103 protein-coding genes and 2 pseudogenes (1 of these 105 only partly in view) are annotated in these 113,733 nt (G+C 72.1%); 59 read left to right on the forward strand and 46 right to left on the reverse strand.

All coding sequences use genetic code 11. From position 1 onward, the window contains the following. Positions 1–130: 130 nt before the first annotated feature. Complete coding sequence (locus AC2CHG_RS00890; protein WP_484523956.1) at positions 131–1,402, reverse strand: ABC transporter substrate-binding protein; 1,272 nt, start codon at positions 1,400–1,402, stop codon at positions 131–133. 267 nt (positions 1,403–1,669) lie between these two features. Between AC2CHG_RS00890 and AC2CHG_RS00895 the strand changes: the two genes are divergently transcribed. The 3 genes from AC2CHG_RS00895 to AC2CHG_RS00905 all read left to right on the forward strand — a co-directional run bounded on the left by AC2CHG_RS00895 (position 1,670) and on the right by AC2CHG_RS00905 (position 5,897). Then, the gene (locus AC2CHG_RS00895; protein WP_484523957.1) at positions 1,670–2,683 is read left to right on the forward strand and encodes a LacI family DNA-binding transcriptional regulator; all 1,014 of its coding nucleotides are present in this window, start codon (positions 1,670–1,672) and stop codon (positions 2,681–2,683) included. Positions 2,684–2,997: 314 nt separating this feature from the next. After that, positions 2,998–4,335, forward strand: a complete 1,338-nt coding sequence (locus tag AC2CHG_RS00900) for an MFS transporter (RefSeq protein ID WP_484523958.1) — start codon at positions 2,998–3,000, stop codon at positions 4,333–4,335. 149 nt (positions 4,336–4,484) lie between these two features. Further along, a complete protein-coding gene (locus AC2CHG_RS00905) occupies positions 4,485–5,897 on the forward strand; it encodes an FAD-dependent oxidoreductase (protein ID WP_484523959.1) in 1,413 nt (470 codons plus the stop codon). Positions 5,898–5,935: 38 nt separating this feature from the next. On the opposite strand, the gene AC2CHG_RS00910 is transcribed toward AC2CHG_RS00905, so the two are convergent. After that, the gene (locus tag AC2CHG_RS00910; protein ID WP_262013742.1) at positions 5,936–6,754 is read right to left on the reverse strand and encodes an NAD(P)-binding domain-containing protein; all 819 of its coding nucleotides are present in this window, start codon (positions 6,752–6,754) and stop codon (positions 5,936–5,938) included. 266 nt (positions 6,755–7,020) lie between these two features. Here AC2CHG_RS00910 and AC2CHG_RS00915 point away from each other — a divergent pair, with 266 nt between their 5' ends. From AC2CHG_RS00915 to AC2CHG_RS00950, 8 genes are all read left to right on the forward strand, one after another. Next, complete coding sequence (locus AC2CHG_RS00915) at positions 7,021–8,673, forward strand: hypothetical protein (RefSeq protein ID WP_484523960.1); 1,653 nt, start codon at positions 7,021–7,023, stop codon at positions 8,671–8,673. 72 nt (positions 8,674–8,745) lie between these two features. Beyond that, the gene (locus AC2CHG_RS00920) at positions 8,746–9,774 is read left to right on the forward strand and encodes a hypothetical protein (protein WP_484523961.1); all 1,029 of its coding nucleotides are present in this window, start codon (positions 8,746–8,748) and stop codon (positions 9,772–9,774) included. Next, on the forward strand, positions 9,771–10,958 hold the full coding sequence (locus tag AC2CHG_RS00925; protein WP_484523962.1) for a hypothetical protein: 1,188 nt from the start codon (positions 9,771–9,773) through the stop codon (positions 10,956–10,958). The genes AC2CHG_RS00920 and AC2CHG_RS00925 overlap by 4 nt, the downstream gene beginning before the upstream one ends. Next, the gene (locus AC2CHG_RS00930) at positions 10,955–12,313 is read left to right on the forward strand and encodes a type 1 periplasmic-binding domain-containing protein (protein WP_262013746.1); all 1,359 of its coding nucleotides are present in this window, start codon (positions 10,955–10,957) and stop codon (positions 12,311–12,313) included. The genes AC2CHG_RS00925 and AC2CHG_RS00930 overlap by 4 nt, the downstream gene beginning before the upstream one ends. A 97-nt stretch (positions 12,314–12,410) precedes the next feature. Beyond that, entirely contained in the window at positions 12,411–14,363 is a 1,953-nt protein-coding gene (locus AC2CHG_RS00935) for an ABC transporter ATP-binding protein (protein WP_484523963.1), read from the forward strand. Then, entirely contained in the window at positions 14,360–17,170 is a 2,811-nt protein-coding gene (locus tag AC2CHG_RS00940) for an ABC transporter permease subunit (protein ID WP_357210058.1), read from the forward strand. The genes AC2CHG_RS00935 and AC2CHG_RS00940 overlap by 4 nt, the downstream gene beginning before the upstream one ends. A gap of 65 nt (positions 17,171–17,235) precedes the next feature. After that, complete coding sequence (locus tag AC2CHG_RS00945) at positions 17,236–17,940, forward strand: neocarzinostatin apoprotein domain-containing protein (RefSeq protein ID WP_357210060.1); 705 nt, start codon at positions 17,236–17,238, stop codon at positions 17,938–17,940. Between the two features lie 23 nt (positions 17,941–17,963). Continuing rightward, positions 17,964–19,346 carry a hypothetical protein gene (locus AC2CHG_RS00950; RefSeq protein ID WP_357210063.1) on the forward strand — a complete coding sequence of 461 codons (1,383 nt, stop codon included), beginning with the start codon at positions 17,964–17,966 and terminating at the stop codon, positions 19,344–19,346. Between the two features lie 71 nt (positions 19,347–19,417). Here the strand turns inward: AC2CHG_RS00950 and AC2CHG_RS00955 are convergent, their stop codons facing one another. From AC2CHG_RS00955 to AC2CHG_RS00995, 9 genes are read right to left on the reverse strand one after another with little or no spacing between them, the layout of a single operon-like run. Then, on the reverse strand, positions 19,418–20,161 hold the full coding sequence (locus AC2CHG_RS00955; protein ID WP_484523964.1) for a maleate cis-trans isomerase family protein: 744 nt from the start codon (positions 20,159–20,161) through the stop codon (positions 19,418–19,420). Beyond that, the gene (locus tag AC2CHG_RS00960) at positions 20,158–20,841 is read right to left on the reverse strand and encodes a hypothetical protein (RefSeq protein ID WP_484523965.1); all 684 of its coding nucleotides are present in this window, start codon (positions 20,839–20,841) and stop codon (positions 20,158–20,160) included. Before AC2CHG_RS00960 ends, AC2CHG_RS00955 begins: the two co-directional genes overlap by 4 nt. After that, the gene (locus AC2CHG_RS00965) at positions 20,838–21,686 is read right to left on the reverse strand and encodes an SDR family NAD(P)-dependent oxidoreductase (protein ID WP_377642713.1); all 849 of its coding nucleotides are present in this window, start codon (positions 21,684–21,686) and stop codon (positions 20,838–20,840) included. The genes AC2CHG_RS00960 and AC2CHG_RS00965 overlap by 4 nt, the downstream gene beginning before the upstream one ends. After that, positions 21,683–22,684, reverse strand: a complete 1,002-nt coding sequence (locus tag AC2CHG_RS00970; RefSeq protein ID WP_484523966.1) for a hypothetical protein — start codon at positions 22,682–22,684, stop codon at positions 21,683–21,685. The genes AC2CHG_RS00965 and AC2CHG_RS00970 overlap by 4 nt, the downstream gene beginning before the upstream one ends. Further along, positions 22,677–23,399: a hypothetical protein gene (locus AC2CHG_RS00975; RefSeq protein ID WP_357210073.1), complete on the reverse strand. Its 723-nt coding sequence runs from the start codon at positions 23,397–23,399 to the stop codon at positions 22,677–22,679. Before AC2CHG_RS00975 ends, AC2CHG_RS00970 begins: the two co-directional genes overlap by 8 nt. Continuing rightward, positions 23,396–24,664: an aromatic ring-hydroxylating dioxygenase subunit alpha gene (locus AC2CHG_RS00980; protein ID WP_484523967.1), complete on the reverse strand. Its 1,269-nt coding sequence runs from the start codon at positions 24,662–24,664 to the stop codon at positions 23,396–23,398. Before AC2CHG_RS00980 ends, AC2CHG_RS00975 begins: the two co-directional genes overlap by 4 nt. A gap of 6 nt (positions 24,665–24,670) precedes the next feature. Further along, on the reverse strand, positions 24,671–25,660 hold the full coding sequence (locus AC2CHG_RS00985) for an alpha/beta hydrolase family protein (RefSeq protein ID WP_262013757.1): 990 nt from the start codon (positions 25,658–25,660) through the stop codon (positions 24,671–24,673). Further along, positions 25,657–26,463 carry an oxidoreductase gene (locus AC2CHG_RS00990; RefSeq protein ID WP_484523968.1) on the reverse strand — a complete coding sequence of 269 codons (807 nt, stop codon included), beginning with the start codon at positions 26,461–26,463 and terminating at the stop codon, positions 25,657–25,659. Before AC2CHG_RS00990 ends, AC2CHG_RS00985 begins: the two co-directional genes overlap by 4 nt. Positions 26,464–26,466: 3 nt before the next feature. Further along, a complete protein-coding gene (locus AC2CHG_RS00995; protein ID WP_366624207.1) occupies positions 26,467–28,107 on the reverse strand; it encodes a nitrilase-related carbon-nitrogen hydrolase in 1,641 nt (546 codons plus the stop codon). Between AC2CHG_RS00995 and AC2CHG_RS01000 the strand changes: the two genes are divergently transcribed. Further along, positions 28,100–28,462: a Dabb family protein gene (locus AC2CHG_RS01000; protein WP_366624209.1), complete on the forward strand. Its 363-nt coding sequence runs from the start codon at positions 28,100–28,102 to the stop codon at positions 28,460–28,462. The genes AC2CHG_RS00995 and AC2CHG_RS01000 overlap by 8 nt on opposite strands. A 29-nt stretch (positions 28,463–28,491) precedes the next feature. Here the strand turns inward: AC2CHG_RS01000 and AC2CHG_RS01005 are convergent, their stop codons facing one another. Genes AC2CHG_RS01005 through AC2CHG_RS01030 form a run of 6 tightly spaced genes read right to left on the reverse strand, consistent with a single transcriptional unit; the run spans position 28,492 to position 35,809 of the window. After that, positions 28,492–29,952 (reverse strand): aldehyde dehydrogenase family protein, encoded by a 1,461-nt coding sequence (locus AC2CHG_RS01005; RefSeq protein ID WP_357210082.1) that lies wholly within the window; start codon positions 29,950–29,952, stop codon positions 28,492–28,494. Next, positions 29,949–31,154: an FAD-dependent oxidoreductase gene (locus tag AC2CHG_RS01010; RefSeq protein WP_484523969.1), complete on the reverse strand. Its 1,206-nt coding sequence runs from the start codon at positions 31,152–31,154 to the stop codon at positions 29,949–29,951. Before AC2CHG_RS01010 ends, AC2CHG_RS01005 begins: the two co-directional genes overlap by 4 nt. Beyond that, positions 31,154–32,077 (reverse strand): isocitrate lyase/PEP mutase family protein, encoded by a 924-nt coding sequence (locus AC2CHG_RS01015; protein ID WP_484523970.1) that lies wholly within the window; start codon positions 32,075–32,077, stop codon positions 31,154–31,156. Before AC2CHG_RS01015 ends, AC2CHG_RS01010 begins: the two co-directional genes overlap by 1 nt. Further along, a complete protein-coding gene (locus AC2CHG_RS01020; RefSeq protein ID WP_262013764.1) occupies positions 32,074–33,576 on the reverse strand; it encodes an aldehyde dehydrogenase family protein in 1,503 nt (500 codons plus the stop codon). The genes AC2CHG_RS01015 and AC2CHG_RS01020 overlap by 4 nt, the downstream gene beginning before the upstream one ends. Beyond that, positions 33,573–34,850, reverse strand: coding sequence for an acyl-CoA dehydrogenase family protein (locus AC2CHG_RS01025; protein ID WP_262013765.1), 1,278 nt, complete (start codon positions 34,848–34,850; stop codon positions 33,573–33,575). Before AC2CHG_RS01025 ends, AC2CHG_RS01020 begins: the two co-directional genes overlap by 4 nt. Before the next feature lie 5 nt (positions 34,851–34,855). Further along, positions 34,856–35,809 carry a flavin reductase gene (locus AC2CHG_RS01030; RefSeq protein WP_366624215.1) on the reverse strand — a complete coding sequence of 318 codons (954 nt, stop codon included), beginning with the start codon at positions 35,807–35,809 and terminating at the stop codon, positions 34,856–34,858. A 192-nt stretch (positions 35,810–36,001) separates the two neighbouring features. On the opposite strand from AC2CHG_RS01030, the gene AC2CHG_RS01035 reads away from it, so the two are divergent. After that, the gene (locus AC2CHG_RS01035; RefSeq protein ID WP_357210089.1) at positions 36,002–36,823 is read left to right on the forward strand and encodes an IclR family transcriptional regulator; all 822 of its coding nucleotides are present in this window, start codon (positions 36,002–36,004) and stop codon (positions 36,821–36,823) included. Positions 36,824–36,837: 14 nt separating this feature from the next. On the opposite strand, the gene AC2CHG_RS01040 is transcribed toward AC2CHG_RS01035, so the two are convergent. Further along, positions 36,838–37,545 carry a hypothetical protein gene (locus AC2CHG_RS01040; RefSeq protein WP_484523971.1) on the reverse strand — a complete coding sequence of 236 codons (708 nt, stop codon included), beginning with the start codon at positions 37,543–37,545 and terminating at the stop codon, positions 36,838–36,840. 102 nt (positions 37,546–37,647) lie between these two features. Here AC2CHG_RS01040 and AC2CHG_RS01045 point away from each other — a divergent pair, with 102 nt between their 5' ends. Continuing rightward, the gene (locus AC2CHG_RS01045; protein ID WP_484523972.1) at positions 37,648–38,490 is read left to right on the forward strand and encodes an HpcH/HpaI aldolase/citrate lyase family protein; all 843 of its coding nucleotides are present in this window, start codon (positions 37,648–37,650) and stop codon (positions 38,488–38,490) included. Positions 38,491–38,564: 74 nt separating this feature from the next. Here AC2CHG_RS01045 and AC2CHG_RS01050 read toward each other — a convergent pair whose 3' ends face one another. From AC2CHG_RS01050 to AC2CHG_RS01060, 3 genes are all read right to left on the reverse strand, one after another. Continuing rightward, the gene (locus AC2CHG_RS01050) at positions 38,565–40,034 is read right to left on the reverse strand and encodes an MmgE/PrpD family protein (RefSeq protein WP_484523973.1); all 1,470 of its coding nucleotides are present in this window, start codon (positions 40,032–40,034) and stop codon (positions 38,565–38,567) included. Continuing rightward, positions 40,031–40,864, reverse strand: a complete 834-nt coding sequence (locus AC2CHG_RS01055; protein WP_484523974.1) for a cyclase family protein — start codon at positions 40,862–40,864, stop codon at positions 40,031–40,033. The genes AC2CHG_RS01050 and AC2CHG_RS01055 overlap by 4 nt, the downstream gene beginning before the upstream one ends. Positions 40,865–41,107: 243 nt before the next feature. Further along, positions 41,108–41,974 (reverse strand): DUF4437 domain-containing protein, encoded by an 867-nt coding sequence (locus tag AC2CHG_RS01060; protein ID WP_262013772.1) that lies wholly within the window; start codon positions 41,972–41,974, stop codon positions 41,108–41,110. Positions 41,975–42,149: 175 nt separating this feature from the next. On the opposite strand from AC2CHG_RS01060, the gene AC2CHG_RS01065 reads away from it, so the two are divergent. The 13 genes from AC2CHG_RS01065 to AC2CHG_RS01125 are packed head-to-tail and all read left to right on the forward strand — an operon-like array spanning position 42,150 to position 54,318. Next, a complete protein-coding gene (locus AC2CHG_RS01065) occupies positions 42,150–42,824 on the forward strand; it encodes an isochorismatase family protein (protein WP_262013773.1) in 675 nt (224 codons plus the stop codon). 39 nt (positions 42,825–42,863) lie between these two features. Beyond that, positions 42,864–43,661, forward strand: coding sequence for an SDR family oxidoreductase (locus tag AC2CHG_RS01070; protein ID WP_484523975.1), 798 nt, complete (start codon positions 42,864–42,866; stop codon positions 43,659–43,661). Between the two features lie 46 nt (positions 43,662–43,707). Next, positions 43,708–45,246, forward strand: coding sequence for a class I adenylate-forming enzyme family protein (locus AC2CHG_RS01075; RefSeq protein ID WP_484523976.1), 1,539 nt, complete (start codon positions 43,708–43,710; stop codon positions 45,244–45,246). Then, positions 45,246–45,785: a MaoC family dehydratase gene (locus tag AC2CHG_RS01080; RefSeq protein WP_046566743.1), complete on the forward strand. Its 540-nt coding sequence runs from the start codon at positions 45,246–45,248 to the stop codon at positions 45,783–45,785. Before AC2CHG_RS01075 ends, AC2CHG_RS01080 begins: the two co-directional genes overlap by 1 nt. Beyond that, positions 45,782–46,816 carry an LLM class flavin-dependent oxidoreductase gene (locus AC2CHG_RS01085; RefSeq protein ID WP_484523977.1) on the forward strand — a complete coding sequence of 345 codons (1,035 nt, stop codon included), beginning with the start codon at positions 45,782–45,784 and terminating at the stop codon, positions 46,814–46,816. The genes AC2CHG_RS01080 and AC2CHG_RS01085 overlap by 4 nt, the downstream gene beginning before the upstream one ends. Further along, on the forward strand, positions 46,813–48,081 hold the full coding sequence (locus tag AC2CHG_RS01090; RefSeq protein WP_484523978.1) for a CaiB/BaiF CoA transferase family protein: 1,269 nt from the start codon (positions 46,813–46,815) through the stop codon (positions 48,079–48,081). Before AC2CHG_RS01085 ends, AC2CHG_RS01090 begins: the two co-directional genes overlap by 4 nt. Beyond that, positions 48,078–49,472 (forward strand): MmgE/PrpD family protein, encoded by a 1,395-nt coding sequence (locus AC2CHG_RS01095; protein ID WP_484523979.1) that lies wholly within the window; start codon positions 48,078–48,080, stop codon positions 49,470–49,472. Before AC2CHG_RS01090 ends, AC2CHG_RS01095 begins: the two co-directional genes overlap by 4 nt. Beyond that, a complete protein-coding gene (locus AC2CHG_RS01100) occupies positions 49,469–50,695 on the forward strand; it encodes a Rid family hydrolase (protein WP_366624233.1) in 1,227 nt (408 codons plus the stop codon). The genes AC2CHG_RS01095 and AC2CHG_RS01100 overlap by 4 nt, the downstream gene beginning before the upstream one ends. Then, the gene (locus AC2CHG_RS01105; protein WP_046566736.1) at positions 50,692–51,192 is read left to right on the forward strand and encodes an FAS1-like dehydratase domain-containing protein; all 501 of its coding nucleotides are present in this window, start codon (positions 50,692–50,694) and stop codon (positions 51,190–51,192) included. The genes AC2CHG_RS01100 and AC2CHG_RS01105 overlap by 4 nt, the downstream gene beginning before the upstream one ends. Then, the gene (locus AC2CHG_RS01110; RefSeq protein WP_046566734.1) at positions 51,189–51,632 is read left to right on the forward strand and encodes a MaoC family dehydratase; all 444 of its coding nucleotides are present in this window, start codon (positions 51,189–51,191) and stop codon (positions 51,630–51,632) included. Before AC2CHG_RS01105 ends, AC2CHG_RS01110 begins: the two co-directional genes overlap by 4 nt. Continuing rightward, entirely contained in the window at positions 51,629–52,771 is a 1,143-nt protein-coding gene (locus AC2CHG_RS01115) for an acetyl-CoA acetyltransferase (RefSeq protein WP_262013780.1), read from the forward strand. The genes AC2CHG_RS01110 and AC2CHG_RS01115 overlap by 4 nt, the downstream gene beginning before the upstream one ends. Further along, positions 52,771–53,148 (forward strand): Zn-ribbon domain-containing OB-fold protein, encoded by a 378-nt coding sequence (locus AC2CHG_RS01120; protein ID WP_262013781.1) that lies wholly within the window; start codon positions 52,771–52,773, stop codon positions 53,146–53,148. The genes AC2CHG_RS01115 and AC2CHG_RS01120 overlap by 1 nt, the downstream gene beginning before the upstream one ends. Before the next feature lie 12 nt (positions 53,149–53,160). Beyond that, positions 53,161–54,318 (forward strand): acyl-CoA dehydrogenase family protein, encoded by a 1,158-nt coding sequence (locus AC2CHG_RS01125; protein ID WP_402813199.1) that lies wholly within the window; start codon positions 53,161–53,163, stop codon positions 54,316–54,318. A 97-nt stretch (positions 54,319–54,415) separates the two neighbouring features. On the opposite strand, the gene AC2CHG_RS01130 is transcribed toward AC2CHG_RS01125, so the two are convergent. After that, positions 54,416–56,089, reverse strand: a complete 1,674-nt coding sequence (locus AC2CHG_RS01130) for an FAD-binding protein (RefSeq protein ID WP_262013783.1) — start codon at positions 56,087–56,089, stop codon at positions 54,416–54,418. Between the two features lie 62 nt (positions 56,090–56,151). Here AC2CHG_RS01130 and AC2CHG_RS01135 point away from each other — a divergent pair, with 62 nt between their 5' ends. Further along, positions 56,152–56,712 carry a TetR/AcrR family transcriptional regulator gene (locus AC2CHG_RS01135; protein ID WP_262013784.1) on the forward strand — a complete coding sequence of 187 codons (561 nt, stop codon included), beginning with the start codon at positions 56,152–56,154 and terminating at the stop codon, positions 56,710–56,712. A 147-nt stretch (positions 56,713–56,859) separates the two neighbouring features. On the opposite strand, the gene AC2CHG_RS01140 is transcribed toward AC2CHG_RS01135, so the two are convergent. From AC2CHG_RS01140 to AC2CHG_RS01160, 5 genes are read right to left on the reverse strand one after another with little or no spacing between them, the layout of a single operon-like run. Further along, on the reverse strand, positions 56,860–57,750 hold the full coding sequence (locus AC2CHG_RS01140) for a hydroxymethylglutaryl-CoA lyase (protein ID WP_484523980.1): 891 nt from the start codon (positions 57,748–57,750) through the stop codon (positions 56,860–56,862). A gap of 5 nt (positions 57,751–57,755) precedes the next feature. Beyond that, positions 57,756–58,373 carry an isochorismatase family protein gene (locus AC2CHG_RS01145; protein ID WP_366624244.1) on the reverse strand — a complete coding sequence of 206 codons (618 nt, stop codon included), beginning with the start codon at positions 58,371–58,373 and terminating at the stop codon, positions 57,756–57,758. 5 nt (positions 58,374–58,378) lie between these two features. After that, entirely contained in the window at positions 58,379–60,250 is a 1,872-nt protein-coding gene (locus tag AC2CHG_RS01150) for a hydantoinase B/oxoprolinase family protein (protein ID WP_402813190.1), read from the reverse strand. A 2-nt stretch (positions 60,251–60,252) separates the two neighbouring features. Beyond that, on the reverse strand, positions 60,253–62,328 hold the full coding sequence (locus AC2CHG_RS01155; RefSeq protein WP_484523981.1) for a hydantoinase/oxoprolinase family protein: 2,076 nt from the start codon (positions 62,326–62,328) through the stop codon (positions 60,253–60,255). Positions 62,329–62,337: 9 nt separating this feature from the next. Then, on the reverse strand, positions 62,338–63,537 hold the full coding sequence (locus AC2CHG_RS01160; RefSeq protein ID WP_366624250.1) for a CaiB/BaiF CoA transferase family protein: 1,200 nt from the start codon (positions 63,535–63,537) through the stop codon (positions 62,338–62,340). Between the two features lie 156 nt (positions 63,538–63,693). On the opposite strand from AC2CHG_RS01160, the gene AC2CHG_RS01165 reads away from it, so the two are divergent. The 3 genes from AC2CHG_RS01165 to AC2CHG_RS01175 all read left to right on the forward strand — a co-directional run bounded on the left by AC2CHG_RS01165 (position 63,694) and on the right by AC2CHG_RS01175 (position 66,071). Beyond that, complete coding sequence (locus AC2CHG_RS01165; protein WP_262013790.1) at positions 63,694–64,431, forward strand: GntR family transcriptional regulator; 738 nt, start codon at positions 63,694–63,696, stop codon at positions 64,429–64,431. A 290-nt stretch (positions 64,432–64,721) separates the two neighbouring features. Further along, on the forward strand, positions 64,722–64,979 hold the full coding sequence (locus AC2CHG_RS01170) for a hypothetical protein (protein ID WP_357210107.1): 258 nt from the start codon (positions 64,722–64,724) through the stop codon (positions 64,977–64,979). A gap of 528 nt (positions 64,980–65,507) precedes the next feature. Beyond that, positions 65,508–66,071 (forward strand): dihydrofolate reductase family protein, encoded by a 564-nt coding sequence (locus tag AC2CHG_RS01175; RefSeq protein WP_262013792.1) that lies wholly within the window; start codon positions 65,508–65,510, stop codon positions 66,069–66,071. Between the two features lie 130 nt (positions 66,072–66,201). Here AC2CHG_RS01175 and AC2CHG_RS01180 read toward each other — a convergent pair whose 3' ends face one another. Both AC2CHG_RS01180 and AC2CHG_RS01185 read right to left on the reverse strand, forming a co-directional pair. After that, positions 66,202–66,417 carry a response regulator transcription factor gene (locus AC2CHG_RS01180; RefSeq protein WP_484523982.1) on the reverse strand — a complete coding sequence of 72 codons (216 nt, stop codon included), beginning with the start codon at positions 66,415–66,417 and terminating at the stop codon, positions 66,202–66,204. Positions 66,418–66,793: 376 nt separating this feature from the next. Then, positions 66,794–66,919 (reverse strand): hypothetical protein, encoded by a 126-nt coding sequence (locus tag AC2CHG_RS01185; RefSeq protein WP_484523983.1) that lies wholly within the window; start codon positions 66,917–66,919, stop codon positions 66,794–66,796. 343 nt (positions 66,920–67,262) lie between these two features. On the opposite strand from AC2CHG_RS01185, the gene AC2CHG_RS01190 reads away from it, so the two are divergent. The 3 genes from AC2CHG_RS01190 to AC2CHG_RS01200 are packed head-to-tail and all read left to right on the forward strand — an operon-like array spanning position 67,263 to position 69,486. Continuing rightward, positions 67,263–68,186 (forward strand): NAD-dependent epimerase/dehydratase family protein, encoded by a 924-nt coding sequence (locus tag AC2CHG_RS01190; RefSeq protein ID WP_262013795.1) that lies wholly within the window; start codon positions 67,263–67,265, stop codon positions 68,184–68,186. After that, positions 68,183–68,659 carry a nuclear transport factor 2 family protein gene (locus AC2CHG_RS01195; protein WP_262013796.1) on the forward strand — a complete coding sequence of 159 codons (477 nt, stop codon included), beginning with the start codon at positions 68,183–68,185 and terminating at the stop codon, positions 68,657–68,659. Before AC2CHG_RS01190 ends, AC2CHG_RS01195 begins: the two co-directional genes overlap by 4 nt. Then, positions 68,656–69,486 carry an SDR family NAD(P)-dependent oxidoreductase gene (locus tag AC2CHG_RS01200; RefSeq protein WP_366624258.1) on the forward strand — a complete coding sequence of 277 codons (831 nt, stop codon included), beginning with the start codon at positions 68,656–68,658 and terminating at the stop codon, positions 69,484–69,486. The genes AC2CHG_RS01195 and AC2CHG_RS01200 overlap by 4 nt, the downstream gene beginning before the upstream one ends. A 48-nt stretch (positions 69,487–69,534) precedes the next feature. Here the strand turns inward: AC2CHG_RS01200 and AC2CHG_RS01205 are convergent, their stop codons facing one another. Genes AC2CHG_RS01205 through AC2CHG_RS01230 form a run of 6 tightly spaced genes read right to left on the reverse strand, consistent with a single transcriptional unit; the run spans position 69,535 to position 74,522 of the window. Continuing rightward, positions 69,535–70,404, reverse strand: a complete 870-nt coding sequence (locus AC2CHG_RS01205) for a TIGR03619 family F420-dependent LLM class oxidoreductase (protein ID WP_484523984.1) — start codon at positions 70,402–70,404, stop codon at positions 69,535–69,537. A gap of 4 nt (positions 70,405–70,408) precedes the next feature. Further along, the gene (locus AC2CHG_RS01210) at positions 70,409–70,927 is read right to left on the reverse strand and encodes a nuclear transport factor 2 family protein (protein ID WP_484523985.1); all 519 of its coding nucleotides are present in this window, start codon (positions 70,925–70,927) and stop codon (positions 70,409–70,411) included. A 49-nt stretch (positions 70,928–70,976) separates the two neighbouring features. Continuing rightward, positions 70,977–71,873 (reverse strand): TIGR03619 family F420-dependent LLM class oxidoreductase, encoded by an 897-nt coding sequence (locus tag AC2CHG_RS01215; RefSeq protein ID WP_484523986.1) that lies wholly within the window; start codon positions 71,871–71,873, stop codon positions 70,977–70,979. Continuing rightward, positions 71,870–72,976, reverse strand: coding sequence for a TIGR03617 family F420-dependent LLM class oxidoreductase (locus tag AC2CHG_RS01220; RefSeq protein ID WP_484523987.1), 1,107 nt, complete (start codon positions 72,974–72,976; stop codon positions 71,870–71,872). Before AC2CHG_RS01220 ends, AC2CHG_RS01215 begins: the two co-directional genes overlap by 4 nt. A gap of 26 nt (positions 72,977–73,002) precedes the next feature. Next, complete coding sequence (locus tag AC2CHG_RS01225; RefSeq protein WP_262013803.1) at positions 73,003–73,878, reverse strand: SDR family NAD(P)-dependent oxidoreductase; 876 nt, start codon at positions 73,876–73,878, stop codon at positions 73,003–73,005. Beyond that, positions 73,875–74,522 carry a PaaI family thioesterase gene (locus tag AC2CHG_RS01230; protein WP_484523988.1) on the reverse strand — a complete coding sequence of 216 codons (648 nt, stop codon included), beginning with the start codon at positions 74,520–74,522 and terminating at the stop codon, positions 73,875–73,877. The genes AC2CHG_RS01225 and AC2CHG_RS01230 overlap by 4 nt, the downstream gene beginning before the upstream one ends. A 394-nt stretch (positions 74,523–74,916) precedes the next feature. Between AC2CHG_RS01230 and AC2CHG_RS01235 the strand changes: the two genes are divergently transcribed. The 16 genes and pseudogenes from AC2CHG_RS01235 (at position 74,917) to AC2CHG_RS01310 (ending at position 93,799) form a co-directional block, all read left to right on the forward strand. Further along, positions 74,917–76,488: an ABC transporter substrate-binding protein gene (locus AC2CHG_RS01235; RefSeq protein ID WP_484523989.1), complete on the forward strand. Its 1,572-nt coding sequence runs from the start codon at positions 74,917–74,919 to the stop codon at positions 76,486–76,488. Positions 76,489–76,550: 62 nt separating this feature from the next. Then, positions 76,551–78,191, forward strand: a complete 1,641-nt coding sequence (locus tag AC2CHG_RS01240) for an AMP-binding protein (protein WP_484523990.1) — start codon at positions 76,551–76,553, stop codon at positions 78,189–78,191. Next, positions 78,188–79,336, forward strand: a complete 1,149-nt coding sequence (locus AC2CHG_RS01245) for a CaiB/BaiF CoA transferase family protein (RefSeq protein WP_262013807.1) — start codon at positions 78,188–78,190, stop codon at positions 79,334–79,336. The genes AC2CHG_RS01240 and AC2CHG_RS01245 overlap by 4 nt, the downstream gene beginning before the upstream one ends. A gap of 89 nt (positions 79,337–79,425) precedes the next feature. Further along, positions 79,426–81,123, forward strand: coding sequence for an AMP-binding protein (locus AC2CHG_RS01250; RefSeq protein ID WP_366624269.1), 1,698 nt, complete (start codon positions 79,426–79,428; stop codon positions 81,121–81,123). 58 nt (positions 81,124–81,181) lie between these two features. Further along, positions 81,182–82,388 (forward strand): annotated as a pseudogene (locus AC2CHG_RS01255) (acyl-CoA dehydrogenase family protein). A gap of 113 nt (positions 82,389–82,501) precedes the next feature. Further along, a pseudogene (locus AC2CHG_RS01260) lies at positions 82,502–83,410 on the forward strand (bifunctional MaoC family dehydratase N-terminal/OB-fold nucleic acid binding domain-containing protein); the annotation flags it as partial. Further along, positions 83,410–84,537 (forward strand): acyl-CoA dehydrogenase family protein, encoded by a 1,128-nt coding sequence (locus AC2CHG_RS01265; protein ID WP_484523991.1) that lies wholly within the window; start codon positions 83,410–83,412, stop codon positions 84,535–84,537. The pseudogene AC2CHG_RS01260 and the gene AC2CHG_RS01265, both read left to right, overlap by 1 nt. After that, positions 84,534–84,959 carry a MaoC/PaaZ C-terminal domain-containing protein gene (locus AC2CHG_RS01270; protein WP_262013812.1) on the forward strand — a complete coding sequence of 142 codons (426 nt, stop codon included), beginning with the start codon at positions 84,534–84,536 and terminating at the stop codon, positions 84,957–84,959. The genes AC2CHG_RS01265 and AC2CHG_RS01270 overlap by 4 nt, the downstream gene beginning before the upstream one ends. A gap of 1 nt (position 84,960) precedes the next feature. Next, positions 84,961–86,142 (forward strand): lipid-transfer protein, encoded by a 1,182-nt coding sequence (locus AC2CHG_RS01275; RefSeq protein WP_262013813.1) that lies wholly within the window; start codon positions 84,961–84,963, stop codon positions 86,140–86,142. Between the two features lie 128 nt (positions 86,143–86,270). Then, entirely contained in the window at positions 86,271–87,845 is a 1,575-nt protein-coding gene (locus tag AC2CHG_RS01280; protein ID WP_484523992.1) for an ABC transporter substrate-binding protein, read from the forward strand. A 138-nt stretch (positions 87,846–87,983) separates the two neighbouring features. Beyond that, entirely contained in the window at positions 87,984–88,925 is a 942-nt protein-coding gene (locus AC2CHG_RS01285) for an ABC transporter permease (RefSeq protein ID WP_043324835.1), read from the forward strand. Further along, positions 88,922–89,887, forward strand: coding sequence for an ABC transporter permease (locus tag AC2CHG_RS01290; protein ID WP_262013815.1), 966 nt, complete (start codon positions 88,922–88,924; stop codon positions 89,885–89,887). The genes AC2CHG_RS01285 and AC2CHG_RS01290 overlap by 4 nt, the downstream gene beginning before the upstream one ends. 26 nt (positions 89,888–89,913) lie before the next feature. Further along, the gene (locus AC2CHG_RS01295; RefSeq protein ID WP_262013816.1) at positions 89,914–90,972 is read left to right on the forward strand and encodes an ABC transporter ATP-binding protein; all 1,059 of its coding nucleotides are present in this window, start codon (positions 89,914–89,916) and stop codon (positions 90,970–90,972) included. After that, entirely contained in the window at positions 90,972–91,805 is an 834-nt protein-coding gene (locus AC2CHG_RS01300; protein WP_484523993.1) for an ATP-binding cassette domain-containing protein, read from the forward strand. The genes AC2CHG_RS01295 and AC2CHG_RS01300 overlap by 1 nt, the downstream gene beginning before the upstream one ends. Before the next feature lie 3 nt (positions 91,806–91,808). Next, on the forward strand, positions 91,809–93,278 hold the full coding sequence (locus tag AC2CHG_RS01305) for an MmgE/PrpD family protein (RefSeq protein ID WP_484523994.1): 1,470 nt from the start codon (positions 91,809–91,811) through the stop codon (positions 93,276–93,278). Further along, on the forward strand, positions 93,275–93,799 hold the full coding sequence (locus tag AC2CHG_RS01310) for a nitroreductase/quinone reductase family protein (protein ID WP_366624286.1): 525 nt from the start codon (positions 93,275–93,277) through the stop codon (positions 93,797–93,799). Before AC2CHG_RS01305 ends, AC2CHG_RS01310 begins: the two co-directional genes overlap by 4 nt. Before the next feature lie 5 nt (positions 93,800–93,804). Here AC2CHG_RS01310 and AC2CHG_RS01315 read toward each other — a convergent pair whose 3' ends face one another. Together AC2CHG_RS01315 and AC2CHG_RS01320 are read right to left on the reverse strand one after the other, a co-directional pair. Continuing rightward, a complete protein-coding gene (locus AC2CHG_RS01315) occupies positions 93,805–94,758 on the reverse strand; it encodes a quinone oxidoreductase family protein (RefSeq protein ID WP_366624288.1) in 954 nt (317 codons plus the stop codon). 10 nt (positions 94,759–94,768) lie between these two features. Beyond that, complete coding sequence (locus AC2CHG_RS01320; RefSeq protein WP_366624290.1) at positions 94,769–96,025, reverse strand: FAS1-like dehydratase domain-containing protein; 1,257 nt, start codon at positions 96,023–96,025, stop codon at positions 94,769–94,771. 210 nt (positions 96,026–96,235) lie between these two features. On the opposite strand from AC2CHG_RS01320, the gene AC2CHG_RS01325 reads away from it, so the two are divergent. Further along, positions 96,236–96,976, forward strand: a complete 741-nt coding sequence (locus AC2CHG_RS01325; protein WP_366624292.1) for a hypothetical protein — start codon at positions 96,236–96,238, stop codon at positions 96,974–96,976. After that, positions 96,973–97,782, forward strand: a complete 810-nt coding sequence (locus tag AC2CHG_RS01330; RefSeq protein ID WP_484523995.1) for an SDR family NAD(P)-dependent oxidoreductase — start codon at positions 96,973–96,975, stop codon at positions 97,780–97,782. The genes AC2CHG_RS01325 and AC2CHG_RS01330 overlap by 4 nt, the downstream gene beginning before the upstream one ends. 10 nt (positions 97,783–97,792) lie before the next feature. Here AC2CHG_RS01330 and AC2CHG_RS01335 read toward each other — a convergent pair whose 3' ends face one another. The 4 genes from AC2CHG_RS01335 to AC2CHG_RS01350 are packed head-to-tail and all read right to left on the reverse strand — an operon-like array spanning position 97,793 to position 101,228. After that, on the reverse strand, positions 97,793–98,560 hold the full coding sequence (locus AC2CHG_RS01335) for an SDR family NAD(P)-dependent oxidoreductase (RefSeq protein ID WP_484523996.1): 768 nt from the start codon (positions 98,558–98,560) through the stop codon (positions 97,793–97,795). Then, the gene (locus tag AC2CHG_RS01340) at positions 98,553–99,146 is read right to left on the reverse strand and encodes a nuclear transport factor 2 family protein (RefSeq protein ID WP_484523997.1); all 594 of its coding nucleotides are present in this window, start codon (positions 99,144–99,146) and stop codon (positions 98,553–98,555) included. Before AC2CHG_RS01340 ends, AC2CHG_RS01335 begins: the two co-directional genes overlap by 8 nt. Beyond that, a complete protein-coding gene (locus tag AC2CHG_RS01345) occupies positions 99,139–99,960 on the reverse strand; it encodes an SDR family NAD(P)-dependent oxidoreductase (RefSeq protein ID WP_484523998.1) in 822 nt (273 codons plus the stop codon). Before AC2CHG_RS01345 ends, AC2CHG_RS01340 begins: the two co-directional genes overlap by 8 nt. Positions 99,961–99,995: 35 nt before the next feature. Continuing rightward, positions 99,996–101,228, reverse strand: coding sequence for an MFS transporter (locus tag AC2CHG_RS01350; RefSeq protein ID WP_484523999.1), 1,233 nt, complete (start codon positions 101,226–101,228; stop codon positions 99,996–99,998). 94 nt (positions 101,229–101,322) lie between these two features. On the opposite strand from AC2CHG_RS01350, the gene AC2CHG_RS01355 reads away from it, so the two are divergent. The 3 genes from AC2CHG_RS01355 to AC2CHG_RS01365 are packed head-to-tail and all read left to right on the forward strand — an operon-like array spanning position 101,323 to position 104,549. Then, positions 101,323–102,207 (forward strand): SDR family oxidoreductase, encoded by an 885-nt coding sequence (locus tag AC2CHG_RS01355; RefSeq protein ID WP_366624300.1) that lies wholly within the window; start codon positions 101,323–101,325, stop codon positions 102,205–102,207. Between the two features lie 37 nt (positions 102,208–102,244). Then, complete coding sequence (locus tag AC2CHG_RS01360) at positions 102,245–103,393, forward strand: acyl-CoA dehydrogenase family protein (RefSeq protein ID WP_262013851.1); 1,149 nt, start codon at positions 102,245–102,247, stop codon at positions 103,391–103,393. 10 nt (positions 103,394–103,403) lie between these two features. Further along, positions 103,404–104,549, forward strand: a complete 1,146-nt coding sequence (locus tag AC2CHG_RS01365) for an acyl-CoA dehydrogenase family protein (protein WP_484524000.1) — start codon at positions 103,404–103,406, stop codon at positions 104,547–104,549. 86 nt (positions 104,550–104,635) lie between these two features. On the opposite strand, the gene AC2CHG_RS01370 is transcribed toward AC2CHG_RS01365, so the two are convergent. Both AC2CHG_RS01370 and AC2CHG_RS01375 read right to left on the reverse strand, forming a co-directional pair. Then, positions 104,636–105,442, reverse strand: coding sequence for an SDR family oxidoreductase (locus AC2CHG_RS01370; RefSeq protein ID WP_402813103.1), 807 nt, complete (start codon positions 105,440–105,442; stop codon positions 104,636–104,638). Next, complete coding sequence (locus AC2CHG_RS01375; protein WP_402813099.1) at positions 105,442–106,593, reverse strand: acetyl-CoA C-acetyltransferase; 1,152 nt, start codon at positions 106,591–106,593, stop codon at positions 105,442–105,444. The genes AC2CHG_RS01370 and AC2CHG_RS01375 overlap by 1 nt, the downstream gene beginning before the upstream one ends. A gap of 183 nt (positions 106,594–106,776) precedes the next feature. Here AC2CHG_RS01375 and AC2CHG_RS01380 point away from each other — a divergent pair, with 183 nt between their 5' ends. Together AC2CHG_RS01380 and AC2CHG_RS01385 are read left to right on the forward strand one after the other, a co-directional pair. Beyond that, entirely contained in the window at positions 106,777–108,381 is a 1,605-nt protein-coding gene (locus AC2CHG_RS01380; RefSeq protein WP_484524013.1) for a FadD3 family acyl-CoA ligase, read from the forward strand. A gap of 131 nt (positions 108,382–108,512) precedes the next feature. Next, a complete protein-coding gene (locus tag AC2CHG_RS01385; protein WP_484524001.1) occupies positions 108,513–109,733 on the forward strand; it encodes an acetyl-CoA C-acetyltransferase in 1,221 nt (406 codons plus the stop codon). 86 nt (positions 109,734–109,819) lie between these two features. Here AC2CHG_RS01385 and AC2CHG_RS01390 read toward each other — a convergent pair whose 3' ends face one another. Beyond that, the gene (locus AC2CHG_RS01390) at positions 109,820–110,896 is read right to left on the reverse strand and encodes a phosphotransferase family protein (protein WP_484524002.1); all 1,077 of its coding nucleotides are present in this window, start codon (positions 110,894–110,896) and stop codon (positions 109,820–109,822) included. A 54-nt stretch (positions 110,897–110,950) separates the two neighbouring features. Next, entirely contained in the window at positions 110,951–111,538 is a 588-nt protein-coding gene (locus tag AC2CHG_RS01395) for a TetR/AcrR family transcriptional regulator (protein WP_262013831.1), read from the reverse strand. A gap of 187 nt (positions 111,539–111,725) precedes the next feature. Between AC2CHG_RS01395 and AC2CHG_RS01400 the strand changes: the two genes are divergently transcribed. Together AC2CHG_RS01400 and AC2CHG_RS01405 are read left to right on the forward strand one after the other, a co-directional pair. Next, entirely contained in the window at positions 111,726–112,649 is a 924-nt protein-coding gene (locus AC2CHG_RS01400) for an SDR family NAD(P)-dependent oxidoreductase (protein WP_366624312.1), read from the forward strand. A 43-nt stretch (positions 112,650–112,692) separates the two neighbouring features. Next, complete coding sequence (locus AC2CHG_RS01405) at positions 112,693–113,508, forward strand: sugar phosphate isomerase/epimerase family protein (protein WP_484524003.1); 816 nt, start codon at positions 112,693–112,695, stop codon at positions 113,506–113,508. 4 nt (positions 113,509–113,512) lie between these two features. Here AC2CHG_RS01405 and AC2CHG_RS01410 read toward each other — a convergent pair whose 3' ends face one another. Next, a protein-coding gene (locus tag AC2CHG_RS01410; protein ID WP_484524004.1) for an enoyl-CoA hydratase/isomerase family protein crosses the window boundary here: on the reverse strand, positions 113,513–113,733 show its end. 541 nt of this gene lie beyond the right edge of the window; 221 of the gene's 762 nt are visible here — the last part of the coding sequence; its start codon lies beyond the right edge, outside the window — the gene reads right to left on this strand; the stop codon is at positions 113,513–113,515.

Below are 113,733 nucleotides of genomic sequence, written 5' to 3' on the forward strand. Positions count from 1 at the left end.
TCCCGTAGCGCGGTCAGCCGCCGGCGCAGCACCGCCGGGCGGCGGCAGTCCGCCACCCGGGGTGCCTCGTCGGGGGGGGGGGGGGGGGGGGCCCCGCGCCCGCCCCCCCCCCCCCCCCCCCCGGGTCGAGTTACTTGGCGAGGCGCTCGACGTCGCTGACCATCTGCTTCCAGGAATCGTCGGAGCTTTGCTTGCCCTGTTCGATGCGGACGAGGGCGTCGCGGATGGTGGTCTGCACGTCTCCGGCTCGCGGGCCCTGGTACTGGGGCTTGAGCTGCTTCGCCGCGGTGGTGAAGAGCTGGCCCACCGGTGCGTTGTTGAAGAAGGCGTCCCTGTACTGGGCAATGTCGGGCTTGTCGTACAGCGCCGGGATGGACGGCAGGTTGCCCCGCGCGGTGAACACCTTGGCCTGCTGTTCCGGGGCGGTCAGCCACGCCGCGAGCTTCTTGGCCTCCTCGGTGTGCTTGCCCTGCTTGGGAACGGTGAGGTACGAGCCGCCCCAGTTGCCGCCGCCGCCCGGGACGCTCGCCACGTCCCACTTGCCGGCGGCGTGCTTCGCCTGGTCCTTGATCTTGGTCATCATCCAGGCCGGACACGCGATGGTGGCGAACTGGTCCTTCGCGAAGCCGTTGTTCCACTCCTGCGAGCTGCCGATCAGCTTGGCCGACAGGTTGCTCTGGATCGCCTTCACCGTCAGGTCCCAGGCCTTTCGGACATCGGGGCTGGTGCCCACGACGATGGCGTTGTCCTCGTTGTAGTACCCGACCGGGGCCTGGCCGATGATGGCGTTGAACAGTTGGCCTCCGCCGTCGAAGAAGGCGCTGCCGGCCGGGGCCTTCGCCGCGTACCGCTTGCCGAACTCGATGTACTGGTCCCAGCCGCTGCCCCAGGCGGCCGACACCTGGTCGCGCTCGAACGGCATGCCGGCCTTCTCGAACAGGTCACGCCGATAGCAGATGGCCAGGCCGCCGACGTCGGTGCCGTACCCGATCTGCTTGCCGTCCTTGGCCAGCGACGCCGCCCACTTCCAGTCGAGGTACTCGGACTGGCGGTCCTTGCCCAGGTCGACGAAGAGGTTGCCCCGCTCGCGCATCTGCGCGATGAAGCCCGTGTCGACGCCCTCGATGTCGCCCGCGCCGGAGCCGGTGGCCAGGTGGGTGATCAGGTCGCGATGGTGGTCGTTGTAGGCGGCCGTGCGCTCCTGGATCGTGATGTTCGGGTGCGACTTCTGGTACTCGGCGTACAGGTCCTGGTACCCGAAGTTGCCGAACAGGTTGACGTTCAGGGTGATCTTTTCGTTGCCGCCGCCGGAACCTCCCTCGGTGCCGGTGCCACACGCGGTCAGCAGTACTCCGGCGGCCAGGGTGGCCGCCGCCAGTCGCAACAGTCGGTTTGGGTGCATGCCAGGGAACCCTTTCGTGCGATGTAACCGGTTACCTGAAACCGGTTACATTGTCGGCGTAGCGATGGTGGTGGGGGTGGGTGGAGTTAGATGAAGATCGGATGCCGGCCGAGTTGCGGGTGAGCGCCGGCGAGCGCCTTTCCTGGGAAGTGTGAACGGATTCCGCTAGGGGGTGTCAAGTTAAGAAACGGTAACGGTCGATGCGGGTTGACCGGCGGACATCGCTGGCGCTACGGTCGTGAAACCGGTTACAGATGAGGCACCACATTGACCACTATCAGGGAGTTGGCGCGCCGCTCCGGCGTGTCCGTCGCCACCGTGTCCCGCGTCTTCAACACCCCCGAGGTCGTCAGCCAGCACACCCGCCAGCGCATCCTCGACCTGGCCGCCGAGATCGGCTACCTGCCGAACGGGTCGGCCCGGACGCTCGCCACGAAGAAATCCAACATGGTGGGCCTGGTATGGGACACCGACCATCGCCGCCCTGGATGGCGCCACCCATTCCTGCAGGAGATCCTCGTCGCGCTCAAGACGGCGCTCAGCGCGCACGGGCTGAACCTGCTCATGCTCGCCGGCCACGACGCGGCGGGGCCCGACGACGGGCAGCGATACGTGCGCGCCGTCCGCCAGCACAACCTCGACGGCGCGGTCATCATCGACAACGGCACCCGGGACCCGGCCGTGCTCGCCCTCGTCGAAGCCCAGGTGCCGTGCGTCGCTCTCGACCTGCGGGTCGACGGCCCGACGTCGACCTACATCACCTCGGACAATGCCGGCGGCGCGGCGCTCGCCGTGCGCCACCTCGTCGAACGCGGTCACCGGCGCATCGCCACCATCACCGGCCCGCTGCGAACCTGGCCGGGAGCCGAACGGCTCGTCGGCTTCCGGGCCGCGCTGGCCGGAGCCGGCCTGCCGCTCGCCGACGGCCACGTCGTCGAGGGAGACTTCTATCTCGACGGCGGTCACGCCGCGATGGACCGGCTGCTCGCCCTCGACGACCGCCCTACCGCAGTGTTCGTCGCCGGTGACGAGATGGCTGTCGGCGCGATGCGGGCGGCCCAGGCGGCTCGCCTACGGATCCCCGACGACATCGCGATTGTCGGCTTCGACGACATCGAGGTGGCCGCGCTGATCCCGCCCGGGCTCAGCACCGTCGCCCAGAACAAGCCCGGCTTCGGTACGGCCGCCGCCGAGGCGCTGGTCGCCATGCTGCACGGCGGCGACGACCCGCCCAAGCCGACCGTGTTGCCGACGACGCTCGTCGTCCGCGGCACCACCTGACCCGAACCGCGTTCTGCCTGGGTCTCGGCGATCCAGCCGGCGACGACGGCCGGATGCGAAGCGCGGGCTCGCGCTGCCCCAGGCGGGGCGCACCAACCGCTTCCGGCCGTTGACCCGCTTTCCGTTCGCACACGCCTGCGGCGTCGTCGGCGTCCTGAGCCCGCCGGTCGCGCAACCGGGGACGGGTCGACGGCGCCGGACCGGGACCGGGTGGCGAGAAATGCGCCACACCGACGCCATCACGTCCGGGCCCTGACCCGCTAGTGTGTGGAAACAGTGTTTCCATTCATGCCGTCACAGGGCAGGGGGCCAGCGTGCATCGCAGCCAGGAAGACACCGCCGCCCCGCCGGGGGCCGCCGAGCAGACCACCAGGTTCGGCCCACTTCAGCTCTCACCGGGCACGACCCGGACCAACATCAGCGGGTACTACTGGCTGGCGTTGACGTCGATCATGACGTTCACGTTCATCCCGGCCGCGCAGACGGCACTACTCACCTCCGTCCTGGGTGTGCCCAAGGGGGAGCAGGGTTCGATCGTGGGCACCGCTGGGCTGATCAGCGAAATCGTCCTGATCGCGGCGGTCGGCCTGGCCGGTGCCTGGTCCGACCGCCTCGGACGGCGCCCGATCGTGGTCGGCGGCTACATTCTGCTCGGCCTCGGCGTCGGCATGGCACCGTTCCTTGGCTCGGTCCTGCCCTACTACCTGGCCCGGGGTGTCGCCGCCGTCGGAGTGGCGATGGTCACCGTGATGCTCACGGCCGTGGTCGCCGACTACGTCCGGGACACCACCCGCGGCAGGGCCAACGGGATCCTCGGCTTCTGCAACGGTCTCGGCGCGCTCGTCACGTTCTTCGTGCTGATCAAACTGCCCGACATCTTCGAGGGCATCGGGATGGACACGATCGCCGCGCTGCGGGCGACCTACCTCGTCGTCGGCGGGCTGGCCCTGCTCACCGCGATCCTGATGCGACTCACCCTCCGGGGCGGGCTGGCGACAACGCACTCCGAGCACATCCCGATCCCCAGGTTGCTGCGCGAGGGCGTAGCCGAAACCCGGCGCCCCGGCGTCTCCTTCGCCTACCTCAGCGCCTTCGTCGCCCGAGCTGACCTGGCGCTCGTCGGCGCCTACCTCACCCTCTGGGCACAGCAGTACGGCACCCAGCACCTCGGGCTCAGCGAGGCCGAGGCGCTGGCCAAGGCGGGTCTGTTGCTGGGAGTGGCAAACGGCATCGCGCTGATCGGGGCACCGGCCATCGGCATCATCGCCGACCGGCTGTCCCGCACCGACGCGGTGCTGATCTCTCTGGGGACCGCAGCCCTCGGCTACACCGCCACGATCTTCGTCGGGGACCCGTTCAGCCCGCTCGGCTACGCCGTCGCCGCACTGATCGGGCTCGGCCAGGTCAGCGCCGTCATCTCCAGTCAGGTGCTGATCGCCGAACAGGCTCCCAGCCGTACCCGGGGTTCGGTCATCGGAACGTTCGCGCTCAGCGGCGGCATCGGCATCATGATCGCGTTCGCCGCCGGTGGCACCCTGTACGACAACTGGCGCCCCGCCGGCCCGTTCGTCCTGTTCGGCATTCTGGCCGGGCTGGTCTGCCTGTACGGCCTGGCCGTCCGATCGAGGATCCCCAACCACCCGGTGGACTGAAAACCCCGGTCGCACCCCGCGGTGCTCGGAACGATCGCTGGGCGGCCCAACGGCCCTCCACCCGTCGGCGGGCATGCGCGGACGTTTGACGGCGTCCGACTTTATGGAAACACTGTCACTTCCACGGAAACGCATCGGGAGTGCCGGAGGTGGATGTGCCGACCACGATCGTTGTGGGCGCCGGGCCGGGTGGCCTGGCCTGTGCCATCGCCGCCGCCGACGCGGGCGGCACCGTGCTGCTGTTGGAGAAGGCGCCGGACGTTGGAGGCGCCCTGCCGTACTCCGGCGGGCACCTGTCCGCCGGCGGCTTCTCGCTGCAGCATGAGCGGGGCATCAGCGACGACCCCGAGCGGCACTTCGACGACGTCTGGCGGATCAGCCGGGGCACCGCCCGGGCCGACCTGACCCGGCTGACGCTGCGCGAACAGCCGGCGGTACTGGAGTGGCTGCTCGCCGCCGGGCTCACAGTCGATCCGGGCACGCCCCGCATCGTGTACGGGCACGAGCCATACCGCACGCCGCGGACCGTCCACGCCACCACCGTCCCCGGCGGTCCGGCCATTCTGGCCGTGCTGCGACCGATGCTCGACGCGCATCGGGCCGCCGGCCGCATCGATCTGCGCTGCGAGGTGCGCGTCACCGAGCTGCTGACCGAGGGCGGCGCGGTGGTCGGGGTGGCCACCGCCGACGGCGCGCGGTGGCGGGCACCCGCCGTCGTGCTAGCCACCGGCGGATTCGGGTACGCGCCGGAGTTGTTCGCCGAGCTGGAGGGCGCGCCGCTGACCACCTCGGCGGCGCCCACCTCGACCGGCGACGGCCTGCTCATGGGCCGGTCGGTCGGCGCCGGCCTGCAGGGCCTGGGCCGCTACATCCCCACCTTCGGCGGGCTGCCCCCGGTCGACGGCGACCTTCGGGTCGACTGGGCGCACCGGCCGCACCTGGTGGCGCCGGAGCGGCCGCCCTGGGAGATCTACGTCGACCGCGCCGGAAGTCGCTGGATCGCCGAGGACGAGCCCAGCATCGACCGCAAGGAGCGGTTGCTGACCACTGTGGACCGGATGACCTTCTGGACGGTCTTCGACGCCCGTGCCCTACGCGAGTCGTACCCGATGGTGCACGGCTGGAGCGCGGCCGAGCTGGACGCCCAGTGCGGCCGGCGGCGCGGCGTGCACCGGGCGTCCGGGCTGGCGGAACTCGCCGGGCTGGCCGGCATCGACCCGGCGGGGCTGTCGGCCACGGTGGCCCGCTACAACGGGTTCGTCGCCGACGGCCGGGATGCCGACTTCGGCCGAACGCACCTGCCGGCGCCGATCGTCGAGCCGCCGTTCTACGCGCTGGAGAACCATCCGGTCACCCTGATCACGTTCGCCGGCCTGGACGTGGACGAGCTGCTGCGGGTACGCCGTGCGGACGGCACGACGATTCCCGGTCTGTTCGCCGTCGGTGAGGTGATCGGCTCCGCCGCTGTCAACGGCAACGCGTTCTGCTCCGGCATGTGCCTGACGCCGGCCATGGCCTTCGGCCGGCTGGTCGGGCGTCACCTCGCGCGGACCGCGAACTGAGCCGGTTCCGGCCTGGCGTCCACAGTGAACGAATGCGTTCAGTGCGCGAAGGTGAAGCCCTCCGCGCGCAGCTTGCCGGAGCTGATCGGCACGAACGGGGTTCTGATCTCACCCCGGTAGGTCAGCGCGGGCCAGCCCCCGGCGGCGCAGAGCTCGTCGAGGACGGCCTGGTTGGTCTGCGGCACGACCGCGTCCGGTACCGCGTTGAACACGCCCGTGAGGTCGCGGGTCACCACGAAGTCCAGCGCGGCGGCGGCGTCGCGGTAGTCGATGCGGTAGTGCAGGGCCTCGGCCGAGAACGGCACACTGCCGCCGAGCAGTTCGTGGGCCAGCTTCACCCGGGTCGGATAGTCGAGGTCGCGCGGATGCCCGTACACGTCGGGGATCCGCAGCGCGGCGCCGCGCGGGGCGGCCAGCACGGCGGCCTCGGCGGCGATGAAGTTGCGGGGTGAGGCGTCCGGGTCGTCGGTGACCGGGGTGGCCTCGTCGACCAGCGCGCCCTGGCCGGCACCGTAGACCGACACCGAACTGGTGAAGACCACCCGGGGGTGCGCGGCGGCGGCGGTGCGCGCGGACGCGGTGAGCGTGTCGGCGTACTCGGCGATGCGCTGGTCGGCGTCGAAGGCTCGGGCGATGCGCGGGCTCACGGTGAGCACGACCGCGTCGGCGTCCCGGGTGACCCGCTCGACGGCCGGACGGTCGCTGCCACGGAGGATCGCCACCTCGGTGCAGACGGGGGCCAGCTCGGGCACCCGCTCAGGGGAGGTGGTGGTGCCGATCACCTGGTGGCCGGCCGAGACCCAACGACGGGCCAGCTCCATGCCGACGTTGCCGCACCCGATGATCACGTAGCGCACCTGGACCTCCTTATGGAAACGCCGTTTCCATACTCTGCCCCATCTCGGGCCCCCTGCCAAGGCCGTGTCGCGGAACACGCCGCCGGCGCTTCGGTGGTCCGCGGAGTCGATCACATCGGCCGGCGTCAAATCGCCTGTCCGGCTATTGACAGGAGGGCTGGCTGGCTGCCTTTATGAACCTATCCAATTTTGGAAACTGTTGTTTCCACTAGCGAAACAGCAGCAAGGGGCGCACCGTTCCCCACAGGAAGGAGAGCGGGACCGCAATGGGATTGCTCAGAACTACGGCAACAGCGGTGGGCGTGGCGGCGTTGGCCGCCGCCGCGACCGCGGTCTGCGTGTCCCCCGCGCAGGCGTACGGCCCCACCCCGGGCAACCTGGGATGCCGGCTGTACTTCAACGACGCCGGTACCGGCAGCTCGCCGACGAACTGGGCCGACTCGTTCGGGCTCACTCAGACGCCGGCGACGCCGAGCCCGGGGCAGACCGTGACGGTGACCTTCACCGCGGCGGCCGGTCCGAACAACGGCCCGGTCGCGATCAACCCCGGTGATGTGCCGATCGTCGTGGAGGCGGCGCTGGGTGGCTCGCAGAGCGGCCCGGTCACCCTCCAGCAGACCAACTACCCCGCCGGTCCGATCCCCGGCAACACCCCCACCGGCCCGATCACCGCCACCGGCACCTATGTGGCCGGAGCGACCGGAGCCGCGACGCTCACCGTCAACCGGGTGATCCTCAACAACCCGATCGCCAAGACGTACTGCTCCGCCGCGGGCGACCGGGACCACAAGGCAGCACCGGTCCCGACCTCCATCGTGGAGAACTTCACCGTCTTCGGCGGCACGGTCTCGGTCACCTCGGTGACCGGCCAGACCGTGACCGGGGCTGCCCGGGCCGGCAACGTCATCAACTACGCGGTGACCGGTCTCGCGCCGTCCACCGCCCTGACCGCGACACTGCGCGCGGCCGACGGCACCGGAACGGCCGAAGGCGCCGGCACGGGCACGACCGACGCCGCCGGCGCCGGCACCGGCACGCTCACGGTGCCCAGCGGCGCCACCACGGGAGCACGTACCGTGGCGGTCTCGGACGGTACCAACACGGTCTCCGTCCCGATCACGATCCTCGGCTCGCCGAGCATCGCGATCACCCCCAGCGGTGGCGGCTCCGGCACCGTGGTGACGGTCACCGGCACCAACTGGAACCCGGGCAGCACCGTCACGATCGGCGGTTACAAGGCGCTCACCGGCGCCCCGCCGCCGCCCGCGACGAGCGACCCGGCAACGACGGCCACGGCCGGCGCCACCGGTGGTATCAACGCCACCTTCACCGTCACGGACAGCACCACCGCGTACGTCGGCGCGCAGTCCGGCGCCCTGTTCGCAATCTCCGCCTGGACCGGATCGGCTGACTCGTGCACCGCCAAGACGGGCTCGGCCACGACCGGCAACTGCACCCTGTCGTACAACCTGTCGGAGACCGTGACCGCCGGAAACCTGTCGATGGCTCGCGCCCCCGGCACCGGCAACATCCCGTTCTCCGGCGTCACCGTCGGCGGCAGCGTACAGACGGCGACGGGCAACCTGTCGACCGTCACGGTGACCGACCACCGGGGCAGCACCTTCGGGTGGAGCCTCGTCGGCACGGTCACCGACTTCACCGGCACCCCGGGCGGAACCATCGCCAAGAGCAACCTGTCCTGGACACCGGCCTGCGTCGACACCGCCGGCGCGACCAACGCGGTCACCGCGGTGGCTGGCACCCCGGGCACGGTCGACGCGGCGACGCTCTGCTCCGCACCGACCAGCGCCACCGGTACGGGCGGCAGCTTCGACGCCTCAGCCGGGCTGACCCTCTCCGTGCCGGCGAACCAACTCGCCGGCACCTACGCCGCGACCCTCACCCTCACCCTGAGCTGAGGACCGCCTCGAGGTGGGGGCGGCCGGCCGAGCCGGCCGCCCCCACACCAACCAGTCGAAGGGTGGAACCGCGTGCGTCACCCCCTCTGGCCACGCCGCCTCCGCACCGGCGCGGCAGTCCTCGCCGCCGCTGCCGCCGCCATCGCGCTGACCGTCGTCCCGATCGGGCCGGCCGTCGCGGCGGACAACGGCGAGTGGGCCGTCGTGCCCACCCCGCCGGCCAACGCCGGGCCCACCCCCCGGCTCTACTTCTTCCTCGAGTCACCCCCCGGCCGGACCCTCACCGACTCGGTGCGGGTGATCAACCGCACCGACACCGAGCGCACCTTCACCGTGTACGGCGCGGACGCCTACAACACCGCGCGCGACGGCGGGTTCGCGCTGCGCCAGCTCACCGAGAAGCAGTCGGACATCGGGGTGTGGACGGTGGTCGGCGCCGGCACCGTGGTGCTACCGCCCAAGGCGCAGGCCGACATCCCGTTCACCATCACGATCCCGACGAACGCCAGTCCCGGCGACCACATCGGTGGCATCGTCGCGATGGAGTCCGTCCCGGGCGGTCGGAGCGAGCACAACGGCGTCGCCGTCGCGGTGCAGCGGGCCGTCGGCGCCCGCATCTACCTGCGGATCGCCGGGCCGGAGACGCCCGGCCTCAACCTCACCGACCTGGATCTGGACCACCCGACGCCCTGGCTGCCCACGCCGGTCGACGGTGCCCTGGAATACACCCTGGCCAACACCGGCAACCTGCGCCTCGCCCCGACCATCACGGTCACCGCCTCCGGCATGTTCGGACACCGGATCCACCAGCGTGGCGCCACCGGACAGCTCGACCTGGTTCCGGGCGCCGAGTCGCGGATGCGTACCCGGTTCACCGGGTTGTGGCCGGTCGACCTCGTCACCGCCACCGTGACGGCGAAGGCCGACGGCGGCGTGCTCACGGTGCGGACCACCCGTACCGTCGTCGTCTCCTGGACCGGCGTCGCCGCACTCGCCGCGCTGATCGCCGCCGCGGTCGTGGCCTGGCGCAGGCACCGCCGCGCCCAGGTGGCCCGCCCCCGCGGCGTCCGACGCGTCCGCGCGCATGCGGAGGCCGGATGACGAGGATCGGACGCACCCTGATCGCCGTCGTCTGCGGGCTGGTCATCGGGCTGGCACTGCCCACCGCGCCGGCGTGGGCAGCCGAGGAACTCACCCTCGCAGCCCCGGCGGCGGCACCGGGCGACCGGCTCGGGGTGAACGGCACCGGCTGGCCCGGCGGCGCACTGGTCCAGCTCGTCACCTGCGGGCAACTCGCCGTCGGCGGTTCGGCCTCCTGCGACACACGGGCCGCCCTGGCCGTTCCGGTGCGCCCGGACGGCACCTTCTCGGTGCAGCTCGTGCTCGGCACCCCGCCGGTGCCCTGCCCGTGCGTCGTGCACGCCACGCTGGTCGGCGGCACCGCGCGCGGCCAGGTCGACGCGCCGCTGGAACTCACCGGGCACACCATGGGGGAGACCCCCACCGTCTCGGCCGCCCCGGTCCGCCTCGACCTGGTCGAGGCGAGGATCGCCGGCCGACCGGGCTGGCGGAGCCTGTTCGGCGCCGCCGCGACCCGGACCCTCGTCTACACCGTGCACAACCCTGGGCCGCACCCGCTGCCCAACCCGCCCCTCAACGTCCGGATCGGCAAGGACGGCGGCGGCGACCGGATCAGCACACCCGGTGCCGGCGGCGTCCGGCCGGGCGAGACACGCACCTACCGGGTGCCCGTCACCACCCCGTTCGCCGCGTTCGGCCGGTACACCGTGCAGGCCGACCTGGGCGGGTTCGGCCCGGCCGAGGTGACGCTCCGGACGTACCCGTGGGCCCTGTTCCTGGTGCACCTGCTCGGCGGGACGCTGATCGTCGTGGGCATCGCCCGGCGCATCGCCAACCGCCGCGACCGCCCGCCGCTGCCCGCGACGGCCCCGGCCGGCACGCTGCTGCCGTCCGTCGTGCGGGTCAGCTCGCTCGGGGCGTACCTCGTCTTCGACGACGCTCCCGGCGCCGGCCGGCTACGTCGACGGGCCAACGCCCACCTGAGCGTCGCCGCGCTGCGGGACCTGCTCGGCGACGCCGGACTGCCGAACGGATCCGGTACCGAGGCCGCCGGCACCGCGGTCATCGACCTCACCGCCCTCGACGCGGTGCTCGCCGCCCGCCCCGGCGCGGCCACGCCGGCCGGAGCACGCGCCGGCAGCCAGAGCGCCGCCGCCGTGATCGACCTGGCCGCGCTCGACACCTACCTCGGGAGCCCTCGATGAGCCGCGATCCTGGCACCCACACCACCGGCTGGGACCGGGCCCTGACGGTACGGGCGGCCGTCGCCACCGTCGCCGCGCTGCTCGCCTTCGTCGGCTGCGGCGCGGTGCTGCCCGGAGTGGGCGGCGCCGACGGCACCGGCGTCGGGCCCGGCGTCACCGCCGACGCGGTCACCGTCGTGTTCGTCGGCACCGACCTGACCAAGACGGCGAACCTGACCGGGTTCAACACCGCCTCGGCCGGCGACCCGGTACGCCAGATGCGGGCGCTGGAAAGCCACGTCAACGCCAACGGCGGCATCGCCGGCCGACGGATGCGAGCGATCTTCCGCAACTACGAGGCGAGCGACGACTCACCGGCCGCCGAGGAGAAGCTCTGCAACCAGATCACCCAGGACGACCGCGCGTTCGCGGTCGTGCTCACCGGCCAGTTGCAGGCCAACGCCCGCCCCTGCTACGCACAGCGGCACACCCTGGTGCTCGACGCCACCCTGATCACCATCGACCAGGCGACGAGCCAGCGCCTCGCGCCATACCTGTTCGCCCCGGCCTATCCCGCGTACGACGACTTCGTGCGCGCGTACCTGCCGGCGCTGGCCGCGCAGGGCTTCTTCGACGGTGCCCGGCAGGCGGGCATCGTCGCGGTCGACGCACCGGCCAACCGCGCGATGTACGAGCAGCACGTGGTGCCGTACCTGAAGCAGCGGCGAATCACCCCGACCGTGGCCTGGATCGACTCCACCGACCTGGGCACCCTCAACACGGGGCTCAACCAGGCCGCCGTCGACCTGCGGGCCAAGCGCGTCGAGCGGGTCTTCTTCCTCGGCGGGACCCGGCTGGCCTCCTTCTTCCTCACCTCCGCCTCCGCGCAGGGCTTCACCGCCCGGTACGGCATCTCCAGCTACGACAATCCCAGCTTCCTGATCGGCAACCCGGACATCATTCCGCGCGAGGCACTGACCGGGGCGGTGGGCATCGGCTTCAACCCGAGCCAGGACGTCGCCGACCGGGAGTACGCCTTCCCCGCCACCGACCCCGAACGAGCCTGCCTGGGCATCTTCGCCGCAGCGGGGGAGTCGTTCGGCACCCGAGAGAACGCCCGCGTGGCCTTCCCGTACTGCGACGCGGTCCTGCTGCTGCAGATCGGCGCGAAGGACCTCGGCGCGAACCTCAACGCGCACCGGTGGCTGGCGGCCGTGGGCAGGCTCGGCACGCAGTTCCAGCCGGCCACCGGATTCTCCGGGCGGCTCGGCCCGGACCGGTTCGCCGCCTCGAACGGCTACCGGGCGTTCGGCTACGACAGCGGCTGCGCCTGCTTCACCTACCGCGGGGAGGACGTGTCCTTTGCGACCCGATGACAACACCCGCCGGAGCGTTCCGCCGGGCACCGTCCGCGACGGTGCGAGGGCATGGCGTTCCCGCAGCGCGGGCTGGGGAGCGGGTACGGCCGGCGGCTTGCTGACCGGGGTGCCGCTGCTCGGCGCCGCGGGACTCGCCCGGGGTCTCGATGTCGACCTGACCAGCGTGCTGACCGCGGTGATCGCCGCCGCGGTGGTCGGCGCGGCCGCGACCGTCGCGGTCGTGCAGCGGGTACCGCACCGCCATTCGGTACGCGCCGCGCTGCTCGCCGGCGCCGGGCTGGGCGCCGCGCTGCTGCTGGTGGTCGACGTAGCCGCCCCGCTGCCGGGGCTGCTCGCGCTCACCGCGCTCGGACTGCCCTGGGCGGTCCTGGTGGTGTCCGGCCGCGCGATCGCCGCCGCGACGGCCGCCCTGCGGTATTGGCACGTGGGGCTGCTGAACGGGCTCGGCCTGGCCGCACTGCTCGCCGCCGGCACCGCAGGCGGATCCGGGTACCACTGGGCGGCGGCGGGCGTCCTCGCGGCGCTCGGCGTGCTGGCCGGGGCGACCGCCGCGGAACTGCCGGGCGACGCCGGCTGGCCGCCGGCGCTACGCACCCTGTTCGACAACGCCACCCGCCCACCCACCGCGCGTACCGCCGTGCTGGCCCAGGCCGGCCTCGGCATGATCGTGCCCGGCGCGCTCATCTTCGCCGCCGACGTGCTGCACACCGGGTTCGGCCTCGGTCCGCGCGGCGCCGTCGGAGTCATCGGCGACGCGCTGCTCGCCGGGGCCGCGCTTGCCGTGCTCCTGCGCGGCGAGCGGGCGCTGCGCCTCGCCGTCGCCGCAGCCCCGGCGGGGTTGCTCGTCGCCGCCTGTGCCCTGTTCGTCGGGGCCACCCCCGCCACGGTCGGCGTCGTGCTGTTCGCATCCGGCCTGGCCGTGGCCGTCGGTGCGCTGGTCGCGCTCGCCGTCTCGGGCGAACGCATCGCCGCCGAGGTGCTCCACCCCGACGCCCGCCCCGCGTTCGTGGCGGCGACATCGGTGCTGTCCCTGGCCGGTGGCCTGGGCGGCGCCGGCCTGCTCGCCCTGCTCGACACCCGGTACGGCGCCGCTCCGGCGTTGGCGGTGGCCGCGGCGGCGGTGCTGGTCGGCGCCGGCTACGCCCGGCGGCTCCGGCGCACCGCCGCCGCCGACGCCGAACGGTTGGCCCGGGTGCTCGCCGACGAGGCGGAGGTCGCCCGGCTGAGGCACAGCGGCGCACGTCCGGCCGCTCTCTCCTGCTCCGGCATCGACGCGGCGTACGGTCCGGTCCAGGTGCTCTACGACGCGGCCGTACGCGTCGGCGACGGCGAGATGGTGGCGATCTGCGGCCCGAACGGGGTCGGCAAGACCACCTTCCTGCGGGTGCTCTCCGGCCTGCACCGCCCCGCCGCCGGGGTGGTCCGGCTCGGCGGGGTCGACGTGACCGCGCTGACCGCGCCCCGCCGGATCGAGCTCGGACTGTCCACGGTGGTCGGTCAGGCGGTGTTCGGCTCGCTCACCGTCACCGAGAACCTGCGCATGCACGGCTACGCGCTGGGCCGGCGCAGCGACGCGGTGCACCGGGGGGTCGACGCGTCGTTCGCCGTCTTCCCCCGCCTCTACGAGCGGCGCGACCAGGTCGCCGCCACCCTGTCGGGCGGTGAGCGGCAACTGCTCGTGCTCGCCAAGACGCTGATCCAGCGCCCCCGGATGCTGTTGGTCGACGAGTTGTCGCTCGGCCTGGCCCCGGTCGTCGTCGGCGGCCTGCTGGAGATGCTGCGCCGACTCAACGCGCTGGGCACCTCGGTGCTGGTGGTGGAGCAGTCCGTCAATGTGGCGCTGTCGCTGGCCGACCGGATCTACTTCATGGAGAAGGGTGCGATGGTCGCCGAGCACACCGCGGGTGAACTGGCCGATCAGCCGGACCTGGTCCGGGCCCTGATGCTCGGTGGCCACGCGCCAGCCGAGGACACCGCGCCCGCGCCGCAGGCGCAGGCCGCGCCCGCGTCGGAGGCCACCCCGGTGGACGGGGCGGTGATCCGATGATCGGCGGTTTCGACGTCGGCCCGGACCGCATCGTGCTGGGCCTGTTCACCGGCCTCACGTACGGGCTGCTGGCGGTCGGGCTGGTGCTGGTCTACCGGTCCAGCCGGTTCGTCAACTTCGCACACGGCGCGGTCGGGGTGTTCGGCGCCGCCGTGCTCGGCCGGCTGGTCGGTGACGGGGTGCTGCCGTACTGGCTCGCCCTGCCGGTCGGGATGCTCGCCGCCGCCGCGGTCTCCGGCGCGATCGAGCTGGGCGTGGTCCGCCGGCTGCGCCACCGGCCCCGGGTGATCGGCATGATCGCCACCCTCGGGCTGTCCCAGTTCGTGCTCGTGCTCGCCCTGCTGGTGAACAGCTCGGGGGCCAGCGGCCCGGCGTTCCCGGCGCCGCCCGGCATGCCGTCGTTCACCATCGGCAACACCCCGGTCGGCCCGGCGTTCACCGCGATGCTGCTGCTCACTCCGGTGCTGCTGGTCGGGCTCGCCATGTTTCTCAAGCGCAGCCGGTTCGGGCTGGCGATCCGGGCCGCCGCCGATGCCCCCGACGCGGCCACCCTCAACGGCGTCACCGCGGCCCGGATGGCGACCCTGGCCTGGTCGATCGCCGGTGCTGTGGCCGCCTTCTCGGCGATCCTCATGGCGCCGACCCAGGGCACCCAGTCGATTGAGTCGCTCGGCCCGGCCCTGCTGGTGCGGGGCCTCGCCGGCGCGGTGATCGCCCGGTTCTCCTCCGTCCCGATCGCGTTCGGCGCCTCGCTGGGCATCGGGGTGGGGGAGCAGATCCTGCTGTCCGGTCAGTCCAGCGGCGGCCTCGTCGAGCTGGCCCTGGTCGCGGTCATCCTGGTCGCGCTGCTGGCCCAGCCGGTCCGCGCGCGCCGTGACGGCGAGGACGGCGGCTGGGGCCGGATCGGCGCGCCGCCGCTGCCCGCCGCCTACCAGCGGGTCTGGCTGCTGCGCAACCTGGGCCGGGTCGTCGCCGGGGTGGGCTTCGCCGTCGCCGCCGTGCTGGCCTTCGTGATCAGTAATGAGACCGCCTCGGTGCTCATCGCGATCATCGGCTTCACCCTGGTCGGCCTGTCGATCGGGCTGGTCACCGGCGTGGCCGGCGAGCTGTCCCTGGGCCAGTTCGCGTTCGCCGGCATCGGCGCCGCGGTGTCGGTGCAGGTCTCCGTGCGGACCGGCAACCTGTTCGTGGGGATCCTCGCCGGCTGCGCGGCGGCGGCGCTGGCCGCAGTCGCGGTCGGCGTGCCGGCGCTGCGCCTGCGCGGGCTCGCCCTCGCCGTCACCACGCTCGCCTTCGCGCTGGCCACCAGCACGTTCCTGCTGCGGCAGGGTTGGCTGCTCGGCGATGGCGCGCAGGTGCCCAAGCCGCGCATCCTCGGCCACACCTTCGACCTGGCCACCGACTACTACCTGTTCGCGCTGGTGGCGCTGCTGCTCGGCCTGTGGGTCACCGCCAACCTGCGCGCCGGTGCCTTCGGGCGGGTCCTGGTGGCGCTGCGCGACAACGCCGACGCCGCCCGCGCGTTCACCGTCGCGGTGCCGGTGCGGGTCCTGCAGGCGTACGCGGTCGCGGGCGCGCTCGCCGGTCTCGGCGGGGCGGTGATCGGCCACGGGCAGACCCAGCTCACCGTGAACACGTTCCCGGCCTCGGCCAGCATCGACGTCGTCGCCACCGTGGTGGTCGGCGGGATCACGCTGCTGGGCGGCCCGCTGCTCGGGGCGTTCCTGATCGTCGGCGTACCCGGATTCCTGGAACTGGACATCATCGGCCAGGCCGCGCTGACCCTGGTCTGGCTGGTCGTGGTGATTGCGCTGCCGGCCGGACTCGGCGGGCCGGTGCTGTGGCTGCGTGACCGGATCGCCGCGCTGATCGCCCGCGGCCGCGACGCACCGGTACCGTCCGCCACCGATGAGATGGCCGGGCCGGCGCAGGCCGCCAGCTCCGGTGGCCCGATCACGCTGCCGCCGCGCACCGTCCCGCTGCGACCGGCTGCGACCGGCGAGCCGCTGCTCTCGGTGCGGGAGGTGGCCCGCTCCTTCGGCGGCGTGCGGGCCGTCGCCGGGGCCAGCCTCGACGTCGCCGCCGGCGAGGTGGTCGGCATCATCGGCCCGAACGGCGCCGGCAAGACCACCCTGTTCGAAATCATTGCCGGCTTCACCCGTCCGGACCGGGGCGCGGTCCTGTTCGCCGGCCGCCCGGTCACCGGGCTGTCGCCGCAGCGGCGGGCCGGTCTCGGGCTGGTGCGCTCGTTCCAGGACGCGCGGCTCTTCGCCACCATGACGGTGCTGGAGACCGTCATGGTGGCCGGTGAACGGACCGCGCCGACCAGCCTCGTCGCCGCAGCTCTTGGTGCCACCGCCCCGGACCAGGCCAAACGCCACCGGGCCGAGGAACTCGTCACGCTGATGGGCCTGGCCCCGCTCGCCGATCGGTTGGTCGGGGAACTGTCCACCGGTACACGCCGGATCGTCGAGATCACCTGCCTGCTGGCGCTGGAGCCGGCGCTGCTGCTGCTCGACGAGCCCTCATCGGGAGTGTCCCAGACCGACGGCGTCGCGCTGGGCGAGGTGCTGCGCCGGATCCACGACGAACTCGGGGTCACCATGGTCATCATCGAGCACGACCTGCCGCTGCTCGCCCGGCTCGCCGACCGGCTGGTCGCGATGGACGGCGGCCGGGTCATCGCCGACGGCACCCCGCAGGAGGTCCGCAACCACCCCGACGTGGTCCGCTCCTACCTCGGTACCGACCACGCCGCCGTCAACCGCTCCGGCGTGCCCGCTCAACGCACGACGGTGCCGTCGTGAGCCCGCTCCGCGTCGCCCCGCCACTTGCCCGTGCCGGCCTGCGCCGAACCTGTCAGGAGATCGCCGTGCGAACCTTCCGCCGCCGGGCGCTCACGCTCGCCGCCCTGCTCGCCACCAGCAGCGGCCTCGCCGTCGTGGCGGCACCCCCGGCCGCGTTCGCCGCGCCGGCCCTCACCGTCAGCGCGACCACCGGGCTGACGGACAAGCAGCAGGTCATCGTCAACGGTTCGGGTTTCACCCCGAACCTGAAGCAGATCGCCGTCGGTCAGTGCGTCGCCGGTTTCAAGGGACCGACCGACTGCAACCTGTCCGGCGGGGCCGCGTTCGTCAACGCCGACGGCAGCGGGAAGCTGCCCACGGTCACCCTGAAGCTGGCCCAGAAGTTCGGCGCGTTCGACTGCACCAAGCGCGAGTGCGTGGTCGCGGCGCAGATTCTGCCTACGAGCGGCAACGCCGACCAGGTCGAGGCCAACAAGGTCTCGGTGACGTTGACGTTCGGCAAGAAGCCGGCCCAGAAGCCCTCACCGGGAACCCCGTCCGCGACCCCCGCCGCGCCCTCGGCGCCGGCGGCCACGCCGGAAGCCACCACGGCACCCTCGACCGGGCCGGCGGGCGCAGCCGGCACGTCGACCCCGACGCTGGTCGACGCCAACCCGGTGAGCGCCGGCCCGGACCGGTACGCGGTCACCGTGCTGGTCGGCTCCGGCCTGCTGTTGCTCTGCATCGGCCTGCTCGTGCTGATGCCCTACCGGAACCGGAGGACCCAATGACCCGAGGTCGTTATCCCGTCCGGGTGGCAGCGCTCGCGCTCGTCCTGGCGCCGTTGCTGCTGCTACTCGCGATCCCGGCGGCGGCCCCCGCCCGGGCGACGCTGCCGGCCGCGGCGGTCGGCCCCACGGCCGGGACGCTGGGCTGCCGGCTCTACTTCAACGACGCCGGCACCGGCAGCTCGCCGACGGTCTGGCAGGACACCTTCACCCTGACCCAGTCACCGGCCGCGCCGAAGGTCGGCGACACCGTGACCGTCACGCTCACGGCGAAGACCGGCCCCGACAACGGGCCGGTGGGGCTGAACGCCGGTGACGTGCCGGTGAACGTCACGCTGGCCCTGGGTGGCTCCCTCTCCGGCAGCGCGACGCTGCGGATGTCCTCGTACCCGGCGCGGGCCGTCGCCCCGGAAGCGCCGCTCGGCCCGATCACCGCGACCGGCACCTACTTCGCCTCCGCCGCCGGAGCGGCGACGCTCACCGTCGGGCGGGTCACGTTCACCAACGCCTCGGCCACGACGCACTGCTCGGCGGCCGGCGACCGCGACCACAAGGCGGCACCGGCGCCGACCTCCATCGTGGAGAGCTTCACCGTCGGCGGTACCGGCACCGCGACCCCACCGCCGAGCCCGTCCGCCTCCGCAACGCCGTCGCCCTCCGCAAAGCCGTCGTCCTCCGCGAAACCGTCGCTGTCGCTCCCGCCGTCGGCGACGGACGACCCGCCGACGGCAACCGACGAGGTCGACACGCCCGCCCAGCCGTTCGGCCCGAAGAGCGTGAAGCTGAACTGCAAGACGCTGAGCAGCCTCTCGTCGTGGACCGCCACGCACACGCTGAGCATGTCGCCCAGCAACCCTGGGCGGGGCGCCAAGGTGACGGTGCGCCTGAAGTTCTCGGCCGGCCCGAAGAGCGGACCGGTGCCGGTCGGTGCCGGCGATCTGGTGCCCAAGGCGACCGTCAAGGTCGGCGGGGTGGGCAGCGGTACGGTCAACCTCCAAGGCCCGGCGTACGGCGCGATCGACGCCAACGCCGTCCTGCCCGGCGCGACGCTGACCGGGACCTACACCACCTCGCAGGCAGGGCTGGTGTCGCTGACGGTCACCAACATCGTCTTCGACCACCCGCAGGTCGACACCGAGTGCAACGCGGGCGCGGACCCGGTGACCGGCCCGGCGGCGACGTCGATCGTCGCCAAGTTCACGGTGAAGTCGCGGGCCGCGACCGGTGACGAGGGCGAAGGCGGCGGCGGTGGCAATGGCGATGGCGGTGGCAATGGCGATGGGTCGCTGCCGAACACGGGCGAGGGGGGCGTGACGGCGCTGCTGCTGCTCTGGTCCAGCGCCGTGCTCCTGCTCGGTGTCGGCCTGGTCGTGGTGCTGCCGAGGCGTCGCGGAATCCCGCGGAGCTGAGCCGGCGAACGGCGCGGGCCGGGGATTCCTCCCCGGCCCGCACCGCTGGCGTGTTGCCGGCAGCTCCGGTGTCAGTGCTCGCGCAGCAGGGAACCGGCGCCGTACACCTTGTCGGTGATCCCGTTCTCGCGCAGCGCCATCCACCAGGTCGCCGCGTTGATGGCGATCACCGGCTTACCGAGCCAGCGTTCCGCCTCGTCGGCCAGCCCGACCATCGACAGGTTGGTGCCGCACTGGACCAGGGCGTCGACGTCCGGGCCGTCCACGGCCAGCAGCGCCCGGCGCAACTCGTCCTCCGGGACGTGGGCGATGGAGACCGCGGTCGGGCACTTGAGACCCTCGATCGCGACCACCTCGAAGCCGATCTCGGAGAAGAACTGCTCGACGTTCGTGTCGCCGATCGGTTGGTACGGCGTCACCACGCCGATCCGGCGGGCGCCGTGGAGGCGCAGTGCCCGCTCACACGCCTCCGCGCCGGTCGCCACCTCCAGCCCGGTGATCGCCTTGATCTGGGCGACGAACTGCCGGTTGCCCTCGACGCCGCCCCAGAACGTCTCGGCGGACATGCCCATCACCATGTAGTCGGGCTCGCAGGTCAGCACCCGCTCGCAGGCCCCGCCGATCTCGTCGCGGATCTGGGTCAGGAGGTTCTCGAAGTTGCCGTCGCTGGAGAGGTCCTGGTCGCGGATGTGGATCCGGGAGAAGTGCGCGGTCACACCGGGCACTGTCATCCGGTAGAAGTCCGGCTCCACGATGGTGTTCGTCGACGGGGCGATGACGCCGAACTTGCGGCGCCAGCCGAGCGCGTCGGTCATGAGCGGACAACTCCTTCCTGGGCGGGGGTCGGGTGGGACGTGGTCGAGGCCCGGTGGTGCGCGCGCACGGTCAGCCACGCCGCGGCCAGCAGCGCCGCCTGGCCGAGGGTGTTGGTGCCCTGCTCGACCCACTGCATGGCCAGGGTTTCGTGATCGGGATGGTTGCGCAGCGGCACCAGCAGCAGCACGCAGGCCAGCCCGGCGACGTAGAGCGTCACCGCGGTCCAGGCGCGCCGCCGGCCGGCGATGATCGCGGCCAGGACGCTGATGGTGGTCACGCCCGTGGTCGCGAGGGCGAAGACGGGGGCGAAGACGGCGTACGCGGCGGCCACGCCGGCGGTCACGGCCAGCACGGCGGCGAACGGCCACCACGGCAGGCTGCGCCCGCGCAATGCGCTCGCCAGGCCCCAGATCAGCCCGACCGCGCCGAGCGCCATCAGCGGAAACAGCGCCGCCTCCAGCCAGGGCAGGTCGATCGAGAACCCGGCCAGCAGCAGCTTCCAGGTCGACTTGGCCAGGCCGCCGAGGCCGATGAGGACGGCGCTGACGTGGGCGACCGGGCCCACCCGCGGCACGACCCGAGCGGAGAGCCCGGCGAGGATCCAGAACCCGACCAGCGCCAGACCGGTCGGCACGAAGTCCTCCAGCGCGAGGACGACGGTGTAGTCGCTGCCGTTCACGACAGGTGCTCGCGCCGGGTCACCGCGGGGACGCCGACGGAGTCGCCGAAGAGGTCGCGCTTGCGGAAGCCGGCGACGGCGAACCGAGCGGCGGCCTTGCGGCTGGTCAGCCAGGCGGCCCGGCTGCCGTTGCGGCCCCCGGCGAGGACCCGGTCGGCCAGCCACGGGGTGACTGTCTCGACCCGGTCACCGAGGATGTTGAAGATCTTTTTGGCCTTCGCCAGTTCGTCCGGCGGGTAGTCGTGAGTGAGCAGGTCGGTCACGACGATGCCGGGGGAGAGGTGGTGCACGGTGACCCTGTCGGCGACCCCGGCTGCGGCGAGTTCCTTGGCCAGCCCGTCGGTCAGGTAGGTGACCGCGCGCTTCGATGCCCCGTACCCGGTCAGCCCCGGCCGGGCCTGGCCGTTGGAACCGAAGCCCTCCATGTTCCACAGCGCGCCGCGGCCCTGCTCGATCATCGCGGCGAGCACCACCGCGCTGGCCCGGGCCACCCCGCCGAGGTTCGCCGCGAGCACTCCGTCCAGCTCTGCCGGCGGCAGCTCCCACAGTGGGCGGCGGGCATGGTTCGTGCCCGCATTGTTGATCCAGATGTCGACCCCGCCGAACGCCTCGGCGGCCGTCGACCAGAGCACTGACACGTCGGCGCGGTCGGTGACGTCCGCACGTACCCCGAGCACCTCGGCTCCGGCCGGCACCGAGGCTTCGGAACGCAGTGTGGCAAGCGCCGTTGCCACCGACTCCGCGCTGCGTCCGCAGAACGCGACCCGGGCGCCGCGGGCCAGCAGCGCGCGTACCAGGCCGGCACCGATCCCGCGGGTGCCGCCGGTCACCACCACCGCGGTCATCCGGCTGCCTCCCAGGCGAGCAGGCCGTGCAGGACGCTGTCCAGCACGTTGCCCCGGAACAGCTCGTACACCACGGCGAGGCGCCCGCCGGCGGACATGCCCGGTTCGGCGTCGATGGCGAACTCGCGTCCCTTGACCTTCCACACGTCGCCGCCGTCGGCGTGGAAGTGCCAGGACGGGTAGCTGGCGCGGCCGAAGCCCTGCGCGTTGCCCCAGGCGTCGGGGCCCTCGAAGAACAGCCGGTCGCCGTCGCGGCGCTGCTCGACCATGTACCGCCGGTCCAGGCCGGCGCCGGTCCAGTGCACGACCCGGCGGGTGCGGAGCAGGTCGATCGGCTCCAGACCGAGGCGCACCGCGACCGTGCCGCGCAGCTGCTGGTCGGCGCCCCACAGCTCGCAGCTACCGGTGAACGCGCCGGCCTGCTTGGTCGGCAGGATGTACGGCACCGGCCCGCGCCGCTCTTCGGCGGACAGGAACCGCGTCACCCGCTCCCGGGTGTCCGGGTTGGTGTCGTGGTCGAAGCTTCGCGTGTAGACGCCGTTGAAGCAGCCCACCACAGCCCAGCCCTGGTAGAGCATCGACGAGTAGACCTGGGTCTGGCCGTCGGGCAGCACCTGGTTCCAGGTGTTCAGGTCCACCTGCCAGCCGGGGCCGTAGTAGTGGGCGTCCACGAAGGACCCGTACGGCTGGCCCGTGCCGAAGAAGTCGGGGCCGGTGTAAACCCGATCGGCGTCGGAGTCGATCACTCTGAAGGCGAACGGCGCGCCCAGCCGGTAGCGCCCGGCCAACTCGCCCCCGCCGACCAGCCCGCCGTCCATGAAATACGTGGTGACGCCGTCGGAGAAGACCGACGAGCGGCGGATGTCCTCGAAGCCCTGCCAGACGCCGGTCGCGGTGAACAGCGACGGCCTGCCGTGCCACTCGCCGGCGATCCGCTGCTGCCACTCGCTCGGTTCGGAGTCCGCCGCTACGGTTGTCGGTGCGGTGGGCTCACTCATTGCCGATCAGCTCCGCTCGGATCCGGTCGGTCGCCGGCTCGCCGATCAGCCGGGTGACCCGGGCCCAGACCGGGTCGACGTCGGGGCTGAACAGGTTGACCCGTACGGCGGTGTCCCGGGCGGCCAGGTCGGTGTCGGCCAATCCGGCCACGACGTCGGCCGGCAGGCCGTCGGTCACCAGCGCGGACCAGTGCTCGGCGTACGCGGAGACGGCGGCTCCGATCTTCCGGAACGACTCCTCGGTGGCCCGGCCGACCAGCATCCACGGCGACATCAGCGCGCACTGGCGGGGCCCGATGTCGGCCCGGCTCAGCCCGTCCATCGCGCTGGCCTCGGTGAAGACCGCGGTGAGCGGCTGGTACGCCGCGTCCAGGTAGGGCAGGTGGCTGCTCAGCTCGGCCCGGGGGATCAGGTCGAGGTGATAGGCGTAGTAGTCGCCGCCGTACACCGAGTCCAGGGTGAAGTGCGGGACCGCGCTGTCGGCGGCGGTGAAGGCGAAGACCATGTGGCTGTCGAGGCGGATCATCGGGACGACCAGCCCGACGTAGACCACCTTGGCCACCGGCTGGCCCGGTGCGCCCCGCCAGACCCGCAGCGCACCCACCGGGTCGGGCGACATCGGGCTGCTCAGCGGCTCGTCGATGACCGCGGTGAGCGGGTGCCGGGCGGTCAGGTGGGCCACCGCGTTCTCGCAGAGTTCCAGCGGGAGACTCATGCCTGCTCCTTCGTCGTCGTCGCGCTGCTGGTGGGGTTCGCCTGCGCCTCGGCTCCTGCGGCGGCGTCGGCGCCCTCCTCCTCGGTGATGCGTCTGAGCCCGGTCCGCTGCGCCTCCGCCACGGTCGGGTGGTCGCCCTTGGCCTTGTGCACCCAGGCGCGGGCGAGTTCCGGGTTCTCCCGGCGGGCCGGCGACGGGATGACGGTCGCCTCCCGCCGTGGCACGTCGCCCGTGATCCGGTCGGCGTCGGAGAGCATCCAGCCCTGCTCGGCCAGTTCCTGTCGGCGTCGCCGGTAGTGCACCGCGATGAGGTCGCTCTTGACGTGCAGCTCCGCGCCGAGGTCGAACGGGAGCAACTCGGGGCGGACGTTGTTCACCACCTCGGCGTCCTGGTAGAAGATCTTGAGGACGCGCTGCACCGCGTTGCGGTTGGCCCAGGCCCCGGTGAAGAAGGTGCGCAGGGCGACCCACTTGACCAGGGTGGTCGTCTCGTCGATCGGGATGTTGGTGTCGTAGATGATCAGGTCGCCGATCGACAGCCGGACGTGCAGCTTGATCATGTTAGGCAGCATCCAGCCGGCCGAGGTGACCACCGGCGGGCGGTTGGCCAGGTCCGCGTTGTTGCGGCTGATCAACGACCAGAGGCCCTTCGAGCGCGGTGGGTGCAGGCTGACCGTGGCGTACGCCGACCACTCGTCGCGCACCTCGACCTCGTACTCGGGAACCTCGGGCTTCTCCCGGTTGCCGAACACGCTGCCGTGCACGAAGGGTGCGTGTGCGATGTCGCAGCCGTTCTCGAGGATCCGTTCGTAGTTGGCCTTCCACAGGAACTCGCCGGTCACCGCGCGGAACTTCCCGCCGTTCTCCACCAGGTTGTCGAACTCCGGCCAGAGGGGGATCGGTGGCCGCTCGGCCTCGGGCAGGTCACCCATGAAGACCCAGACGAAGCCGTAGCGCTCCTGCACGGGGTACGAGTCGACCCGGGCCTTGGTGGGGATGCCCCGGCCGGGCTGATTCGCCGGGATCTTCGTGCATGCTCCGCCCGGCTCGAACTGCCATCCGTGGTACGGGCAGACGATGTTGTCGCCGGCCGTCCAGCCGCCGGAAAGCGCCGCGCCCCGATGCACGCACAGGTCGGACAGGGCTACCACGCGTCCGCTCGGGGTGCGGTAGAGAGCCAGGTACTGGCCGAGCACGGTGATCCGGGCCGGCTTGGTGGTGACCCGGTCGGAGAACTCGACCGCGTACCAGAAGTTCTTGAGCATGGTGGCTTACCTCCGACGGAACGAGGCGATCGAAGAGGTGGTGTCGAGCTTTGCCAGCAACCGGTCGAAGCCGTCGGCCGGTTCGCCGCGAAGGTGGACGGCGAGGAACCCGGACAGCAGGTCGACCACGAGCGCACGGGTGCTTTCCGGGTCGGCGGTCGCCTCCTCGTCGAGGAAGGCGCGCGCCGAGGTGGGGTCGAGCGGGTGCACGATGCCGAAGTGGTTGGCACCGGCCAGCCGCACCAGCAGGTTGGTGCCGCCCGCGTCGGGCAGCGCCTCGTCGAAGGTGCGGGTGATCGGGTCGGCGCGGGTGGCCGCGTCCTCGCCGTACCGGTCGGCTGAGCCGTTGATCACGCCGTCGTTGGTGCCGGCGAGCAGCATGACCGGGCTGTTCACCTGGGCCGGCAGCACGGTGCCGGCCGGCCAGCCGAGCATGGTCGCCACCATGGTGTGCGCCCCGTAGGTGGCCACCGCGCGGACCTCGGGCAGGAAGCGCGCCGACTGCAGCGCCACCGTGCCGCCGGCCGAGTGACCCACCAGCGCCACCCGGTCGAGGTCGAGCAACCCGTCGAGCGGCCCGGTGAGCTGCGCCAGCGAGTCGAGCACCGGGCGCAGCGACGGGCTGGTCGGTCGGCTGCCGTAGCCCTCCGGCCGGGCCGCGTCCAGGTCGACGCCGGGAGTGATCCCGTGCAGGCCGGCGAAGAGCACTCCGACCCAGTCGTAGGTCACCGCGACGACGCCCCGGGCGGCCAGCTCCACCGCCAGCCAGCGGTAGGCGTCCTGCCCGACGTTGACGCCGGAGACCAGCAGGACCACCGGGTACGGCGCCCCGGCCGGGTCGGCCGCCAGCACCCCGCTGAGCCGCTCGGCGTCCGAGCCGGTGGGCCGCGCCGGGTAGTAGACCCGCAGGTGCGCGGTGTCGAACGGCGCCGGCGCGCCGGGGACGCGTACGGCCCACCAGACCGACCGGACACCGCCTTCCTGCGCACCGCTCATGCCGACGGCCGGGGGAGTTCGCGGTCGCCGCCCCAGAGCGCGCGGACGAGCCGGTTGGTGGTCTCCTCGCCGAAGTAGCGCACGCCCATCACGTTCGCCGGGTCGCGGTCGGCGATGTTGCGGCGGATCCGCAGATCGGTCTCGGCGAGCGCGGCCCGCTCCTCGGCCGGCACCGGCTCGGCCTCGTCGACCCAGCGCAGCCAGCGGTCGACGTGGGCGTGGGTCACCTGGCTGACCTTCTCGATGTTCTCCGGGCTGCGGTCGAAGGAGTAGCAGTACGCCGTCGGCGACAGGCTGGCCCGGATGAACCCGGCCCGGCTGACGAAGTAGTCGAACGCCGGGTCGGCGCGCAGTTGCAGCCACTCATCGTTGACCGGCTCGTAGTACTTGTCGTAGTAGTCGCCGTGCTCGACCATGTTGACCCGGTGCACCGAGTCGACGTAGAACCAGCCGCCGGGCCAGACCAGCAGGGCCAACCCCAGGTGCGGCACCCTGACCTGCGGGCCCAGCCAGCACGTCAGGTGCAGGTTGGCGAAGCTGGCCGCGGGGTTGCCCAACCAGGAGCGCACGAGCCAGTCGACCTCGGGCCCGGTGTACGCGGCGAGCGAGCCGCCCGGTCCGTTCGGGTAGTCCCCGTAGTGCTCCAGCGGCTCGGTGGACGGGTCGCGGGTCAGCTCGAACCGTGCGTCGATCTTGGCCTTCAGCTCGTCCAGGAGTATCTGGTAGCGGTGGAACGTCTCGTGGACGTCGACCGTGGGGGAGTCGTCGAGCATGTCCTCGACGGGTTTCAACGTGTCGGCCACGGGTCAGCGCCTTTCGGTGAGGGCCTGGACGAGCCGCCACGGGCGGCCGTCGACGAGGTCGGTTCGGCGGGAGACGAGCCGGTTCGCCGCCTGCGCCGGGGTCACCACGGCATGCGTGACGGGCCGGTCCGCGGCGATGTCGGTGCGCAGCGGGCTGCTGATCCGGCCGGTGAACGGTCCGGCCCAGGTGGTCCAGAGGGTGAAGTCGGCGCTGAGGGCGAAGACCGCGGCGCCCGTGCCGAGGCGCCCGGCGGCGATCACGTTGAGCCGGTTCTCCGCGGCCCGCTCGGGCAGGCCCAGCGCCAGTTCCCAGGGCTCGCGCGGGGTGAACGGCACGGCGACCACATCGGCGTCGGCGAGCGCGGCGAGCCGGAACGTCTCCGGGAAGATCGCGTCGTCGCCCACCACGATCGCCAGCCGCCCCCAGGGCAGGTCGAAGGTGCGCAGCGCGCCGCCGGGCCGCACGGCGTCGCGGGCCGCGCCGGCCCGATGCAGTTGTGGCTGCTCGCCGACCACGCCATCCGGGCCGATGAGAAGCCCGACCGGACCGTCGGGGCCGAGAGCGGTGGCCACGGCGTACCCGTCGGTGCCGCGCAGCGCCGGTGCCAGCGCCGTGGCCACCTCGGCCGGCCCGACGTGCGCGCCGAGGGCGTTCTCCGCGAGCACGGCGAGCAGCGCGCCCTCGGCGACCGCCTTACCGAGCAGGTCGGCCGCCTGGCCCGGGTCCCGCGGCCGGACCACGGCGACCGGCAGGCTCGGTACGCCGGGCGGCCGGCGGCGACCGGCCGGTGCGTCCCCGAGTGGGCCGTAGAGTTCCGGTCGGCGGGCCGCGAGGATGTCGCTGCCGTCCGGGCGGTGCTTGTCGTCGGCGCGCTCGACAGCGATGTCGGCGATGACGACGGCCTCACCGGTGCGCGGGCCCCTGGCCACCACCGTGCCGTCCGGCGCGACGATCTGCGACTCGCCGGCCCCGTGCAGCCACTGCTCCGGCACGCCCAGGCCGCGGCTCATGGCCGGCAGGTGCTCGGCGGGCAGCAGCGGGCCGACCTTGTTGGCGGCGATCACCCAGACCCGGTTCTCCGCGGCCCGCACCGGAATGTGCAGCGCGGCCTCATCGGTGGCGAACGAGTTCAGGCTGTTGAGCAGCACCTGCGCGCCGCGCAGCGCGAGCCCGCGGGTGGTCTCGGGAATGACGCCCTCCATGCAGGCGTACATGCCGAGCCGGCCGAGCGGGGTGTCGAGCACCGGTCCGACCCCGGTCGCGGGGTCGAGGTGGTCGTTCTCGGCGCCCATCAGGACCTGCTTGTCGCAGCTGCCGAGCAACGCCCCGTCCGGGCCGAAGAGGAAGTTGGTGCCGCCGGTGCGCCCGTCGGGGTAGGCGTGCGTGACGTTGATTTTCAGGTGCACCCGATGCTCGGCGGCGCTCGCGGAGATCGCGGTGAGGAAATCGTCGCCCGGCCGGGTGGCCAGGGCGTGTGCCTGGGCGCGATCGGTGTACCAGGCCAGGTGGTTGCAGAACTCGGGCAGCACCACGAGTTGTGCGCCCTGTCGGGCGGCGTCGGCGACCAGGCGCAGGCAGGTGGCCAGGTTGGCCTCGATGTCCTGGCCGGCTTCGAACTGTACGGCGGCAACCCTGATGGTCATTCCCGCTCCGGTTCCCCTGGCGAAACGCTGTTTCCAGAACATACACTCGGGCGACGCCGGGGAACAGGGGGACGAACAGGTGTTTACGCACGTGGTTCTGATGAAGTTCGCCGATGTGGCCGATGCTGCCAAGGCGAAGTCACTGCTGGAAGGTCTGGCCAGCACAATTGATGAGATCGCGACGCTGACCGTCGCCCTGGACACGCTGCGGACCCCGGTCTCCTACGACCTGTGCATGATCAGCACACACACCGACGCGGACGCGTTGCGCGCCTACCAGGCCCACCCCGCCCACCTGGAGGTGGCGGGCTGGCTCAAGCCGCGCCTCGCGGCCCGCGTCGTCGTCGACTACTGACGGCAGTGCTGGACCGACGCGGCCCGGCCTCAGCCCGGGTACGCGTTGGCGGGTAGCCCGGCGCCACCGGGCCGGAACGGGCCGGGCGCGTGCACGACGCAGGTCTGCGCGTACTCGGCCAGCCCCTCCTCGGCGTACTCACGGCCGTAGCCGGAGCGCTTCACCCCACCGAACGGCGCCCGCAGCGACAGCCCGGTGCGGTTGTGCGTGTTGACGAAGACGAAGCCCGCCTCGACCCGACGGGCCAGCGCGAACGCCCGCTCCTCGTCGGCCGACCAGACCGAACCGCCAAGGCCCAGCTCGTCGGCGTTGACCCGGGCCAGCAGTTCCTCGTCGTCGTCGTAGAGCAGCAGCGGCACCGTCGGCCCGAACTGCTCCCCGGTGATCACCTCGGCGTCGTCCGGTGCGTCCAGCACGAGCGTCGGGGCCACGAAGTACCCGCCGGCCAGGTCGGTGCCACCGTCGACAGTGCCCAGCGGCAGCGCCGTGGCACCCCGGGCGACGGCCGCCGCGACGATCCGCTCGATCCGGGCGACGGCACCGGCCGAGATGACCGGGCCCATGCTCACCCCCGGCGTGAGCGCGTCACCGACGCGCAGCACCTCCGCCGCGGCGGCCCGGTACGCCGCCACGAACTCGTCGCGGCGGCCGCGGTGTACATACAGGCGCTTGGCAGCCATGCACACCTGGCCGCTGGTGGCGAAACTCGCCAGGACCAGCCGGCGCATCGGCTCGGTGCCCAGGTCGGCGTCCGGCAGGAAGATCGCCGCGTCGTTGCCGCCCAGCTCCAGCACTACCGGTGTGGTCTGGGTGGCCGCGGTCGCCGCCACCTGCCGGGCCGCCACGCCGCCGCCGGTGAACGCCACCTTGCGCACCAGTGGGTGTCCGACCAACGCCGCACCGGCGGCGGCGTCGCCGTGGACGACCGCCAGCGTCCCGTCGGGCAGCGCCCCGGCGAGCAGGCGCAGCACCTCCGAGACCGCCAGCGGGGCCAGCGGCGAGGGCTTGACCACCACCGCGTTGCCGGCGGCGAGGGCCGGGGCCACCTTGAGCAGGGTGAGGATGATCGGCGCATTCCACGGGGTGATCGCGGCGACCACACCGTAGGGCCGGGGCAGCCGCAGCAGCCGACCGGCCGCGTCGTCGATCTCCCGATCCGCGTACGCCGCCGGGGCGTGCTCGATGACCCAGCGCAGGTACGTGCCGGCGAACCCGACCTCGCCGCGGCAGTCGGCGAGCACCTTGCCCGACTCCCGGGCCAGCAGCCCGGCCAGCGGTTCGAGCCGCCCGGCGATCGCGTCGGCGCCGGCGGCCAGCGCGGCGAGCCGCCGCGCGATGCCGGTGGCCGCCCAGCCCCGCTGCGCGGCGTCGGCCCGGCGGACCAGGACGTCCACCCGCTCAGGCCCGCTCACACCGACCGTGCCGACCAGCTCGGTGACCCTGGACGGGTTGACCCGCTCGATCACCGGGCCGCCGCCGGGTGCCGTCATGCCCGTACCACCGGCTGTCCGGTGTCGGGGCGCAGCGAGGCGATCATGGAGCTGCGCAGCAGATACGCGCGGGCCGCCTTCGGATCCTCGGCCAGCGCGCGCAGACCGGCCAGATGCGCGGACCGTAACTGTGGATCGGTGGCCCGCATCCGGCGGTAGTTCTGGTCGGAGACCTCCTGCACGTAGGTCAGTGCGATCCGGCGCCGCTCGTCGGCCACCGCCGTCACCGCCCGGTCCAGCTCCCCACCGTCCGGTGCCGGGCTGCCCGAGGCCAGCACCTGCGCGTAGGCGACCGCGTCGTGGATGCCCGAGTTCATGCCCAGCCCACCGAGCGGGTTGTTGACGTGCGCGGCGTCGCCGGCCAGCAGCACCCGCCCCTGCCGGAACGTCGCGGCGACCCGCTGGTGCACCCGGTACAAACTGGCGTGCGCCACCCGCCACGGCCGGCCCGGATCGGCGATCGCCCGCAGCCGCCGGTCGAGCCGGCCCAGCTCGTGCGCGTCAGGGGTGTCCTCGGGGGTGGGCAGCAGCACCCGCCAGTGGTCCGGCGTGCGCAGCAGCACCGACCACTCGACCGGGTCGAAGACGTAGTTGACGTACGCCAGCGGGCCGAGCAGAACTGGCAGGTCCTCGTCGGTGGAGGCCACCAGGAACCGTTCGGGGTAAGTGATCCCGTCGAACGGCAACTCCAGCGCCCGCCGTACCGCCGAACTGGCGCCGTCGGCCGCGATCAGCCAGTCGCCGGCCACCTCCCGGCCGTCCTCGGCGACCGCGACCACACCGCCGTCGGCCTGATCCGCGGCCTGTCGTACCGAGCCGACCGGCCAACCGAAGCGGACCCGGGCCGTCGGTTGCCCGGCCAGGTGCGCCAGCAGGATCACGCACAGCTTCGACTGCTCGCACTGCACCCGGTACGGGTACGGGGTGTCCTCGGCGAGCACCGAGAGGTCCAGCTCCGCGATCAGTCCCTCCCGGCGATCCCGGTAGGCGAACGTCGGCGCCACCAGCCCGCGCGCCAACAGGTCCGCGCCGACCCCCAACGCCTCCAGCATCTCCAGCGTCGGCGGGTGGAACGTGGAGGCACGGGACTCGGCGGCGAGGGCGTCACCGGCCTCCAGCACGGTCACCTCGCAGCCCCGGCGGGCCAGCGCGAGCGCCGCGGTCAGCCCGACCGGCCCCGCTCCGGCGATCAGTACGTGCATCAGGCGTACCTCCGATCGAGAGTCAGCGCATCGTCCTGGCCGACCAGCGCGGTGAACGACGACCAGGCGAGCCGGGGCACCGCGCCGGCGTGACCGTCCCGGCCGATCGCGGCGTAGGCGGCGGCAGCCGCGCGCAGCGCGGCCAGCATCGGCGCGACCGGGTGCAGCACGACCCGGACCCCGAGCGCGCCGAGCGCGTCGTCGGGTGGGAAGGCGCGCACACCAGCCGCCTCCGAGCGATTCACCACCAGGGGTACGCCGGGCAGCGCGGTACGCACCGCCGCCAACTCCTCGGCGGTGTCCACACCCTCCAGGAAGACCGCGTCGGCGCCGGCGTCGGCGAACCGGCCGGCCCGCTCGATCGCCTCGTCGAGGCCGGCCACCGAGTAGGCGTCGGTGCGGCCGATCAGCACCAGGCCGGTGCCCGCCTCGGCGATCGCCCGGATCTTCGCCGTCGCACCCGCGATGTCCAACAGCTCCTTGCCGGCCAGGTGGCCGCAGCGCTTCGGGCTGACCTGGTCCTCCAGGTGCAGCCCGGCGGCGCCGGCCGCCGCGTACCGCTGGGCGGTCCAGATCGCGTGCAGCGGATTGCCGTAGCCGGTGTCCGCGTCGGCGATCAGCGGCACGCCGGCCAGCGCCGGGACCAGCCGCGCGGCCCGCTCCGCGACGTGTGTGCCGTGCAGGTATCCCAGGTCGGGAAGGCCCAGCTCGACCGCGGCGCAGACCGCACCGGACAGGTGCACGACGTGGTGCCCGGCCTCGGCGGCCAGCGCGGCGGTGAGCGGGTCGTGTACGCCGGGGGCGTGCACCGGCGAGGCGCCGCCCAGCAGCGCCCGCAGCACGTCGGCCGGGCGTGCGGTCGCCGCGCCGCCGGCCGTGATCGAGGGCGAAGCCTGCGCCGGGGCGGTCTCGCCCCGGGTCATGACCGGCCGTGCAGCGCGAAGCCGCCCTCGACGCCGACGACCCGAGGGTTGGTGAAGAACCGCAGGGTCTCGGCGGTGCCCTCCTCGCCGTACCCGGACAGCCCGAACGCCGGGCGCGGGCTGAACAGGTGCAGGCTGAGCACCGAGGAGCCGTTGACCTTGACCTCACCGGCCCGGATCCGGCGGGCCACGGCCAGCGCGGCCTCCTCGTCCGCGCCGAGCACGTACGCCTCCAGCCCGTACGACGTGCCGTTGGCCAGCGCCACCGCCTCGTCGACGGTGGCGTACGGGTGCACCGCTGCCACGGGCCCGAAGATCTCGTCGCCGGTGTGCGCGGCGGCGACGCCGGTGACCAGCGTCGGGGCGAGGAAGTTCCCGCCGGCCAGCGGCCCGGCCGCCGGCAGCGTGGTGCCGGTTACCGCGGTTCCGCCGTGGGCCAGCAGGTCGTCGCGGGCGGCCACCACCCGGGCCAGGTGCCGGGAGTGCACCAGCGGACCGAGGTCGGTCGCGGGGTCCAACGGCGCGCCGGCGACCAGGCCGGCGAGCCGGTCGGCGATCGCGGCGACGATCTCGTCGTGCCGGTCGGCGGGCACGATCAGCCGACCCAGCGCCCGGCACCACTGCCCGTTGAGGGTGCTGAGCAGGTCGACCGCGGCCCGGGCGACATCGGCGACGTCGGCGTCGGGGAGCACGACCAGCGGGTTGTTGCCGCCGAGCTCGAGCTGCACCGGCTTGATGTCGTAGGCGCAGGCCGCCGCGACCGCCCGCCCGGCGGCGAGCCCGCCGGTGAAGGAGACCGCCCGGATCCGGGGATCGCCGACCAGGGCCGCACCGGCCTCGGCCCCGCCGTGCACGAGCTGGAACACCCCGGCCGGCACGCCGGAGGCGGCGAGCGTGGCCCCGACGACGGCGGCGAGCCGTTGGCTGCCGTGCGGGGCGTACTCGCTGGGCTTGAGGATCGTGGGGCAGCCGGCGGCGAGCGCGTTCGCGACCTTGTGCGCGGCCATCGGCGCGGGCGCGTTCCACGGCGCCACACAGGCGGCCGGACCCCAGGGCAGTCGTTCGGCGTACGCGATCCGGCCGTCCTCGCGCTGGAACTCCTGGCTCTGCGGGCCCTGCCGCAGTTGGGCGGCGGCCAGCCGGAACGAGCCGCCGAGGATCACGCCCAGCGGTGTGGTCTGCCGGATCGGCACGCCGGTGGTCGCCGCCTCCAGCGCGCAGATCTCGGCCGCGACGCCCTCGACCGCATCGGCGACGGCGTCCAGTACGTCGGCGCGATCAGGGGCCGGTAGCGCGGCCCAGCTCCCGGCCTCGTGCGCCGCCGACGCGGCGGCGACGGCGGCCTCGATCCGGTGCGGCGGCGTGCCGGCAGCCGGTCGCCGCACCGCCCCGGTCGCCGGATCCTCCAGGTCGAATCCGAGCGGTGTGTCGCTGGGTGTCCAGACCTCGTCGACCAGGTCGGCGAGATCGGGCAGGTCCGGTTGGTGGGGCCCGGTCACCCGGCCACCGCCGCGAACAGGTTGTTGGACCGGTTGCTGGTGACCATGCCGGCCGCCTCCAACCGGCCGCGCTCCGGCGGGAACGTCATCACCAGCCCCATCGCCAGGTCGCGAAGCGCCCGGCCGACGGGCCCGTTCATGGTGGCACTCGACGTGCCGCACGCCTTGAGCGCGCCGACCGCCACGTCGAAGCACGCCTCGCAGATCGAGCCCTTGGCCAACCGCCACTGCTGGTAGACCTCGGCGTGCGGGTGCAGCGGTGGCTCGCTGGTCTCCAGCAGCAACTGGCGGCGCAGCCAGAGGTACGCCGTCTCCAGCCGTTCGGTCATATTGCCGATGATCACCTGGTGCATGGGGCTCTCCGCGATCGGCCGGCCGGTGTCGGCGAAGGTCTTCTCGGTGAGCCTGGTCAGCGTGTCGTCGTAGACACTCTGCGCCGCGCCCACGTAGACCGCCGTGATGGCCAGCTGGTTGCCGACGAAGCTGCCCCGGCTGCACTGCAACATCTTCACGAACGCGCCGGGCACGGTGAGCGCCTCGTCGGCCGGGATGAAGACGTCGTCGAGCCGGATGCCGTGGTTGGCCGAGCCGCGCATGCCGATGCCGTCCCAGCTCGGCCGTGAGGCGACCCCTGCGGCATCCCGGGGCACGAGGAACAGTGCCAGCCCGTCCGCTGTCTCGTGCCCGGCGAGCCGGGCGGTGACCAGGTAGGTGTCGGCGACGCCGGTGGCGCAGCCGAACGACTTCTCGCCGCTGAGCGACCAGCCGTCGACGCCGTCGCGACTGGCCGGGGTGGCGGTGGTGGAGATGGCGATGTTGGCCGACGAGCTCTTCACCGCCTCGCTGGCGAAGTTGGCCAGCCACACCCCACCGGCCATCCGGGTCAGCACCTTCTCGGCGAAGGCCCGCACGGCGGGGACGTCGTCGTCGTCGAAGAGGCCGCGTTCGATCGCCTCCAGCGGCAGCAGGCCCCGGGAGGCGCTGGTGTTGTGGAAGAAGAAGGCCAACGCCGTCGACGGGCACGCGCTGCCCATCGCGAAGGTGGCGGCGGCGAGGTCGCGCAGGCCGCCGCCGAGGCCGCCGTACTCCTGCGGAACCACCAGGCCGAGCAGCCCGGCATCGCGCAGCAGCGCGACGTGCGCGGCGGGGAACACCCCGTCGGCGTCGGCCTGCGCGGCGGCGGCCCGCAGCGCGGGCAGCACCTTCTCCACCCGGGCCGCACGATCCTGCTCGGCCGGGGTGAGGTCGTCGATGAGCCGTCCGCCGGTGGACATGTGGGTCACTCCTCTGGGTTGGTGGCGGGGAGCCGGGGACAGGACACCCCGAGTTGACGGGCGAGGAAGACCAGGTCGCGGGTGCGCAGGGCGTCCGCTCGTCCGCTGAGGGTGGTGTCGAAGCCGGTGACCCCGCTCTTCATCGCGACCGTGGCGTTGACCAGGCCGAGCCCGCGCTGGGTCCGCAGCCGCACCCGAAGTGAGGCGCGGCGGGCGCGCACGGTGGCGTCGGCGAGCACTGCCCGCACCTGCACCGGGCTGGCGTCGGCCTTCTCGACCAGGGTGACGGCGGTGTGCCCGGCACGCAGCAACTGGTCCAGCTCGGCGAGGGTGGCATCCTCGCCGCCGGGCCGGAAGGCGTCGGCGATCATCGGGCCGGGCGTTGCCCGCACCGTGAAGCCGGCCATCGCCAAAGTGTTCGCGCGCAGGCGGGAGAGCCGGCCCCCGATCGCGATGTCGATTCTCTCCGGCAGCGGGTCGGCGAGCTGGCTCCACACGCTGGAGTGGAACAGCAACGGGGCGCCGACCCGGGGGGTGCTCGCGGCGAGCACCTCGCCGACGAAGATCGTGTGGTCGCCGCCGGGGTAGGCATGCACGACCCGGCAGTCCAACCAGGCGGTCGCGTTGGCCAGGACCGGGCAGCCGGTCTCGGCGTGCGCCCAGTCCAACCCGGCGAAGCGGTCGGTGATCTCGGGGCGCATGCCGGCGAAGCGCTGGCCGATGCCGGCCTGGCCCTTGCCGAGGAAGCTGATCGCGAAGGCGCCGGCCCGCTCCACCAGGGCGTGGCTGGGAAGGTGGACGCCCAGGCAGACGGAGACCAGCGGCGGGTTGAGGCTGACCGAGGAGAACGAGCTCGCCGTCATGCCGTGCGGCCGGCCGTCGACGACAGTGGTCACGACACCGACGCCACTGGGCCACTGGGCGAGGGCCGAGCGGAACGTGATGCTGTCGACCGACACTGGCAGGCTCTCCGTTTCGCATCAGGAAACGCCGTTACCAGAAACGTAACGAGGGGTGGTGTCCCGTGTCAACCGCCGTTTGGTCCGGGCGGCCGGCGACACCCGGGACACGCTGTTTCGCTGGGCGGAATCGAGCGACCTACACTGCTCGGGAGACCGGACAAAAACGAACAGCGCTGTGGAGGACCACCCATGACCAATCGGACATCCGCGGTGACGGCGCCGGCCGTTGCGGAGGACGGCGACGGCCAGTCCCGCTCGATCGCGGCGGTCGAGCGGGCGATGGACGTGCTGCTCTACTTCGGGCGCAGCGGACGACCGGACCTGGGCGTCACCGAGATCGCGACCGCGCTGGGCCTGACCAAGGCCGCCGTGCACCGCATCCTCACGGCGTTGCGCAGCCGGGATCTGATCATCGTCGACCCGAGCACCCGTCGCTACGCACTGGGCCACGCGGCCGTCACGCTCGGCCGGGCCTACCTGGCCCGCACCGACCTGCGCGCGATGGCCGGTCCGGAGCTGCGCGCGCTGGCGGCCCAGACGGGCGAGACCGCCACGCTGTCGCTGCGCCGGGGCGACACCCGGCTGTACGTCGACCAGGTGGTGCCCGAGCACGAGCTGCGGCTGGACGTCAACATCGGCATCCCGTACCCGCTGCACGCCGGCAGTTCGTCAAAGGCGTTCCTGGCCTTCGTCGCCGAGGACGAGTTCGACGCCTACCTGGAGCGGCACCGGCTCGTCGAGGTCACCGACCGCACCATCACCGACCCTGCGAAGCTGCGCAAGGAGATGGCGGCCATCCGCAAGCGCGGCTATGCCACCTCGCGCGGCGAACGCCAGCCCGGCGCGACGTCGATCGCGGCACCGGTCTACGACCACGACGGGCACGTGGTGGCGGTCGTCAGCGTGGCCGGGCCGGTGGGGCGGTTCAAGCCGGACTCGCCCGAGCTGGCGAAGTCGCTACTGGAGGCGACCGGCCGGATCTCCGCTCAGCTCGGTTACAGCGGCACCTGACCGACCTGCCCGGGTCACAGCGCCGCGAGCGGCTTGAGCACGCCGAGCGCCGCGGCGGCCAGCACGCTGCCCCAGATGCCCCACACGTAGGGCAGGCAGCCGTCGATCGCCCGCCGCAGCGTGCGCTCCACCTCCGGCGTGGAGCCGGTCGTCATCAGGGTGCCGAAGGCCGGTCCGAACGGGCGCAGGGTGAGCCGGATGCCCAGTCCGCAGGCGATCGCGACGCTGTAGAGCAGGATCTTGCCGCCCAGCCACCTCGGGTTGGTGTCCACGCCGAACGGTGCGGCGGCGAAGAGCGTGTAGAGCGCGGTCCCGGCCAGGCCGGCGATCAGCACGATCCGGACCGTCCAGTCCGCCCGGCGTACCCACCGGTGGTGGCCCGGGCGGTGGTGGTCGGAGATCGTGGCGGCCAGCCACGCCGCCGCGAACACCCAGACCAGTGCGACGACCGGCCAGCCGAACGGGTTGATTCCGAAGACCCGCGCGCCGTGCGGGTCCAGCGCCATCAGCGTGACGCCGCTGGGCAGGAAGAGCACCAGGCAGATCTTGGGCCCCAGGTCGAGCCCGCCCATGATCTTCAGCGCGGTGGCCCGGGCGGCCGGAGTGAGGTCGGGCTTGAGGACGAACCGGCTCGACCAGAAGACCCCGAGATCTCCGCCCAGCCAGAAGACGAAGAGCACGATGTGCAGCAGAATCCACCAGCCGTGCGGGTGCGGTCCCATGAAGCCTCCTTGACGCCTCGATCATTAATGGAAACACTGTATTCGCAGTCGAAACAATGGCCGCATCGCCGGGGCGTTGTCGAGCGGGAGGGCCCGAAGCCGTTGAGGTCGTACCTGTACGTGCCCGGGGACGCGCCCGACAAGCTGGCCAAGGCGGCGGGGCGCGGCGCGGACGCGGTGATCGTCGATCTGGAGGACGCGGTGCCGCAGGCCGGCAAGGACGCCGCCCGCTCGGCGGTCGCCGCCTTCCTGCGCTCCGCACCACCCGGGTTCGCCTGGTGGGTGCGGATCAACGCGGGCCGGTTGGGCCACGTCGACGCGGCGACCGTCGTGGGGCCGGGGCTCGCCGGGCTCTGTGTGGCGAAGGCCGAGTCCGCCGCCGAACTGGTCGCCCTGGACGAGGTTCTCGGCGCGGCCGAGTCGGCGGCCGGGTCGCCGGTGGGCACGACCCCCGTGGTGCCGCTGCTGGAGTCGGCGGCGGCCGTGGTCGCGGTCCTGGACATCGCCCGCTCACCCCGGGTACGGCGGCTGCAACTCGGCGAGGCGGACCTGCGCGCCGACCTCGGTGTCACGCTCGGGCCGGACGAGCGGGAACTGCTCTTCGTCCGCTCACAGGTGGTGCTGGCCAGCGCGGCGGTCGGCATCGAGCCTCCGGTGGGGCCGGTCAGCACCGACTTCCGGGACCTGGTCGCGCTGCGCGAGTCGACGACGGCGCTGCGGCGGCTCGGCTTCGTCGGCCGGGCCTGTATCCACCCGGCGCAGGTAGCGGTGGTGAACGAGGTGTTCACCCCCGCACCCGACGAGGTGGCGACGGCGGCGGACCTGGTGGCCCGCTTCGACGCGGCGGTCCGCGACGGCGTGGGAGTCTGCCTCGACGCACAGGGCCGGCTGGTGGACGAGGCGGTGGTCCGCTCCGCCCGGCGCCTGCTCGGCCTGGCCGTGTAGACGCCCGCCCGGGACCCAGGCAGCTGCCGAGCACGCGCGGCTGCGGCGGTGGGCACGGCTGCCCCGAGCCGCTCTCAGCGATCCGAGGCGGTCAGCGCGAGTAGCGCCGATGGCGTCTCCCCGGCACCGGTGGCGCCGAGCACGGCGTCGCGCAGCGCGGCGATCTGCGCCGGTGGAACCGCCCGCTCGGCGTTGAGCTGGAACTTCGTCGCCAGATCGGCCGCGCTCAACGGATGCTGCGGCCCGCCGCGCGATGAGTCGACCCGGTGCTCCATGAGGGCACCGCCGCGGGTCCGCACCCGCAGCACCGCCGCGAACGCACGCGGGAACAGCTCCGACGCCCGGGGGTCGGCCACGCACCGGACCCGGGCCGCCAGCGCCAGCCGGTCGGCCGGCAGCTCGCCGGCGAAGTCGTCGAGCGACAACCCCAGACCGCCACCGCCGAGCAGCGCCGCCGCGATCGTGTACGGGCCGGAGAACTTCGCGTGGTACGCGCTGCGCGGGCGGGTCTTCTCGGCAGTGGGTTCGGCGATGGTACGCAGCACCGGGGCGGCCACCCCCAGCTCGATCTCGGCGACGTCGGCCGGGTCGAGCCCGCCGGCCCGCAGCGCCAGGGCGCAGTCGACGCCGGGGTGGGTGAAGTGGTTCGACGGGTACGGCTTGTAGACCGTGCGCAGCACCTCCCACTCGGTGCCCAGCCCGCGCAGCAGCGCGTCGGCGGTGAAGTCGCCGGTGTGCGCGGTGAAGAAACCGAATCGTCCCTCCAGCACGGTCGGTGGCCCGGTCAGCCCGTCGGCCGCCAGCACCGCCGCACTCACCCCGGCGTGGGCGGCCCAGCCGCAGTGGGCCTGCTTGACCGAGCCGCCGGTGCGGTTGGCCTCCAGGATGCCGGCGCCCATGCTCGCGGCGATCCCGATGGCATGGCCGATGCCCACGTCGTCCAGGCCGTAGAGCAGGCCGGCCGCGACGGCAGCGCCGATCGTGCCGCAGATCGAGGTGGCGTGCTGGCCCCGCTCGAAGAAGACGTTGGCCCCTGTTGCGGGCAGGTAGCCGGCCATGCCGAGCCGGTTGGTGATCTCGATCCCGGCGGCCACCGCCGCGACCAGGGCCGCGCCGCCGGCGGCCGCACCGGTCTCGACCGCCTCCGCGGCGGCGAGCGCGGCCGGCACGACGCTGGCGCTCGGGTGCAGCACCGAGGGCAGGTGCGTGTCGTCGAAGTCCAGCGAGTGGGCCAGTACCCCGTTGACCAGAGCAGCGGCCGGGGCGGGCAGCCGATCGCCGGAGCCGATGACGGTGGCCTCGCCGATGCCGCCCCAGCGCCGCACGGACCGCAGCGCGGCAGCCGCGGCGTCGGCCCCCGGGTCGGCGTGCGCTGCCAGGGCCAGCCCCAGGATGTCCAGCACCCGGCCGGGGATGTCGGCGCGGACGGCTTCCGGTACTCCGTGGTCACGGCAGTCGACCGCGAAGCGCGCCAGCCGGGCGCTGAGCGTGGGCTCGTCGCCCGGCGCGGCCGTGGTCCCGGCCGTACCTCCGCCCGCCGTCACGGCAGAACCGCCAGCGGGCGGACCGGGGCGCCGGTGGCTCCGACGATGGGCAGCGGGTTGAGCACGAACAGGAACTCCCGGACCCCGGTGTCCAGCAGCGCGGCCAGGTTCATCGTCTCCACGATGTTGATCCCGTGCTCCACCAGCAGGATCCGGTGCACCGGCAGGGTGGCGTGCCCGCGTCCGGGCGCGAGGTGCTCGAAGGCGATCGTCTCGCCACCGACCACCCTGGGCGCGCGCTCGGCGAGCCAGCGCGCGGCGGCCACCCCGGGGCCGGGTACGCCGTCGGCGAGCCCGACGAACGCTGCTCCGTCGCCCCACCGCCGCGACCAGCCGGTGCCGATCAGGACCGCGTCGCCCGGTGCGATCCGGGTGTTCCCGGCGGCCCGCTCCAGGTCGTCCGGAGTGATCTCGTAACCCGCCGGCAGCACGGCGGTGGAGTGCACGGCGGCGACGTCGAGCAGCACGGCCCGTCCGACGTACGGGTCGAACGTCTCGATGCCCAGCTCCGCGAAGCCTTCGTGGGACTGCGCTGCCGCGGCCGGCCGGCCGGAGTGCACGAGTCCGTCCTGCGAGACGTGGGCCAGCGCGTCGACGTGGGTACCGACGTGCCCGCCGGTGATGATGACCTCGTTGGCGGCGCTGCCGCCGTCGGCGCGCACCAGGTCGCCGTGGCGGCGCTCGATCACCATCCGGAACGGCGGGTGGTTCGGTGACTGGGGCATTCCCTGGCGCATCGGCTGGGCCAGGTCGATGACCCGGGCCCCGGCCAGCGCCGGCCACAGCGCGGTGACGCCGGGGTCGACGTCGGGTTGCGGTGCACCGGGCACGGGACCTCCACTTGGACCGACCGAGGTTGGGACGTCAATCTAGCCGCCATTCCTCAGTAATGGAAACCCTGTCACGCTCTCCGAAACGCAGACGGTGAAGGGGGTGCGCGGTGGCGCGTTACGACCTGCTGGTCGAGGGCGGCGTGCTGGTGCTGCCGTACGTGGGAACGAGGTGCCCACCCTGGTCGGCGAGCATGGGGTGTGACGCGGCGGTGGTCGTGGCCGCGTCGCACCCCGTCGCCGTCACATCCCGTCGCCGGACCAGGGGCCGCGCGAACGGGACCGCACCGGCAGGGTGGAGATGACCGGCGCCTCGTCGTGCTCGTGGTAGTTGGTCGCCGTGCCGCCCCACTTGACCCACTCGTCGGTGGTGTACCAGTTGACCAGCTCGCCGTCCGACCGGATGATCCAGTCGATGTCGGTCTCGGCGACGAAGTGGCCGTGCTTCACCCCGGCCGGCCGGAAGCAGTAGGTGCCCTCGTCGATGTCGCCGAAGTTGTACGCCATCTTCCCGCCGAGCGTGTAGAACTCCTCGTAGCAGGGGTGGTGGGCCAGCCGGTGGTCGCTCCAGCCCTTGTGGGCCCGGATCAGGCGGGTGTAGAAGTTGGTCACCGGGTCGCGGTGCAGCAGCTTGATGTAGAGCGGGGTGATCGGCCCGACCGTCGGGGCGGCGGTCCACTCCATGTCGTTGGAATCGACCACCGTCACCTCGCCGACGGCGGTCTCCCACCGCGCTGAGGCCGGACTCCACTGTGCCTTCCCGACGTCGAAACCGCAGTCGCCGTACTCGCGCCAGTGCAGCACCGACGAGCCCTCGCGGATTTTGATCCAGTCCATCGGCACACCCCGGGGCACCTGAAGATAGCCGCCCGGGCCGATCTCCTGACCGCCGTAGATCAGCGAGCCGGACCGCACGAAGAACTCGGTGTCGGCGTGCGGCACGCCCGGCCCGCGCCCCCAGTCGCTGTCGAACCGCAACGCCAGCGAGGACGATCCGTCCTCCTCGTCTGTGGAGAGCCGGCGTTCGTGGACCCCGCCCTCGCCGTGCGGCAGTTCCCCGACGTGCCAGATGTAGTCATTCTCGTGAATCAGTTCGACGTGCGCTCGCACCCGCTGCTCCTCACTTCGCGTTTCAGGCCGCCCGGCAGCCGGCGGTGGTGAGATCGGCGCCGTCCGAGACCGGCATGGCTGCAATGGAAACACTGTTTCCATGGGCGCGGCAAGCCTGTCGTCTCGCAATGTTCCCCCTAGCGAAACGATGTATCCAACGCATACGATGCGTCGAATGAACGGTGCCGAGCTGTCCGCCACCCCCGGCGGTACCGCGCGCGGCGGCAGGCTCGATGCCGACTACGCCGGTGCCGGGTTCGCCCGCCGGCTCGGCTGGGGCACCCGGCCCGGGCTCGTGCTGGTCGACCCCGTCGCCGCGTACGCCGTACCCTCGTCGCCGCTGTTCCTGGCCACCGCGGAGGCCGCGATGGCCGCGATGGCCGCGCTGGTGGCGGCGGCCCGCGCCGCCCGGGTTCCGGTGGCTTTCACCGCGGTGCGGTACGCCGACGAGTCCTGCGCCGAAGCACCCCTGTTCGCCGCGAAGGTGCCGGCACTGACCGCGTTCGCCGCCGGCAACCCACTCGGCGACTTCCCGACCCAGGTCACGCCTGCCCCGGGCGATCACATCGTGTACAAGCACTACGCCAGCGCCTTCGCCGGAACCGCCCTGGCCGCCTGGCTCACCGCGGCCGGCGTCGACACGGTGGTGCTCGGCGGCTTCTCCACCAGTGGCTGCGTCCGCGCGTCGGCGGTGGACGCCCTGCAACACGGGTTCCGCCCGATGGTGGTGCGCGAGGCGTGCGCCGACCGCGATCCCGGCCCGCACGAGGCCAACCTCTTCGACCTCGACGCCAAGTATGCCGACGTGGTGCCGCTGGCCGACGCGGTCGCCCGGTTGGCCGGCCACTGACCGGACCCGTTCTCCCGACTTGAGTGGGCAGGAGCAGTCATGCGTAAGGCAGTCATCACCGGCAGCACCAGGGGGATCGGCTTCGCGCTCGCCCGCGAGCTGCTCTCGCGGGGCCACTCCGTCGTCGTCTCGGGGCGCTCGCGGACGGCCGTGGACGACGCCGTCGCACGGCTGCGCCCACAGGCCCTCACGGCAGCGACGGTCCACGGGTTCGCCGTGGACGTCACCGACGCCGAGCAGGTCGAGCGGATGTGGAGCGCCGCGGTCGACGCGCTGGGCGGCGTCGACCTGTGGATCAACAACGCCGGTGTCGCCAACACCACCCGGCCGATCGTCGACACCGCGTCGGAGGACGTCCGGACGATGGTCACCACGAACATGCTCGGCACCGTGTACGGGTCGCAGGTCGCCGTCCGCGGCATGCTCACCGCCGACGGCGGCCAGGTCTTCAACGTGCTCGGCGGGGGCAGCGACGGCCGGATCCGCCCCGGCATGGGGGTCTACGCGGCCACCAAGCGTGGTCTGGACTCCTTCACCCGGGCACTGGCCAAGGAGGTCACCGGTACCGGCGTGCGGATCGGCCAGATCCGCCCCGGCATCCTCATCACCGAGGGGTGGCTGCGCGAGGCCGCCGCCGCGCCGGAGCAGGTGGCGCGGCAGCGCAGGTGGCTGAACATCCTGTGCGACCACGTCGAGGACGTCGCGCCGTACCTGGTCGAACGGATGCTGACCAGCACCAGGAACGGCGACGCGATCGCGTGGCTCACCACCGGCCGGATGACCCGCAAGGTCCTCATCCCCGGCAAGCGGGACGTGCTCGCCCGCTACGGACTCTGACCGGGGCCGTCATGCGCATCAATGACTCAGGGAGGGATGGCACCGGGTGAAGGGTGTGCAGCTCAACATGGCCGCCGGGATCCGCGAGTTCGGCCGGGCCACGCCGGGCCGGGTCGCGGTCGTCGACGGCGACCACGCCGTGACGTTCGGCGCGCTCGACGAGCGCTCCAACCGGCTCGCGTCCGCGACGCTCGCGCACGGCATCGCCCCCGGTGAGCGGATCGCGGTGCTGAGCAACAACCGCTACGAGTACTTCGAGATATCGGCGGCGATGGCGAAGGCCGGCATCCCGACCGTGCCGCTGAACACGAAGAACAACAGCTCGGACAACGCGTACATCCTCGCCCACTCCCGGGCGAGGGGGATCGTCCTGGCCGACGAGCTGGCCGGCAACGTCGACGGCCTGCTCGACGACCTGCCGCTCGTGCTCAGCTTCGCCGGCGAGGTCGGCCAGCGGTACGAGACGTTCCTGGGACAGGGCCGCGCGGTCGATCCGCAGGTCCCCGTCGACGAACTCGACCCGTTCTGCATCACCTACACCTCCGGCACGACCGGGCGGCCCAAGGGCGTCCTGCTGACCCATCGGGGACGGGTCCTCACCGCGTTCGGAGTCGGGCTGGACTACGGGCTCGGCCCCAACCGCAGCACGATCGCCGTCGCACCGATGTACCACGGCGCGGGGTTCGCGTTCGCCTACACCGCCCCGATGCTCGGCGGCTCGTGCAGCGTGCTGCCGACCTGGGATCCGGAGCGGCTGTTGGACCTGATGGCCTCCAGTCGCGCCTCCACGGTGTTCCTGGTGCCCACGCACGCCCAGCACCTCCGCCGGTTCTGCGAGGAGCCGGCCGCCCGGTACGACCTGTCGGCGCTGCGGACGCTCTACTTCAACGCCGCCGCGTTGCCGGTCGCGCTGAAGGAGTGGGTGATCGCCGCGTTCCCCGGCGTCGACGTGCACGAGCTGTACGGCTCGACCGAGTGCTCCATCGTCACCAACCTGCGCCCCGAGTTCGCCCTGGAACGGGCCGGCAGTGTCGGGCATCCCTGGTTCTGGAACGAGATCCGGCTCACCGGCGACGACGGCAACGAGGTGGGGCCGGGTGAGCCCGGCGAGCTGTTCGCCCGCTCGCCGCTGCTGCTGGCCGGCTACCTCGACGACGAGGAGGCCACCCGGGCCGGATACGACGCCGACGGGTTCTTCTCCGTCGGCGACGTGGCCGTGCGCGATGAGGAGGGCTTCATCACCATCGTCGACCGGAAGAACGACATGATCATCGCGGGCGGGGTCAACATCTTTCCGCGCGAGATCGAGGAGGTCATCGCCCGCCACCAGCCGGTCGACGAGGTCGCCGTCATCGGCGTGCCCGACGAGGTGTACGGCGAGCGCATCGCCGCGTTCGTGGTGGCCCGCCCGGGGACGCGGATCGACGTCGGAGCCCTGGAGGGCCACGTCCGGCAGCACGTGGCCCGCTACAAGGTGCCCCGCGAGTGGCACGTCGTCGACGCGTTGCCGCGCAACCCGAGCGGCAAGATCCTCAAGCGGACGATCCGCGACGGGTACCTCGCGCGTTCTCAGGAGATTGGCTGATGGGGCTCAAGCAAGGCTGGACCGGGCGGTTCTTCGAGGACTTCGAGATCGGAGACGTCTACCAGCATCCGCTGGGACGCACCGTCACGGAGACCGACAACACCTGGTTCACGCTGCTGACCATGAACACCAACGAGATGCACTTCAACGCCGCGTACGCCGCACGGTCGGAGTTCGGCAAGCCGCTCGTGGTGTCGACGCTCACGGTGGCCATCGCGGTCGGGCAGAGCGTCACCGACCTGACCCAGAACGCGTTCGCGAACCTCGGCTGGGACGAGATCCGGATGACCCACCCGGTGTTCGCCGGTGACACGCTCTACAGCGAGTCGCTCGTGCTGGAGAAGCGCGAGTCCGCGTCCCGCCCGCATGCCGGCATCGTCACGGTGCGCACCCGCACGCTCAACCAGCACGGCGACGAGGTCTGCTCCTTCAAGCGCACGTTCTACGTGTACCGCCGGGGCGCCGAACAGCTGGAGAACCTCTTCCCGGTGGGGAAGTCCCCACTCTCCCTCGACGGCGACAGCAAGGAAACGGCATGAGGCTCACGTACCAGCCGTGGGGGGAGACGCTCGCGGAGCTGGCCGACGCCGGGCGCCGGGCGGAACGCGCGGGCGCCGAGGTGCTGTGGGCCGCGGAGCTGCACCGGAGCGCGACCGGCACCGCTGCGGCCCTGGCCGGGGCGACGTCGACCGCACGGATCGGCACCTCGATCGTCCTGGCGTTCACCCGCAGCCCGATGATCACCGCGCTGGAGGCGCTCGACCTGGACGAGCTGTCCGGTGGCCGGTTCGTGATCGGCCTCGGCTCCGGGGTGCGCCGGCTCAACGAGCAATGGCACAACGTGCCGTTCGGCAAGCCGGTCGGTCACCTGCGCGAGACGGTCCACAACATCCGGCTGTTCTGGGACTCCTGCACCACCGGCGCCGAGATCCGTGCCGACGGCGAGTTCGAGCCGATGCACATCCGCGGTTACGAGCGGCCGTACGCCGTTCCGGAGCGGCCGATCCCGGTGTACCTGGCCGCGATGGGCCCGCTGATGACCCGGCTGGCCGGCGAGATCGGCGACGGTTGGATCAGCCACGAGCTGTGCTCACCGGGGTACCTGCGGGAGCACGTCCTGCCCGACCTCACGCTCGGCATCGACCGCGCGGACGGCAAGACGCGCCACGACGTCGACGTCGTCGTCTCCGCGTGCTGCTCGGTGGCCGCCGACCCCGCGCTCGCCCGCCGCCGCGCCGCCGGTGTGGTCGGCTTCTACGCCACGGTCCGCACCTACGCCGACTTCTTCGCGTTCCACGGCCTCGCCGAGGACCAGCAGGCCGTCATCGACGCGTTCCGGGCCGGTGCCGGCGCGGACCACCTCGCGGGCAGCGTCAGCGACCGGATGGTCGACGCGCTCACCATGGCCGGTACCCGCGACGACGTCGCCGCCCGGATCGCGGCCTATGACGGCATCGCCGACACCGTGAAGCTGAGCCCGCCGACCCACGGGCTGCCGGCCGTCGAGATCCGCGCGGCCCAGGACGAGATCATCGCGCTGATCGGTGAGCTGACGGGAGCGACCACGTGAGACCGTTGGAGGACCTGCGCATCATCGCGGTCGAGCAGTACGGCGCCGGACCGTTCGGCAGCGTGCACCTGGCCGACCTCGGCGCCCAGGTCATCAAGATCGAGGACCCGCAGGCCGGCGGCGACGTCGGCCGATACGTGCCGCCGTACGCCGAGGACGAGGACTCGCTCTTCTTCGAGACGTTCAACCGCAACAAGCGCAGCGTCTCTCTCGATCTGGGTACCGCCGCCGGGCGCGGCGTCTTCGAACAACTCGTCGCGGTCTCCGACGTCGTGTACTCCAACCTGCGCGGGGACGTGCCGGAGAAGCTGCGCATCCGGTACGACGACCTCAAGCACCTCAACCCGCGCATCGTGTGCGTGTCGCTGACCGGATTCGGGATGACCGGGCCGCGCAAGCAGGAACCCGGCTACGACTACGTGTTGCAGGGTCTCGCCGGCTGGATGGAGCTGACCGGTGAGCCCGACGGACCGCCCACCAAGTCCGGACTGTCACTGGTGGACTACTCGGGCGGCTTCGTGGCCGCGATCTCGCTGCTGGCCGGGGTGCACGCCGCCCGCCGCGACGGCGTCGGGATGGACTGCGACGTCAGCCTCTACGACACCGCGGTGTCGATGCTGACCTATCCCGCGACGTGGCACCTGAACACCGGGTTCCAGCCGGTCCGCACACACCACTCGGCCCACCCGTCGCTCGTGCCGTTCCAGGCGTTCGAGGCCAAGGACGGCTGGATGGTCGTCGGCTGCGCGAAGGAGAAGTTCTGGGCCCGGCTGTGCCAGATCGTCGGCCACCCGGAGTGGGCCGAGGCCGGCTCGCCGTACGCGACCTTCGCCGGCCGGCGGGAGCACAGCGCCGACCTGGTGCCCCGGTTGGAGGCGATCTTCCGGCAGAAGACCGTCGACGACTGGCTCACGCAGCTCTACGCCGGGTCGATCCCGTGCGGCCCGATCAACGACGTCGGCGCGGCCCTGGCGGACGAGCACACCGCCGCCCGGAACCTCGTGGTCACCACCGACCACCCCCGCTACGGCGAGGTACGGCAACTCGCGTCCCCGGTGCGGGTCGGTGACGAGACGCCCACCTACCGCCGGGCACCGCGGCGCAACGAGGACCTCGCACTCGTCACCGGGGAGATCCTGGGCCTGGACGAGTCTCAGGTGGTGGCGCTGCGGGCGGCCGGCGCGTTCGGCGATGCCGAGCCGGCACACGGCGCGAACACCCCCGACACCCCTGACAGCCTCGACACCACAGCCACGTCACGATGATCGCCGAGGAGCTTGCCGAGTGGGGCACGGGCCACGTCGAGATGCCGGCCGCGGTCCGGGCCGCAGCGCTGCGGCACCTGCTCGACGGGGTCGGCACGGCGCTGGGTGCACTGCGCGCCAGCCCGATGCCGGGGGAGCCCGGTGGGCCGTCGCCGATACCGGCCGTCGTCGTCGCCCGGGGACTCGGCGGGCCGCCGGAGGCGACGATCATCGGGTCGCAGGGCCGGGTCGGTGCGCCGGCCGCCGCGCTCGCCAACGGCACCCTCGTGCACGCACTGGACTTCGACGACACCCACGCCGGCGGCCTCGTGCACGCCACCGCCGTGGTGCTGCCGGCCGCGTTCGCCGTCGGCGAGCAGGTCGGCGCGCCCGGCCGGGCCGTGCTCGAGGCCGCCGTGGTCGGCTACGAGACCGTGTGCCGGGTCGCCGCCGCCGCGTCGCACGGCTTCCACGCCCGGGGGCTGCACGCCACGATGGTGGCCGGCGTGTTCTCCTCGGCGATCGTCGCGTCCCGGCTGCTCGGCCTCGACGCCGCGCGGACGACCGACGCACTCGGCATCGCCGGCAGCCAGGCCGGCGGGCTCCTGGCGTTCCTGCACAGTGGCGCCTCGACGAAGCAGCTGCACCCGGGATTCGCCGGGCACGCCGGTATCCTCGCCGCCCGGCTGGCCGCGGCCGGGGCCGGCGGCCCGGCGAACGTCCTCGACGGCCCGCACGGTGTCTACGACGCACTGGCCGCCGGCGCGGTCGACCTCGCGTCCATCACCGCCGAGCTCGGCACACGCTGGGAGACCACCCGGATCGGCATCAAGCCGTACCCGGCGTGCCAACTCTCCCACGCCGCGATCGACGCGGTCCGCGACGCGGTGCGCCGCGGCGGTGTCCGTTCCGTCGACGTCGCCGCGATCGACGTCGACGTGCACCCCGACTCGGTGCCCACGGTCTGCGACACCCGGCGGGACCTGGCGCGACCGGCGTCGCCGTACGCGGCGAAGTTCTCGCTGCCGTGGAGCATCGCCGCCGCCGTCGTCGACGGTGACCTGACCACCGCAACGTACGAGCCGGACTCGCTCGGCCGACCCGAGGTGGAACGCGTTGCCCGGCTGGTGCGTTGGCACGTTGCCCCCACCGGCGGCCCCGCAGCCGACGCGCCCGGCACCGCCCGCATCACGCTCGTCGACGGCTCGGCCGTTCCCGGCAGCGTGCCACGCAGCGCGGGCGGCCCGGACAACCCGCTGACCGACGAGCAACTCGTCGCGAAGTTCCACGGCAACGCCGGTGGCGACACCGCAGACGTCGTCGACCTGCTGTCCCGTCTCGACGAGATGGACACCATCGAACCGCTCATGGCGGCGCTGGCAGCCGCCGGTACAGGCAGGGACCGCCCGTGACACCACACGCCATCGAACCGCCCTCCTTCCGCTGGTTCCCGTACGACGGCTTCACGTTCTGCCTCGGCCTCGCCGAGGGCGACGCGGCCTGGACCTCCGGCCACACCTCCGCCGCGTTCGACGAGGCCGTCGGCAGGATGACGGTCACCGGGGACATGGCGGCGCAGGCGCGCACCGCGTACGAGAAGGTGCTGACGATCCTGGCGGCCGCCGGGTTCGGGCCGCAGGACGTCACCCGGGTCACCGAGAACGTGACGGTCGCCGGACTCGCCGAGTACGAGGCGGCCGCGGCGGTCCGGCGGGAGGTCTTCGGCGACCACGAGCCCGTGCTGCGGACGGTCGTCGTCGAGCGGCTCGTGCGGCGTACCGCGCTGCTGGAGGTCGAGCTGCACGCGGTCCGCGGCGGCGGCGAGGTGCTGGCCGCCAGCGAGCCCCGGCCGGCCGGCACCTGGCGGGCCTCCACCGTGCGGACCGGCCACGACGGCGCGGTGTACCTACCGACGATGCTCCCGGTCGACGCCACCGGCGCCGTGGTCCACCCGGGGGACTTCGCCGCGCAGTACGCCTACTGCCTGGACCGGGCGGGCGACCTGCTCACGGCGGTCGGGCTGTCCCTCGACGCGGTCGTCACGACCTACGACTACTCGACGCCGGAGACCCGCGACGTGTACCGCCGGACGCACCGCGTGCGGCGGGAACGCCTCGGCGGCGCCGGCGTGTACCCGGGCGCGGGCGGCATCCTGATGAGCCGGCTGCACCACCCGGACGCGCTCGTCGCGATCGACGTCACAGCCTCCCGGCACCGGTTGGAACTGGTCAACCCGGGCTGGTCCCGCTACGACACGCTCACCTACGCCCCCGGGGTCCGGGCCGGCCGGACGCTGTACATGTCCGGTTTCGCCGCGCTGGACATGCAGACGCAGCAGGCCCTGCACCCCGACGACATCGTGGCGCAGGCCGAGGCGACGTACGGCGCGATCCTGCACCTGCTGCGCCACGCCGGCCTCGGACCGGAGCACCTACTGGAGACGGTCGAGTACTGCGTCGAGTCCGCGCTGCCGGCGTACCGGGGCGTGGCCGGCGTGCGGGAACGACTGCTCAGCCCGCCCTGGCCGGCGTCGACCGGGGCGATCTGCAAGGCCCTGCTGCGCCCCGAGTTCCTGCTCGAGGTGTTCCCGACGGCGGTGTATCCGAACATCAGCGGAGCGGAGGAGACGGCGTGAGCCTGCTGACCGACGAACTGCGCGCGCTGCTGGGCACGAGGAAGGTGTACACCGCGCCGGAACCGCTCGGCGCCGCTGCCGGCCGGTACTTCGGCCTGGCCATCGGTGACGACAACCCGCTGTATTCGGACCCCGAGTTCGCCCGTGCGCAGGGCCTGCCGGGCGTGACCGCTCCGCCGACGCTCATCTGCGAGACCAACCAGTACGCGAACCTCCCGATGAACAGCGACGGCTACGCCGGACACTCCTGGCACCTCGATGTCCCCGGCACCCGCCAGGTCCGCGGCGGCAACAGCTACACGTTCCACCGCCGGGTACGCCCCGACGACGTCATCATCGCGACCTGGGAGATCCACGACCTGACCGAGAAGCAGACCCGCACCGGCGCGGACATGCTCGTGGTCTCCTCGCGCGCGACGTACACCAACCAGGACGGCGAGCTGCTCGCCGTCAACGAGGAGACGATCATCCTGGTCAGCCTGGACGGTGCCGCATGACATCGAGGGTGCCACCGAACGTCGGGGATGCGCTGCCCGCGCTGGAGCGCACCATCACGCTCACCGACATGGTCGCCTACGCTGGCGCCACCTGGGACTGGTACCGCCTGCACTTCGACCCCGAGTTCGTGGCCGCCGCGCGGGTCCCGGGCCCGGTCGTGGACGGGCAGGTGTTCGGGGCGCTCTTCGTCGAGCTGCTCCAGGACGCGCTCGGCCCGCGCTGCTTCGTGCACGAGCTGTCGTTCACGTTCCGCAACCTGATGTTCGCCGGCGAGACGGTCCGGTGCGAGGCGACCGTGGTCGAGGTCGGTTCCGACCGCGTCCGGGTCGACCTCTCCGCCACGATCCTGGCCGGCGAGTACGGCCCACAGCGGCCCGCAGCCCGCCCCGCCCACGCGACGGTCCTGCTCGGCACGGCCGACGGGCCTGGCGCGCGGTGAGCGGCGTCGCGATCGTCGGCGCGGCCGAGTGCGACCTCGGCAGCACCGGAAAGTCCACGCTCACGCTGCAGACCCAGGCCGTCACCCGGGCGCTCGCCGACGCCGGGCTGACCCTCACCGACGTCGACGGACTGGCCACCACCGGGGTGTCCCGCTTCTCCACCACACAGCTCGCCGAATATCTCGGGCTGTGGCCCCGCTGGGTCGACTCGACATTCGTCGGCGGGTCGGCCGCCGAGATGATGGTCGCCCGTGCCACCCAGGCGATCGAAGCCGGCCAGGTGTCCACGGTTGTCATCAGCTTCGCGTCGAACCAACGCTCCGCGCGTTCGCGCAGCCTCGGCGGAGTCGTCGAGGAGCACGTCCCGGAGGCACAGTTCGAGACGCCGTACGGCCCCCTGTACCCGCTGTCGTACTACGCAATGGCGGCACAACAGTACTTCCACCGGTACGGCGGGACGCGGGAGAAGCTCGCCGAGATCGCGGTCGCCGCCAGGGCGTGGGCGCTGCTCAACCCGGTCGCGTTCCGCTACGGCGCCGGGCCGCTGACCGTCGACGACGTGCTCGCCGCGCCGATGGTCTCCAGCCCGCTGACCGTCGCCGACTGCTGCCTGGTGACCGACGGTGGCGGGGCGGTCGTGCTCACCACGCTCGACCGGGCCCGCGACCTGCGGCACCCGCCGGTACGGGTTCTCGGCTACGGCGAACGGTCGACGAACACGTCGATGACCGCGGTCGAGGATCTGACGGCCACCGGCGCGCGCGAGTCCGGCCGGGAGGCGTTCGCCCGGGCCGGCATCACTCCGGCTGACGTGGACGTGCTGGAGGTGTACGACTCCTTCACCATCACCGCCGCGCTCAGCATCGAGGCGCTGGGCTTCTGCGGGCCGGGGGAGGGGCTCGACTTCATCTCCGACGGCCGGATCCGTCCCGGCGGTGAGCTGGCGTTGAACACCTCCGGCGGCGGCCTGTCGTACTGCCATCCCGGTCAGTACGGGGTGCTGCTGCTGGTGGAGGCGGTCCGCCAACTGCGCGGCGAGGCGGGAGCCCGGCAGGTGCCCGACGCCCGGGTGGCCGTGGCGCACGGCACCGGCGGGATCCTGTCCACGCACGCGACGGTCGTGCTGGGGGTGCGGTGATGCACGTGCCGCCACCCGACGACGTGACGGCCGGCTGGTGGGACGCCACCCGGGAGCACCGCTACACGCTGCAGACCTGCGGGTCCTGCGGGCACGTCCAGCATCCGCCGCGTGCGCTGTGCACCGCCTGCTCGTCGATGGTGGATCTCGGGTTCGTCGAGGCGTCCGGCCACGGCGTCGTGGACACGTTCACCGTGGTGCACCGGGCACCCGTGCCGGAGGCTGCCGTGCCGTACACGATCGCCCGGATCCGGCTCGCCGAGGGACCATTCGTGCTGTCCACCCTCGAAGGGCAGGACTGGCGGATCGGCGACCCGGTCCGTGTCGGTTGGCTCGACCTCGACGACGGCCGGGCGCTGCCGGTCTTCCACCGCTGACGGAGGCTACCCATGGACTTCACGCTCACCGAGGAGCAGCAGGACTTCCGCGCCCTGCTCCGCACGTTCGTCGACCGGGAGATCATCCCGGTCGCGCGGGACTGGGAGCAAACCGGGCGGTACCCGACGGAGATCGTGCGGGGGATGGCCGAGATGGGGCTGTTCGGCATCACCGTGCCGGAACAGTACGGCGGCCTCGACCTCGACCCGGTCTCGTTCGCGCTGGTGTTCGAGGAACTCGCCCGCGGCTGGATGGGTATCGCCGGCATCCTCGGCAGCCACTCCCTGGCCTGCCGGATGATCGCCATACACGGCACCGAGGAGCAGAAGCAGGCCTACCTGCCCGACCTCGCCACCGGTGCCCGGCGGACCGGCATCGGCCTCACCGAGCCGGACGCCGGCACCGACCTGCAGGGCATCCGCACCACCGCCCGCCTCGACGGCGACCACTACATCGTCAACGGCACCAAAATGTGGATCACCAACGCGCGGTACGCCGACCCGCTGCCGGTGCTGGTCAAGACCGACCCGCACGCCACGCCCGCGCACACCGGCATGAGCGTGCTGCTCGTCGACGCGACGCTGGACGGCTTCCAGGTCCTGCGGGACATCCCGAAGCTCGGCTACAAGGGCACCGAGTCCTGCGAGATCCTCCTCGACAACGTGCGGGTACCGAAGGACCGGTTGCTCGGTGGCGTCGAGGGCGTCGGCCTCAAGCAGGCGTTGTCCGCCCTGGAGTGGGGCCGGGTCAACATCGCCGCGCGGTCGGTCGGCATCGCGCAGCGCGCCCACGACGAGGCGCTGGCCTACGCCCAGCAGCGCAAGGCGTTCGGCAAGCACATCGCCGAGTTCCAGGCGATCCAGCTCAAGCTCGCCACCATCGCGATCCAGCTCCAGGCCGCCCGCCTGATGGCGTACTGGGCGGCCGACGCGGTCCGGCGCGGCCGCGCCGACGGGCAGACCGGGATGGCAAAGGTGTTCTGCTCGGAGGTGGCCCTCGAGGCCGCGATCGACGCGATGAAGGTGCACGGCGGCTACGGTTACTCCACCGAGTTCGAGGTCGAGCGCCTCTACCGGGACTCGATCCTGATGAGCATCGGCGAGGGCACGAACGACATCCTGCGGACCGTCGTCGCGAAGGCGCTCGTACGCGGCGAGGTGACCGTCTGATCCGCCGGTTATCCTCACTGGGCGTCCCGGACAGACCCGGGAAAGCCGCGGGGCGGGACGCCGACGGGCTCGTCGTCGACCTCACGGCAGGGAAGCTTCAGCTGGTCGAAGCCGACGGCCGGCGAGCCATGTGCCGGGCGGCGCGCATCCCGAACACCACGGCGGGCCCGATCGTGGATCCCGGGCCGGGATAGGTGCGGCCCATCACCGAGGCGGAGTTGTTGCCCGCGGCGTACAGGCCGTCAATCACCGTGCCGTCCTCGCGCAGCGCACGTCCCTCGGGGTCGGTGAGCACTCCGCCCTTGGTGCCGAGGTCACCGATGACGACCTTGAAGGCGGTGAACGGACCCTTCTCGAGCGGACCGAGGCAGGGGTTGGGATGCACGGTCGGGTCGCCGTAATAGCGGTCGTACGCCGAGTTTCCGCGACCGAAGTCCCCGTCGACGCCAGAGCGGGCGAAGCCGTTGAACCGATCGGTGGTGGCCTGCAGCCGCGCCGGATCGATACCGATCCGGCCCGCCAGTTCGGCGAGGGTGCTGCCCTTGGCCATGATCCCGGCCTCGCGCATCGCCTTGTTGTTCTTCGGGTCCAGCGCGAAGGTGCGCAGGTACCGGCGGGCATGGCGGACGTCGGCGATCATCCAGTACGGGCCGTCCTTGTCATGTTCGAGCATGTGGTGCCCGAGGTCGACGTAGGACTCCGACTCGTTGGCGAATCGGTCGCCGTGGGCGTCCACGATGATCGAGTACGGCAGTGAGCGCTCGCCGACGATGAAGGACGGATCGTGGCCGGGTGTGGCGGCGACGGAGGCACCCCACCAGGCATCGTCCATCAGCTCGACGGCGGCACCCGCCTGCTGTGCCAGTTCGGTGGGGCGGCCCAGGTTGGCGGGGTTGCCGGAGGGGGCGCCGTCGATGCCGTGGTACTTGCGCCGCCACTCGGTGTTGTGGTCGAACCCGCCGCCGGCCAACATGACGCCCCGCGTGGCGCGCACCGTCAGCGACTGGCCGTCGCGGGTGATGCGTACGCCGGTGACCCGGCCGTCGGTGGTCAGCAGTTCCTCCAGCGGAGCGTTGAGCCAGAGCGGCACCTGGTGCTTGATCACCACCGCGTGCAGGAACGCGGTGGACAGTCCGGCACCGATGCCGACCAGCCGCTGGCCGCGGACGACACCGCCGAGCGCACGGAACACGAACTGGGCGCCGCGGAGGAACCCGGCGGGAGTGGACCAGGCGCGGCCGAGCAGCCACACATCGTCGGTCTTGATCGGCATCCCGGCGGGCGCGCTGATGGTCTTCCACCATTTGCCGATGACCTTCGCGTTGAGTGGTTTCACCTCGATCGCGCGGCCGATCTTCCCGCCGGGCAGTTCCGGGTAGTAGTCGGGGTAGTCGGTGGAGCGGGCGAAGACCATGCCGAACTTCTCAGCGGTGACGACGAAGTCCTCGACGCCGTCGACGAAGGCTTCTTTGTGCTCGCGCGAGGTGGAGCGCCCGGCGTCACCGACCGTGGCCTCGAGGTAGGTGAGTGCCTCCGCGCGGGAGTCGCCGACGCCGGCGCGCCGCATCAGGGGGTTGTCCGGCAACCACATCCCGCCGCCGGACATCGCTGTGCTTCCACCCCACTCGCCGCTCGACTCGATCATCAGCACGCTCAGCCCGGCGTCGATCGCGCCCAGCGCGGTGGCGAATCCGGCCCCGCCGCTGCCCACGACGACGACGTCGTAGGAGTGGTCGAACGTGCCGGCGGACTGCGCGGTGGTGTCGGTCATGGATGAGCCTTCCCGTGGCTTCCGAGCAACCGGACAGTCCTGTCCGGTTGTTAGAGTGCAGCATGCCCTCCACCAGCGGTCGCGTCAATCGTGGTCCGGCGGCAGCCTCGCAGAATCGGCTGGCCATCCTCCGCTCGGCCCGCCGGTTGTTCACCGCGCGCGGCTATCACGTGCCCCTCAGCGCGATCGCCAAGGACGCCGAGGTCGGCCAGGGTGTGCTGTACCGGCACTTCCCGACCCGGCTCGACCTGGCGTTCGCGGTGTTCGAGGAGAACTTCGCGCAGCTCGAGGCGATCGCCGCCGAGCCGGGCGCGAGTGCGTTCGGCCGGCTCTGGGACCGCGTGATCCAGATGACCGTGGAGTCCGCCGCGTTCGTGGAAATGGCGGTGGACGCCCGGCGCAACCTGCCGGAGTACACCGGCGGCATCCGTCTGCAGTCCCTGATTCAAGACACCCTGCCGCGCGCGCAGGCGGCCGGTCTGGTCGACCACCGCATCACCGTGGACGACGTTCTGCTCGCACATCGCATGATCTACGGCGTCATCGTCACCGCAGTCGATCCGGCCGAAGTCGGGCAGGCAGTGGACCGGGCTTCATACCTGCTCCGTCGACAGAGCACGTGAGACGAGAACGAGGCCGGTACGGTAGCGGCCTCCTGCACCCTCACCAGCGCACGCTCCTGGCGACGGCCGTCATGACGGCGGCCCTCAGCAGGGCCACCACGGCAGCGAGGGCCGAACCGGGCAGACTCTCCGGCGTCCAGGTCGGGCTCAGGTGGGAAAACCGCCTGCCCGGAGCAGAGCGCCGGGGAGTTGCTTGCCGAGTCTCCGCTCCAGCCAGGAGACGGCCGAGGTGAGTTCCTCCAGATTCAGGCCGGTGGGCCGCCCCAGGCGGTCGAAGAGGTAGACGAGATCCTCGGTGGCGACGTTCCCGGTCGCCGCCGGCGCGAACGGGCAACCGCCCGTCCCGCCGATGCTGGCGTCGAGGGTGGTGACGCCCGCTTGGACTGCCGCGACCGCGTTGGCCACGCCGGTGTGTCGGGTGTCGTGCAGGTGCAGCCGCAGCGGTGTCCAGGATTGCGTGATCTCCCGGGCGAGCGTCAGCCGTTCGGTGACGTCGGAGGGTACGGCCACTCCGATGGTGTCGGCGAGGGCCAGTTCGTCCGGCCCTGCATCCCGCACCCGGGTGAGTACCTCCCGCAGCCGGTTCGGCGGCACCTCGCCTTCGAACGGGCATCCGAACGAGGCACCCACGGTCACCGTCGTGTACACCCCTGCCTCGCGAGCCGCCTGCACCAGCGCTGCGGCCGTGTCACAGGCTTGGGCGGTGGTCATGCCCTGGTTGCGACCGCAGAAGGTGTCCGTGGCCACGACGACGACGTTGATCTCGTCGACGCCCGCGGCCAGAGCTCGGTCCAGGCCGCGGCGGTTCATCACCAGGCCCGCGTATCGGACGCCGTCGTGGCGGGGGAGCGCGGCCATCAACTCGTCCGCGTCCGCCATCTGCGGCACGCGGGCGGGGTTGACGAAGCTGGTCACCTCCACTCGCCGGGCTCCCGCGCGTACCGCCCGCTCGATGAGCTCCACCTTGTCGGCGGTGGTGAGTAGCATCGCCTCGTTCTGCAGGCCGTCGCGGGGCGAGACCTCGACGATGTCGACCATGACTGTCATCGCTCCTCCGACAGGTACGCGACGGCCCTGGCCTCGCTGATCACCTCGGCGTACTTGGCTTGCAGGTCGTACAGGCTCGCCTCGTGCGGGCCGGTGGCGCGGTCCGCCACCGCTTCGGAAACCACCAGCGGGACGAGACCGTGCTGGATCGCGTCCACCGCCGTGGCACGGACACAACCGCTCGTGCTCACGCCGACCAGCACGACGGTGTCGATGCGCTCCGCCCGCAGGGTGGAGGCCAGCGACGTGCCGAAGAAGGCGCTTGCGTACTGCTTGACCAGCACCAGTTCATCCTCGGCGGGGGAGACCTGCGGCATCAGCTCACCCATCGCGCCACCGCCGGAGAAGAGCTGCCGAAGGGCGGTGACCTTCCGGACGAACAGGCCTCCGTCGACACCGCCGGGCCCGTACGCGACGCGGGTGTGCAGCACGGGAAGCCGGTGGTCGCGGGCTGCGGCGATGACCCGGCCAGCCGACCGCAGACAGTCCGCGGACGGCAGGCACAGCGGGCTGGCCGGGTCGAAGTAAGCCCGCATCAGATCGATGACCACCACTGCGGGGCGGGCGCCGGGCAGGAGCGCGCCCCCGAATCCGTCGTCGCTGCTGTCCGGCACGGGGTTCATCGGGCGACAGGCGGCCGAGGGGCAGGAAGACCGGTCTCCTCCAGGCACCGGTCCAGGATGGTCTCCAGCGGCGGTCCCATGTCAAACGTGGGCAGTGGGTCCGGACGTCCGTGGCGCAGCTCGGCCCGTACCTCCTCGGTGGCCGCGACGTCGACGGTGCCGGCCTCGTCGCAGACAACGCCGAAGCGGCGGGCCCCCGTGGGGCTGACCAGGCCCCGGCGGACCTCGAGGCCGACGAGTTCCGGATCGCGGGCGAGCGGGTCGCCCCACCCGCCGCCACCCCAGGTGACGAAGTGCAGCACGTCCCCGGGAGCTACGGGCACGTCGTGCACCTTGCTTCCCAGGATCTCGGTGCCGCCGTCGGCGCGTTCGAGCCACTTGCGGCCACGCGCACCGGGCTCGCCACCGTTGACCCCCCACGGATAGGTGAGCCAGCGGTCGTCGTGGATCGCGATCGTGCCGGCCTCCAGGAACCGGTAGGCCACGTCGACGCCGTTCCCGCCGCGATGGAGCCCGGCGCCACCGGTGTCCGCGATGGTCTCCCAGCGTTCGATCCGCAGCGGGTAGTAGGACTCCAGGTACTCGCACGGGATGTTGACGAACGACGGCCACAGCGAGTGGCCGTCCGGGCCGTCACCCACCGGCCGGCCGGGAATCCCGCCGAATCCGATCGAGTACAGCTGGAACCACTCGCCCTCGCGCTCACCCGGCCCGTAGGTGCCCGAATACATGAAGTGCGGTGATGACGAGAAGCCGGCGGCGTTGAGCAGCCCGGGGTTCGTCTGACCGAGCAGGCCGCCGAACAGGTCGAAGACGCGACCGATGCCGTGGTTACGCGCGTTGAGGGCGGCGGGGTACTTGGGCTTCCAGAACGAATCGTCGGGGATCGTGACGTCGACCAGCGGGTAGAAGCCGTCGTTCCAGAGGATCTGCGGGTCGGCGACGGTGATCATGTAGATGCCGAAGAACATCCGGACGAGGTTCTCGTTGATGTAGTAGTTGATCGGACCCTGCGCCTGCGGGCTGCTGCCGGTGAAGTCCAGCAGCACCTTGTCACCGGTACGGGTCAGGCTGAGCTTGAGCTCGTAGGGGCCGTAACCGAGGCCGTCGTCGCAGATGTAGTCGGTGAAGGACAGCGTCTCGCCCTCCTTGAAGACCGCCCCGAGCAGTACCTTCATCGCCCGGTAGTTGCGGTCCAGGAGCTGGTCGAGCGCGGAGTTGTAGGTGTCCACCCCGAACCGGGCGCACATCTCCTGGACCCGCCGGGAAGCGGTCCGGCACGCCGCGACGATGCCGTTGAGGTCGGCGCGGTTCCAGTCGGGCTTCCGCACCTGGTTGAGGATGATCCGCAGGGCGTCCTCGGCAAGCACGCCCTTGCGGTACAACTTGAAGGGCGGGATCACCACGCCCTCCTCGAAGATGGTGCGGGCATCGGTCGGCATCGACGCCGGAGTCTTGCCGCCGACGTCGGACATGTGCCCGAACATCGCCGCCCAGCCCACGATGCGGCCCTCGAAGAAGATGGGCAGCACCACGAGCCAATCGTTCGCGTGGCTGATCGCCGCACCGCAGGAGTAGGGGTCCGACGTCAGCAGGACGTCGCCCTCCTCGATGTCGCCGTCGAAGTTCTCCAGGAAGTCGGGGATGGACAGCCCGAACTGTCCCACCATCATTTTGCCGTCAGGGTTGGCGATCAGCGGAAACTCATCGTGCTGTTCACGGATCCCCGGCGACAGCGCGGTCCGGAAGAGCACCTCGTCCATCTCGTAGCGGGCGTTGCGCAGTCCGTTCTCGATCAGGTCGATGGTGACCAGGTCGACATCCACGGAGCGAAGCGGTCCGGTAGCGGTCTCGATGAGGCGTGCCATGGTCAGTTCTCCCGGTGGGTGTCGGCGGGGCGGATGAGGAGGCTGCCGCTCGGGTGCACCGCAGCCGTGTGCCCGGGCAGCACGAGCGTGGTGGAGTCCATCTCGGTGATGATCGCCGGACCGGGCACGACGTTGCCCGCTCGCAGCAGGGCCCGGTCGTAGATGCGGGCCTCCACTTCGGCGCCCTCGACCCAGATGCGGTGGTGGGCCCGTACTGCGCGGCTCGGGTCCGCGTCACCATGCTCCAGCGCGGGCGCGGCGACCTGGGGCCGGGGACCATGAGCGGTGGCCCGGACCGTCACCAGCTCGTGTTCGGCATCGAGAACGAAGGAGAACAGTCGTTGGTGATCGGCGTCGAACGCCGACCGCAGGGCCGCGAGTCCACCGCCGGTCCCGTCGAAGGCGTCGATGTCGACGGCCACCGGGATCTCGAAACCCTGTCCGTGGTAGCGCAGGTCGGCGGAGAACACGACGTGCTGCTCATCCTCGGGGACGCCCTGCTCGCTGAGCGTGGAGCACGCCTTGCTCGCGAGTTCGGTGAGAACCGCGCGAAGGCTCTCGTCGGTCATTTCGTTGAAGCGGCGCACCAACGTCCGCACTGACTCGTCGCGCAGGTTGGTCGTCGCGTCGCCGTAGGCGCACAGCACTCCCGGCGACGGCGGAATGATCACCGGCCAGGCCCCGGTCAGTCTGCCGAGAGCGTTGGCGTGCAACGGGCCGGCGCCACCGAAGGCCACCAGCGCGTAGTCGCGCGGGTCGAAGCCCTGCTGCACCGACACCAGCCGCAACGCCCCGAACATGTTCTCGTTGACGATGTCGATGATGCCCGCGGCGGCGGCCTCGACCGACTCCAGCCCGGTGGCGTCGGCGATCGACTTCACCGCCGCTCGTGCCGCCGCACGGTCCAGCGTGATCTCGCCACCGGCCAGATCGGTGGGCAGGTAGCCGAGCACCACGTTCGCGTCGGTCACCGTCGGCTGCTCACCGCCCGCCGCGTACGCGGCCGGACCGGGTGCGGCACCGGCCGACTGCGGCCCTACCCGGAGCGCCTGGGTCAGCGGCGGTACGTGGGCGATGGATCCGCCGCCGGCACCCACAGTTCGTACGTCGACGGAGGTGGCGCGGACCTTGAGGTCCCCGACCGTGGTCTCCCGACCCACCCGCGGCGTGAGCCCCTGAACCAGGGCGACGTCGGTGGAGGTGCCGCCCATGTCGAAGGTCAGGAAGTCCGGGTATCCGGCCTGCTCCGCCACCCAGGTCGCGCCGGTGACCCCGCCGGCAGGGCCGGACAGCAGCAGGTTCACCGGGTTGTCCGCGGCGACGGCTGCGGAGACCAGACCACCGTCGCTGCGCAGGATGCACAGCCGACCGTCCACCCCGGACTCGCCGAGCTGCGCCTCAAGGTTGGCCACGTAGCGCGCCACCTGAGGCTGCACGGCCGCGTTCGCGACGGTGGTGATGGTCCGCTCATACTCGCGAAGCTCCGGCAGCACCGAAGACGACAGCGACACCGGTACGCCCGGAAGCTCCTCGGCGGACAATTCGGCGACCCGGCGCTCGTGCTGCGGGTTGGTGTAGGAGTTGATCAGGCTGACGCTCAACGCCTCGATGCCCTGTGCGCGGAGCTTGCGCAGCTTCGTACGGACGTCAGCCTCGTCGAGTTCGGTCACCACCGCGCCGTCGGCGCCGATCCTGCCGACGACCTCCACGGTGTCCTCCAACGCCGCCAGCGGCTCCGGCTTCGGCCAGATGATCCAGCCGGCCAGGCCACCTGGCACGAAGGAACGGGCGATCTGGAGCACCTGCCGGAAGCCGTCGGTGGTGACCAGCCCAACCCGGGCGCCCTTGCCCTCGAGGATCGCGTTCGTGGCGACCGTGGTGCCGTGGAACACCTCAGCGATCTCCGACATGGGCACGCCGGCGGCCTCGCAGGCCCGCTCGATGCCACGCAGCACCCCGATGGACTGGTCCTCGGGCGTGGAGGAGGTCTTGGCCCGGTATGTCTCTCCGGTCGCCTCGTCGATCAGCAGGATGTCGGTGAACGTTCCCCCCACGTCCACGCCGAGTCGGTAGGTCATGGTCCCTCCTCAGATGACGCCGGCAGAACGCAGCGACGCCATCGCGTCGTCGCCGAGCCCCAGCAGGTCGCGATAGATGTCCTCGTTGTGCTCACCGAGCTCGGGGCCGACGTGCCGGACCCGGCCCGGGCTGTCGGAGAGCTTGGGTACGACGTTGTGCATGGCGAACTCCCCGAGACCGGGGTGGGTCAGCCGGACGATCGCCTCCCGCGAGGCGAAGTGTGGGTCCTCGAGCATGTCCCGGGCCCTGAAGATGCGGCCTGCCGGAACGCCATGGGCGTGCAGCCGTTCGAGCAGATCGTCGGCCGCGAGCGTCGAGCTCCATTCGGCGACCAGGCCGTCCAGCTGCTCCATCCACCGGCCTCGGGCGCCGTGGGTGGCGTACTTCTCGTCGGTGGCAAGCTCCACCCGCCCCATCGCCTCGGCGAGCCGGCGGAAAACCGTGTCCTGGTTCGCCGCGATCAGCACCATCTCGCCGTCGGCCGTCGGGTAGACGTTGCTCGGCGACACGTTCGGAAGGGTCGTTCCGGTCCGCTCCCGCTGGTAGCCGGCGATCTGGTACTCGGGGATGAGCGACTCCATCATCGCCAGCACGGCCTCGTAGATGGCCGAGTCCACCACCTGGCCTCGACCGGTACGTCCGCGCTGGTGCAGCGCCACCAGGGTGCCCAGGCAGGCGAACGTCGCCGCCAGCGAATCGCCGAGAGAGACTCCGGCCCGGGCCGGAGGGCGATCGGGGTCGCCGGTCACGTACCGAATTCCGCCCATCGCCTCACCGATCGATCCGTATCCGGCACGTGACGAGTACGGGCCCGTCTGCCCGAAGCCGGTCACGCGGGTGACGATCAGGCCGGGGTTGATCTCCCACAGCCGCTCCGGGGCCAACCCCCAGCGCTCCAACGTGCCGGGCCGGAAGTTCTCGATCAACACGTCCGCCCGCGCGACGAGCTGACGTACCAGATCCTGACCCTGCTCGGTCCGCAGATTCGCGGTCACGGACTTCTTGTTCCGCGCCACCACCGGCCACCAGAGCGACTTGCCGTACGGCTTCTCGCGCCCCCACTGCCGCATGGGGTCGCCCTGACCCGGGTCCTCGACCTTGATCACCTCGGCGCCGAAGTCGCCCAGGAGTTGACCGCAGAACGGCCCTGCCAGCAGCTGCCCGAGCTCGATCACCCGGATGTCGTCAAGCGGCAGTGGAGTGCTCATGAGCCCCTCAATCTGCGTCTTTTTGCATGCAATTCGCAAGTCTGTGACTGTCGTTACAGTAGGTTGTGCTGGGAAAGTAGGACTCGACTCTTCGGGTGTCAATGCCCCGAAGGAAGATTGCATACAACCTGCCGTGTTGCTACGGTGCCGAGCATCATGAGTGACCACACGCCACTGCGGGAGGCCGACAACGGCCACGCCGCCGACGACGCCTATCGGCTGATCCGGGAGCAGATCCTGTCCGGGCAACGGTCGGCCGGCGCCTGGCTCCGCGAGGGCGAGTTGGCCGAGTCGATCGGGGTGAGTCGGACGCCCGTCCGGGAGGCGCTCAGACGGCTGACCGCGGAGGGACTGGTCCGCCACGAACGCAACCGTGGCGTGCAGGTCCAGGCGTGGAGCATCCACGATCTCGACGAGATCTTCAGCCTGCGGGCCGTGCTCGAGCCGTGGGGCTGCCGACTGGCGGCGACCACAGGCACCGTCGACGTGGACGCGCTCGACGCGCTGGCCCACCGGATGGACGAGGTGGCGCCGGACGGACGACCGACCGATGTGGACGAGCTCACCGAGCTGAACAACCGGTTCCACCGGATGATCCTCGAGGCGTCCGGCAACAGCCGACTCACCGGTGTCGTCTCCTCGGTGATCCAGATGCCGCTCGTCTGGCGTACCTTCTCCCGCTACAGCCCGGACGCGCTGCGCCGTAGCCTCGCTCACCACCACGAGCTGGTGGCGGCCCTGGCCGCGCCCGACCCCGACTGGGCGGAGTCCGTCATGCGCAGCCACGTACGCGCGGCATGGCATTCCATCCGGCTGCGAGAGGGCGGCGACCGGGCGCCCGGCCCGGAGCTGCCGGACCAGGCCAGCGCAACCGCTGGTCACCCGCCACTCTGATCATGTGGTCGGGTTCAGCGATCGCGCGAATGGGCCTCGACACACGCGACGAGGTGCAGGAACGGCCACGACCAGCGGTGGATTCTGCTCACCATCGCGCCCGACCGCGTCCGCGCAATTGGGCTGAACTCCTGCTCAACCGAGCCGGCCCTGCCTGCGCACCGTCCTGAAGACGCGCACGTCATGCACCTGTACGCCCCGTACTCGCTGGCCCGAGCCGCCTTGAGAACGCGAGCGCGGCGGTATGGCTGCTCGCGCCGGACGACCGGGCCGAGCGAGTCCGCCGGCGGTTGCGCTTCGCTGCGCTGGACATCAAGGGCGGCGAGGCGGTCAGGAAACTGCTCGGTGCACCGGAGGGGCGCAAACCCGCGGAGGCCCGGATAGAGCAACTGCGCGAAATCGCGCGGCGGAGAGGTGTCGGTCCGAAGGCCGCCGTGCGCCGGCTGACGTACGGGGAAATCGTCGAAGCAGCCGGCGGCACCATGCCGGGCGGCAGAGTGCCGTTCGTGCTCGCGTGGAAGATGCGCAGCGCTATCGCCCACGTTTGAAGTCGAGGCAGGGGCGGCGGGGGCATCAGGGCCTATCCAAATCTGTCGGAGGGTATGGCCTGCTGCCGTTATGTCGACCGGAGGTGTCGGATTCGGGCAGAGGTGTTCGTAGTCAGGGTGAGGGGCAGCCTACGAGCGTGCTGTCGCGGTCGCAGGAGGTGATGGGTGATGCACCCGTGCGTCAAGGTCTGCTGCATGTTCGATCTCGTCGGCCCATTGCCACCGTGATCTTCTCCGAGGTGCCGAACGAGGCGTCCTGGCCCTGGGTGTGTGCGATTTCTGGAACGGCTACTTCGCGGGCCGGGCCGCGCTGCTGGGGGCTGGTAACGGCGCAGGTGATGCATGCGGTCGTCGGCAACGTGCGGGTGGCCGATCGAACTTGCCACCTGGGCCGTGGTCAGCGCGCCAACGAGGGCCGGGCTCTGTATGCCGGCTCCGGGCGCTCGACGTGCCGGTGGCCCGGCTCCAGGCGTTCACCACGCTGATGAGTGTCCAGGCTGTTGCGGTTGATCATCGAGAGGTAGGGGCATGGCGAAGCTGATCTATGTGAATAACGTGTCGCTGGACGGCTATATGGAGGACGAACGCGGCGCGTTCGCCTGGTTGCCGATGGACGACGAGGTATTCGTTGTCTACACCGATCTCCTGCGGTCCGTGGGCACGTTCCTCTACGGGCGGCGGCTGTACGAGGCGATGGCCGTCTGGGAAACCGACGCCGCTCTGGCCGCGCAGTCCGACCTCATGGGCGACTTCGCAAGCGCCTGGCGGGCAGCGAGAAAGGTCGTGTACTCCACGACCCTCGCTGCGGTGTCGACCGCCGACACCCGACTCGAACGCCGCTTCGACCCCGCTGCGGTACGCGAACTGAAGGCCACGGCCAGCAGCGATCTCACCGTTGGAGGTGCACACCTCGCGGCGCAGGCTCTTGAGGCCGGGCTGGTCGACGAGTGCCAGCTGTTCGTCTGGCCCGTGGTCGTCGGCGGGGGTAAGCCGGGCCTGCCGACCGGCATGCGCGTCGACCTCGAACTCCTCGATGAGCGCCGATTCCGAAACGGCGTCGTACACCTCCGCTACCGCCCTCTCGGGCAGTGAACGACGGCCCCATCCGATCGCCAGCGCTTGCATGACGGCGCAGCGCGGACGACTGATCCGACCGGAGACCTCCTAGAGAAGACCGAAGTGGTCGGCGTTGGTTTCCGCGACTCGAGCCTTCGGGTGCCGATCAGGTGCGGACGCGGCGTGTCTCGTAGGCCCACATCACGATTTCGACGCGGTTGCGGGCGTTGAGCTTGCGCATCAGGGCGGCGATGTGGGTCTTGACGGTGCTGAGGCTGATGGACAGCTCGTCGCCGATCTCGCTGTTGGTCCGCCCGCGAGCGGCAGTCAGCAGGACCTGTTCCTCGCGAGCGGTCAGCGGCTCGACAGGTTCAGGTGGCACCGAGCGCGGGCGGCTGTTCGCGAAGGAGGACAGGAGCCTCGCGGTGATGTTCGGTGCGATCAGGGCGTCGCCGCGGGCGGCGGCGTGGACGGCCTGGGTGAGCCGGCGTCTTTGAGGAAGCCTCGGGCGCCTGCCTTGAGCGCGCCGTAGACGTACTCGTCGAGGTCGAAGGTGGTGATGACGCGCTCCGCCTGGTGTCCGGCGCACGCCGGCTGTGGATCGAGTGGCCCTGGTAACTGCCGCCCCTGAGACGGTGACCGGCGGGCCGGAGCGTTACCACTGTCACCACGACCACTGGGCCGTACGCCGGTGTCTCGGACTTCCTCGGCCGGGTCGCCGCCGACCGGCCTCGCGGCCGCGAGGCCGGCTCGGCGGGTCACGCTCCGGCCACCGGCTTGTACCCGCAGGCCAGTTCCCAGCCACCGGGCAGCACAGTCATCCGGCCGAAGCCGACCACCTTGAGTGGACAACGTTGTCCGCTGCGGTCGCAACCGTCTGGCACCAGTTTGACCGATCTGCACGGCATCGGCGACGTCACCGCCGCGAAGATCCTGGCCCGCTTCGGCGCCGTCAACAGGGCCGGTCGGAGTCCGCGTTCGCCTCGTACTGCGGCGTCAGACCGATAGAAGTGTCATCCGGTGACGTCCAACGCCACCGCCTCTCTGCTGCCGACGCCCTGACGCAGAGAGGTGCCGTTAGCGAGACAGCCTTTTCCACTCGCCGTTGTCTCTGGTCAGCGGACTCTCGTGGTAACCTACCAATCGCTTGGTTGGTAGGTTCAGAAGTCGTGCTGGCACTCCGATTCACGCCGGGGGAGCCGCCTCACTACGCAAGGAGACCTCGCGATGGAGGTACTCGTGGTCGGTGGAACCGGCATGATCGGAGTCCACACTGCCCTTTACCTACGGGATCGGGGGGACAAGGTCACCGTCGCCGCCCGAGGAGCGGTCGGCGCGGACTCGCCCGTCGCCGGCCTGCCCGTCCTCCGCGGGGACTACACCCGTCAGACCTTCACCCGCGAGGACCTTGCCCCCTTCGACGCGGTCGTCTTCGCCGCCGGGCAGGACGTGCGCCACCTGCCCCGTGACGCGGACGAGACGGCGTTCTGGAAGGAGACCCAGAGCACGGGGGTGCCGGCCTTCGCCGCGCTCGCCAAGAGCGCGGGAATCTCCCGTTTCGTCCAGGTCGGCAGCTACTACCACCACCTGCGACCCGCCCTGGCCGACTCCAGCGCCTACGTCGCCGCTCGCCGCGACGCCGACGAGGGTGCCCGGGCGCTGGCCGACGACTCCTTCACGGTCTGCACTCTCAACCCGCCCTCGATCATCGGCGCCATCCCCGGCATCACGGCCAAGCGCTACCGCCGCATGGTGTCCTGGGCTGCCGGCAACGAGCCGCAGATCCCCGACCACGCGCCGGCCGGCGGCACGAACTACATGTCGGTCCGGTCCCTGGCCGAGGCGATCGGCGGCGCGCTCGACCGCGGCACGGCGGGCGCGGCTTACCTCGTCGGGGACGCCAACCTGACGTTCACGCAGTTCTTCCAGTTGCTCGTCGACGCGGCCGGGGGCAACCGCACCATCGTCGAGCTCGACGAGCCGCACCCCTTCATGCCCGACTCGATGATCGTCCAGGGTCGCGGGAACGTCCTTGCCTATGAGCCGGATCCGGCCGAGACCGCTCTGCTCGGCTACACCCGCGGTGACTGCGAGCGGGCCGTCGCCGAGCTCGTCCAGGTCGTACGCGCGGCGACCGCTCCCGCGGCGTGACCGGCCTCGTCGCGGCCGACCTCACCGCGCTGCGCGCGCTCTCCGAGACGTACGCCGCGGCCGCCGACGACCGTGACGCGGCAGCGGTCGGCGCGCTGTTCGCCCCGGACGGCGTCCTCGTGGTCCCCGAACCGCCGGCGCACCTCGACCCCCATGTGTCGCACGTCGGCCGTCCGGCTGTCGTGGCCGCGCTCGGAGCGCTCGCCGGCACGCTGGCGACGACCCACGTCGTGGCCGGGGCGCGCTACCTGCCGACGTCGACCGGGGCCCGTGGCCGGGTCCGCGGCACGGCCCACCACCTGCTCCCCGGTCGCGACGGGCCTTCGGACCTCGTCTGGTTCCTGCACTACGACGACGAGTACGCGCGCACCGGCGAAGGATGGGCCTTCGCGCGTCGCGCGGTGACCATCAACTGGATCGAACGCCACCGCGTCTCCGTGACCCGGGCCGACGAGGAAGGAACCGGCAGATGAGCGCCACCCGCAGGCTCGAGGGCCGGATCGCCGTCGTCACCGGCGGCGCCCTCGGGATCGGCGGCGGGATCTCCCGCCGTCTCGCCACCGCGGGTGCCCACGTCGTCCTCGTCGACATCGACGGGGAGGCCGCCGCCGGCACCGCCGCCGACATTCGTGGCGCCGGCGGCGAGGTCGAGGTCGTCCTCGCCGACGTACGCACCGCCGACGGTGTCGCCGTCGCGGTCGCCGCCGCGGCGGCCGTCGACTCGGGGCGGGTCGACGTGCTCGTCAACAACGTCGGCGACTTCCGCCCGGCCTCCAAGACCTTCCTGCACTCGACGCCCCAGCAGTGGCAGGCGCTCTACGAGATCAACCTGTGGCACGTGCTCGCGATGACGCATGCGCTGCTGCCCGGCATGGTCGAGCGAGGCCTTGGCGCCATCGTCAACAACTCGACCGTCGAGGCCTTCCGGGGAATCCCGGCGTGCGCCCCGTACTCCGCCTACAACGCCGGGGTCAGCGCCTTCACCAGGAGCCTCGCCGTCGAGGTCGCCGGCCGTGGGGTGCGGGTCAACGCGATCGCGCCCGACCTCGCCGACACGCCCCAGACGCCGGCCGCGGCGATGCTGCGCGGACGCGACCCGGAGCTGATCCGTACGTGGATTCCCGTCGGCCGCTTCGGCGAGCCCGACGACTACGCCGCCGTCGTCGAGTTCCTCGCCAGCGACGACGCCCGTTTCGTCACCGGGCACACGATCCCCGTCGACGGAGGGACCCTGGCCGCGTCGGGCTGGTACGCGCGTACCGACCGCAAGGGCTGGTCGAACATGCCCAACGAGGCGTGACCGTGGACGCCGGGGCTCGTCGCCGGGTCCCGGCGTCCACTGCCGTGCTCAGTCGCGGCGGTCGAGACCGAAGAGCTCCGCTGCCGCCGCGAGTTGGTCGAGGTACTCGGCCAGGTCACGGTGCCGTACGACGAGGTTGACCACGGTGGCCCCCGCCTCGCCGATCCGGCCGACGAGGTCGAGCGCGGCCTCGGGGGCGCCTGTCGGGTCGAGGCGGGCCGGAGGCGTGATGACGACGTCGAACCCGTCCGGCAGGTCCTGCTCGGCGAGCATCCGGGGCAGGGTCTCCAGGTCCGGCCCGCGATACGTGACGGGGGCCGGGGCCCACCCGTCGCCCAGGGTGACCGCGCGCCGGAGGGCACGCCTGCTGTGGCCACCGACCCAGATCGGGACCTTCTCCTGAACCGCGTGCGGGCTGATCACCTGCTCGGTGAAGTGGTAGTACTCCCCGTGGTAGGTCGCGAGCCGTACCGACAGGGACGCCCGCAGGGCCCGCAGGGCGTCGTCGGCCCGTGGTCCACGGTCGGCGAACGGGCGTCCGAGCAGCGCGAACTCCTCCTCGAGGTTGCCGACGCCGACGCCGAGGACGACCCGTCCGCCGCTGAGGTGGTCAAGCGTGCCGTACCGCTTGGCCAACTCGAGTGGATGGTGCAGCCCGAGCACGAGCACGTAGGGGAGGAAGCGGATCCGCTCGGTGATCGCCGCGAGGTACGAGAACGTCGCGACCGGGTCGTAGAAGCGTTCACCCCGCGCCAGCCCCGGTGAGACGCTGACGTGCTCCGGGCAGGTGAAGAACTCGTACCCGAGCCGGTCGGCGGTCGTGAAGACCATGCGCAACTCGGCGACCCCGGCCTCGGCCTCCCACGGGGGCCGGGGCCCGGAGTCGGCCAGGACCGGGGAGCTGAGGCCGATGCGCACGGCCTCAGTCCTCGGATTCGACGGCGCGGGCGAGCAGGTCGCGGCCCTCGTCGGTGCCGTCGAGCTGGCGGTTCCAGCGGTGGGTCACCTTCCAGCCCTCGTCGGTGCGGGCGAACTCCCACCGGTTGGAGCCGGTACGCCAGATCCGGTAACCGTTCTGGTCGGGGGCGCTGAGCACGAGCTGCGAGTAGTTCGTCACGACGGCCCGGTCGCCGTCGACGACGATGTGCGGCAGCCCCATGAGGTGGGCGGCGCCGTTGTTGATCAGGGCCTGGTGCCGCTCACCGTTGACCATGCCGCGCAGCGCGTCCCGGCCGTTGAGCACGACCGGGAAGGTGTCGTACACGCCGTCCTCGGTCCACAACTGGGCGGTGATCTCGGCCGAGCCGCTGTCCACGGCGGGGCCGTAGCTGGCCACGATCCGCCAGAGGGCGAGCTGGTCCTCGGCTGCGGCGAGGCGCCGTTCGGCCTGTTCGAGGCGCGCCTCGAACAGGGCGAGCCGGTCGGGCTGCGAGTCGGTCATGGTGGGTTCCTTTCGATCGGGCTTGCCGGTCGGGCCGGTCGACGGCCGGTCAGGTCGTGGACGGGTTCGCCTCGAAGCGTTCCGGGGCGAGCTCGCGCAGCGCGGCCATCTGCTCGAGGTGGTGGGCCGCCGAGGTGGCCACGAGGCTCGCGTTGACAGCGGTCGCCCCGACGGCGTCGGCCGTGTGCAGGTGCGCGCGGGAGCCGTCCGGGTCGTTCAGCGGGTCCAGCGGCGGAATCTGCAGCACGAGGTCGAAGCCGTCCGGGCGTTCCACGGAGTCCCAGATGCGGGTCAGCTCCCGCGGTCCGAGGCCGAACGGCGCCCATCCGGTGCCGTACGCCACGGCGCGGCGCAGCGAGCGGCGGGTGCGCCCGCCGATCCACATCGGCACCGTGGTGCGCGGCGCGTGCGGTTCGACGACGAAATCGGTGAACGTGAAGTGGGGCCCCTCGTGGTGCGGCACGGCCCTGCCCCACGCCGCGCGCAGGGCGGTGATCGCCTCGTCCGCGATCGCGCCGCGCCCGGCGAACTCGGCGCCGAGCAGGTCGAACTCCTCTTCGAGGCTGCCGACCCCGATCCCGAGGACGACGCGCCCGCCGCTGAGCAGGTCGAGGGTGCCGTAGGTCTTGGCGAGTGCGAGCGGATGGTGGTAGCCGATGACGACGACGTTCGTCGCGAGCCGGACGCGGCGCGTCGCCGAGGCGAGGAACGACAGCGTGGCCACGGGGTCGAAGTACGTCGCGCCCCGCTCGACGGCGATCGGGGCGGGCACGGCGACGTGCTCGCTGCAGGTCAGGTGGTGGTAGCCCAGGTCGTCGGCGGCGCGGGCGACGGCCAGCAGCGCGCCGCCGACGTCGGGGCCGGACAGGACGTCCCGTTCCCAGGCGGCCGCGGTGCGCGGATGCTGGACGACGACCGGGGTGAGCAGCCCGATGCGTGCGGTCATGACAGGGTCTCCGATCCGGCGACGCCGTGCGTCGCGCTGGTGGGGCCGGCGGTCGCGGGCGGGGCGCCGGCCGCGGCACTGGTCGGGATGAGCCGGAGGCGTTCGAGCAACGCGCCGAAGTCCTCGTCGTCGGCCGGGTCGAGCGGCAGCCCGAGCCCGAGCCCGTCGGCGATCCCGCCGTAGGCCTGCCCGAGCACGTCCGGCAGCTCGGCGTAGGTGCCGTGCGGGATGAGCGTGGCCAGGGTCTCGTCGTCGAGGGTGCCGGCGAGTCCCGTCCAGCGCCCGGAGGCGGCCATCGCGGCGAGCCGTTCGCCGACCCGGCCCAGGCCGAGCCGGTCCAGGGTCGTGCGGTAGGCGGGAGTGGAGAAGAGGAACGCCAGCTCCTGGCGGGCGGAGTCGCGGCTCGCGGCGAGCGCGGCCGGCGTCGGCCCGGTGATCGACTTGGACACGACGACGACCCGCGGGATCCCGGCGCGTCCGGCCCGCTCGGCACCGGCGCGCAGCGCGGGGAGCACGACCGTGCGCAGGTGACTCGGGTGCGAGTTCGTCGCGTGGGTGACGAAGCCGTCGGCCAGTTCGCCGGCCACCTCGCAGACACGCCGGTTGACCCCGCCGGTGTAGAGCGCCGGGGCCGCGGTCGGCAGCGGGCCGGGATTGAAGTACGGCTGGAGCCGAGTGAAGCGGTAGTGGCTGCCCTCGTGCTCCAGGGGGCCGCCGGTGCTGAACGCGGCGAAGATCGCCCGGATCGAGGCGAGGTAGTCGCGCAGGTTCTCGACCGGCCGCTCCCACGGCACCGAGAAGCGGCCGACGATGTTGCCGCGAACCTGGGTGGCCAGGCCGAGCTGAAAGCGGCCCTCGGAGAACCGCGCGAGGTCCCACGCGGCGTACGCGGTCACCATCGGACTGCGGGGGAAGGCCAGCGTCATGCTGGTGCGTACGGTGATCCGGCTGGTGTGCTCGGCCGCGAGCAGCGCGACCGCCAGGGAGTCGTGCGTCGTCTCGGGGATGTGCACGGTGTCGAAGCCGAGCCGTTCGATGCGCGCCACGACCGCGGGCACCTCGCGCAGCGCCGTCGTCGGCGGCAGCGTCGTGGTCAGCTCCATCCGGGTGGCGGCTACCTGTGGTGCCGTCACGGGATGCGGCCCGCCAGGGTGGCGTCGACGACCTCGTCGCCGTTGACGATCCGGGCGAGCTTCTCCAGCCGGGGCGCGCGCCGCAGGTGGGCCCCGCCCTCGACGGGCAGGCAGGCGCCGGTGATCCAGGAGGAGCCGGGACCGCACAGGAAGCGGACCGCGGCGGCGACGTCCTCGGCGCGCCCGATCCGCGACAGGGGCTTCTCGGCGACCGTCGCGGCGGCCAGTTCGGGGTCGGCCAGCAGCAGGCCCGGGTTCTCGCCGTCGGTGGCGACGATGCCGGGGCGTACCACGTTGACCCGTACCGCGAGGTGGCCGAGCTCGTCGGCGGCGACCCGGACGAGCGCCTCGAGCGCGGCCTTGCTCACCGAGTACGACGGCATGAACGGAAAGGAGTGCCCGCCCGCGCTCGACGAGGTGCACACGATCGCGCCCCCGCCGCGGGCGGCCAGGGCCTGTCCGCCGTGCCGGATGGCGTGCAGCGCCGTGGTGACGTTGCGCCGGAAGTCGTGTTCGAGGGTCTCGGCGTCGAGAGCGAGCAGGGGCCGGAAGGTGCCGCCGCCGACCGTGGTGACGACTGCGGCCAGCGGGGTCTCGTCGGCGACGCGTACCGCTACTGCCACGTCCTGCTCGTGGGTGGAGTCGCCGGCGCTGATCCGTACCGGTGGTGCTCCGGGGGCGGCTGCGGCGATCGTCCCGGCCGCCGCCCGCAGCGTCGCCTCGGTCCGTCCCATGATCGTCACGGCGGCGCCGTCGGCGGCCAGCGCGGCGGCGATGGCGCGGCCGAAGCCGCCGCCCCCGCCGATGACGAGCGCGCCGCGGCCGGCGAGCGGGCCGGGTGCGGCGCTGGTCGGGTGGGGATCGGTGCTCATGGCTGCTCCCTCGACGCTCGGCGGAACTTCTCCCGCGTGGACGGGTCGTCCATGAGGACGAAGGTGCCGGTGGCCGTGACGCACGTCAGGTTCCCGACGCGCAGTTCGCCGGAGCTGCGCACCTTGCGTCCGTCGCGTCCGTCGTGCCGGGCCAGGATCGTGATCGTCGAGCCGATCGGGATGGCCGCGCGGAACGAGATGTCGAGCCCGACGGTCACTGCGGCGTATCCGGCGCGGGCGTTGGCGATGCCGAGGGCGTGGTCCATCAGCATGGCCGAGGTGCCGCCGTGCACATGCCCGGGTGGCCCTTGGAAGGCAAGCCTCAGGGTGACCTCCCCGCGTAAGGAACCGTCCGGCTCGACCCAGAGGGACACCGGCGGCGACAGCGGGTTCTCGGTGCCGCCGGCGGGATCGAAGCGGCCCGGGCCGGGCTGGCGCCACATCGTCGCGATCCGCTCGGGGAGGTCCGGGGCGTGGGCGTCGATCCGGGCGGTGAGCGCGTCGAGGTCGGCCACGATCGCGTCGGCATCGGCGTCGACGGCGCTGCCCGCGCGGGTGATCGCGTCGATGAGCCGGCGGGTGGCCGAGGCGACCGCGTCGATGCCGGTGTCGCGGGGCTGTGCCGTGGCGAGGGGGGCTTCCACCGTGCGGACTCCTTCGGCCGACTCCAAGCAACCAAGCGCTTGCTTGATGCGCACCTTAGCGACCTGATCGCGCGCTGGCAACGGCCGCCCGCCGTGCGCCACTCCTTGTCGATCATGCTGCCGTTCGCCCTATTGACGCGCCCGCAGGCTGCCCCTACGGTTCCCAATCGAGCGCTTGTTTGGATCGCGAACGGCCGCAACACCGCCAGCCTCGGGCGCGGATGCCGATCAGTTCCGGACAGGGGCTCCACACCAGCGCCGCCATCCATCACCTCCATGACCATCGCGCCCGCACGGCCGCCGCCGAACGGCCCGGCCGCCGCCCCCCGGGAACCCGCCGGGTGACCCGCGGAGCCGCTCCCGCTCTCGGGCCGAAGGTCAGGAAAGGATCATTGTGTCTCGCCTCCCGCGCCGCCGACGCTTCGCCGTCGCCGCGAGCCTGCTCGCCGCCACCCTCGTCGTCGGAGCCTGCTCCGCCACCGGAACCAGCGACCCCGGTGCCACCACGGGTGAGATCGACCCCAACGCCGTCCTGCGGGTGACAGCCTCGTCGCCGTTCCAGAACCTCGACCCGGCGCAGCCGGCCCCCGGCGGCTACCCCTACCTCACGCTGATCTACGACCGGCTCACCATGGTCGACTCCACCGACCAGGTCGTCCCCGGCCTGGCCAAGAAGTGGACCTACGCCCAGGACGGCTCCCACCTCGAACTCGCCCTGCGCGACGACGTCAAGTTCCACGACGGGACGCCGTTCGACGCCAACGCCGTCAAGGTCAACATCGAGCGCGGCCAGACGCTGCCCACGAGCACCATCAAGCAGGACCTCGCCAGCATCACCGGCGTCACCGTCGTCGACGCGCACACCGTGCGCCTCAACCTCAAGCCGGGCACCGGCGCCGTGCTCCCCTCGGCCCTGGCCACCGCCGCCGGGATGATGGTCTCGCCCAAGGCGATCGCCGACGGCGTCGACCTCAAGCGCGCCCCTGGCAAGGCCGGCTCGGGCCCGTACGTCGTCACCGAGTTCATCCCGAACGAGAAGTACGTCCTCAAGCGCGCCGAGGGCACCTACTGGGACCCCAACGCCGGGCGCCTCGCCGGTATGGAGATCACCCGGGTCCCCGAGGGCGCCACCCGGCTCAACGGCGTCATCAGCGGTCAGACCGACCTCAGCTTCGTCTCCTCGGCCAACGAGATCACCCAGGCCCGCCAGCTCGGCGAGGACGGCCAGCTCAAGGTGACCACCCGCCCGTTCCGCAACGTCCTCGGCATCCTGCTGCGCGCCAACATGGGCGACCTCAAGGACAAGCGGGTCCGTGAGGCCATCGCGCGCTCGATCGACCCGGCCGCCATCCGCGCGCTCTTCGCCGACACCTGCACGCCCACCCGCAGCATCTACCCGAACAGCCCGTGGGAGGACCCGGCGGCGACGTACCCGTACGAGTTCGACCTGGCCAAGGCCAAGGCGCTGATCTCCGAGGTCGGCCGGGCCAAGGTGTCGATCAGCTTCTCCGCCGGCACCAACACCGAGCAGCCCGCCACCGCCATCCAGGCCGCCATGTCCCAGGCCGGCATCGACGCGAAGCTCAACCCGACGCCGAACTCCGAGACCGAGGCCCGCTTCATCGCCGGTGACTTCGAGCTCGAGGTGTCCAACACGTTCAACCCGCGTCTCGACCCGGCGGGCACTGTGGACAACTACCTGATCGGCAACTACAAGCTCGCCACCGACCCGGAGGTCATCGGCCCGATCGCGGCCAAGGCCGCCGACCCCCGCTCCAGCGTCGAGGAGCGTGCCAAGCAGTACCACCAGCTGTGGGAGCGGCTGTTCAGCGAGGCGTGGTTCATCCCGATCTGCAACCTCACCAGCGCCACCATCGCCTCCCCGAAGGTCGTCGGGGCCGAGCAGCTGCCGTGGACCAACCTCGGCCTGTTCGACCTGCGGACCGTCGCGATGACGAAGGGCTGAGCGTCAGGTCCCCGCTGTCCGCCACCGCGAGCGGCCGACCCGAAGAAAGGTAGCCAGAGCCAGTGAACCGTCCCACCGCAGCCCCTCCGCTGCTGCCCGCCCTGTCCCGCCTGCTCGACGAGCAGCCGGACCTCACCCTCACCCTCGCCGACGCCCCGTTCACAGTGGCCGAGCTCGACGCCGCGTCGCGTCGCCTCGCCGGGTTCCTCGCCGACCGCGTCGCTCCCGGCGACCGGGTCGTCGTCCTCGCCCGCAACGGCCGCCTGGCCCTGCTCTCCTGGTGGGCGATGACGCTGCGCGGCGGTTTCGTCGTGCCGCTCAACACGAGCAACCGCGGCCCCGTACTGGCCCACCAGGTGCTCGACGCCGACCCGGTCATGATGATCGTCGAGGATGAGTTCGCGTCCGTCCTGGACGACGCCCTCGCCGGCACGGGGCTGCGGGTGCCGGTCCTCGTCGGCGCCCCCAGGGACAGCCGGCCCGCCTCGGGCCCGGCGCCCGCCTGGGCCACCGAGGTCGTCGACTTCGACGCCGCCGTGGCGGAGGGCTCGGCGGTGACGACCACCCCGGACCTCGACGCGTACGCCACCAGCCACCTCATCTACACGGCCGGCACGACCGGGCCGTCCAAGGCGTGCATGGTCAGCCACGGCTACGTGGCGAACATGGCCCGCCAGATGCACGAGAACCTCGAACGCCGCTCCGACGACGTCCTGTGGACGGCGATGCCGCTGTTCCACATGGCCGCCGTCGGGCACGTCATGGGTTCGCTCCAGCTCGGCTCGGCCATCGACCTCGCGTCGCGCTTCACGGTCCGGGGCTTCTGGGACGAGATCCTGCGCAGCCGGGCGACGATGGCCGCGCTCATGGGCTCGATGCTGCCGATGATCGCCGGCGCCCCCGACTCCGAGGCCACCCGCGAGGCTTTCGGCAGGCTGCGCGTCGTGTCCGGCTCGCCGGTCACCCCCGAGCTCGCCGCCCGCTGGAGGGAGCGCTTCGGCGTCGAACGGGTCGGCTCGGGCGCCTACGGCCAGACCGAGGCCTGCCTGATCACCCTCACCCCACCCGGGGGTTACCGCGCCGGGAGCGCGGGCAAGATCAACGACTCCTTCGAGGTACGCATCGTCGACGAGTACGACAACCCGCTGCCCGTCGGCGAGGTCGGCGAGATCGTGGCCCGTCCCAACCGTCCGGCGATCATGTTCAACGGCTACTGGCGTCAGCCGGAGAAGACGCTGGAGGCCTTCCGGGGCCTGTGGTTCCACTGCGGTGACTACGGCCGCCTCGACGAGGACGGCTACCTCTACTTCGTCGACCGGGGCAAGGACTACCTGCGCCGCGGCGGCGAGAACATCTCCAGCTTCGAGATCGAGGGCGTCGTCGCGACCCACCCGGCCGTCGGCGAGGTCGCCGTCCACGCCGTCCCCTCCCCGCTGGCCGAGGACGACCTCAAGGTGACCGTCGTGCCCGCGCCCGGTGCGGAGATCGACCCCGCGGAGCTCTTCGAGTGGCTGCACCCGCGAATCCCGCGGTACGCCGTCCCCTCCCACATCGAGGTCCGCGCCGAACTGCCCAAGAACGCCGTCGGGCGGGTCCTCAAGCGGGTCCTGCGCGAGGAGGGCGTGACGGCGCAGACGTGGAGCACGGACCCCCGTGCCGTGACCGGCCGACCCGTCCCCGCCGGCACCCGGGAGCAGGCATGAACAGCGTCCCCGGCCAGCGGTTCGAAGGGCCGCTGGCCGGCCTGCGCCTCCTCGAACTCGGTGGGCAGGGGCCGGTGCCGTTCGCGACGATGATGCTCGCCGACATGGGCGCCCAGGTGGTACGGGTCGACCCGCCCGGCGAGCCCGACCGGCGGGAGCGCGCGCAGGTCAACGCGATCGACCGGGGCCGTACGACGGTCACGCTCGACCTGAAGTCCGAGGCCGACCGGGCGCTCGTGCACCGGCTGCTCGCCGACGCGGACGTGCTGCTCGACCCGTTCCGGCCCGGGGTGCTCGAACGTCTGGGCCTGGCCCCGGCCGAACTCACCGAGCGGTACCCGCGTCTCATCGTCGCGCGGATGACCGGCTGGGGCCAGGACGGCCCCCTCGCCGCGGCCGCCGGGCACGACCTCAACTACATCGCCGTCTCCGGGGTGCTCGACACGATCGGCCTGCCCGACACCGGCCCCGTCGTGCCGCCGATGTATCTGGCCGACTTCGCCGGCGGCGGCATGGTGCTGGCGTTCGGCGTGCTGGCCGCCCTGCAGGAGCGTGTCTCCTCCGGGCGTGGGCAGGTCGTGGACGCCTCGATGCTCGAGGGCAGCGCGCTGCTCACCGTCGTCATCCACTCGATGCTCGCGCGGGGCGCCTGGAACCTCACCCGTGGCACGAACTACCTCGACGGCGGGGCGCACTTCTACCGGGTGTACCGCACCGCCGACGACAAGTTCATGTCCGTGGCGGCCATCGAGGCGAAGTTCTACCGCACGTTCCTGCGAACGCTCGGCCTCGATCCGGAGGACGGGCCGGGGCAGTTCGACGAGTCGGGGTGGGCCGGCTGGGCCGAGCGGATCGCGTCGGTCTTCGCCGGACGCACCCGGCAGGAGTGGACCGGCGTCTTCGAGAGCGTCGACGCGTGCGTGCACCCGGTGCTGGACATCGCCGAGTCGGCCGAGCATCCGCAGATGCGTGCCCGAGGCGCCGTGGTCGAGGTCGAGGGGGTCGCTCAGCCGGCCCCGACGCCGCGCTTCTCGCGTACGCCCGCGGGGGTCCCACGGGCCCCGCGCCGGCGTGGTGAGGACACCGACCGGGTGCGCTCGGCGCTCGCCGCGAGTAGCCCATGGGAAGCGTTGTCAAGGCCTTGACCTGCGGCAAGCCTCACTCTACGCTTCGACCAAGCGCTTGCTTGTTTGGTGATTCGCATTCGACGACGGACGAGACGGAGCGAACGTCAATGACGACTCAGGCCCCGGTGGCCCGGAACTCGGGACCCGCCGTCTTCGCCGACATCGTGCGGGCACGCACGGGCGACGACCACCCCGGCCTGCTCTTCGAAGGCCGCACCATCACCTGGGGCCGGATCGTGCAGGAAGCCGCCGACCGGGCCGCCGCACTGGACGACGTGCCCCGGCCCGACGGCAGACCACTGCACATCGGGCTGCTCATGGAGAACACCCCCGACTACGTGTACTGGATCTGTGCGGCCGCGCTGGCCGGCGCCACAGTGGTCGGGATCAACCCGACCCGGCGTGGCGCCGAGCTGGCCCACGACGTGCGGCACACCGACACCGACCTGCTCCTCACCGAGGACCGCCTCGCCGGCCTCGTCGACGGGCTCGACCTGGGCATCCCCGCCGGGCAGATGCGCAACATCGACTCCCCGGAGTACGCCGCCTGGCTGGGCCGGCACGCCGGCGCGCCGGTACCCACCGACGAGGTCGACCCGCGCGCCAACCTGCTGCTCATGTTCTCCTCGGGCTCGACCGGGGCGCCCAAGGCGGTCATCTGCTCCCACGGGCGCCTCGCCGCGGTCTCCGAGGCGCTGCTGACCCGCACCGAGCTGACCCGCGACTCGGTCAGCTACATGTCGATGCCGCTGTTCCACGGCAACGCCGTCATGCTCAACCTCGGCCCCGCCATGGTCTGCGGCGCGACCATCTGCATGGTCCGCAAGTTCTCCGCGTCCGGCTTCGTACGCGACGTGCACGAGTACGGCGTCACCTACTTCAACTACGTCGGCCGGGCCCTCGCCTACATCCTGGCCCAGCCGGTCGACCCCCGCGACGCGACGAGCACGCTGCGGCGCGCCGTCGGCACCGAGGCCTCGGCCGCCGACATCGCCCGCTTCGCCGAGCGTTTCGGCGTCGTCATCTCCGAGGGCTACGGCTCCAGCGAGGGCGTCATGCGGATCAACCGCACCCCCGAGACGCCCGCCGAGGCGCTCGGTGTGGCCGTCGCCGGCGCCGAGATCAAGGTCATGAACGAGGAGACCAGGCTGGAGTGCCCGCCGGCCAGGCTCGACGGGACCGGGCGGCTCCTCAACGCCGACGAGGCCATCGGCCAGCTCGTCGGCGTCGGCATGGCGGCGAAGTTCGAGGGTTACTACAAGAACCCCGAGGCCGCCGCCGAGCGGGTCCGCGGCGAGGACTTCTGGTCCGGGGACCTGGCCTACCGCGACGCCGACGGCTACTTCTACTTCGCCGGCCGCTCCTCGGACTGGATCCGCGTCGACAGCGAGAACTTCGCGGCCGGGCCCGCCGAGCGGATCATCGAGCGCTGGGACCGGGTGGCGGTCGCCCCCGTCTTCGCCGTGCCCGACCCGCGTACCGGCGACCAGGTCATGTGCGTGATCCAGCTGCGCAGCGGCGCCACCTTCGACCCGGAGGCGTTCACCGCCTTCCTCGACGAGCAGGCCGACCTCGGCACCAAGTGGCGGCCCCGCTTCGTGCGGATCGTCGACCAGATCCCCAGCACGGGCAACGGCAAGGTCGCCAAGCAGATCCTGCGCCGTACCGCCTGGGTCACGACCGACCCGGTCTACGTCCGCGACGGCGCGTCCGCAGCGTACCGCCCGCTGACCGAGGCGGACATCCGGGACCTCGAGAAGCAGTTCGCCGACAACGGACGTGCCGCGCTCCTGCCGGCCCCCTGACCTGCCGGCCCGCCCGGCACACCGACTGGCGCCCACGCCCCGAGAATGAGGAACATCCATGTACCTGGAGTACACCCCCGAGCAGCGAGAGCTGAGCAGGGAGCTGCGAGCCTACTTCGCGCGACTGCTCACGCCCGAGGTCCGCGAGGCGCTCGGCGGCACCAACGAGGACCGCCCGGCCTACCGCGAGATCATCCGCCAGATCGGCAAGGACGGCCTGCTCGGACTCGGCTGGCCCACGGAGTACGGCGGCCAGGGCCGCCCGGCGATCGACCAGTACATCCTCTTCGACGAGATCAACCGCGCCCAGGCGCCGTTCCCCTTCGTCACCATCAACAACATCGGCCCGATGCTGATGCGCTACGGCACCGAGGAGCAGAAGCGCACCTACCTGCCGGGCATGCTGACCGGCGACGTCATCTTCGCCATCGGCTACAGCGAGCCGGGCTCCGGCACCGACCTCGCCTCGCTGAGCGCCAGGGCCGAAGCGACGCCCGACGGTGGCTGGGTGATCAACGGCCAGAAGGTGTTCACCAGCGGCGCCAGCCAGGCCGACTTCGTCTGGATGGCCGTGCGCACCGACCCGGCCGCCCCGAAGCACAAGGGCATCACCATCCTCATCGTGCCGACGTCGGACCCGGGCTTCAGCTGCACGCCGATCGCCACCAGCGGCATCACCCACACCAACGCCTCCTACTACGAGGACGTACGCGTCGGCCCCGAGGCCCTCGTCGGCGAGGTCAACGGCGGCTGGCGCCTCATCACCGGCCAGCTCGGTCACGAGCGGGTGGGCCTGGCCGCGATGGGCGGGCGCACCGAGCAGCTGTGGACCGACGTCGCGGCGTGGGCCGCCCAGCCCGACGCCGACGGCAACCGCGTCCTGGACAAGCCGTGGGTGCGCACGGAGCTGGCCCGCGACTACGCCGAGCTGACCGCGATGCGCCTGCTCAACTGGAAGATCGCCGTCGTGGGGGAGGGGCAGAACCCGGCACCCGCCGCCGCGTCCGTCGCCAAGGTCTACGGCACGGAGACCCACGACCGGGTCTGCCGCAACCTCGTCTCCGTCGTCGGGCCCCGCGCGACCCGGCGCGGCGGCGCGCCCGCCGCCGGCCGCCGGCGCGCCGGACGCCGTCCTCGGCGGGCAACTGGAGGCGTACACCCGCGGCTCGTACATCAACACCTTCGGCGGCGGCACCAACGAGGTGCTGCGCGACATGATCGCGGTCGCCGGTCTCGGCATGCCGAGGAAGGGACGTTCGGCATGAGCACCACGACGCAGGCCCCCGCCCCCGAAGCCGCCGACCAGGACGCCTTCCTCGCCCGCCTGCGCGAGTTCGTCGGCCTCGAGGCCACGCCCACCCGCTACGCCCAGGACGCCGTCAACCAGGCGATGATCCGTCACTTCGTCGAGGCGATGGGCGACGAGAACCCCGTCTACGTCGACGACCAGGCCGCCCGGGACACCGGCCGCGAGGGCGTCGTGGCCCCGCCGCCGATGCTGTCCACCTGGCTCATGGTCGGCTACAAGGCCCACACGGCCGCCGCCGCGGGCGCCGCGCCGGACACCCCGATGGCCCGGCTGCTCGCGCTGCTGGCCGACGCCGGCTTCGTCGGGGTCGTCGCGACGAACGACGAGCACGAGTACGTGCGCGAGCTGCGCCTGGGCGACGAGATCAAGATGACCACTGTCATCGAGGACGTCTCCCCGCGCAAGACCACCGGGCTGGGCACCGGCCACTTCATCACGACGCTGCGCACCTACACCGACCAGAACGACGAGGTCGTGGCCCGCCAGCGCTTCCGCATCCTGCGCTTCGACCCGGCCGGCGCCAAGCCCGCGGCGCCGGCCGCCGCCGACCCGGCGCTGCGGCACAAGCCGTTCATCCTGCGCGACAACGCGTTCTGGTTCGCCGCCGCCGCACAGCGTCGCCTCGTCATCCAGGCCTGCACCGACTGCGGCACGCTGCGCCACCCGCCCGGCCCGATCTGCCCCTCGTGCCACTCGTACGTATGGCACGAGGTCGAGGCGAGCGGCCGGGGCACTGTGCACAGCTACGTCGTCAGCCACCACCCGAAGGCCCCCGGGTACGACTACCCGCTCACCGTCGTGCTCGTCGACCTCGAAGAGGGCACCCGCCTGGTCGCCGACTTCGCCGGGGACGCCGGCGAGGTCGAGATCGGCATGCCCGTGCAGGTCGACTGGCTCGACTACGACGAGAACCTCACGCTGCCGCGTTTCCGGGCCGCGACCTCCGCACCGGAGCCCACAGAAGAGGAAGGGAACTGATGGACTTCCAGCTCGCCGAGGAACAGGTCACGGTCAACGACCTGGCGCGCGACGTGTTCTCGCGCAACGGCGACCCGCAGCGGCTCTTCGACATCGAGGCCGGGCCGGACCGCTTCGACCGCGTCCTGTACCGCGACCTGGCCGAGTCCGGCATCCTCGGGCTGCCCGTGCCCGAGGAGCACGGCGGCGCTGGGCTGGGCCTGTGGGAGATCGCCGGGGTCTTCGTCGAACAGGGCCGCACGCTGGGCACCGTCCCGCTGTGGGAGACCCTCGTCGGCGGCGTCCTGCCGCTGCTGCGCTACGGCAACGCCAAGCAGCAGGCCGAGTGGCTGCCCCGCGTGGCCGCCGGTGACGCGGTCCTCACCGTGGCCGTCGACGACCTGACCGACGCCCGGCCGTACGGCGCCCGCGTCCGTGCGCGGTCCGGCGCCGAGCCCGGCGGTGACGGGATCACCCTGAGCGGCACCGCGGTCGGCGTCCGTTCGGCGCACCTCGCCGACGCGATCGTCGTCCCGGCCACCGACGAGGCGGGCGCGGTCGGGCTGTACCTCGTGCCGACCGCCGGGCCCGGGGTACGCCGGGACACCTTCGAGCGCACCGACCGCGGACTCGCCTCCGACGTGCACTTCGACGGCGCCGTCGCTGGGCCGCTCGCCGAGGGCCCCGAGGAGGACCGGCTCGACTGGCTGCTGCGCCAGGTCTGGACCGCCATGGCGGCTCTGCAGAGCGGCATCAGCCAGGCCGCCGTACGCCAGGCCGCCGACTACACCTCGGGCCGTGAGCAGTTCGGTGTGCCGATCGCGACCTTCCAGGCCGTCGCCCACCAGCTCGCCGACTGCCACATCGACACCGAGGCGATGGAGGCCACCTACCTCGACGCGCTGTGGCGCGAGACGACCGGGCGGCCGTCCCGGGCGGCGGTGCACGTCGCGAAGTACTGGGCCGCCGAGGCGGGCGACCGCGTCGCGCGCACCGTGCAGCACGTGCACGGCGGCATGGGCGCCGACGTCACCTATCCGATCCACCGCTACATGCTCTGGACCACGCAGCTGGCCAACACCGCCGGCTCGGGAGCCTGGCACCTGCAGCAGCTCGCGGACCTCGTGAGCGAGGGGGAGCAGCTGTGAGCGGCACGCAGATCACCATCGAGCAGGTGAGCCCCGGCGACACGCTGCCGGCGCTGGAGATCCCGCTGACCCGGACCGTCATCGTCGCCGGCGCGCTCGCGACCCGCGACTACGAGGACGTGCACCACGACCCGGCCCAGGCCCAGCGTCGCGGCACCCCCGACACGTACATGAGCATCAACCACACCAACGGCCTCGTCGGCCGCTACGTCACCGACTGGGCCGGCCCTGCTGCGCGCATGGTGCGCCTGAGCACCCGCCTCGGGGTGCCGAACTTCCCGGGTGACGTGATGCGGCTGACCGGTGAGGTCGTCGGCGTCGAGGAGGACACCGTGCGCGTCGCGGTGCGTGGCATGAACAGCAAGGGCGGGCACGTCGTCTCCGAGGTGACAGTGCGCCTGCCCCGCGGATCGGAGCAGTGACGTGACGTCCACCTTCCTGTCGGGTCGCACCGCTGTCGTCGGCATCGGCGCGACGGAGTTCTCGAAGAACTCCGGTCGCAGCGAGCTGCAGCTGGCCGTCGAGGCCGTCTCGGCCGCCCTGGCCGACGCGGGCCTGAGCCCCGCCGATGTCGACGGCATGACGACCTTCACCATGGAGACCAACCCGGAGAACATGGTCGCCCGCAGCCTGGGCATCCCCGAGCTGAAGTTCTTCTCCCGGATCCCCTACGGCGGCGGCGGCGCCTGCGCACCCATTCAGCAGGCCGCCATGGCCGTCGCGAGCGGGATCGCCGACGTCGTCGTGGCGTACCGCGCCTTCAACGAGCGCTCCGGCGTCCGCTTCGGGCAGGGACCTCCGCCGGCGAAGACCCAGGCCACCTCGGACAACGAGTACCGCTCCTGGGTCAACCCGTACGGCCTGCTCACCCCGGCCCAGCACACCGCGATGTTCGCCCGTCGCTACATGCACACCTACGGCGCGACCAGCGAGGACTACGGCCGGGTGGCGGTGCTCGCCCGCAAGCACGCCGCGAACAACCCCAGGGCGTGGTTCTACGGCAAGCCGCTCACGCTCGAGGAGCACCAGGCCTCGCGCTGGATCGCCGAGCCGCTGCACCTGTTCGACTGCTGCCAGGAGACCGACGGCGGCCAGGCGATGGTCGTCGTCAGCGCCGAACGCGCCAAGGACCTGCCCGTCACCCCGGTCTACATCCGGGGGGCGGCCCAGGGCCTGGGACCGGACCAGTACCAGATGGTCAGCTACTACCGCGAGGACCTGACCCGGATCCCCGAGGTCGAACTCTGCGCCCGGCAGTTGTGGGCCCAGTCGGGGCTCGGCCCCGCCGACATGGACGCGGCGATCCTCTACGACCACTTCACGCCGTACGTGCTCAACCAGCTCGAGGAGTACGGCTTCTGCGGTCGCGGTGAGGCCAAGGACTTCATCGCCGACGGCAACCTGGAGGTCACCGGCTCGCTGCCGACGAACACCCACGGCGGCCAGATCGGCGAGGCCTACCTGCACGGCACGAACGGTGTCGCGGAGGGCGTCCGCCTCGTCCGGGGCACCTCGACCAACCAGCCCGACGGCGTCCGCAACGTCCTGGTGACGGCGGGCGTCGGCGTTCCCACCAGTGCACTGATCCTCTCCGCGGAGGGCTGAGACGCCGGCCACCACCACAGCTCCGAAGGCCGTCAGCGACCCACGGATCCCGCCCGGCAGCCGCCGGAAGGGACAACACCACCTCTGATCAGCCGGAACGACTCGGCTCGTGTTTAGGAAGGATGAGAATGGGCGTCACCATAACGGCCCGCAGACGTGTGGTCGCGTTGATCAGCATCGGGGCGCTCGCCCTGGCCGGCTGCAGCTCGCCGGACAACTCCGGCAGCGGCAGCGCCGCGCAGGGCGAGATCGACACGTCGGCAGTGCTCAAGTTCGCGTCGGCGGGTCCGTTGCGCGACCTCGACCCGGCCCTGCAGACGAGCTACGGCGCTTGGGGCTACCTGTTCCTCGTCTGGGACCGGCTGACCATGCTGGACAAGGACGACAAGATCGTCCCGGGCCTGGCCAAGGAGTGGAACTTCGTCGAGGACGGCAGCGTCCTCGAACTCAAGCTCCGGGACGACGTGAAGTTCCACGACGGCACGCCGTTCGACGCCGAGGCCGTCAAGGTCAACATCGAGCGCGGCAAGACGCTCGAGGGCTCGACCCTCAAGAGCGACCTCGCCGACATCGAGTCGGTCGAGGTCGTCGACGCGACGACCGCGCGCCTCAAGCTGGTCAAGGGCAAGGGCGTCCAGCTGCCCGCGTCCTTCACCGGCACGGCCGGCATGATGGTCAGCCCGAAGGCGATCAAGGACGGCGCCGACATCAAGAACAATCCCGGCACCGCCGGGTCCGGCCCGTACATCGCCACCCAGCTCGTCCCCCAGGAGAAGCTCGTCCTCAAGCGAGCCGACAACTACTGGGACCCGAACGTCGGCCGTCTCGGCGGCATCGAGCTGCAGCGCGTGCCCGACGCCGCCGCCCGCCTCAACGGCCTGCAGAGCGGCCAGGTCGACCTGGCCCCGCTCAGCTCGGCCGGTGAGATCGCCACGGTGGAGAAGATCGTCACCCCGGGCAGCGGTCTCCAGCAGCACCAGGTGAAGTTCAAGAACGTCGTCGGCATCTACCTGCGCGCCAACAAGGGCGACCTCGTCAAGCCGGAGGTCCGCCAGGCGATCGCCCACGCGGTCGACCCGGAGGCGATCAGCGCGCTCTTCAGCGGCTACTGCACGCCGACCCGCCAGGTCGTGCCGGAGACGGACCCGAGCCGCATCCCGAGCTACACCTACCCGTACGAGTTCAGCGTGGACAAGGCCAAGGCCCTCGTGCAGCAGGCCGGCGGCGCCAAGGTGTCAGTCACCTTCGCCGCGGGCACGAACGCCGAGCAGCCGGCCAACGTCGTACAGGCGTCCCTGCGGGCCGTCGGCGTCGACGCGACGCTCAACCCCGTGCCCAACACCGAGAACGAGCCGCGCTTCATCGCCGGTGACTTCGAGCTGATGGTCGGCACGTCGTGGAGCCCGAAGGCCGACCCGGCGGCGACGGTGAACACCTACATGCTGAACACGTACAAGCTCGCCGCGGACCCCTCGCTCATCGCGGACAAGGCGGCCGAGGCCGCCAACCCCACGCTGCCGATGGACAAGCGGGCCCCGCTGTACCAGGACATCTGGAAGACGACGCTCGAGCAGGCCTGGTTCGTGCCGCTGTGCAACCAGACCAACGCGAGCGTCTCGAAGGCGAACATCGTCGGCACCGACAACATCCCGATGTCGAACATCGGCATCTGGGACCTGCGCCACATCGCCGTCAAGAAGTAACCGGTCGCTCCTGACCACCGGTGGCGTCGCCGCCGGACCCACCCGCTGCGGCGGGGGCGGCGGCGACACCACCGGCCTTGCCGGCACCAGGCCGTGCGAGGCGCAGTCCCAGGCACACGCTCAGAGTCGAGGTAGGACATGATCCGCTACGCCAGCAGGCGCTTGCTCGCGGCAATACCCCTGCTGTTCGTCGTCCCGCTGCTCGTCTTCGCCCTGATCGAACTCGCCCCGGGCGACCCGGCCGTCGTCCTGGCCGGCGACGAGCCGACCCCGGAACGTGTCGAGGCGATCCGCGAGGAACTCAACCTCAACGCTCCGGTCCTGGTGCGCTACGCCATGTGGGTCGGCGACGTCCTGCGCGGCGACCTCGGCACGTCCTTCCTGTCCGATCAGACAGTCATCGAGCTGCTGACGCGGCGAATGGCCACGACGATGTCGCTGGTGCTCGTCGCGATGATCTTCGCCGTCGTGCTCGGGGCCACCCTCGCCCTCGTGGCCACGCTGCGCTCCGGCGGCATCGTCGACCGGTTCGTCAACGGGCTCGCCTCGATCGCGATCGCCATCCCGGGCTTCTGGTTCGGCCTCGTGCTCGCCTCGGTCTTCGCGGTGGGCCTGCAGATGTTTCCGGCGTTCGGCTACCAGCCGCTGGCCGACGGCTTCTGGCCGTGGCTGTCGCACCTCGTCCTACCGGGCATCGCCCTCGGCCTGCTACCCGCGGCCGAGGTGACCCTGCAACTCCGCTCGGCGCTCGGGCAGGTCATGAAGTCCGACTACGTCCTCAACGCCGAGGCCAAGGGACTGTCGCGATCCAGCGTGGTGTTCAAGCACTCGCTGAAGAACGCGTGCATCCCCGTCGTCACCGTCCTCGGCTTCCGCGTCGCGGAGGTCCTCGCCGGATCGGTGACCATCGAGATGATCTACAACATGCCGGGCCTCGGTCGTACCGCCATCGAGGCGGTGCAGGGCCGTGACATCCCGGTGCTGCTCGGCTTCGTCCTGTTCAGCACGACTGTCGTCGTGCTCGTCAACCTCATCGTCGACATCTCCTACGGCTACTTCAACCCGAAGGTGCGGTCATGAGCGCCAACCAGACCCCCTCGGCTCCGGCGCCGGGGAACGACTCGCACGACTCCGGCGGCCTCGCCGACACCGTCCGCGCCGAGGTGCCGGCGGCAGCCATCGGCACGGGCGACCCGGAGCCGGTCGCCGCTCCCGGCATCCTCAAGAGCATCGTGCGCCGCCCCGCGACGATCGCGGCCGGCGTCTTCCTGTTCGTGCTGACCTTCATCGCGATCTTCGCCCCGGTTCTGGCGCCGTACGACCCCGACGTGCAGAACCTGTTGCTGCGGCTGCGGCCACCGAGCGCCGAGCACTGGCTGGGGACCGACGACTACGGCCGGGACGTGCTGAGCCGGCTCATCTTCGGCGCGCGGGTCTCGCTGTGGGCGGCGCTGCAGGCCGCGGCCGTCGCGCTCGTGCTCGGTCTGCCGCTCGGCATGATCGCGGGCTACCGCGGCGGCTGGGTCGACGCGATCCTGACCCGGATCATGGACGCGCTGATGAGCGCCCCGTCGCTCGTGCTGGCCATCACCATCGTCGCGGTCCTCGGCGCCGGCATCACCAACGCGATGCTCGCCATCGGCCTGGTCATGGCCCCGCGCTTCTTCCGGGTGGCCCGCGCCGGCACGATGGACGTGCGGCACGAGACCTACATCGAGGCCTCGATCGCCCTGGGCTGCAGCACCCTGCGTATCGCGGTGCGGCACGTGCTGCCCAACGTGCTGCCGCCGATCATCCTCGTCATCTCGGTGTCGCTGGGCACCGCCGTCGCGGCCGAGGCGAGCCTGAGCTTCCTCGGGCTGGGCGTCCAGGCCCCCGCGGCCAGCTGGGGCTCGATGCTCTCGACGGCCTCGTCGAACATGCGCCTCGCGCCGTACCTCGTGTGGCCGCCCGGCGTGATGATCTTCCTCGCCGTCCTCGCCTTCACCTACGTCGGTGACGGCGTCCGTCGCGCCCTCGTGCGCACCCGCTCGGGCAACTGACCGCCCGGCAACCACCAGGAGCTGACATGGCACGTGAAACGGCGCCCGCCGGCACCAGGACCGACGCCACCGGCGGGGCGGCGGACCTGCTGCGCGTGGAGAACCTGAACGTCGAGTTCCCCTCGCCCTCGGGCGGGTGGCAGACGACCGTCCAGGACGTCTCGTTCTCGCTCAAGCCGGGCGGGTCGATGGCTCTGGTCGGCGAGTCCGGGTCGGGCAAGACGGTGACCTCCATCGCGGTCATGGGCCTGACCGGGGCGACCGGAGGGCGGATCGCCTCTGGCCGGATCGTCTTCGACGGCGTGGATCTCACCGCGGGCACCCAGAAGCAGTGGCGGGACCTGCGCGGCCCGGGCATGGGCATGATCTTCCAACAGCCGATCCGCAGCCTCAACCCGGCGTACACCGTCGGGGACCAGATCGCGGAGTCGGTGCGCAAGCACCTGGGCATGAGCCGCAAGCAGGCCCGGGCCCGCGCCGTCGAGATGCTCGACATGGTGCAGATCCCGCGGGCGGCGCAGCGGATCGAGGACTACCCGCACGCGTTCTCCGGCGGGATGTGCCAGCGCGTCATGATCGCGATGGTCATGGCGTGCAACCCGCGCCTGCTCATCGCCGACGAGCCGACGACGGCGCTCGACGTGACGGTGCAGGAAAGGATCCTCGAACTGCTGCGCGACCTGCAGGAGCAGACCGGGGTGGCGCTCCTGTTCGTCAGCCACGACCTCGCGGTGGTGGCCGAGCTGTGCCGGGACGTCGTGGTCATGTACGCCGGCGAGGTGGCCGAGAACGCGCCCTCGGAGCAGCTGTTCTTCCACCCGCGGCACCCCTACACGTCCGGCCTGATCGGCTCGATCCCGAAGCCGGGCCTGAGCACCGACCGGCGGCTGCGCGCGATCCCCGGTGGCATCCCGGCCCCGGGCGCCTGGCCGCACGGGTGCCGGTTCAGCAGCCGGTGCGAGTTCGCCGTGCCGGGACGGTGCGACGTGGCCCACCCCGGCCTGGTCCGTCTCGACGGCGCCGCCGAGCACCATGCCCGGTGCGTGCGGGCCGCGGAGCTCTCTCTGGATGGAGTGACGGTCTGATGAGCCTGCTCGAAGTCGAGAACCTCACGAAGTCGTTCAGTGCCGGCCGGGACTGGCTCGGCCGGCGTACGAAATGGTTGGACGCGGTCAAGGGGGTGAGCTTCACCCTGGAGCGCGGCGAGTGCCTCGCCGTCGTGGGCGAGTCCGGCGCGGGCAAGTCGACGGTCGGGCGCATGGTGCTGCGCCTCATCGAGCCGGACTCCGGCTCGGTGACCTTCGACGGGATCGACGTGCTGGCCACGAAGCCGAAGCAACTGCGCGCCCTGCGCCAGCGGATGCAGATGATCTTCCAGGATCCGTACAGCTCGCTCGACCCGCGAATGACGATCAGGGACGCGGTCGCCGAGCCTCTCCTCGTGCACACCGACAAGGACCGGGCCACCCGCGAGAAGGAGGCCGTCGAGCTGCTCGACAAGGTCGGCATCGGCTCGCGTTACCTGGAGCGCTACCCGGCCGAGCTGTCCGGCGGGCAGTTGCAGCGGGTCGCGATCGCCCGGGCGCTGACGATGAAGCCGAGCCTCATCGTGTGCGACGAGCCGGTCGCGGCGCTTGACGTGTCGGTGCGGGCGCAGGTGCTCAACCTGCTCCGGGACCTGCAGGAGGAGTTGGGCCTGGCGTACCTGTTCGTCTGTCACGACCTGGCCCTCGTCGAGGTCATCGCCGACCGGGTCATGGTGATGGCCTCCGGTGAGGTCGTGGAGACGGACACCACGGACCAGATCTTTGCCAACCCGCGGCAGGAGTACACGAAGAAGCTGCTCGCGGCGATCCCCGTGCCGCTGCCGCGCGACGCGCAGGGCAACCGGCTCGTCGCGCCGGGAAAGGTGGGCTGAACGGTGACCGGCACGGCGGAACCGACCCGGACGCAGCTGCTGGCGCGGTTCGCGACGACGCGCGACGAGGAGATCCCCGAGTCGGTACGCGACTACGGCCGGCTCGTCCTGCTCGACTCGCTCGTCTGCGGGCTGGCGGCGGTGCGGCTGCGGCGCAGCCGCATGGTCCAGCAGGTCGCCGCCCGGTTCGGCGGCCCGGCCGAGGCGACGGTGTTCGGGCTGGAGCAGCGGGTCGCGGCGATCAACGCCGCGCACGCCAACGCGGACATGATGAACGCGCTGGACGCCGACGACACGTTCTTCAACTCGGCGCACTTCGCGGTGTTCGGCGTCGCGGCCGGGCTGGCGGAGGCCGAGCGGCGGCACGCCGACGGGGCGAGCCTGCTGCGCGCGAGCATCATCGCCTTCGAGATCAACGCGCGGCTGAACCTGTCGACCTCGCTCATGGCCTTCGAGGACGGCCAGTTCCGCTGGTCGCCGCTGTCGTCGCACGGTTACGCCTCGATGGGCGCGGCCGCGGCGTGCGCGGTCGTCGGCGGCTGGGAGCCGGAGCGGCTGGCCCACGCGCTCGGCCTGGTCGCCTGGCTGGCCCCGCCGGCGAAGAACTCCTACATGGCCGAGCGGCGCTCGTTCAACGCGTTCAAGTACGGCCCGTACGGCGCGATCGCGCACGCCGGGATGCTCGGCGCGGCGCTGGCCGAGGAGGGCTACACCGGCGACCTGGACGTGCTGGACCGCACCCCGGGCTTCATCGAGGCGATGGGCTTCCTCGGCGGTGAGCGGCACGAGATGGTCGCCGGCCTGGGGTCGAAGTGGTGGATCAGCGAGACGTCGCTCAAGCCGTACCCGACGTGCCGTTTCACCCACGCGGCGCTCGACGCGATCCGCGCGTTCCCGAGCACCCACGGGGTGCCGGTGTCGCAGATCGAGTCCATGGAGATCCGGCTGAGCCCGGCGGCCTACCGGACGTTGCAGTTCCGGGAGCCGGCCCCGCAGATCCCGGACACCGTCGTCGCGCCGCTGGACGGCGCCTTCAACATGCCGTACGCCGCGGCGCTGGCGCTGCTCGGGCACGCACCGGGACCACAGTGGTACGACCCCGAGCGGCTGGCCGACCCGGCGGTGTGGGACCTGGCGCGCCGGATCACGACGGCGCCCGACCCGGTGCTGGACGCGGAGTGGGAGGCCGACCTCAGGGAACATCCGGGCGGCCAGATCCGCCGGACCCGGGGCGCGCTGACGATCCGGGCCGGTGGCCGGGAGTACGTGGTCGAGTCGGACTTCGCCCAGGGTGACCCGTGGGACGACACGACGCGGGCGGACTGGGACTTCGTGACCGGCAAGCTGGCCTCGTTCTGCGACGGGATCCTCGACGCGGACACGCAGGAGCGGCTCGTCGAGGTGGTCCGGGGCATCGCCGACGTCGCCGACGTCACCGAGACGCTGTCACCGCTGCTGGCGCGTGCGCGGTGAGCCGACGGATCGGCGCGGAGACGAGGTCGTTCGCCTCGTACGGCCGGTCGTGGCTGATCGTCATCCGCGGGCCGCGCGGGATGGCGTTCGACCGGTTCCTCGTGCGACGGACCGGGTTCTCGCTCGTGTCGTTGCAGTACGCGCTCGCGGGCAGGTTTCCGTACCATCCCACGCTGCTGCTGACGACTGTGGGCCGGCGGTCCGGGGAACTGCGCGACGCGGCGCTGCCCTACGTGCCGTACGGGAAGGATCTGGTGGTCGTCGGCTCCAAGGGCGGCGGCCCCAAGGACCCCGCCTGGGTGGTCAACGCGCGTCACCACGAACTGTGCTGGATCGTCCTGCGGCGCAGGACGGTCCCGGTGCGGGCGCGGGTGACCGACGGCGAGCGCGACCCGGAGCTGTTCGCGCACGTCGTGGCGCGCAAGCCGAACGTGGGACGCTACGCCGAACGGGCGGCGGGCTTCGGGCGGCAGATCCCGCTCGTCGTCCTGACCGCCGTCTCGGGGGAGTCGCTCACCTGAGCGGCTCAGCCGGTGGTGAGGACGATCCGCCCGACGAACTCGGACGCCTCCAGCCGGTCGTGCGCGGCCGCGGCCTGCTCGAGCGGGTACGTCGCGGCGATCGCGGGGGCGGCGGTCACGGCCGAGAGGGTGAGGGCCTCGCGTAGCTGGCAGGCCACCGCCTCGGGCCCGGGCCGGCCGATGCCGCGCAGCGTCCAGCCCTTGACCATGAGGCGACCCAGGTGCAGGTGGGCGTGGCTGTCCGCGGTGACGCCGCAGGTGACCAGCCGGCCGCCGGGGGCGAGGACCTTGAGCACGTCGGACCAGAGCGTGCCGCCGACCGACTCGACGATGACGTCGACCTCGCCGCCGGGCAGCGCGGCACGCAGGGACTCGACGACGTCGGGGCGGTAGTGGTCCACGACGCCGAGCGCGCCGAGGGCGCGTACCGCGTCGGCCTTCGCCGGGGCGCTGGTGCCGAAGACGCGCGCGCCCAGGTGGTGGGCGTACTGGGCGGCGAAGGTGCCGACCGCGCCCGCGGCGGCGACGACGAGGACCCGGTCGCCGGGGCGTACGCCGGCGAGGTTGACGACCGCGTCGTAGGCGGTGCGTCCGGCGGTGGGCACCGCCGCGGCGTGGACGGCGTCGAGCGCGGCCGGTCGCGGGAAGCAGTGCGTGGCCGGGACGACGGCGTACTCGGCGTGGGCGCCGGTGGTCAGCCCGACGACCGCGTCGCCGGGAGTGAAGCCGGTGACGCCCGGACCGGTGCCGACCACGGTGCCGGCGACGTCCCGGCCGAGGATCGTCGGGCCGGCGACGGCCATCCCGTGGGTGCCGCGACGGATGTAGGTGTCGACCCGGTCCAGGCTGGACGCCTGGACCCGCACGAGCACGTGACCGGGGCCGGGCGCCGGGGCGTCGAGTTGGCCGAGGCGCAGGCTGTCGGGGGAGCCGGAGTCGACGACGTAGCTGGCGAGCACGCGATTCCTCTCAGGGCAGGGCGATGGTGGCGGAGGCGATGACGTGGTCGCCGAGGCTGTTGGTGCCGCGGACGTCGACGGTGACCTGCGTGCCCCCGTCCGCCGGCTGCAGGCCGGTGACGACGCCGTCGAGCGTGCAGGTGTCACCGGGGTGGTTCTGCGCGGCGAGGCGGGTGCGGAAGTCGACGACGCGAGCCTCCGGTCCGGCCCAGTCGGTGAGGTAGCAGTTGACCAGCGCGCTCGAGCCGAGGATGTTCATGTAGACGTCGCGGGCGCCTCGTTCGAGGGCCGCGTCGCGGTCGAGGTGCACGTCGTTGAAGTCGAAGGTCGCGGTCGCCAGTGCCGCGACGGACAGTTGGGTGACGGGGATCGGCCAGGGGGCGAGGCGTTGCCCGATGCTCACCTCGGCCCCTGCACGGGTGCTCGTGCGGCGTTCGGGCCGGGGGGCGGTGAGCACCGGCAGGATCTGGCCGTCGCGGGTGCGTCGGTGCGCCACGACGACCGGCATGCCGTCGTGCACGAGGTCGGGGCGCAGGTACGCGACGTCTCCGGTGAAGCGGGTCCCGTCGGCGAGGTCGGCGCTGCCGACGAGGTAGGGGCGCTCGTCGAGCGGGGCGGCGGCGTAGCCGGGTTGCAGGTGCGCGGTCAGGGTGCCGGTGGTGCCGGCCGGCGGCAGGTCGACCGGGGCGGCGGTGGCCGGGCGTACGGGGCGGGCGAGGCGGTCCCCGGGCGTCGCCGGGACCTCGGTCCGGGTCGCCGGGTTCCAGCGGAGCATCCGCAGGACGACGCGCCCGACCGGCTCGCCTTCGACGGTGCGGTAGTCGCTGACGAGGTCGACGAAGTGGCCCCGGCCGAGCCGGGTGGACTTCTCGGGAGAAACAGCGCCGATAGAGGGGAACTGCTCCAGGTGGTCGCCGGGGCGCAGCGGGCGTACGTAGGTGTGCTCCGTCTGCACCGCGGCCACCGAGGTGAACCCGCGCGTGGCGAGGACCTCGTTGACCCGGTCGAGGCTCTCGGCGTGGCGGTGAGCGCGCCTGTTGCCCGGCAGGGTCCACATGTTCAGCGAGGTCGCCGGGGCCACGATGCCGCCCCAGGCCGAGCGGGCGGCCCACCGGGGGTCCTGGTACGCGGGGTTCTCGTCGCCGACGGCCTCGCACCAGATGCGGATGGCTGCTTCGGTGATCGCGTCCTTGGCCCGGCGTGGCGGGTCGGTGAGGCCGATCAGAGCGTCGAGTCGGGCGCGGAAATCCGCGTCACTGCCGGTCATGGTGCTCCTCTTGCGGACATCGGTGTCAACCAAGCGCTTGCTTGACTCTATGGCCGACGCTGCCCTAGGGTCAAGGCTCGCAACGCCGGCCGCGCCCGGCGGCGACACCGGACTGATCGCGCGTCACCAGCGCTCCGACCCGTGAAGAGGGCCGAGATGCTCCCGAGCAACCCAGCGACAGCCACCCGAGCCTTCTTCTCGTTTCCGAAGGTGACCGACCCCGCCCGCCATCGCGACTACAACGCGTGGCATCAACTCGACCACCGCCCCGAGAACCTCGCCCTGCCCGGTGTCGTGCACGGCGACCGCTGGGTACGTACCCCCGCGTGCGAGCGGCTCGGCAGCTACCCCGATCCCGCCCTCGCCGGCAGCCAGTACATGGCGATGTACTGGTTCGCCGAGCCGGCCGCAGACGCGGTCGCCGAGTGGAAGGACCTCGGCGACCGGGCGATCCACCAGGGTCGCCGTCCGGAGCTGGCCTGGACCGAACGGCCGATGACCCGGATGTTCCGTCCCGTCCAGGGCCACGTCGCCCCCCGGGCCCTCGTCACCCTCGCCGCGCTGCCGTTCCGGCCCCACCGCGGGGTGTACGTCGAGGTGAGCCAGGTCGAGACGTCCCAGCGCCCCGACGTGGCCGACCTGTCCCGGTTCGAGCACGAGACCCAGGTGCCCGACCTGCTCGCCCGCGACGGCGTCGCGGGCGTGTGGACCTTCCGCAGCGCCCCGAGCCGCAGCCGCCCCGACGGACCCGTCGTGCGGATCCGGCTCACCTACCTCGAAGCCGACCCGGTCGAGTTCGCGCGGGCCCTGGCCGCGGACCCGCTGGCGGCCCCGCCCGCGGCGCTCGCCGGCACGGCCACCCCGCTGTTCACCGGCCCCCTGGCCACCATCACACCCTGGGAGTGGGACTGGTTCGACGAGCCTGCCCCGGCGACGGACAGCGTGGCATGAGCGAAGCCACCGCCGGACTGTTCGAGCGCTACGGGCCCTGGGCCCTGGTCGTCGGCGGTTCCGAGGGGGTCGGCGCCGCGTTCGCCGAGCAGCTGGCCCGGGCCGGCCTCGGCATCGTGCTCGTCGCCCGCAAGCCGGTGGCCCTCGGCGAGACCGCCGACCGGGTCCGGGCGCACGGGGTCCCGTGCCGCGTGCTCGCCCTGGACCTGCTCGACGCGGACGCGACCGCCCGGATCGTCGAGGCCGTCGCCGACCTCGACCTCGGCCTGCTCGTCCTCAACGCGGGCGCGAACACCTACCGCAGCCGCTTCGTCGAGGCGGACCTCGCCCGGGTCCGGGCCGTCATCGATCTCAACGTCACCCGCCCGCTCGAACTCTGCCGGGAACTCGGCGCCCGGCTCGCCGCACGGGGCCGCGGCGGCATCCTCGTCGTCGGCTCCTCGGCCGGCTACCTCGGCCACGCCGACATCGGCGTCTACGCCGCCGCAAAGGCCTTCACCCGGATCTTCACCGAGGGCCTGTGGCTCGAGCTGCGGCAGGTGGGTGTCGACGTGCTGCACCTGGTGCTCGGGCTCACGGCGACCCCCGCCATGGAGCGCGCCGGCCTCGACCTGACCGGCGCGGCCGACCCGGCCGACGTCGCCGCCCAGGGGCTGGTGGCCCTGCGCGCCGGCCCGGTGCACGTGGTGCGCCAGCAGGCCGACGTCGCCGCGCGGCGCTCCGGCCCGGACCGGGCCGCCCTCGTCGCCGGCAACCACGGCGGGATGCGGGCGATGCTCGGCGGCCCGGGCCCCGACCCGAGCTGACCGACCGCGTTCACTGCGTGACGGTCCACCCGCCGTCGACGACGAGCAGCGCCCCGTTGACGTACGAGGCCAGCGGCGAGAGCAGGAAGAGGATCGGCCAGGCGATCTCGTCCGCCGTGGCCATCCGGTGGCTCGGCACCCGGGCCAGCACGGACTGCCCCGTCGGGGACCCGGCGAAGCCCCGCAGCCTCGGGGTGTCCACCATGCCGGGGGCGACCGCGTTGGCCCGTACGACATCGGCCCGGTGCGCGGCCAGATGCCGGGTGTAGCCGACGATCGCTGCCTTCGCCGCGCTGTACCAGTCGGAGGCGGTGCCCACGGCGGTGCCGGCGACCGAGGCGGTGTTCACGAGGGTCGCCCCGGGCGGGGCCTGTTCGAGCCAGGCCCGGGTCACCGACCGTACGCTGCCGACACACAGCCGCACGGCGTGGTCGAAATCGAGCTCGATCGCCGAGGACGGGCCGGCGTTGTTGACGAGGTGACGTACCGGCCCGTACGCCGAGCAGGTCCCGGCCAGGGCCGCGCGCACGGCCCGCTCGTCGGCGACGTCGACCACGTGGGGGTCGATCACCCCGCCCGCCGCGCGGACGGCGGCACTCACCGCCGTGAGGGCGGCGGCGTCGAGGTCCCACGCGGACACCACGAGTCCCTGGGCGGCGGCCGTCGCCGCGGTCGCCGCGCCGATCCCGCTGCCGGCCCCGGTCACCACGACGACGTCGCCCGTACGGAAGCCGAGCCGCGGCGCGTCGGCGCCGACCCCCGGCCGCGGGTCACTCACAGGGGCGCCCGGGCTCGCCGGCCGGGTCCGGCCCGGCCTCCGCAGCCGGGCCGCCGGGCGGCCACGGGCGGCTGATCGGGTCGGAGGCGTCGCGGGCTCCCCGCAGTGACGCCTCGGGGATCGGCCACTGGCCGGCGAGGTCGTCGACCCGCTGCCACTCCGAGACGGTGAGACGTTCCTGCACCCGCCACTCGCCCGCGCGCCGGGTGACCAGGTCGACGTAGCGGAACCCGCTGATGATGTTGCCGCGTGGCGGCTCGGAGGTGCTGCGCTGCAACGCGATGCCGTACGTCTCGGCCCGGGCGCGGTCCGGGTCGGCCGGGTCGAGTTCGACCAGGATGTTCGTCAGGTAGTGCATCGTCATGGTGCGCCGCGCCACGAGCGCGAAGACCATGTCCAGCATCGTGTCCCGGTCGGCAGTGGTCCCGCCGAGGGTGATCCGGGCGTCCGGGTGGAAGGCGCTCGCAGCCAGGTCCCGGTCCATCCGGTCGATCCCGCGCGCATAGCGCAGCAGGGCCCGCTCGACGGCCCGCTCGGCGAGCAGCGCGTCCAGCTCGACCGGGAGGGACCGCGACGGCTCAGACACCGAAGCCTCCGTCGACGTCGAGCTTCTGCCCGGAGATGAAGCCGGCCCGGTCGCTGGCCAGGAAGCAGGCGGCCTCGGCGATGTCGAGGGCGCTGCCGAACCGCCGCAGCGGAGTCGAGGACCGGGCGACGGCCAGGGCGCGCTCGTCGAGGTCCCCCGAGGAGATCAGCCGCTCGGCCATCCCGTCGGTGAGCATGCCCGGCCCGACGCAGTTGAACCGGATGCCGAAGCGGCCCTCCTCGTTGGCGAAGGCCCGTACGAGCGCCTCGACCGCCGCCTTCGGCGCGGCGGACAGGCCGTCCCGGGCGGGGTAGCGCGTCGTCGCCGCGGTCGTGATCGCCACGACGTTGCCTCGGCTGTGCCGCAGGGCCGGGAGGCAGGCCGAGACCAGCGTGAAGAAGGCGGTCGTGTCGTTTGCGACCTGCGTGGCGAACTGCTCGGGGCCCACTTTGGACAGGTGCCGCATGGGCACGTGCGGCCCGGCCGCGTGCACGACCGTGTGCAGTGGCCCGCGGCTTCCGGTGAGCTCCGCCATGAGCGCGGCGGTGGCCTCGGCGTCGGTGAGGTCGAGGTGGTGCGCCGAGTGCGTGCCGGACGCGACGGGCGGCAGTTCGTCGAGCACCTGCCGGGCGGCGCCGGCGTCGCTGCGGTAGGTGATCGCCACCGCCGACCCTCGGCGCGCCAGCTCGCGGGCGATGACCCGGCCGAGGCCGCCGGTGCCGCCGGTGACGAGCGCGACGCCGGCGCGGTGGACGAAGTCGGCGGGCACGGGCAGCACCGCCGCGGGTGCGGTCGAAGAGGGCTGGTCGGTCACGACAACTCCTGAGGAGGTGGGAGGGCCGGGGTCGGTCACGTAGTGGGAATGGGGTCGGCGCGTCCGCGACGCAACCACAGGAGCACCGTGGCGGCCGTGGCCAGGCATGCGGCGGCGTACAGCAGGAACGCAGTCGTGGAGCCGAGCCACGTGCTCAGCCCGCCGAGCAGGAGTGCGCCGAACGGCATGCCACCCCAGCCGAGGAAGTAGAGGCTCATCACCCGGCCGCGCTGCGCGTCGTCGACGACCTTCTGGATCACCGTCTGCAGGGTCACCATGGCGCCGATGCTGAACGTGCCGCACAGCAGCGCGGCCGCCGCGAGCACGGGCACCGTCGTGGCGGCGCCGAGCAGGGCGTTGCTCAGGCCGAGCAGAACGAGGGTGACAGCGGCGTGCCACACGGTGGCGATGCGCTCGGAGAGGCGGGCCACGACGAGGATCCCGAGGAGCGAGCCCAGCCCGGTCAGCGCCACGAGCACGGGGAAGACCGGGTCCGGGTTGTCAGTGGTCGCGGCCGCCCGGACGGGGAGCTGGGTGGTGAAGGCGCACCCGAAGAACGCGTTCACCGCGACGATGACGAGGCAGAGCGCGGCCGGAGGACGCTCGCGGGCGTGCCGGATCCCGGCGCGTACCTGGGTGGCCAGGCTCTCGCGGGCCACCCGGACGGCCGGCGGGATGCGCCGGGTGCGGACCGCTACCGCGGCGGCGGCCGCGGCGAGGGTGAGCGTCGCGTACATCACGAACGTGCCCAGCGGTCCCCAGGCCACGAGGATCAGCCCGGCGACCGCGGGGCCGATCGAGCGGGCGAGGTTGAGCCCGGCCGCCTGGATCGGGACGGCATGGCCGAGCGCCTCGGCCGGGACGGTGTTTGCCACGAGTGCCTGGGTCACGGGGGACAGGAAGCTGATTCCGGTGCCGGCGAGGAAGGCGAGCCCGAGCATCACGGGCAGGGCGACGATCCTGGCCGCGATCGTCGCCGCGCAGACCCCGGCCAGGACGGTGGTCGCCAGGAGCACGCCGATCTGCAGCCGCCGCCGGTCGACGGCGTCGGCCAGCACCCCGGCCGGGATGGAGAAGAGCGTGAACGGCACGAGCAGACAGAAGAAGAGCGCCCCCATCGTCGCCGGGGTGGCGTCGCTCTCGATCAGCACCGACTGGAAGGCGATGTTGCAGCCCCAGTAGCCGGCCTGGGACAACACCAGGGTCAGGAGTACGAAGCGGAAGTCTCGGAATTGCAGGGCCGAGAACATTTTCACGTCTTTCGCCATCCTTCTGTCGTTTCCGGGACCCTACCAAGCGCTTGCTTGCATCGCTAGTGTCGGGTGTGGTTTTCTTCCCGTACCTCGAGTGAAAGGGCGTGCCGTGAGCGGCTTCTGCGCAGGACGAACGGTGATCGTGACCGGTGCCGGACAGGGACTGGGCCGGGTCCACGCCCTCGAATTCGCCCGGCAGGGCGCCGACGTCGTCGTCAACGACATCGAGAGCAGCCGGGAGGCGGCCCAGACCGTCGTCGACGAGATCCGCGCACTGGGCGGTCGCGCGGTCGTCAGCACCGGCGACGTCAGCGACTGGGCCTACGGCGAACGCCTCGTGCGCGAGACGGTCGAGACCTTCGGCGGGCTGCACACCCTGGTCAACAACGCCGGCATCAACCGCGACCGGATGCTTGTCAACATGAGCGAGCAGGAGTGGGACCTCGTCCTGCGGGTCGACCTCAAGGGACACTTCGTCCCGATGCGCCACGCCGCCGCCTACTGGCGGGACGCGGCCAAGGCCGGCCGCCCGGTCGCCGCGCGCGTCGTCAACACGTCCTCCGGCGCGGGGCTCATGGGCAGCGTCGGACAGGGCAACTACGGCGCCGCCAAGGCCGGCATCGCCGCCCTGACCCAGATCGCGGCCGCCGAGTGGGCCCGCTACGGCATCGTCGTCAACGCGATCGCCCCCTCGGCCCGTACCCCGATGACCGAGGCCGTCTTCGCCGAGGCGATGGCCGCCCCCACGACGGGCTTCGACGCGATGGACCCGGCCAACGTCTCCCCGCTCGTGGTCTGGCTCGGCTCCGACGCCGCGCAGGCCGTCAGCGGTGCCGTCTTCGAGGTCGCCGGCGGTGAGGTCTCGCTCGCCGACGGCTGGCGCCACGGGCTGGCTGCCAACAAGGGCAGGCGGTGGGAGCCGGAGGAGCTCACCGACGTGGTCGCCGACCTCATCGCCCGCTCCGAGCCGCCGACCCCCGTCTACGGTGCCTGACATGGGTGCCGACGCAGCGCCGGCCACCGGTGCGCCGATGAGCGACGAGCAGTTCCGGGCCGAGATCCGCGGCTGGCTGCGGGAGGCCCTCACCGGGCCGTTCGCCGAGGCGGTCGGCACCGGCGGCGAGGGACGCGAGCACGAGGCGCACGAGCTGCGCCGCGAGTGGGAGCGCCACCTTGGCCGGGCCGGCTGGATCGGTCTCTCCTGGCCCACCGAGTACGGCGGCCGCCCCGCGACCCTCGCCCAGCAGGTCATCTTCCACGAGGAGTACGCACGCGCCGGCGCACCCGGCCGGCTCGGGCACATGTCCGAGCAGCTGCTCGGACCCACCCTGCTCGCATTCGGCACGCCGGAACAGAAGGCCCGCTTCCTGCCCCGCATCACCAGCGGCGAGGACATCTGGTGCCAGGGCTACTCCGAGCCCGGCGCGGGCTCGGACCTCGCCGGCGTGCGCACCCGCGCCGAGCGCCGGGGCGACCACTACGTCATCACCGGGCAGAAGGTGTGGACCTCGCTCGCGCACCTGGCCGACTGGTGCTTCGTGCTGTGCCGCACCGACCCCGGCTCGACCCGCCACGCGGGCCTGTCCTACCTGCTGGTGCCGATGGACCAGCCCGGCGTGACGGTTCGCCCGATCACCCAGCTGACCGGCACGAGCGAATTCAACGAGGTCTTCTTCGACGAGGCCGTCGCCGCCGTCGAGCACCGCGTCGGCGCCGAGGGCGAGGGCTGGAAGGTCGCCATGGGCACCCTGGGCTTCGAGCGCGGCGTGTCCACCCTCGGCCAGCAGATCGGCTTCCGCCGGCGCCTCGACGACGTCATCGCCCGGGCCCATTCCAACGGCGCCTGGCAGGAGCCGGCGCTGCGTGACCGCCTCGTCGACGCCTACATCGGGCTCGAGGTGATGCGGCACTCGGCGGTGCGGCTGCTCGCGTCCGCCGGTGAAGGGCTGTCCGGTCTGGAGGCGTCGATCTCCAAGCTCCAGTGGGCCACGTGGAACCGCTCGCTGGGCGAGCTCGCGGTCGACGTCGAGGGGGCCGGGGCGCTGCTCACCGGGCCCGGGTACGAGCTGGACGACGCCCAGACCCACTTCCTCTTCAGCCGCGCCAACACGATCTACGGCGGCTCCAACGAGATCCAGCGCAACATCATCGCCGAGCGCCTGCTCGGCCTGCCCCGATGAGGTGAGGACGATGACCGGAACGCACGCCGACCCTCGTGCCGTGGCCGAGCCGTCGCATGCGGAGACAGCCGAGGACCTCGCCGAGATCCGTGCCTCCGTCGCCGAGGTGCTGGACGGGCAGGCCGACCTGCGCCGAACCCACGAGGTCATGGTCGGGGAACAGGGCTACGACCCGCTGCTGCACGACCTGCTCACGGCCGAGCTGGGCCTGCTCGGCCTCGTCGTACCGGAGCACCTCGGCGGGCTCGGCCTGGACGTGCCCGCCGCGACCGCCGTGATCGAGGAGCTCGGGGCCCGGCTCGTGCCCGGCGCGCTCGCGACGAGCCTCACCGCGATCCTCGCCGCCCGCGCCCTCGGCCCGAGCGCCGAGCCCCTGCTGGCACGCGTCGTGGACGAGCAGCTGACCCTGGCCGTCGCGCTCGCCGAGGACGGCGCGGGCTGGGATCTCGGGCAGACCGCAACCCGGGCCACCGGCGCCGGGGACGAGTGGGCGCTGACCGGGACGAAGACCCTCGTCGCCGGGGCCGAAGCCGCCCGGGCCTTTCTCGTCACCGCCCGCAACGGCGGCGGTGAGCTCGGCGTCTACGCCGTGGACCGGTCCGCCGACGGGGTGGACGTGCGGACGCACATGACGCTCGACCAGACCCGGCGGCTGAGCACCGTGCACCTGCGCGGGGCCGCCGCCACCCGGGTCGACGCCCCCGGTGGCGACGGTGCCCGGGTGCTGCTGGACCACGTACGCGCCATGCTCGCGCTGGAATCGGCGGCCGCCGCCCGCGTCTGCCTCGACCTCACCGTCGACTACCTCAAGGTCCGGGAGCAGTTCGGCCGCCCGATCGGGTCGTTCCAGGCCCTCAAGCACCGCTGCGCCGACCTCGCCGTCGCGGTCGCCGGGGCGCAGGCCACTGCCGACCACCTCGTCACGACGCTCCGCACCGGGGCCGCCACCCGCTCGCACGACGCGGCGCTGGCCAAGCTCGTGTGCGCCGACACGCTGATGACCGTCGCCGCCGAGGCGATCCAGTTGCACGGTGGCATCGGGTTCACCTTCGAGCACCACGCACACCTGTTCTTCAAGCGCGGCAAGTCGGCCCAGCTGCTGGCCGGTTCTCCGGCGGCGGTCCGCGCCGAGGTGGCCGCGCTCGCCGGCCTCTGAGCGAGCCGCCGAACTCCACGGCAGGCAGGAGCGGAGGGGCCGCACCGAACCGGTGCGGCCCCTCCGCCGTACGTGCGCCGCGGCGCTCAGCCGAGCGGACCTGTGCCGGGCGGCTGGGCGGCCAGGTGCCGCGACGGGATCTCCCCACCACCGTCGACGACGATCTCGGTGCCGGTGACGTAGGTGGACAACGGTGAGACCAGCAACAGGCAGGCCGCGGCGATGTCGGCCGGGGTGGCCATCCGACGCATGGGGATGGTCCGCGCCACGCGGTCCTGCCCCGCCTCGTCGCCGTAGTAGAGATGCGACAGCTCGGTCTGTACGAGACCCACGGTCACCTGGTTGACCCGTACGGCGGGCGCGAAGTCGAGCCCGAGGCACCGGGTCAGCATCGTCAGGCCCGCCTTGGCCGCGGCGTACGCGGCGGTGTCCGGGGCCGGGTTTGCTCCGGCGACCGAGCCGATGTTGATGATCGTCCCGCTGCCCTGACGCTGCATGACCTCGTTGGCCTGCTGCGCGACGTAGAACGGGGCGAGCAGGTTGAGCGTGACGACCGCGGAGACGAAGCGGGGGGACACCGTCGCGGTGTCGGCGCTCGGTGCGCCACCGGCGTTGTTGACCAGGATGTCGAGCCGGCCGAACCGGTCCACCGCCGCGGCGACGAGGGCCTTGGCCTGCTCCGGATCGCGTACGTCCGACTGGACGAAGACGGGCGTGCGCCCGTCGATGCCGGGCAGTTGCTCGGGCTCGCTGCGGCCGCACACGAGCACCCGCGCCCCGGCCTTGAGGAAGGCGCGGGTGATCTCGGCGCCGATGCCACGGGTGCCGCCGGTGACGACGGCGACCTGGCCGGTCAGGTCGACGCCGCCGGGCGTCGCGGGGGAGTGGGTCATCAGAGCCTCTCGATGATCGTGACGTTGGCCTGGCCGCCGCCCTCACACATCACCTGCAGGCCGTAGCGGCCGCCGGTGCGCTCGAGCTCGTGCAGGAGGGTGGTCATCAGCCGGGCGCCGGTGGCGCCGAGCGGGTGGCCCAGGGCGATCGCGCCGCCGTTGACGTTGACCCGCTCCGGGTCGGCCCTCGTCTCCTGGAGCCAGGCGAGCACGACCGAGGCGAACGCCTCGTTGATCTCGAACAGATCGATGTCGTCGATCGACAGCCCGGTGCGTTCGAGCGCGTGGGCGGTGGCAGGGATCGGGGCGGTGAGCATCAGCACCGGGTCGTCGGCGCGTACCGACAGGTGGTGGATCCGGGCGCGCGGGGTCACCCCGTGCTCGGCCACGGCCCGCTCGCTCATGACGAGCAGGGCCGCCGCGCCGTCGCAGATCTGGCTCGCCACGGCGGCGGTGACCCGGCCGCCCGGGGTCAGCGGGTCGAGGGCGGCCATCTTCTCCAGGCTCGTGTCGGCGCGCGGACAGGTGTCGGTGTCGACGTCGCCGACGGCGCGGATCTCGCGGCTGAAGCGGCCCTCGGCGATGGCCCGCAGGGCCCGCTCGTGGCTGCGCAGGGCGAAGCGCTCCATGTCCTCCCGGCTGACGCCCCACTTCTCGGCGATCATCTCGGCCGAGCGGAACTGCGAGATCTGCTCGTCGCCGTAGCGCTTGCGCCAGCCGATCGACCCGGAGAAGGGGTCGTCGAAGCCGTACTGCTGACCGGTGAGCATCGCGGCCGAGATGGGGATGGCGCTCATGTTCTGCACGCCCCCGGCGACGACGACGTCGTTGACTCCGGCCATGACGGCCTGGGCCGCGAAGTGCACCGCCTGCTGGCTCGAGCCGCACTGCCGGTCCACGGTGACGCCGGGTACGTGCTGCGGGAGGCCGGCGGCGAGCCAGGCGGTGCGGGCGATGTCACCGGCCTGTGGGCCGATGGTGTCGACGCAACCGAACACGACGTCCTCGACGGCGCCGGGGTCGATGCCCGAGGAACTCATGAGGCTGGTGAGCGCGGCGGCTCCCAGGTCGGCCGAGTGGATGTCGGCGAGCGCGCCACGGCGTCGCGTGACGGGGGTGCGGACGGCGTCCACGATGTATGCCTCTGCCACCGGGTTCCCTTCCTTCAAATGCCTCACCGGTCGGTGCCGCAGGCCGGATCGGTTGAGTCGGCGTGGCTCGCCGACGCTGGCCGCCGGCGTCGCCACCGCTAGTCTAGCAAGCGCTTGGTTGGTAGTCTGTGCTTCGTTTCCAACAAGTGACCGGCTCCGCGTGAGGAGATGTGCGTGAGTGACGTGTTGACCACGATCCCCGCCCTGCTGCGGCAGGCCGCGCAGGACGCCGCCGAGCTCGAGGCCCTTGTCGACGGGGACGTGCGGATGACCTTCGCCGAGCTCGACGCGGCCGTCAACCGGTTCGCGCGGGCCGCGGTCGCGCACGGTCTCGAGCCGGGGGACCGCGTCATCGTCTGGGCCCCGAACAGCGCCGACTGGGTCGTCAGCGCCCTCGGCGTGCTGGCCGCGGGGGGCGTGCTGTGCCCCGTCAACACCCGCTTCCGTGGTGAGGAGGCACGGGCCGTCATCGCCAAGGTCCGGGCCACGATGCTCGTCCTGGACGACGCCTTCCTGGACACCCACTACCTGGCCGCGCTGCGCGGTGACGGACCGTCACCGGCGGTCGGCCGCCCCGTGCCACTGCTGCCCTCGGTGCGTACCGTCGTCGACCTGTCCGCCACCGGCCGCGAGCAGACCGATCACGGCGTGTGGTCCCTGGAGGGCTTCACCGCGCTGGCCGACCAGGTCGACCCCGCAGTCGTGGACGAACGGATCGCCGCCCTCGCCCCGGAGGACGTGTCCGACATCCTGTTCACCTCCGGCACCACCGGCTACCCCAAGGGCGCGATGGTCTCGCACGCCTCGAACCTTCGCGTCGACAGGGAGTGGGCCCGCCTCGTCGGACTGCGGCGAGCCGACCGTTATCTCATGGTCAACCCGTTCTTCCACAGCTTCGGCTACCGGGCCGGCATCCTGGCCTGCCTCGTCACGCGCGCCACGATCATCCCGGTCGCCGTGTTCGCCGTCGAGACCGTGCTGCGTCTCATCGAGCAGGAACGGGTCACGGTCTTCCCCGGCGCACCCACCGTCTACACCTCCCTGCTCGAACACCCCGACCTCGGCAGATACGACCTCAGCTCGGTACGCCTGGCCGTCACCGGCGCCACGATCGTGCCGGTGCCGCTGCTGCGCCGGATGCGCGAGGAACTCGGCTTCCGTGACGTCATCACCGCCTACGGCCTGACCGAGACGTGCGGCACCGCGACCGTGTGCCCGCCCGACGCCGGCCTCGAGCGGATCTCGACCAGCTGCGGGCGGGCGATCCCGGGCACCGAGTTGCGGATCGCCGGTCTCTACGGACAGGCGCTGCCGGCCGGGGAGTCGGGCGAGGTCCTCGTGCGTGGCTACAACGTGATGTCGGGCTACTTCGAGGACCCGGTCGCCACAGCGCAGGCCATCGACGAGGACGGCTGGCTGCACACCGGTGACGTCGGGTGGGTCGACGAGGACGGCTACCTGCGCATCACCGACCGGATCAAGGACGTCTACATGGTCGGGGGCTTCAACGTCTACCCCGCCGAGGTCGAGCGTGTGCTGTCCGAGCATCCCGCCGTCTTCGACGTCGCAGTCGTCGGGGTCGCCGACGCGCGGATGGGCGAGGTCGGCAGCGCCTTCGTGCAGACCGTTCCCGCCTGGAACGGGGACGAGTCGGCGCTCATCGGCGAGCTCGAGGCGTGGTGCCGGGAGCGGCTGGCCAACTTCAAGCGCCCGCGCAGCTTCACCATCGTTCCGGCACTGCCACGAACCGCGAGCGGAAAGATCCAGAAGTTCAAGCTCACCGGGTGAGCCCGGCGATGCGCTTCGTGCGGGCGCACCGGCCCCGGTGCCCTGCTCGCCGGCAGGCCCGACGCCCCGACCAGACCTGACACCGACGGCACCGCCGTCACGGGCGCCAGCCCGAGAACCGGAGGACACCAATGCAGGACGCAGTCATCGTCGCCGCGGCGCGCTCGCCGATCGGCCGGGCCTTCAAGGGGTCGTTGGCCTCGATGCGGGCCGACGACCTGGCCACCCAGATGGTCCAGGCGGCCCTGGCCCAGGTGCCGGCGCTGGATCCGGCCCAGATCGACGACCTCATGCTCGGCTGCGCGCAACCGGCCGGCGAGCAGGGCTGGGGCCTCGCGCGCGTCGTCGCGGTCGAACTCGGGCTCGACCGGGTCCCCGGGACGACCGTGCAGCGGTACTGCGCATCGAGCCTGCAGACGACCAGGATGGCGCTGCACGCCATCCGCTCCGGTGAGGCGGACGTGCTCGTCTCCGCCGGGGTCGAGGCCGTCTCGCGCTTCGCCGCCGGCAAGGCCGACGGCATGCCGGACACGAAGAACCCGATCTTCGCCGCGGCGGGGGAGCGCACCGCCACCCGCGGACGGGGTGGCGCCGGCCCGTGGACCGACCCACGCGACGCGAATGAACTGCCCGACGTCTACATCGCGATGGGCGAGACCGCCGAGAACGTCGCGAGCCACCGTGGGGTGAGCCGCGCCGAGCAGGACGAGTGGGCCGCCACGAGCCAGCAGCGGGCCCAGGCCGCGATCGAGTCGGGCTTCTTCACCACCGACATCACGCCGGTGACCCTCGCCGACGGCACCGTCGTGGCCACCGACGACTGTCCTCGCGCCGGGGTGACAGGCGAGTCGCTGTCCGGCCTCAAGCCGGTCTTCCGGCCCGACGGTACGGTGACCGCGGGCAACTGCTGCCCGCTCAACGACGGCGCGGCCGCCCTCGTCATCATGTCCAGCCGCAAGGCCGCCGAACTCGGCGTCACGCCGCTGGCCCGGATCCTGTCCACCGGTGTCTCGGCGATCTCGCCGGAGATCATGGGTCTCGGTCCGGTCGAGGCGTCGAGGCGGGCCCTCGCGCTGGCCGGGCTCTCGATGGCCGACATCGATCTGGTAGAGCTCAACGAGGCGTTCGCCGCTCAGGTCGTCCCGTCCATCTCGGACCTCAAGGCCAATCCGGAGCGGGTGAACGTCCACGGTGGCGCGATCGCCCTGGGCCACCCGTTCGGTCAGACCGGAGCGCGGATGACGACGACGCTCATCAACGGGCTGCGGGCCCGGGACGGCCAGTTCGGCCTCGAGACGATGTGCACGGCCGGTGGCCAGGGCATGGCGATGGTCATCGAGCGCCTCTCCTAGGCGGGTGTGTCGACGTCCCCGGTCGAACCGGGGACGTCGACACCTGGCTCATGCCACCACTCCGAGTGGGTACGGCCGGGCGCGGATCAGGGCCGGGGCAGCGCCGCGGCGAGGGCCGCCGCCCGGCCGGCGAGGGCTGCCGACTGCTTGGCGAACGAGGCCGCGGTGCGGTCACCACCGCTCATCGCGCCCTGCGCGACCCTGGCGTACACGCCCTCGACGATGCACGCGGTCTTCCACCAGTTGTAGGCGACGAAGTAGTCGATCCGCTCCGGGTCGGTGCCGGTGGCGAGGCAGTACCGGGAGAGCAGGTCGTCCCGGGTCGAGAAGCCGGGCCGGACCGTGGCCGGGTCGTACAGCGCGCGGGCCGTGTCGCCGGCCTGCGCCCAGTAGACGAGCAGCTGGCCGACGTCGGCCAGCGGGTCTCCGACGGTGGTCAGCTCCCAGTCGAGCACGCCCTGGACCCGCCATCGAGCGTCGAGCATGCAGTTGTCGAGGCGGAAGTCGCCGTGCACGATCCCGGAGCGGGACTGTTCGGGCGCCGCGGCCGCGAGGTGCTCGTGCGCGGTCTGCAGATCGGGCAGGTCGCGGATCCTGCTCCGGCGCCAGTTCTCGTGCCAGCGCCCGAGCTGGCGGGTGAGGTAGTCACGGCGACGGGCCAGACCTCCCAGCCCGATGACCTCCGGGGCGAGTCGGTGCACGGCCACGAGAGCGTCGACGAGCGTGGGGCCGATGAGCGAGCGGTCGGCCTCGGTGGTGAGCCGATCGACGTCGGCAGGGCTGCGCAGAATGACGCCGTCGAGGTGCTCGAGTACGACGAGAGGCGCGCCGGCCACCTCGCCCGTCTCCTCGACCGCGAGCACTCGCGGCACCGGAAGGTGGCCGTGCAGCCCGCGCAGGATCCGCGCCTCGCGCAGTACGTCGTGTGCGGTGGCCGGGTGGTTTCCGAGCGGTGGACGGCGCAGCACGACGACGTGGCCGGCCGCGTCGGTGATCCGGTAGGTCAGGTTGGAACGCCCTCCGGCGATGACCTCGTGGCGGAGGTTCCCCTGCAACTCGGGCACCGCGCGGCCGAGCCAGGCGTCGACGCCCGCGGGTAGCCCGGCGTGCCGGGTGGTGTCGATCGGGGCCGGACCTGTCCGGGCGTGACCTGCTGCCGTCATGGGCGCGCCTCCTCTTCAGGGAGCCACCCTAGCAAGCGCTTGGTTGTCTGGTGCTCAGTCGTGGGCGAGAATGCCGTCGAGGAACACCGAGACGAAGTCGTCGGCGAAGTTCGCCATGGAATACGACGGGGTCGGCTTGAACCAGCGGACCGAGAGCCACAGCGCGTCGCGCAACATGCCGTGCAGCACCCGTACCGGGATGTCGTTGCGGAAGTCGCCCGTGGCGATACCGGCCTCTAGCACCTGGATCCAGGCCCGCTGGATCGTGGCGGCCGCTTCGCGTATGTGCTCGTAGCCCTCGATCTTGGGCAGGTAGCTGCTCGAGTTCTGGTATATCTCGGTCGCGTGCGGGTGGGCCTCGATGTTGGCCAGCGAACTCGTGACGAGCTTGCGCAACTGGGTCGCCGGCTTCTCCTCGGACGCCAGGACTTCGCCGTAGCGGTAGGTCAGGTCGGTCAGGTAGTCCGAGATGATCGCGTTGACCATCTCGTCCTTGGACTTGAAGTGGTGGTACAGGCTGCCGGAGAGGATGCCGACCGAGTCGGCGATCTCGCGGACGGTCGTGGCATCGATTCCTTTGGCTGCGAAGAGGTGTGCGGCGTTGTCGAGGATGACCGAGCGTCGGTCCTGGGTCGTCGACATATGAGTGCTCCCGGTTCCTCGAGCATATGTGTTGGTCAAGCGCTTGCTTTATATCACTTCGATGCCTTCAGCATGATAAAGGCAGCCCTCCTTGACCGGGGTCCTCGCAACGCCTACGGTCCTACCAACCAAGCGCTCGCTCGGTAGTTCGCGCTGCGGATCCCGATCGGCCGAGAGGGGCTGCCCGATGTCCGACCCGGTCCCCGCCGGCCCGTCCGGCCGTCCGCCCGCCACCAGATCCACCGGCCTGCTCGCCGGTCGCGTCGTCCTCGTCACCGGCGCCGCGAACGGGCTGGGGGCGGCATACGCCCGGGGCATCGCCGCGGCCGGGGCCCACGTGATCGCCGTCGACGTCGACGCGGACGGACTCGAACGGCTCGGCGGGCAACTCGCGACGGCGGACGGCCAGGGCTCGATCAGGGTCGCCGACGTCGCGGACTGGACGAGCGCGCACGACCTCGTGCGTGACTGCCTCGCCGAGCACGGCAGGCTCGACGGCCTCGTCAACAACGCGGGCGTCTTCGCGATGGCTCGCGCCGGCGCCGAGTCCGAGGCCACTGTGCGCCGGATGCTCGAGGTCAACGTGCTCGGCGCCATCGCCTGGGGAGACGCCGCCATCGCGGCCATGCGTACCCAGGGGCACGGGGTCCTGGTCAACGTCACCTCGGGCGAGCAGATGGGCCGTGCCGAGACGGCCGTGTACGGGGCGACGAAGGCCGCGATCGCCACGCTCACCTACGCCTGGGCGGCCGAACTCGCCGAGGTCGGGATCCGCGTCAACGCGATATCCCCGAACGCCCAGACCCGGATGGCCGAGGTGCTCGAACAGTTCCGCGGCGTACCGAGCGGGCAGAACGCGGGGATAGCGCCCGAGGCCAACGTGCCGCTGCTGCTCTACCTGCTCTCCGACCTCAGCGTCGACCTGACCGGCCAGGTGCTGCGCTCCTACGGTCCCGAACTCATGCTGACGACCCACCCGGCGCTCGCCGAGCCCGTGCTGCGGCACACGGCGTGGACCCCGGAGCGCATCGCCGAGGCCGTCGCGGCCCGGCTGCGGCCGCACCTGGCGCCCCTCGGGGTACGCCGGGCGCGTATCGAATACCTCGACTGACCCGACGTCCCCCACGGACGACCGCCGAGCCGACAGGAGCCCGATGTCCGTCACGACCAATCCGGTCTGCGTCAGCGGCATGGCCGCGATGTCCTGGGACCTGCCCGAGGAGATCGCGATGTACCGGCGTACCGGTACCGACCTCGTCGGCCTGCAGCGCAGCAAGGCCACCGCCTTCGGCGTGGCGGCTCTCGGCGACCTGCTCGCCCGGCAGGACGTACGGCTCGGCTACCTCGTGCACAGCTTCACCGCCCACCCGGACGACGAATCGGGCTGGGCGCAGCAGGTCGCGGCGTTGCGGGACGGTGTCGTCGACGCCCGCAGGCTCGGGGCCGGCCTCGTCTACCTCACCTCGGGCCCCTCGGCGCACCTGACGTGGGAGGAGGCGGCCGACCGGTTCGCCGAGCGGATCGCTCCGGTCGTGGCCACCGCCCGCGAACACGGAGTGCGCCTCGCTGTGGAGAACACCCTGCCGGTCAAGTGCGACCTCAGCTTCACCCACACCGCGCGCGACGCCCTCGCCCTGGCCGACCTCTGCGGCATCGGCATCTGCCTCGATCTCTACTGCTGCTGGCAGGAGCGGGGCCTGACGGAGCTGATTCGTGACCGGATCGGTCAGGTCGAGTTGCTGCAGGTGTCCGACTTCCGGGTCGGCACCTCGACCTTCCCGAACCGGTGGGTGCCCGGGGACGGCGACCTGCCGATGGCCGGTCTGCTGGCGAGCGTGCTGGGGGCGGGCTACGCCGGCATCGTCGACGTCGAGTTGATCGGCACCGCCATCGAGGCCGAGGGCGCCGAGCCGGCGGTGACCCGTTCGGTCGCGTGGACGCGCGAGCAGATCGCGGCGGCGCGTCCCTGAGCGCTCAGGGCGCGTCCGCCCATCGCGGCGCCCGCTTGGCGACGAACGCGGCCGCGCCCTCGGCGGCGTCCGTGCCGGCGAGAAGTTCGAGGGTCGCGAGCCGGTTGACCGCGGCGAGATCGTCCACGCGGGGGTCCAGGCTCAGGTGCATGAGCCGCTTGGTCGCCCGCACCGCCGCAGGGGAGTGGGTCGCGATCCGGGCGCCCAGCCGCAGCGCTCGCGGAA

It is taken from the genome of Micromonospora sp. ATLC20 (assembly GCF_057196585.1).

What these genes read in the sequence shown, in the direction of transcription:
- AC2CHG_RS01200 (WP_366624258.1), top strand. Translation starts at nt 68,656, where the DNA reads ATGAGCGCCACCCGCAGGCTCGAGGGCCGGATCGCCGTCGTCACCGGC.
- AC2CHG_RS01035 (WP_357210089.1), top strand. Translation starts at nt 36,002, where the DNA reads ATGACCAATCGGACATCCGCGGTGACGGCGCCGGCCGTTGCGGAGGAC.
- AC2CHG_RS01065 (WP_262013773.1), top strand. Translation starts at nt 42,150, where the DNA reads ATGAACGGTGCCGAGCTGTCCGCCACCCCCGGCGGTACCGCGCGCGGC.
- AC2CHG_RS01405 (WP_484524003.1), top strand. Translation starts at nt 112,693, where the DNA reads ATGTCCGTCACGACCAATCCGGTCTGCGTCAGCGGCATGGCCGCGATG.
- AC2CHG_RS01370 (WP_402813103.1), bottom strand. Translation starts at nt 105,442, where the DNA reads ATGACCCACTCCCCCGCGACGCCCGGCGGCGTCGACCTGACCGGCCAG.
- AC2CHG_RS01140 (WP_484523980.1), bottom strand. Translation starts at nt 57,750, where the DNA reads ATGGTCGACATCGTCGAGGTCTCGCCCCGCGACGGCCTGCAGAACGAG.
- AC2CHG_RS01080 (WP_046566743.1), top strand. Translation starts at nt 45,246, where the DNA reads ATGGGGCTCAAGCAAGGCTGGACCGGGCGGTTCTTCGAGGACTTCGAG.
- AC2CHG_RS01365 (WP_484524000.1), top strand. Translation starts at nt 103,404, where the DNA reads ATGACCGGAACGCACGCCGACCCTCGTGCCGTGGCCGAGCCGTCGCAT.
- AC2CHG_RS01350 (WP_484523999.1), bottom strand. Translation starts at nt 101,228, where the DNA reads ATGGCGAAAGACGTGAAAATGTTCTCGGCCCTGCAATTCCGAGACTTC.
- AC2CHG_RS01150 (WP_402813190.1), bottom strand. Translation starts at nt 60,250, where the DNA reads ATGGCACGCCTCATCGAGACCGCTACCGGACCGCTTCGCTCCGTGGAT.
- AC2CHG_RS01360 (WP_262013851.1), top strand. Translation starts at nt 102,245, where the DNA reads ATGAGCGACGAGCAGTTCCGGGCCGAGATCCGCGGCTGGCTGCGGGAG.
- AC2CHG_RS00965 (WP_377642713.1), bottom strand. Translation starts at nt 21,686, where the DNA reads ATGACCGCGGTGGTGGTGACCGGCGGCACCCGCGGGATCGGTGCCGGC.
- AC2CHG_RS01085 (WP_484523977.1), top strand. Translation starts at nt 45,782, where the DNA reads ATGAGGCTCACGTACCAGCCGTGGGGGGAGACGCTCGCGGAGCTGGCC.
- AC2CHG_RS00925 (WP_484523962.1), top strand. Translation starts at nt 9,771, where the DNA reads ATGACGAGGATCGGACGCACCCTGATCGCCGTCGTCTGCGGGCTGGTC.
- AC2CHG_RS01015 (WP_484523970.1), bottom strand. Translation starts at nt 32,077, where the DNA reads ATGACCCGGGGCGAGACCGCCCCGGCGCAGGCTTCGCCCTCGATCACG.
- AC2CHG_RS01120 (WP_262013781.1), top strand. Translation starts at nt 52,771, where the DNA reads ATGCACGTGCCGCCACCCGACGACGTGACGGCCGGCTGGTGGGACGCC.
- AC2CHG_RS01190 (WP_262013795.1), top strand. Translation starts at nt 67,263, where the DNA reads ATGGAGGTACTCGTGGTCGGTGGAACCGGCATGATCGGAGTCCACACT.
- AC2CHG_RS01175 (WP_262013792.1), top strand. Translation starts at nt 65,508, where the DNA reads ATGGCGAAGCTGATCTATGTGAATAACGTGTCGCTGGACGGCTATATG.
- AC2CHG_RS01280 (WP_484523992.1), top strand. Translation starts at nt 86,271, where the DNA reads ATGGGCGTCACCATAACGGCCCGCAGACGTGTGGTCGCGTTGATCAGC.
- AC2CHG_RS01125 (WP_402813199.1), top strand. Translation starts at nt 53,161, where the DNA reads ATGGACTTCACGCTCACCGAGGAGCAGCAGGACTTCCGCGCCCTGCTC.
- AC2CHG_RS01025 (WP_262013765.1), bottom strand. Translation starts at nt 34,850, where the DNA reads ATGTCCACCGGCGGACGGCTCATCGACGACCTCACCCCGGCCGAGCAG.
- AC2CHG_RS01400 (WP_366624312.1), top strand. Translation starts at nt 111,726, where the DNA reads ATGTCCGACCCGGTCCCCGCCGGCCCGTCCGGCCGTCCGCCCGCCACC.
- AC2CHG_RS01300 (WP_484523993.1), top strand. Translation starts at nt 90,972, where the DNA reads ATGAGCCTGCTCGAAGTCGAGAACCTCACGAAGTCGTTCAGTGCCGGC.
- AC2CHG_RS01095 (WP_484523979.1), top strand. Translation starts at nt 48,078, where the DNA reads ATGATCGCCGAGGAGCTTGCCGAGTGGGGCACGGGCCACGTCGAGATG.
- AC2CHG_RS01390 (WP_484524002.1), bottom strand. Translation starts at nt 110,896, where the DNA reads ATGACGGCAGCAGGTCACGCCCGGACAGGTCCGGCCCCGATCGACACC.
- AC2CHG_RS01295 (WP_262013816.1), top strand. Translation starts at nt 89,914, where the DNA reads ATGGCACGTGAAACGGCGCCCGCCGGCACCAGGACCGACGCCACCGGC.
- AC2CHG_RS01070 (WP_484523975.1), top strand. Translation starts at nt 42,864, where the DNA reads ATGCGTAAGGCAGTCATCACCGGCAGCACCAGGGGGATCGGCTTCGCG.
- AC2CHG_RS01010 (WP_484523969.1), bottom strand. Translation starts at nt 31,154, where the DNA reads ATGCACGTACTGATCGCCGGAGCGGGGCCGGTCGGGCTGACCGCGGCG.
- AC2CHG_RS01000 (WP_366624209.1), top strand. Translation starts at nt 28,100, where the DNA reads ATGGTCATTCCCGCTCCGGTTCCCCTGGCGAAACGCTGTTTCCAGAAC.
- AC2CHG_RS00930 (WP_262013746.1), top strand. Translation starts at nt 10,955, where the DNA reads ATGAGCCGCGATCCTGGCACCCACACCACCGGCTGGGACCGGGCCCTG.
- AC2CHG_RS01225 (WP_262013803.1), bottom strand. Translation starts at nt 73,878, where the DNA reads ATGAGCACCGATCCCCACCCGACCAGCGCCGCACCCGGCCCGCTCGCC.
- AC2CHG_RS01330 (WP_484523995.1), top strand. Translation starts at nt 96,973, where the DNA reads ATGAGCGAAGCCACCGCCGGACTGTTCGAGCGCTACGGGCCCTGGGCC.
- AC2CHG_RS01320 (WP_366624290.1), bottom strand. Translation starts at nt 96,025, where the DNA reads ATGACCGGCAGTGACGCGGATTTCCGCGCCCGACTCGACGCTCTGATC.
- AC2CHG_RS01395 (WP_262013831.1), bottom strand. Translation starts at nt 111,538, where the DNA reads ATGTCGACGACCCAGGACCGACGCTCGGTCATCCTCGACAACGCCGCA.
- AC2CHG_RS00915 (WP_484523960.1), top strand. Translation starts at nt 7,021, where the DNA reads ATGGGATTGCTCAGAACTACGGCAACAGCGGTGGGCGTGGCGGCGTTG.
- AC2CHG_RS00940 (WP_357210058.1), top strand. Translation starts at nt 14,360, where the DNA reads ATGATCGGCGGTTTCGACGTCGGCCCGGACCGCATCGTGCTGGGCCTG.
- AC2CHG_RS01285 (WP_043324835.1), top strand. Translation starts at nt 87,984, where the DNA reads ATGATCCGCTACGCCAGCAGGCGCTTGCTCGCGGCAATACCCCTGCTG.
- AC2CHG_RS00985 (WP_262013757.1), bottom strand. Translation starts at nt 25,660, where the DNA reads ATGAGCGGTGCGCAGGAAGGCGGTGTCCGGTCGGTCTGGTGGGCCGTA.
- AC2CHG_RS01005 (WP_357210082.1), bottom strand. Translation starts at nt 29,952, where the DNA reads ATGACGGCACCCGGCGGCGGCCCGGTGATCGAGCGGGTCAACCCGTCC.
- AC2CHG_RS01135 (WP_262013784.1), top strand. Translation starts at nt 56,152, where the DNA reads ATGCCCTCCACCAGCGGTCGCGTCAATCGTGGTCCGGCGGCAGCCTCG.
- AC2CHG_RS01040 (WP_484523971.1), bottom strand. Translation starts at nt 37,545, where the DNA reads ATGGGACCGCACCCGCACGGCTGGTGGATTCTGCTGCACATCGTGCTC.
- AC2CHG_RS00970 (WP_484523966.1), bottom strand. Translation starts at nt 22,684, where the DNA reads ATGAGTGAGCCCACCGCACCGACAACCGTAGCGGCGGACTCCGAACCG.
- AC2CHG_RS01160 (WP_366624250.1), bottom strand. Translation starts at nt 63,537, where the DNA reads ATGAGCACTCCACTGCCGCTTGACGACATCCGGGTGATCGAGCTCGGG.
- AC2CHG_RS01215 (WP_484523986.1), bottom strand. Translation starts at nt 71,873, where the DNA reads ATGACCGCACGCATCGGGCTGCTCACCCCGGTCGTCGTCCAGCATCCG.
- AC2CHG_RS01265 (WP_484523991.1), top strand. Translation starts at nt 83,410, where the DNA reads ATGGACTTCCAGCTCGCCGAGGAACAGGTCACGGTCAACGACCTGGCG.
- AC2CHG_RS00975 (WP_357210073.1), bottom strand. Translation starts at nt 23,399, where the DNA reads ATGAGTCTCCCGCTGGAACTCTGCGAGAACGCGGTGGCCCACCTGACC.
- AC2CHG_RS00980 (WP_484523967.1), bottom strand. Translation starts at nt 24,664, where the DNA reads ATGCTCAAGAACTTCTGGTACGCGGTCGAGTTCTCCGACCGGGTCACC.
- AC2CHG_RS00890 (WP_484523956.1), bottom strand. Translation starts at nt 1,402, where the DNA reads ATGCACCCAAACCGACTGTTGCGACTGGCGGCGGCCACCCTGGCCGCC.
- AC2CHG_RS00955 (WP_484523964.1), bottom strand. Translation starts at nt 20,161, where the DNA reads ATGACCGACGCGCTCGGCTGGCGCCGCAAGTTCGGCGTCATCGCCCCG.
- AC2CHG_RS01250 (WP_366624269.1), top strand. Translation starts at nt 79,426, where the DNA reads ATGACGACTCAGGCCCCGGTGGCCCGGAACTCGGGACCCGCCGTCTTC.
- AC2CHG_RS01210 (WP_484523985.1), bottom strand. Translation starts at nt 70,927, where the DNA reads ATGACCGACTCGCAGCCCGACCGGCTCGCCCTGTTCGAGGCGCGCCTC.
- AC2CHG_RS01130 (WP_262013783.1), bottom strand. Translation starts at nt 56,089, where the DNA reads ATGACCGACACCACCGCGCAGTCCGCCGGCACGTTCGACCACTCCTAC.
- AC2CHG_RS01110 (WP_046566734.1), top strand. Translation starts at nt 51,189, where the DNA reads ATGACATCGAGGGTGCCACCGAACGTCGGGGATGCGCTGCCCGCGCTG.
- AC2CHG_RS01385 (WP_484524001.1), top strand. Translation starts at nt 108,513, where the DNA reads ATGCAGGACGCAGTCATCGTCGCCGCGGCGCGCTCGCCGATCGGCCGG.
- AC2CHG_RS00995 (WP_366624207.1), bottom strand. Translation starts at nt 28,107, where the DNA reads ATGACCATCAGGGTTGCCGCCGTACAGTTCGAAGCCGGCCAGGACATC.
- AC2CHG_RS01165 (WP_262013790.1), top strand. Translation starts at nt 63,694, where the DNA reads ATGAGTGACCACACGCCACTGCGGGAGGCCGACAACGGCCACGCCGCC.
- AC2CHG_RS01220 (WP_484523987.1), bottom strand. Translation starts at nt 72,976, where the DNA reads ATGGAGCTGACCACGACGCTGCCGCCGACGACGGCGCTGCGCGAGGTG.
- AC2CHG_RS01290 (WP_262013815.1), top strand. Translation starts at nt 88,922, where the DNA reads ATGAGCGCCAACCAGACCCCCTCGGCTCCGGCGCCGGGGAACGACTCG.
- AC2CHG_RS01155 (WP_484523981.1), bottom strand. Translation starts at nt 62,328, where the DNA reads ATGACCTACCGACTCGGCGTGGACGTGGGGGGAACGTTCACCGACATC.
- AC2CHG_RS01245 (WP_262013807.1), top strand. Translation starts at nt 78,188, where the DNA reads ATGAACAGCGTCCCCGGCCAGCGGTTCGAAGGGCCGCTGGCCGGCCTG.